This window comes from Bradyrhizobium sp. USDA 4354 (genome assembly GCF_054060315.1).
In genome coordinates this window covers 6,809,828-6,923,084 of the sequence record NZ_JBSSDC010000001.1, presented here as the reverse complement: position 1 = coordinate 6,923,084, position 113,257 = coordinate 6,809,828, and the positions used below count along the sequence as shown (strand labels likewise).

Sequence of the window (113,257 nt, the reverse complement as noted above, 5' to 3'; positions counted from 1 at the left end):
GCGCGCGCGATGCCGTGCATGCCGCCTTCGATACGCCGCGTCTGGTCGCCGATCTCGGCGCGCTTGGACTTGCCGTGACCGAAGTGAGGAGCCGGGCGGTCGATCGCAGCGACTATCTGCGGCGGCCGGATCTGGGACGACAGCTTGAGCCCGGCTCGGCGCAGCTTCTGGCACGAAGCGCCTCGGCGCCGTGCCAGCTCGCGGTTGTAATCGGAGACGGCCTGTCCGCGGCGGCGGTCCACAGCCATGCGGCGATGGTGGTGAGGCGCCTGTTGCCATTGCTTGCGGAAGGGGATGACGTCGCGATCGGCCATGTCGTTGTCGCCTCAGGCGCGCGCGTCGCGCTCGGCGACGAGATCGGTGCCATTCTCGGTGCGCGCATGGTCGTGATGCTGATCGGCGAACGGCCCGGCCTGTCCGCGCCCGACAGTCTCGGCGCCTATCTGACCTTCGCACCGAAGCCCGGCCGCACCGATGCCGAGCGCAATTGTGTCTCGAACATCCACCACGCCGGGTTGAGCCATGACGAGGCTGCCTTCAAGATCGCCTGGCTGGTCCGCGAGGCGTTGGCCCGGCAGATTAGCGGGGTGGCGCTGAAGGACGAGAGCGCGGACCGCGCGCCGCGCCAAATTGGCACATTCTCGCCTGGATGACCGGCATCCCCGGCCCAGATCGCCGCTTTCTTGATCGATTCGGCCACGCTTGGCCTGCTTGCGAAAAGACCTGTTGACCTGCTAAACCGCTGCCGGCGATTTTCCGCGCATTTTCAAAGGGCAAGCCTCCCATTGGTATGGCGTTTTCAAGCCGCTCGCGGAGCGCAATAAGCTCTCAAGACTGAGCCGATTTAGGAACTGGACAAGGCATGCTCGAAAAGCACAGCGAGAATGAGGTTCATGTCGACAAGGTCGAGCAGGGACCTGCGTCCTCCATTGCCTTCGGGCTGGAGCGTCTCGGGCTGATCGCCGTTCGGGCCCCGATCCTCTCCTGCATCGTCCTGCTCGCCCTGATCGTCGGCGCCGTGTTCGGCATCTACCGCATCAAGATCGACGATTCGCTGTCGCAGCTGTTCCGCTCCGACACACGCGAATTCCGCCAGTACGAAGAGGTGACCAAGAAGTTCCCTGCGGAGGAGTTCGACGTCCTGGTCGTGGTCGAGGGCAAGAATCTGCTGGCGCGGAACAACCTCGAGAAGCTGCGCGACTTCGTCACCGACCTGCAGCTGGTCGAAGGCACGCGCGGCCTGGTCTCGCTGTTCTCGGCGCGCCAGGCGCCGGCCCCCGGCAAGCTGCCGGCGGCCCTGTTCCCGGCCGAGCTGCCCGAGGGCGCGGCCTATGACAAGTTCATCGAGACCGTCAAGAACAACGAGATCATCCGCGGCAAGCTGCTGTCGGAGGACGGCACGCTGGCGCTGATCGTGCTGTCGCTCGATCCCGAAGTGGTCGGCTCCAACAAGCTGACCAAGACCGTCGGCGACATCCGCGGGCTGATGAAGGAGGATCTCGGCGACACCGGGCTCAACGTGCAGCTCTCCGGCGTGCCGGTGATGCAGCTCGAGATCCGCAATGCGGTCGAACGCGACGGGCTGACCTACAACATCCTCGGCATCCTCGCCGGCTGTGTCATCGCCATCATCTTCTTCCGCAAGATCTCGTTCATGATCGCGGCGGCATTCCCGCCGATGATCGCGATCCTGCTGGCGCTCGGCGCGCTCGGCTGGGCCAATTTCAACCTCAACATGTTCCTGAACGTGATGACGCCGCTCATCATGGTCATCAGCTTCTCGGACTCGATGCAGCTCACCTTCGCCGCGCGCGACCGGCTGATCGCAGGCCAGGACAAGTTCACCGCGTTCAAGAACGCGGTGCTGGTGGTCGGGCCGGCCTGCGTGCTGACACACGGCACCGCCGGCATTTCCTTCATCGCGCTGCAGTTCTCCGACTCAGACCTGATCCGCAAGTTCGGCGAGGCGGGCCTTGCCGCCACCATCATCGCGCTGGTTGCGGTGCTGTCGCTGGTGCCGGTGTTCGGCGTGCTGTTCGTGCGCAACGAGAAGGTTTTTGCGGTCAAGTTCCAGGGTGCCGATGCCGGTGTCCAGGCGCTGCGCAATTTCTGCTACTGGATCGCGGTGCGCATGGTCGGCCGTCCCGGCCTGTTCAGCCTGATCGCCGTGCTGTTCGTCGGCGGCCTCGGCGTCATCTACGCCAATCTGGAGCCGCGCTATCGGCTCGCCGACCAGGTGCCGGACAAGCGCCAGGCGGTTGCCGCCAGCGACCGGTTAGATGCCAAGCTGACCGGCGCCAATCCAGTCAACGTGCTGATCGCGTTCCCCAAGGGGGAATCGCTGTATTCGCCGGAGACGCTCCAGACCATCGCCGAGGTGCACGCGACGGTGGAGAAGGCCGCCGGTGTGGGCAACGTGTGGTCGCTGGAGACGCTGCGTCGCTGGCTGGCGGAAAAGGCCGGCAGCGCCGACGTCGCGACGCTGAAGGAATATGTCAGCGTCATCCCCGAGCATCTGGTGCGGCGGTTCATCGACGCCGAGCAGGACGCGGTCGTCGTCGCCGGCCGCGTGCCGGACAAGGATTCCAGCCAGCTCCTGCCGATCGTGGACAAGCTCGACACCGAGCTCGACGCCGTCCGCAAGAAGCATCCCGGCTACGAGATCGCGGTGACCGGTCTTGCCGCTATCGCCGCACGCAACTCGGCCAACATGATCGAGAAGTTGAACCACGGCCTCACCATCGAATTCGCGCTGGTCGCGATCTTCATCGGCCTCGCCTTCCGCTCCTGGGTCGTGATGTTCGCCTGCATCCTGCCGGGCATCTTCCCGGTGGTGATGTCGGGAACGGTGCTGTGGGCGATGGGCGAGGGGCTGCAATTCGCCAGCGTCGTTGCGCTCACCGTCTCGTTCGGTCTGGGCTTGAGCGCCACCATCCACTTCCTCAACCGCCTGAGACTGGAGAGCAAGCCGGGCGTCGGCTCGGGGCTCGCCGTGGAGCGGGCGACCGTGCTGGTCGGACCGGCGCTGATCCTGACCACGGTGGTGCTGGCCTGCGGCCTCGTCGTCACCGTGTTCTCCGACCTGCCGTCGCTGCGGCTGTTCGGCTGGCTCAGCGCCTTCTCGATGGTCATGGCCCTCGTCGCCGACCTCTTCATCCTGCGGCCGACGGCGATGTGGCTGATCAATCTGCACGCGAAGCTGCAAGGCGCGGACAAGCCGGCGATCTGAGCCGCATCGTGGAGTTTTGGCGCGCGCACGCAAGGAGGTGCGCGCAGGGAGCGCTACAGCAAAAAGCCCCCGGCTCGCGAGAGCCGAGGGCTTTGTTGTTCTTGAGCTGAAAGGCCCTAAAGCATGATCCGGAAAAGTGCGAAGCGGTTTTCCGGAAAGATCATGCGTAATCAACAACCTAAAGCGCGATGACGATTCATCCAAATCTCATCGCGCTTTAGCCCTTCGTCATCGTGATGTTGACGCCGCGGATCTCGCCTTTGGAGGAGATCTGCACGGTCTGCTTGGTGCCGTTGGTGCGCAGCGACAGATTCGCGGCAAAGCCGTTGGCCTCGACGAACACCTCGATCTGGCCGCCGCCGGCGGTGCCCTGGAGATTGCCGAAGATGTTGCGGCTGGATTCGCTCCAATTGCCGGAGATGCGGTCGCCCTGGCTCGTCACGTCGCTGGTGAGGTCGAACTTGTAGCTGTCGGAGGCGCAGTGCAGGGCCTGCTTGAGGTTGAGACCGCTGCCGGCGACCTTGTAGTCTGCCTTGCAGCGGATGCGCTCGGTGGATCCGTCGGACAGCGAGACCGTGCCGGTGCCGGTCCACGCGCCGTCGAAGCCGGCAAACGGTCCGGACGACTGTGCGTGGCTCGCCGAAACCGAGAAGAGCAGCGCAGCGCCAACGCCGGCCGCAGTGATTGCCAGTCCAGATCGCCCAAAGAATTTCATCGCAAATATCCCGTTTTGGAACGACGTCCGCTGAGGATTAGGACGTCTCGCCACATCGAAGGTTTAGTGTTCCGAGCCTGTGTCAGGTTCAACGCGCCAGGACCAGAGATGGCGGTTCACCGGGCGCCGGCGAGGGGCCCCAACCATGCGATTGGCCGTGTTTCGGCGTGTTTCTGGCTGACACGGCGAGGCGGAGAGATGCAGCTCTGCAACAGCCGTGCAGTAAAATACGGGCTTTCTGAATTATGACGTAGTATCAATCTCTTACATCTGCCAATGAAGGCGCAGGGAAGACCTGATTTGGTGGGCGTGGCGCCAATTTGGCCGCATTTGCCAGTGCTTGTGCCTTCTCTGAGGCCGCTACCCCGCGGCGACTTGCCATCAGAACAATCCGTTCCGGTCGTCCGCCCTGTGCAGTCCGGGATCGGTGCGATTCTGCCGTCAGAATGAAGGAATACTATGCGTAAGCTTCTCGTCGCTCTCACCCTGCTGTCGGCATCCCTTTCGACGGCTGCACTCGCCCAGCAAGGGCGCGGCACGGAGGCCGAGCAGAAGGCCTGCACCCGCGATGTGCAGAAGTTCTGCCGTCCGGTCATCGATCAGGGCGATTTCACCATCCTGGCCTGCCTGAAGGAGAACCGGACCAAGATCTCGCAGGCCTGCGACCAGGTGCTGAAGAACCACAACCAGTAAGCTCGGCCGCTGGCCCACACGAAGGCGGCCCCGGGGCCGCCTTTTCGGGCGCGATCCGCGGAGGGCAGCCATCGAGCGACAGGATTGGTTTTGCGGCCGTATTCCCCTATATGGGGGCCGCGGCGGCGTCGCCGGCATGAGCCCGCGCGAGCGAAAAAGCCTTCCTGTTCAAACGATTGTAAACTAACCCTCGATGACCTCTGCGAGCGAATTGCGATCCGGCAAGGGTGACCGCGACGAGAATTTTCCCGTCGCGTCCTGGATCATTCATCCGCGTCATCGCGCCCTGATCCTGGCCTATTACAATTTCGTCCGCACCGCCGACGACATTGCCGATCACGCCACGCTGCCGCCCGACCAGAAGCTCGCTTATCTCGACCTGCTCGAGGCGGAACTGCTCGGCAAGAGTGACACCCAGCCTGAGGCCGTCAGCTTGCGCCGCGCGCTGGCCGAGCGCGGCATGCCGCCGCGCCACGCGCTCGACGTGCTGATCGCGTTTCGCATGGACGTGACTAAGCTGCGCTACGAGACCTGGGACGAGGTCATCCACTATTGCCGCTATTCGGCGATGCCGGTCGGCCGCTTCATGCTCGACGTTCACGGCGAGAGCACCTCGACCTGGGCTGCGTCGGACGCGCTCTGCGCAGGCCTGCAGATCAACAATCACCTGCAGGATTGCGGCAAGGACTTCCGCGAGCTCAACCGTGTCTATCTGCCGCGCGACGCGCTGGCCGCAAGCGGCGCCTCGGTCGAGCAGCTTGGCCTCGCCCAATCGCCGCCCGCGATGCTGGCCTGCCTGCAGGAGCTCGCCGCGCGCAACGAGGCGCTGCTCGACCAGGGCAGGTCGTTAGCTGCGGAAATCCGGGATCTCCGCCTCGGCGTCGACGTTTCCGTCATCCAGGCCTATGCCGACCGCATCGTGCGCCTGCTCAAGGTGCGCGATCCGCTGCGTGAGCGTGTGCACCTGAACAAGTTTGAGCTGCAGCTCGCCTTCAGCCTCGCCGGGATGATCGGCGAAGTCGGCCGCCGCGCGATCGGTCGCAAGGCCATTTCCAGACCGGGGACTGCACATGACGCTTGAGGCGACCACGCCCGGCGCCAGTTACGGCTCGACCGCATCCGGCAGCTCGTTCTATGCCGCGATGCGCATCCTGCCGCGTGACCAGCGCGAAGCGATGTTCCAGATCTACAGCTTCTGCCGCCAGGTCGACGACATCGCCGATTCCGACGGGCCGCGCGAGGAGCGGCTCGCCGCACTTCAGGTATGGCGCAACGACATCGACGCGCTCTATCAGGGCCATCCGCCGCCGCGGCTGAAGGACTACGTCGCCTCGGTGAAGACCTTCGGCCTCAAGCGCGAGGATTTCCTCGCCATCGTCGACGGCATGGAGATGGACGTGCCGCAGGACATCCGCGCGCCCGACATGGCGACGCTGGATCTGTATTGCGATCGCGTCGCCAGCGCGGTGGGGCGACTGTCGGTGCGGGTGTTCGGCATGCCCGAGGAAGACGGCATCCTGCTCGCGCACCATCTCGGCCGCGCGCTGCAGCTCACCAACATCCTGCGCGACATCGACGAGGACGCAGGCCTCGGCCGGCTCTATCTGCCGCGCGAGGCGCTGCTGCATGCCGGCATCACCTCCAATGATCCGAACCGCGTGATCGCCGAGCGCGCGCTGCCGAAAGTCTGCCTGCCACTGGCGCAGCGTGCCAAGGTGCATTTCGAGAAGTCGGACGAGATCATGAACCGCAACAAGCGCCGCGCCGTGCGTGCGCCGCGGATCATGTCGAAATACTATCATTCCATTCTGGACCTCCTGATCGCGCGCGGCTTCACCGCGCCGCGCGAGCCGGTGCGTGTGTCGAGGATCACACGCATCCTGATCCTGCTCCGTTACGCTTTCATCTGATGCAAAACACAGCTCACATCATCGGCGCTGGAATTTCCGGCCTCTCCGCCGCCGTGCGGCTCGCCAATGCCGGCTTCGAGGTCGCCGTGCACGAGGCGACGCACCAGGCCGGCGGCCGCTGCCGGTCCTATTTCGACGGCGCCACCAATCTCACCATCGATAACGGCAATCATTTGCTGCTGTCGGGCAACAGCCATGCGCGTGCCTATGCGCGCGCGATCGGCACCGAGGCGGGCCTGGTCGGTCCTGAGCGGGCGCAGTTTCCGTTCGTCGATATCAAGACCGGGCAGCGCTGGCAGATCGATCTCGGCGATGGCCGATGGCCGACCTGGGTGCTCGACGAAGGCCGCCGCGTGCCCGACACCGGCCTCACCGATTATCTCAAGCTGGCGCCGCTGATCTGGGCGTCGGAGGAGACGCTGGTCGGCAAGTCCATTCCGACCGAAGGCATCCTCTATCAGCGCCTGGTGCAGCCGCTGCTGCTCGCCGCGCTCAACGTCGATCCGCCCGAGGGCTCGGCCGGGCTCGCCGGCGCGATCGTGCGCGAGACGCTGCTCGCCGGCGGGCAGGCCTGCCGTCCGCTGATCGCGCGCGATGGTCTCAGTGCCGTGCTGATCGAGCCCGCCGTGAAATTCCTGCAGGAGCGTGGCCACACCGTTCAGCTCGGCCACGAGCTGCGTTCGTTCGTCAGCACCGACGGCAAGGTGACCGCGCTGAATTTCGGCGGCGAAGACGTGATCCAGCTCGGTGCAGGTGACGTCATCGTGATGGCAGTGCCGCCCCGCGCGGCCTCGAGCCTGCTGCCGGGCCTGAAGACGCCGACCGAATTCCGCGCCATCGTGAATGCGCATTTCCGGTTCGAGCCGCCGCCGGGCTCGGCGCCGATCCTCGGCGTGATCGGCGGCGTCGTGGAATGGCTGTTCGCGTTCCCGAACCGGCTCTCGGTGACCATCAGCAACGGCGACCGTCTCGTCGACATGCCGCGCGAGGAACTCGCGCAGGCGATCTGGAACGACGTCTGCAAGGCAGGCGGTGTCTCCGGCGAGCTGCCGCCGCCGTTGCCCCCTTGGCAGATCGTGCGCGAGCGCCGTGCCACATTTGCGGCGACGCCTGCCCAGAATGCCCTGCGCCCAGGGCCGGTCACTGCGCTGAAAAATCTGTTCCTCGCCGGCGACTGGACTGCTACGGGATTACCGGCAACCATCGAGGGATCGGTCCGGTCGGGTGACCGCGCCGCCGATCTGGTTCTGGCCGCCAAGGGGTTCAAAAAGGGATCCTGAGGAGCGGCCCTGACGGGCAAATGTCCCGGCCAACTTTCAATCGACTATCGGAGCAATCGAGCGACATGGATTCCGTGAACGCGACCAGCCGCGAAGCTTTGGAATCGAGCATTGCGGCGGCCACCCAGGGCATCCTCGGCTTCCAGCAATCCGACGGCCATTGGGTGTTCGAGCTCGAGGCCGACTGCACAATTCCGGCCGAGTACATCTTGCTGCGCCATTATCTCGCAGAGCCGGTCGACACCGTGCTCGAGGCCAAGATCGGCAACTACCTGCGCCGCGTTCAAGGCGCTCATGGCGGCTGGCCGCTGGTGCACGACGGTGAGTTCGACATGAGCGCCAGCGTGAAGGCTTACTTTGCGCTGAAGATGATCGGCGATTCCGTCGACGCCCCGCATATGGTGCGTGCGCGCGAGGCCATTCATGCCCGCGGCGGCGCGATCAACAGCAACGTCTTCACCCGCTTCCTGCTGGCGACGTTCGGCGTCGTGACCTGGCGCGCGGTGCCGGTGCTGCCGATCGAGATCGTGCTGCTGCCGTTCTGGTCGCCGTTCCACCTCAACAAGATCTCCTACTGGGCGCGCACCACGATGGTGCCGCTGATGGTGATCGCCGCGCTGAAGCCGCGCGCGAGGAATCCGAAGGGCGTCGGCATCGACGAATTGTTCCTGCAGGATCCGCATTCGATCGGCATGACCGCGAAGGCGCCGCACCAGAGCATGGCCTGGTTTTTGTTGTTTCGTTCGCTCGATGCGATCCTGCGCGTGATCGAGCCGCTGTTTCCCAAGAGCCTGCGCAAGCGCGCAATCGACGCCGCGCTCGCTTTCATCGAGGAACGGCTCAACGGCGAGGACGGCATGGGCGCGATCTACCCGCCTATGGCCAACATCGTCATGATGTACGACGCGCTCGGCAAGGACGAGAATTATCCGCCGCGCGCGACGACGCGCCGGGGCATCGACAAGCTGCTCGTCATCAAGGACGACGAGGCCTATTGCCAGCCCTGCGTCTCGCCGGTGTGGGACACGACGCTGACCGCGCATGCGCTGCTGGAAGCCGGCGGCGACAAGGCGGTGCCGGCTGCCAAGCAGGGCCTCGACTGGCTGATCCCGAAGCAGGAGCTCGAGGTGAAGGGCGACTGGGCGGCGAAGCGGCCCGACGTCCGGCCCGGCGGCTGGGCGTTCCAGTACAACAACGCGCATTACCCTGATCTCGACGACACCGCGGTCGTGGTGATGTCGATGGACCGCATGCGCCGGGAGCACGGCGTCGCCGGCTATGATGCCGCGATCGCCCGCGGCCGGGAGTGGATCGAAGGCATGCAGAGCGACGACGGTGGCTGGGCCGCCTTCGACGTCAACAACCTCGAATATTACCTGAACAACATCCCGTTCTCCGACCACGGCGCGCTGCTCGATCCGCCGACCGAGGACGTCACCGCGCGCTGCATCTCGATGCTGGCCCAGCTCGGCGAGACCGAGACCTCCAGCAAGCAAGTGGCCGCCGGCGTTGCCTACCTCAGGAAGACCCAGCACCCGGAGGGGTCCTGGTACGGCCGATGGGGCATGAACTTCATCTATGGAACCTGGTCGGTGCTCTGCGCCCTGAATATGGCCGGCGTCGATCACAACGATCCAATGATTCGCAAGGCAGCCGACTGGCTGACCTCGATCCAGAACGATGACGGCGGCTGGGGCGAGGACGCCGTCAGTTACCGGCTGGACTACAAGGGCTGGGAGGCCGCCCCCTCGACCGCCTCGCAAACGGCATGGGCCTTGCTTGCCCTGATGGCGGCGGGCGAGGTTGATCACCCGGCCGTCGCCCGCGGGGTGGAGTACCTGATTGCAACACAAGACAAAAAAGGACTGTGGGACGAGCAGCGGTACACCGCCACAGGCTTCCCCCGCGTGTTCTATCTACGGTATCATGGTTACCCGAAGTTCTTTCCGCTGTGGGCATTGGCGCGGTATCGGAACTTGCGGAACACCAACAGCAGGGTGGTAGGGGTCGGAATGTGACTTTGGGGACGGGGGACTATTTTACCGCGGGTCAGGCCATCGACCCGCGGCCGATACTGATCGTGACCGGACTGGTTCAGGAGGCCCGCATCGCAGCCGGGCCTGGAATGGCGGTCATCTGTTCATCCAGCAGCCCGAGCCAGTTGCGGGCGCTTCTAACGGTGGTGGACCCTGACACGATTCGCGGTGTGATCTCGTTCGGCGTGGCCGGTGGGCTCGACCCGACGCTGCGGTCCGGCGACGTCGTGCTGGCAACCGAGGTGCTGTCCGGCGATGCCCGCTGGGCCGCCGGCCTGTCGCTCGGCGACGACCTGATCGAGCGCCTGACCTCGGGCCGCCGCCGCGTGGTGCGCGGCAGCCTCGCCGGCGCCGAGGAGGTGGTCACGAAGCGCTCCTGCAAGGCGGCGCTGCATTCGGAGACGGGCGCTGCCGCCGTCGACATGGAAAGCCACATCGCGGCCGCCTACGCCGCCGAGGCCGGGCTTCCCTTCGCCGCGGTCCGCGTCATCAGCGATCCCGCCCATCGCGCGCTGCCGGCGCTCGCCCGCGCCGCGATCAAGCCGAACGGCCAGATTGACCTCGCCGCCGTACTGCGCGGCATCGTCCGCAATCCGGCGACGCTGCATGCGCTGGTCTCGACCGGCCTCGACTTCAACCGCGCCCTGCGGAGCCTACGCGGCTGCCGCGACTATCTGATCGGGACGGAACTGATCGAGAGCGAGGCGCTGGTGTCGAAGGCGGCCTGAGCGGCCTCGCCGAGCGGACAAAGAAAAGGCCCGATCGCCATGGCGTCTGGGCCTTTTTGTTTGGGGCGTAGGGCCAGCTTCGTACGGACCGTCACCTAACGCCTGCGTGCATCAATCCCTCGTCCAGTCCTCCAGCCGCAATCCGGCAATGCGCTGGAATTCGGTGGTGTTGTTGCTGACAAGCGGCAGGCCGCGCGCCATCGCTTGACCGGCGATCAAGATGTCATAGGGACCGGTCGGCGTGCCGCGCCGCGCCAGCTGCGCCCGGATCTCACCGGCGGCTCGCGCGTCTTCTTGGTCGAGATCGAGGATTTCGAGATCGGTAAAGAGAAGGCGAAGCGTTTCCAGGTTGAATTCGACTTTCTGGCTGCGATAGGCGCCGAAGTAGAGTTCGTGGGCGACGATCGATGAAATCGCGAGCGCGCCGGGCTCGCTAGCTTCGACCCTGCGCAGGAGAGGCTCTGACCGGCGTGCGACGAGCGCGATGACGGCGTTGGTGTCGAGCAGCCACTTTGTCATCCAAACGTCCGATCGAGATCCGGGCGCATCTGCTCTTCGGGCTGCTCCCGGCCCTCAGCCATGAAATCCGGGCTGAAACCGCGCGTGACAGCCGCCCGAAGCGACGCCCAGGGGCCGGTGGCGCTGCGCTTCGGGCGCAGGATCACGGCATCGCCCTCGCGTGAAACCTCGACTTCCTCGACCGTAAAACGAAAATCCTTCGGGAGCCGGACGGCCTGGGAATTGCCGGACTTAAACACCTTGGCGATGTGGGGCATGGCGACCTCAAGTATATACCTTGATGTATATACACCCGAAATTTGAGTATGCAAGACGGAGCTACGTTTAACTTGCATAGGGTTGTTCTTCATATTTGCGGCTCGCTCCGAGCGGCGTCGGGCAAAACACCAAAACACCCGTCAACCCCTATCCTCAAAAATATTCCATTTTCCCGAATTTCGGATTTGTGGCATAGAGCGCTCATCCCGGCCCTGCCAGAGGGGCGCTTCGCGATCGTCACGAGATGCGGGTCGGGGTGCGGTGGACGCGGTAGCGCCGACGCGAAGGCGATGACAGGGCGGGCAACCCGTGAGTCATGCGCGACGCGATACGACACGGCGCGGTCAACGCGGCCGGGCTGGATCTCGGGGGCGAGCACACGCAAGTCCTCGATGCTTCCGGCAAGGCCGTCCGCGGACGGAGAAGTCGTGTGGTCCCGACGCCCGGGGTTCTGGCGTCAAATCTCGCGGTGATGTGGCGGCCAACCGGCACGCGCATCGATCAGCGGCGAGGCGACGGGGGCAATAGTGCAACGCTCCCCGAGGAGAGCACGAAGGACACCGTTAAAACCATCCGCGCAGGGAAGGCCGGGCGATCGGCATCACCTGTGATCCACCCCGTGTGCGTTTTCCATGCATACGGACCGCGGGTGCCGCCGGCGCCCGGCCTTCCCTGCGCCCTCTGGTCTTTCGAGAGGCGCGAACGAACAGCAAAGCTCGGGCGAAAGAAGCCGCGAGAATGCGCCGGTGTGTCTGAGGGGAAGAGAGCGCATGGCAAAGAGCAAGCTGGTGCCGCACGGCGGAGAGAGAATGACGCGATCTCCTCTCGTGCCCCGCACGCAGCGCAGCGTCCCTTCGACGATGCGCTGCAGAGCCGGGGCCCATGCATCGACAGGGCTCGCAGCTGCTGGGTCCCGGCTCTGCGCAGCAGCGCAAAGAGCGCTGCAGCGCGTCCGGGACACGGGCCACTCGTGTTACGGCGCACAAGACAAAGGCCCGGCCGCGTTCGCGGCCGGGCCTTTTCTCGTTCGTAACTGTGACTCGCGCTTTACGCCGCCGTCGAAGCCTTCTGCGCGGCCTTTGCCTGCGCCGCTGCTGCTTCGTCCTTGCGGATCTCGGACAGCTTCTTCTGGACCTGCTCCGAGAAGATGTACTGCGCCGGGCGCTGCTTGCTCATGTCGATCTCCGGCGCCATCGGACCACTCGTCTTGATGCCGCGCAGCGACACCCACATCGCCTTCAGCGGGTTGTTGAGCGCTGCGGTCGCCGCGGTCGGCTCATAGCCGCAATGGGCCATACAGTCGGCGCACTTTTCGTACTTGCCGGTGCCGTAGGAATCCCAGTCGGTGGTCTCCATCAGCTCCTTGAAGGTCTTGGCGTAGCCTTCACCGAGCAGGTAGCAGGGCTTCTGCCATCCAAAAATGTTGCGCGCGGGCATGCCCCAGGGCGTGCACTCGTATTCCTGGTTGCCGGCGAGGAAGTCGAGGAACAGGCCGGAATGCATGAAATTCCACTTCTTGCCCTTGCCCATCGCAAAGACGTCGCGGAACAGCTTCTTGGTCTTGGTGCGGTTGAGGAAGTGCTCCTGGTCCGGCGCGCGCTCATAGGCGTAGCCCGGCGACATCGACACGCCGACGCCGAGCTCGACGGTGAGGTCGAGGAATTTCGCGATCTCCTCGGCCGGATGGCCGTCGAAGATGGTGGCGTTGACGTTGACGGTGAAGCCGCGCGCCTTGGCCGCCTTGATCGCGGAGACGGCGCGATCGAACACGCCCTTTTGCGACACCGCCTTGTCGTGGTGATCGCGCAGGCCGTCGAGATGCACCGAGAAGAACAGGTAAGGGGAGGGCTCGAACAGGTCGAGCTTCTTTTCGAGCAGCAGCGCGTTGGTGCAGAGCGAGACGAACTTCTTGCGCGCGACGAGGCCGCGCACGATCTCGCCGATCTCCTTGTGGATCAGCGGCTCGCCGCCGGGAATGGCGACCATCGGCGCGCCGCACTCGTCTGCCGCGTCCCAGCACTCCTGCGCGGTCATGCGGCGGTTGAGGATCGCGTCGGGATAATCGATCTTGCCGCAGCCGACGCAGGCGAGGTTGCAGCGGAACAGCGGCTCCAGCATCAGCACGAGCGGATAGCGCTTGCGGCCAAGCAGTTTCTGCTTGAGCAAATAGCCGCCGATACGCATTTCCTTGAAGAAGGGGATGGCCATTACAAGTTTCTTTCTGGGCTTTTCAATTCGGGTGGGTCAGCTCGCAGCCAGTTGGGCCGGAAGCCGGAATTCGATGTTTTCCTCGCGGCCCGGCAGTACGGAGACCTTGACCGGTCCGATCCGCCGCATCGCTTCGATCACGTCATCCACGAGTACCTCGGGCGCCGAAGCGCCAGCCGTGACGCCGACGGTCCTGGCATCCTTCAACCACGCCGGATTGAGCTCGCTGCCGTCGGCAATCAAATAACTCGCGACGCCGGCTTCAGTGCCGATTTCGCGGAGCCGGTTCGAGTTCGAGCTGTTGGCAGCGCCCACCACCAAGATCACGTCGACCAGCTTGCTCAGGTTCCTTACCGCAGATTGGCGGTTCTGTGTCGCATAGCAGATATCCCGGATATCCGGGCCTTGAATATCTGTAAAGCGGGCCTGGAGGGCCGCAATGATGTCCCTTGTATCGTCGACCGACAGGGTGGTCTGGGTGATGTAGGCCACTGGCGTATCCGCCGGCAGGGTCAGGGCCCTAGCTTCCTCAACGCTTTGAACAAGCAGCACCGGCCCCGGGACCTGGCCCATCGTGCCTTCGACCTCGGGGTGGCCAGCATGGCCGATCAGGATCAGGGTGCGGCCCATGCTGATGTAGCGCTTCCCCTGATTGTGAACTTTCGTGACCAGCGGGCAGGTGGCATTGAGCACCGGAAGATCGCGTGTGGCGGCCTCTTCCTCGACGCTGCGGGCGACGCCATGGGCGCTGAACACCGTCACCGCCTTCGGCGGAACCTCGGAGAGTTCCTCGACGAAGATGGCGCCTTTGCTCTTCAGGCTCTCGACGACGTATTTGTTATGCACGATCTCATGGCGCACGTAGACGGGCGGGCCGTACTTTTCCAGCGCCCGTTCCACGATCTCGATCGCACGCACCACGCCCGCGCAGAAGCCGCGCGGCTGCGCCAGATAAACTTCCATTGGACGCCCATCACGCAAGTTGCACCAATCCGCTTCAAAGTCCCCGGCGGCACCCAGATACTGACCAATGAGTGCAATATCCGCACCATTGGTTCGCACATGCGGTAGCCGCCCACCCCCGTCGGGCTCCGGCGCATGGAGGCGCAATACTTTGTGTCAAAAAATCGGCAGCAAGGGAAGATCGGAACTCTGACAAGTCACTTCTGAGGTATTCTAGTAGGGCATTCGATGTGCGCAAATGCGCGACATTGATGCATCGTCCTTCGTCACTTTCCCGCCTCAACTCCCCGGCTATACCGGCCGCCCGCATGATTTTGCCACGGTCTCCCGCCGTTTACCTCGAACCTTCTCGCGGCGAGAACGATCAAAACAGCAATAGGTTTCGCCCGGGAACTCCGATAAACAGCGGGCGTTTCCGGCAAGCTGTTAACCGCAGAAAGAAAAGAAGTGCTGCAAAGCGTCGTCGTCGCCATCGTCAGGGTCTGCACCCGGTTTGCCTCCCTCGTCGTCATTCTCGGGCTCCTGCTGTCGGTCGGAGCGGGCTACTACGCTGCGCGCCACTTCGCCATCAACACCGACATCAACTCGCTGATTGCCCAAAATCTGGACTGGCGTCAGCGCGACCAGCAGTTCGATCGCGCCTTCGACCGCGATGCGACGATCACGGCGGTCATCGAGGCCAAAACCCCCGAAATGGCGAGCGCGGCGGCGGACGCGCTCTATGCCAAGCTGAAGGACGACAAGACCAACTTCCATTCGATGCAGCAGCTCGGTAGCGGCGAGTTCTTCGAGAAGAACGGCCTGCTGTTCCTGCCGACCGAGGAGGTCGCCAAGATCACCGGCCAGTTCGAATCCGCCGCGCCCCTGATCGAGATCATGGCCGGCGACCCCTCGATCCGTGGCCTGACCGGCGCGCTGGAGACGGGCCTTGCCGGCGTCAAGCGCGGCCAGGTCAAGCTCGACAACACCGAGCGGCCCTTCAACCTGATCGCGCAGACGGTCGAGACCGTGCTCAACAAGGGTAACGCGAGCTTCTCCTGGCGCGAGCTCGTCAGCGACGAGCCGCTGAAGGATTCGGATAAGCGCGCCTTCATCGAGTTCAAGCCGATCCTCGACTACAACGCGTTGGAGCCGGGCAAGGGCGCGACCGACGCGATCCGGAAAGCCGCGGCCGATCTGGATTTCCCGACCAAATACCAGGCGCGGGTGCGGCTGACCGGCCCGGTCCCGATCGCCAACGAGGAATACGCCACCGTCCAGGAAGGCGCCGTCGTCAACGGCATCGGCACCGTCCTCGTCGTGCTGCTGATCCTGTGGCTGGCGCTGCATTCGGCGAAGATCATCTTTGCGGTGTTCGTCAATCTCTTCGTGGGCCTTGCGATCACGACCGCGGCCGGCCTGATGATGGTCGGCTCGCTCAATTTGCTGTCGATCGCCTTCGCGGTGCTGTTCGTCGGCTTAGGGGTCGATTTCGGCATCCAGTACAGCGTCCGCTACCGCTCCGAGCGCTACAAGCACGACGACCTCTCGGGCGCGCTGGTGCTGGCGGCCAAGCGCTCGGCGGTGCCGCTGTCGCTGGCGGCAATGGCCACCGCGGCGGGCTTCCTCTGCTTCATGCCGACCGACTACAAGGGCATCTCGGAGCTCGGCCAGATCGCCGGTGTCGGCATGCTGGTGGCGTTCGTGTCCAGCATCACCGTGCTGCCGGCGCTGCTCAAGCTTCTGAACCCGCCCGGCGAGCCGGAGCCCGTCGGTTACGCTTTCCTGGCGCCGCTCGATCACTTCCTCGAGAAACACCGCGTGCTGATCGTCGGCGGCACGCTGCTGCTCGCGCTTGGCGGCCTGCCGCTGCTCTACTTCATGAAGTTCGACTTCAACCCGATGAACCTGCGCAATCCGCACGCCGAGTCGATCGCCACCTTCCTCGACCTGCGCAAGGACCCCAATACCGGCGCCAATGCTATCAACGTGATGACGACGTCGGAAGAGCAGGCGCGGCAGGTCGAGGCGAAGCTGGAGAAGGTGCCCGAGGTGCTCAGGGTGATGTCGCTCGACAGCTTCGTGCCGCAGGACCAGCAGCCGAAGCTGAAGCTCATTGCGCAGGGCGCCAAGGTGCTGAATCCCGCGCTGAACCCCGATCAGATCGATGCTGCGCCGTCGGATCAGGAAAATGTCGAAGCGCTGAAGTCTTCAGTCGACAATCTGCGCCGGACCGCGGGCGATGCGAAGGGACCGGGGGCGGTCGCCTCGCGCCGTCTTGCAGACGCGCTCGAAAAGCTCGCCAATGGCGACGAGGCCACGCGCAACAAGGCGCAGGACGTGTTCGTCACGCCAATGAAGATCGTGTTCGACCAGCTCAGGAACGCCATGCAGGCTGAGCCGGTCACCCTGAAGTCACTGCCGTCCGATCTCGTCAGCGCCTGGAAGAGCAAGGACGGCATCATCCGCGTCGAGGCGCTGCCCAAGGGCGATCCCAACGACAACGACACGCTGCGCAAATTCGCAGCGGCGGTGCTCGCGGCCGAGCCGACCGCGATTGGCGGACCGGTATCGATCCTTAAGTCCGGCGACACCGTCGTGAGGGCGTTCATCCACGCCGGCATCTACGCGCTGCTGGTGATCGGGCTCTTGCTGTGGATCACGCTACGCCGGTTCGTCGACGTGCTGATGACGCTGGTGCCGCTTCTGGTTGCCGGCGCGGTGACGCTCGAGATCTGCGTGTTGATCGGCCTGCCGCTGAACTTCGCCAACATCGTCGCGTTTCCGCTGCTGCTCGGCGTCGGCGTCGCCTTCAAGATCTATTATGTCGTGGCCTGGCGCTCGGGCAGGACAAACCTGCTCCAGACCAGCCTGACGCGCGCGATCTTCTTCAGCGCGCTGACGACGGCGACCGCGTTCGGCAGCCTGTGGCTGTCGAGCCATCCCGGCACGTCCAGCATGGGCAAGTTGCTGGCACTCTCGCTGGTGACGACGCTCGCGGCCGTGCTGCTGTTCCAGCCGGCCCTAATGGGCAAACCCCGCAATCTCAGGGAGTAGGCAGATGTCGCCGACGGGGTCGGCGGCGCCCTTCTGACCGGGCTTGGCCGCGCCGGCGGCCTTGGGAGCTGCGGGCGCAGGCGCGGTGGCGCCTGTCGTGGCTTGGGCCGCTTGCGCCCCTTGGGCTTTCGGCGCAGCGCCCCCGGATTTCGGTGCGCCCTTGGCCATGGCGTTGACAGGACTCGAGGGGATTGGCGGGCCGACCCGGGTCCAGGTCTCGCCGCCACAGAGGAAGCCCATCACGCAACCCTTGATTTCGAGCTGATCGGGTCCGGCCGGTGTGATGGTCGCGCTGTAGAGCTGGCCATCCTTGGCGTTGTAGACCTGTCCTTCCCACTGATCGACGCCGGGCTTCTTCTTCATGTCGATCAGGGTCGCCATGCCCAGCGTCGGCCTGTTCTTTTTCGAGACATCCGGATTGTTCTCGTCGCGGCCGCCGGGCTGCTTTTCCCAGGAAACCGCGCCCCACATGCTGCCATAGCATTGGGCGACACGAATGTTGGCAACGCCGTCGGCGACCCGCCAGTCGCCGGTGGGATCGGCGGCGAGGGCTGGGGTCAGGCAGGCGCAACCGCCAGTCAGTATTAGTCCGGTGTAAAGGGCCAAACGCATGAGTGTTCCTTGGCAGTGCAACATGATCTAAAAGCTGTGCTTGCGAAGATGGTCCGAAAAAGGGCAAAAGGCCGCACAGACCGTTTACAATAACGGTCCGGTTTTCAGTTGACGAGACGGCCCTCAACCGAAGTATGTAGCGGATGCACAGTCCAAATCCAGACATGTCTCAGCTGTTCGCGGACCGGCAGGCCCAGCGCAGCGCCCTGCATAATCGGTATCTGAACGAGCAGTTCGTTCGGGTCCTCAAGACCATCGGCTACGATGTCGGCTTCCAGAAGGGGCAGGGGCAGTACCTCTACGACCGCGAGGGCGCGCGCTACCTCGATCTTTTGTCCGGCTTTGGCGTGTTTGCGATCGGGCGCAATCATCCGGTCATGCGCGAGGCGCTCAAGAGCGTGCTCGATGCCGACCTGCCCAACCTCGTCCAGTTCGACGTCTCGACGCTCGCCGGCGTGCTGGCCGAGCGCCTCTTGAAATACGTTCCTTATCTCGACAAGGCGTTCTTCGCCAATTCCGGCGCCGAATGCGTCGAAGCCGCCATCAAGTTCGCCCGCGGCGCCACCGGCCGTCCCGGCATCGTCTATTGCGCCCACGGCTATCACGGCCTGACCTACGGCGCGCTGTCGCTCACGGGCGATTCGAATTTCCGCACCGGCTTCGAGCCGCTGCTGCCGGGCTGCACCCCGATCCCGTTCAACGATCTGGCCGCGCTGGAAAAGGCGCTGGCCTCGCGCGAGGTCGCGGCCTTCGTCGTCGAGCCGATCCAGGGCAAGGGCGTCAACATGCCCACCGACGAGTTCCTGCCCGGCGCGGCCGCGCTCTGCAAGAAATACGGCACGCTGTTCGTCGCCGACGAGATCCAGACCGGCATGGGGCGCACCGGCCGCTTCCTCGCGGTCGAGCACTGGAACGTCGAGCCCGACATGGTGCTGCTGTCGAAGTCGCTCTCTGGCGGCCACGTGCCTGTTGGCGCGGTGCTGACGCGCAAGAGCATATTCGACAAGATCTTCAACCAAATGGACCGCGCGGTGGTGCACGGCTCCACCTTCTCCAAGAACGATCTCGCCATGGCCGCGGGTATCGCCACGCTCGACGTGATGGAATCGGAGAAGCTGATCGAGGCCGCCGCCAAGCGCGGTGCAGAGCTGCGCCTCGCGCTGACGCGCATGGTGCCGGGCTACGAGCTGCTCAAGGAAGTCCGCGGCAAGGGCCTGATGATCGGCATCGAGTTCGGCCCGCCGAAATCGCTGCGCCTGCGGGCCTCCTGGAACGTGCTGGAGACCGCCAATAAGGGCCTGTTCTGCCAGCTCATCACCGTGCCGCTGTTCAAGGATCACAAGATCCTGACGCAAGTGGCCGGCCACGGCAGCCACACCATCAAGCTCTTGCCGCCGCTCACCATCACCGAGGAAGACTGCAGCTGGATCGAGAAAGCGTTCGACGACGTCATCGCCGGCAGCCACAAGGTTCCCGGTGCGATCTGGTCGCTCGGCAAGACCCTGGTGGACAACGCGGTGAGACGGTCGGCCTGACTTCGTCCGTCAAGGGACGATGATGCGCGTGAACGCGCTCATGGTGCTGCGCTGCGTTCGGGGCCTGCGACTGACTTCGCGAAATTTCTCACGGCTTCCACCACGCGCTCCGGCATTTCCTGCGCCACACAATGCCCGGCACCCTCGAAAACCTGCGTGCTGACGCGCGGAATCAGCGAGACGGCGCGCGAGGCCATCTCCTTATAGATCGGCCCCGACTTCGCAGCGGTCGTGACGCGCACGGGGCAGTCGATCTCGGAAAGCGAGGCAAACGGATTGCCGCGGGCATCGCCAGTGTAAACCTGCTCCATCGCCTCATAGATCGGAAGCAGGATCGCGGATTCGATCTCGGGCGTGCAGCAGAGCCGCACGCGGCCGTCATCGAGCGTCGTGAAGCCGTGGCGTGCATAGGCCCACAGCGAGGCCTCGGTCCAATCCGCAAACGCCGGCGCTTCGCGGTAGCGCGCGAACACGGCGTCGGCGCTGTCGAATTCAGCCCGCCGGCGCAGCGTGCCCTGCACGCGGGCGCGGGATTCCTCGCTCAATCCCCCGGAGCGCGCCGCGCGCGGATCCATGATGGTCGGCTCCATCACGAACAGGCGTGTGAAGCGACCGGGCAAGAGTTTCGCCGCGAGAAGGAGATCGGTCGCACCTGCGCTGTGACCGATTCCGTAGATGTCGCGGAGATCGAGCGCATAGATGACCCGGCAGACGTCCTCCGCATAGTCCAGGAAATGATAGGCGCCGGGCTTGTGGCTCGCGCCGTGGCCGCGGCGGTCGAGCGCATAGACGGTGTAGGTCGATGCGAGTTCGCGTGCGACTTCGTCCCAGACGTCGGCGACGAAACCGGTGCCGTGCACGAGGAGAGCGGGCGGGTTGCCGCTGTCGCCCCATTGCAGCATGGCAATCTCTGCGTCGGCGGGGGCGATTGAAAAGTGCCGGATGATCATGTGAGGTGGTATGCTACTTCGCATCCTCCAAGATCATCGTCGCCCCCTTCTCCGCAATCATCGCCGTCGGCGTGTTGGTGTTGCCCGACGTGATCGTCGGCATGATCGAGGCATCGACGATGCGCAGGCCGTCGAGGCCGTAGAAGCGCAACCGCTCGTCCACCACCGCCATCGGATCGTTCGCTGCGCCCATCTTCGCCGTGCCGACGGGATGGAAGATCGTGGTTCCGATGTCGCCGGCGGCCTTCGCGAGCGAGGCATCGTCGTCGCCGACCGTGGGACCGGGCAGATATTCGATCGGCCGGTATTTGGCTAGCGCCTTCTGCCGCATCAGGCGTCGCGTGGTGCGGATGGCGTCGGCGGCGACCTGGCGATCATCGTCGGTCGACAGGTAGTTTGGCGCGATGATCGGCTTCTCATCAGGCCTTGCCGCGCGCAGCCGCACGGTGCCGCGCGAGGTCGGCTGCAGATTGCACGCGCTCACGGTAATCGCGGGGAAGCGGTGCAGGGGATCGCCGAACTTGTCGAGTGACAGCGGCTGCACGTGGAACTGGATGTTGGCGCGGGCCCGCGTCGCATCGGAGCGCGTGAAGATGCCGAGCTGCGACGGCGCCATGGTGAGGGGCCCACGGCGGCGGAAGGCGTAATCCAGTCCCATCAAGCCGCGGCGGAACAGATTGTAATAGGTCTCGTTCAGCGTGCGCACGCCCTCGACCTTGTAGATCGCGCGTTGCTGGAGATGGTCCTGGAGATTGCGCCCCACACCCGACTTGTCCATGACGATGTCGATGCCGAGCGGCGATAGCCAGTCGGCGGGGCCGATGCCGGAGCGATGCAGCACCTGCACCGAGCCGATGGAGCCTGCCGAGAGCACCACCTCGCGTTTCGCCCGCGCCTCGATGATCTCGCCGTTCTGGACGAAGCGCACGCCGACGGCGCGACCCTGCTCGATGATGAGACGGTCGACCAGCACGTGCTTCTCGAGCCGCAAGTTCGGGCGGTTCAGCGCCGGCTTGAGGAAACCGCGCGCCGAGGACCAGCGCCGTCCGCGCTTCTGGTTGACGTGGAAATAGCTGGTGCCTTCGTTGTCGCCGGTGTTGAAATCCGGGATGCGCTTGATGCCCATCTCCTCGGCGGCATCGCCCACGGCGTCGAGAACATCCCAGGACAGCCGCGGCGCCTCGATGCGCCAGCCGCCGCCGGCGCCGTGGTGCTCGCTGGCGCCGAGGAAGTGGTCCTCGAGCCGCTTGAACAGCGGCAGCACGTCGTCATAGCCCCAGCCGGTCAGCCCAAGCTGGCGCCAGTGATCGTAGTCGGCAGCCTGGCCGCGCATCGAGATCATGGCGTTGATCGCCGAGCAGCCGCCGATCACCTTGCCGCGCGGATAGGCCAGCGCGCGGCCGTTCAGACCCGGCTCGGCCTCGGTCTTGAACATCCAGTCGGAACGGGGATTGCCGATCGCGAAGAGATAGCCGACCGGGATGTGGAACCAGATCCAGTTGTCATCGCCTCCGGCTTCGAGGACGAGGACGCGGTTGTTGCGATTGGCCGAGAGCCGGTTGGCGACGATGCAGCCGGCCGTGCCGGCCCCGACGACGATGTAGTCAAACTCCCCTTCGAGCCTGCGCGATGATTTCATGAGCAAGTGATTGATCTCTCAAGTCGTAGGTGTTTGATGATTCGCCAAGTCGCGAACATACCTGCAAATACGGACCACTTCTTTCTGCCGTTGCGTCTTGGTTAGGTCGACGAGCGGAATCTGCGGATCGTTGGCTGCCTCGAGTGCGGCCAATTCAGTTTCTTCATAAAGGGCGTGGTCGATCGCGACCCACACGATCTCCACCCCCCGAGCCTGCGCTGCGGTCAGCAGCGTCTTCAACTCATGCTGCACGACAAAATCGGAGTTCAGGAAATTTTGGCTTGCGAGTAGTAGCGCGACGTTAGCCTCCTTCATGGCGAGGTCGATGGAATTCTTCCAGTTGGTCCCCGGTTTTAGGCGGGTGTCATCCCAGAGATCAATTGTTCCTTTCCTGAGGAGAGGCTTCAGCGCTACCTGGAATGTCTTCAACCAGCTCCGGTCGTTGTGGCTGTAGCTTACGAACACCCTGGTGACGGGTTCCGTTGGCGCCGGCAGGGCCGCCGCCTTACTCTTTTCGTCGATGCCGTTGATCTGAACCCCGAGTGCTCGAAGATCCTGCTCGACTCGACCAAGATCCTCCTTCGCGATTTCCGCCCAAAGTGCGGGACGCCTGTCGCCCAGCGGGCTTGCGACGATGAAGGCAGCCAGCACTTCGCGTTTCCAGATTGGACGCAAAAGCGTAAAGTCGTGCTGTCGGGCGACGAGATCGAGTTGATCGAGAAGATCGTGCCGGCCCATATGAATCAGGGCAGCCAATACCAGAAGTTTTTCGTCAGAACTTGATGTCTCGTGCTCGCGACCACTCAGCAGAGGCTCGGCTTCGGCGCCGAGGAGGCGGACAAGAGCGATTGCACTAACACTTCGAATCCAACCTTGATGACTGTTGAGACCCGTCTCAAGCTCCTTCAGCACGGATTTGTCGCGCCGAAGAGCCAACGAATAGCGCATCTGCGCTCCGACTTCATCGTCACTGTGCACGACCGACGCTACGATCGGCGAGCAATCCGGCCAATCGATCTTCAGGGCGTAGAGCGTGCTCAGGGCCCACGTGACGCCTGAGCTTGCGACGCCATCGCCGATGGCACTGGCTACAAGGCGACCTGCGTCAGGATGCACCGTATCGCCGAGGGCAATTCCTGCCGCAACGTCGGTGCCTGCCCGTCCGAGAAACCTTGCGACGACGGGCAAGGTGCGGCGCAGCCGGAGGTGAGATAGACCCGTCAATGCGTGGTTCTTGTATTTTTCGTTGCTGCCCTCAAGCCATTTTTTGATCAAGGCATCAGCTGCAACCGGCTCGAGTTCGCGCATGATCCGGTCGATGTCCCAACCGAACTCCTCCTCGCGAACGTATTTCTGGAAGTCGGCAATCAGCTCTTGGCACTGGTCCAGTAAGAACCCGTTGCCCGACTTGGCAAATATGCGCAACAAGGCTTGAATGGCGTAGAACGCAAATTTCTCCATGTAGTATTTGCTGACTGGCGGCGGATAAGAATTGACGGGGCCGGAATTCCCGTAGCGGGCCGTTTGGATGATTTCGTAACTGCCGTCATAGGCGGCATACCCGAGAGCCTCAATCGTCAGCCGTCGGACGTCGATATCGTTCGAGTCTATGAGGCCGAGGATTGCCCCGCCTACACGATTGTTCCCGGCGAACGCTCTGAAGCAGGGCGAGCTCGCAATCTTGGCGTGCCATTCACCAGTTTTGATTAGTTCAAGCAGATGCGGAACGATTGCGGGACTCAGTCTTTCGCAGAGCCTGACGAGCCGGCCCCTCGCATGCCAGGGGCGGTTGGGCCAAGGGAGATCAAGCGGAAGTAGTTCCTTGATGATTTCAGGGCCCTGGGCGGCCAACCGCTCCAGTGCCCTCTCTGATACAACCGGATCGGGGTCGCCAAACTGCTGAATATCAGCACTTGCCATTTCAAAACCTCAGTAGTCGAGCCAGTGGTACTAGGATCGTACTGCAACCGGATTTGCCATTGAAACCAAAGCCTGGACCCAGCCCCTTCGGGTCCGAGACGATCACGCGATTTCGACTTGTGGGCGCGATTATTAGGTGGACCGACGCTTGCATGGTAGACAGTCCTGCATTCCTAACAAGGCTTGAGATCCTCCATGCCCATCGTGAACCGCGTCGCCGACCTCCACCCCGATATTCAGGCCTGGCGCCGGGACATCCATGAGCATCCCGAGCTGCTGTATGATGTCCACCGCACCGCAGCATTCGTGGCGGACCGGCTGCGCGAGTTCGGCTGCGACGAGGTCGTGACCGGCCTCGGCCAGACCGGCGTGGTCGGCGTGATCAAGGGTAGCAAACCGGCCGGCGAGGGGCTCAAGGTGATCGGCATGCGTGCCGACATGGACGCGCTGCCGGTCGAGGAGCAGACCAATCTGCCTTACGCCTCCAAGACCCCCGGCAAGATGCACGCCTGCGGCCATGACGGCCATACTGCGATGCTGCTGGGGGCCGCCCGCTATCTCGCCGAGACCCGCAATTTTGCCGGCGATGCCGTGGTGATCTTCCAGCCGGCCGAGGAGGGCGGCGCCGGCGGCGCGGCCATGGTCAAGGACGGCTTGATGGAGCGCTTCGGCATCGAGCAGGTCTACGGCATGCACAACGGGCCGGGCATCCCGATCGGCTCGTTCGCGATCCGGCCGGGTCCGATCATGGCGGCGACCGACGAGGTCGACATCATGATCGAAGGCGTCGGCGGCCACGCCGCGCGTCCGCACAAATGCGTCGATTCCGTGCTGGTCGGCGCGCAGGTGATCACGGCGCTGCAGTCGATCGTCGCGCGCAGCGTCGATCCCTTGGAATCGGCGGTGATCTCGATCTGCGAATTCCACGCCGGCAACGCCCGCAACGTCATTCCGCAGACCGCGACGCTGAGAGGCACCATCCGCACGCTGTCGCCGGAGGTACGCAAGCTGGTCGAGAAGCGCGTGCATGAAGTCGTGGCAGGCGTGGCACAGATCACCGGCGCCAAGATCGACCTTCGCTACAAGCGCAATTATCCCGTCGTGAACAATCATGCGGCGGAGACCGAGGTGGCGCGGCGCATTGCCACGCAGGTCGCGGGCGAGGCCAATGTGCATGAGATGGCGCCGCTGATGGGCGGCGAGGATTTCGCCTACATGCTGGAAGCGCGGCCCGGCGCCTTCATCTTCTGTGGCAACGGCGACAGCGCCGGCCTGCATCACCCCGCCTATAATTTCAACGACGAGGCGATCGTCTACGGCACGTCGTATTGGGTCAAGCTGGTCGAGGAACAGCTCGCGGCGTCTTAAAGGTCTCCGTCGTCATTCCGGGAGGGTCCGCAGGACCAGACCCGGAATCTCGAGATTCTCCGGTCCGCAATTGCGCACCGTAGTTCGGCTCTTCGAGCCGCCCCGGAATGACAAGCTGAATGCAAATGGCCGGGCGTAAGCCCGGCCATACGCTTTAGAGTTATCGGTCTCCTCAGAACATCCGCGAGAAGATCACATAGAGCGTGGCCGACAGCATGATCGCGCAGGGCAGCGTCAGCACCCAGGCCATCAGCAGGTTGCGGATGGTCGACCATTGCAGGCCCGAACCGTTCGCCGCCATGGTGCCGGCGACGCCCGACGACAGCACATGCGTGGTGGAGACCGGCAGGCCGAACACGTCGGCGGCGCCGATCGTGGCCGCGGCAACGAGCTCGGCCGAGGCGCCTTGCGCATAGGTGAGATGGGACTTGCCGATCTTCTCGCCGACCGTGATGACGATTCGTTTCCAGCCGATCATGGTGCCGAGGCCGAGCGCGATGGCGACTGCGATCTTCACCCAGTTGGGGATGAACTTCGTGGCGGCGTCGAGCGAGCCCTTGTAGGCGTTCAGGGTCGCGATCTCCTCCTTGTTGAGATCGTTCTCCTTGTCCTTCATCAGGAACCGGATCGCTTCCGAGGTCATGTACATGTCGTTGCGGGTGTTGCCCACGGCTTCCGCCGGCACCTTGTTCAGCGTGCCGTACTTGGCGACCTGATCGCCGACCTCCTTCACCAGCACGGCGAGCGAGGGATAGGTGCCCTCGTTGATGTGGCGCAGCGTGATGTACTGCGTCACCGCGGGGCGCGGATCGCCGATGATGCTGTGGCCGGCGCCCTTCGCCGAAATCACCTTGGAGGCGGCCTCGGAAGTCTTCTGGAACTGGGCGACCTGGGATTCCGGCAGCGCGCGGTTGAGCGCGTAGGCCGTCGGCACGGTGCCGATCAGGATCAGCATGATCAGGCCCATGCCCTTCTGGCCGTCGTTCGAGCCGTGCGCGAAGCTGACGCCGGTGCAGGTGGCGATCAGCAGGCCGCGGATCCAGAGCGGCGGCGCCTTGTTGCCTTCGGGCGCGGAATAGAGCGCCGGGTTGCGCACGATGAACTTGAGCAGCAGCAACAGCGTGGCGGCGCAGATGAAGCCGAACAGAGGCGACAGCAGCAGCGCGTAGCCGATCTCGGTCGCCTTGGTCCAGTCGACGCCCGAGGTGCCGTCGCGGCCGCGCATGACGGCGTTGGCGACGCCAACGCCGATGATCGAGCCGATCAGCGTGTGCGAGGAGGAGGCGGGCAGGCCGAAGAACCAGGTGCCGAGATTCCACAGGATCGCGGCGATCAGCAGCGCGAACACCATGGCGAAGCCGGCGCTGGAGCCGACCTGGAGGATCAGCTCGACCGGCAGCAGCGAAACAATGCCGAAGGCGACCGCGCCGGAGGACAGCAGCACGCCGAGGAAGTTGAAGAAGCCCGACCACATCACCGCGACTTCGGCCGGCAGCGAATGGGTGTAGATCACGGTCGCCACCGCATTGGCGGTGTCGTGGAAGCCGTTGACGAACTCGAAACCGAGCGCGATCAGGAGCGCAACGAACAACAGGATATAGGGCAGGTAGGTCGTCACCCGCATGCCGGTGGCGTTGACGTCGACATAGATGCTGTAGGCGACGAACAGCAGGCCCGCGGCGAGGATGCCGAAGAATAGGATCATCGTCAGCGGATTGAAGCCCTTGTCGAGATTTGGCCGCGAGGCCGGCTGGATCGGCGCGGGATCTGCTACCGCGCGGTCGAATGCAACATCGGTCATGTCTGGACGCCCCTTAGCTTTCAGGTAAGGGTATTGTCCGCGATGGACTTGAAGGCTGGATGACAACCAAGGCGTGAAAGCCGTTTTCCTGCCAGTATGCCGTTTCCCTGCCAGTATGCCGTTTCCCTGCCAGTCCTTAGGCAGCTCGTGCGGCCTTCTTCTGCAAGCCGGCGGCGATCTTCAAATCCTCGACAAAGCGCTGATACTCCAGCACCTTGGCTTCCGGATCGGGCAGCCGCAGCAGATAGGACGGATGCACCGTCACGAGCGCTTTGCGTCCGTCGGGAAGGTCTAGGAGCCGGCCGCGGTTCTTGCCGATCGGAGTGATCTTGCCGAACACGCTTTGCGCGGCGGTGGCGCCCATCGCCACGATGAGATCCGGCTGGATTGCCGAAACTTCCCGCTCATACCATTGCCGGCACGCCCGGATCTCAGGCGTGTTCGGCTTCTGGTGCAGGCGGATCTTTCCGCGCGGCACGAATTTGAAGTGTTTGACCGCGTTGGTGACATAGACCTTCTTGCGGTCGACGCCGGCTTCCTCCAGCGCGCGGTCGAGCATCTGGCCGGCCGGACCGACGAAGGGGTGGCCGGCGAGGTCTTCCTTGTCGCCGGGCTGCTCGCCGACCAGCATGATGTTGGCGTTCTTCGGGCCCTCGCCGAACACGGTCTGCGTCGCATCCTTGTAGAGATGGCAGGCGCGGCAATGGGCGGCTTCCCCGCGGAGCGCTTCGAGATCGTCGGCAGCAAGCTTGCGTTTCATCGGAGCCTCCGGCCGCTTCTGAGGCTTGTGCGGATCGGTTGCGGCATTGGCGATCATGGCGCCGGTCATACGCTCGGCGTCCTCGATCAAGGGCTTAATGATCGAGGCCTCGGGCAGGTTCCTCCAATATTTCTTCGGCATCTCGGCCTGCATCGCCTTCACCTTGAGCCGGGCCGGATTGAAGATGCTGGCGTAGTAGCGCCGCCAGGTCTCTTCCAGCCGGTCTTCGCCCGGTGCTTCGCTCTTGCTGACACCCGGCGTGAACGAGAGCGCGTGGCCGTCCCAATGCGCGGACAGATCGGGCGTCAGGATCGACCAGGGCATGTCGGCAAAGCGTTTGGCGAAGAACGGCGCGGCAAGCTCGACGATGTGATGCTCCGGCTCGAACCAGGCGACGTAATGCGCCTGGCGTTCCCGGCCGATCTCGCGGAAGCGGACGAAGGCATGCATCTTGTGCTCGTCGCGATAGACCGCTCTCGCCATGGCCGTGACCTGCGCGACATCAGGATCGGTCGCGACCTCGATGAGGTCGTGATTGTCCTTCAATCGCCAGAGCAGGCGATAGAGGATCGCGAAACGCTTGATATCGCGATGCAGGATTGCGGCCTTGGCGAGCTCGACGAATTTTGCTGATACGTTGAAGGTGCCGTCGTTCGCCTCGACGATCGGAGACGGCGCGGGCGGTGCGAACAACTCCGCTTCGCCGCCCTGCACGGTCCAGGTGACATCGTTGGGATTCACATGATGGAGCACGAGCGAACGTGCGGCTTTGCGCCAGCCGTCGAAATCGGTTTCGGTGTCGAGGGTGATGTACTGCATCAGAAGCCAAATCCCAGTTGCGTTGCTTTCGGCTTGAACCGCTCGATCAGCCCGGCGGCATCGAGACGATGCGGTGAGGGGCGGTGATCGCTGAGGATGATGAACGGCAGCGCCTTGTTGCGGGGCACGTGCAGCCGCGCGAGATCGGCGAGGCGGATCGTGGTGGTGCGCCGCGTTGCGATGATGCGTTCGACCGCCTTGGTGCCGAAGCCCGGCACGCGCAGCAGTTCCTCGCGGCTGGCGCGGTTGACGTCGAGCGGGAAGCGGTCGCGATGGCGCAGCGCCCAGGCGAGCTTGGGATCGATGTCGAGCGGCAGCATCGCGCTGTCGTCGACGATCTCGCCGACGTCGAAGCCGTAGAACCGCATCAGCCAGTCGGCCTGGTAGAGCCGGTGCTCGCGCAGCAGCGGCGGCGCACGCAGGGGCAGGGCGCGGCTGGCGTCGGGGATCGGGCTGAACGCGGAGTAGTAGACGCGCCGCAGCCGGTAGGCGCCGTAGAGATTGGCGCTGGTGTGGAGAATGGTGTGATCGGAGGCGCTATCTGCGCCGACGATCATCTGCGTGCTCTGTCCGGCCGGCGCGAAGCGCTGCGGTTTTGCCTTCGTCTTCGCGCTGCGGTCTTCCTCGGTCTCGTCCAGCTTCAGCCGCAACCGGCCCATGGTGCGGCGGATCGCGCGGACGTCCTTCTCCGGCGCGAATTGCTTCAGGCTCGTCTCCTCAGGCATCTCGATGTTGATGGAGAGGCGATCGGCATATTTGCCCGCTTCCGCGATCAGCGCGTCGTCGGCCTCGGGAATGGTCTTCAGGTGAATGTAGCCGCGGAAGTGATGCTCCTCGCGCAGCTTGCGCGCGACGCTCACCACTTGCTCCATCGTGTAATCAGGGCTGCGGATGATGCCGGAGGAGAGAAACAGACCCTCGATGTAATTGCGCCGGTAGAAGTCGAGCGTGAGCTTGATCACCTCCTCGATGGTGAAGCGGGCGCGCGGCACGTTGGAGGAGGTGCGGTTGACGCAATAGAGGCAGTCGTAATTGCAGGCGTTGGTCAGCAGCACCTTGAGCAGCGAGATGCAGCGACCGTCCGGCGCGTAGGAATGGCAGATGCCCATGCCGGGCGCGGTCGAGCCCATGCCCTTGCGATCGCTGGAATCCCGCTTCTCGGTGCCGCTGGAGGCGCAGGACGCATCGTATTTGGCGGCGTCCGCCAGGATTTCCAGCTTGCGTTGTACGTCCATCCCGGAATCCCTTTGATTCAACTTATGAATCCCTAGCCCGCCAATTCGATTGACTCTTCGGCCGCCGTTAGCTTTATATTAGAACATATCATGAACAAATGAGCCAGCTGTTGGTTCTTCTTTTGAGGACCACGGCATCAATTCCTGGGGAGCGGCGAGCATGAGCGGCGCACGGACAAGCGCGCTTGCGATCTTGCGCGGCCAGATCGAGCGCATCGAGACCGCGGAGGTCGCGCATCAGCACGAGCGGGTCGCGCTCGGCCATAGCGAGGCCGACAGCGCGCTGAAAGGTGGGCTCGCGCGTGCGGCGATCCACGAGGTATTTTGCGAAGGACGCCAGGGCGCCGCCGCAACGGGTTTTGTCACCGGGCTTGCAGGCCGCGTGACGGCACGCAAGCCGCTGCTGTGGGTGCGGCAGGATTTCTCGGAAATTGAAACCGGCGCGCTGTCGATGAGCGGGCTATCGGAGCTCGGCCTCGATCCCCGCCGCGTGGTGATGGTGCGCGCCGCCGATGTCGAGAGCGCGCTGCGCACCTCGGCCGACGCGCTCGCCTGCGATGCGCTGGGGGCCGTCGTGCTCGAGCTCTGGGGCGAGATCAGGCAGTTCGATCTCGTGGCGAGCCGCAAGCTGACGCTCGCCGCGCAATCTTCCGGCGTTACCGGCCTCTTGCTGCGGATGGCCGCGCAGCCGCTGCCATCGACTGCCGAAACACGATGGATGCTGCGCGCGGCGCATTCGCCGCCGGGCCCGATGTGGAGCGCCTGGGGCGCGCCGCGCTTCGATGCCGAGCTCTTGCGCAATCGTCATGGCCCGTGCGGCCGGTGGATCATGGAATGGAATTGTGATGAGTGCCAGTTCAGTGAACCGTCGACGTATTCTCAGCCTGTGGCTGCCGCGCCTGCCCATCGACAGGATCCAGCGGTTCTTCAACAGCGCCGGGCTGGGTAAAGCCAATCATGAGCCGAGCATCGTCGTCATCAAGGACAACAATGCGCTGGTGATCCATGCGCTGGACGAGGCCGCCGAGCGCCTCGGCCTGTATATCGGCCAGCCGCTCGCCAATGCGCGGGCGATGTGTCCGGACTTGCGTGTGTTCGACGCCGACCCTGTCGCTGATGCCAAGACGCTCAGTGATATCGCCGACTGGTGCGACCGTTTCACACCGCTGGTGGCGCTCGATGCGCCGCACGGGCTGTTTCTTGACATCACCGGCTGCGCCCATCTGTTCGGCGGCGAGGCCGCGCTGCTCAAGACGCTGGTCCGCGCGCTCGGTCGGCAAGGCTTTGCCGTCAGCGCGGCGATCGCCGGCACTTCGGTCGGCGCGCGCACGCTGACCCGGCAGGCATCCGGCGCCATCGTGGCCGATGGCGGGGAGGCGGAGGCGATCAGTTCATTTCCGGTCTCCGCGCTCGGTGCGGGCGAGGCCATCACCACCGGCCTGCGTCGCGCCGGGCTGAAGACCATCGGCGATGTCGCCTCGCGCGAGCCGCACGAGATCACGGCGCGGTTCGGCGCGCGTTTCTCCACGCTGCTCGCGCATGCGTTGGGGCAGGGCGACGCGCCGATCAACCCGCGCAAACCGCTGCCCGATTACATCGTAGAGAAGCGCTTTGCCGAGCCGATCGCGACCGACACGATGATTTCGATGACGCTGTCGCGGCTGGCCGACACGTTGATTGCGTCCATGGAGAAGCAGGGCAAGGGCGCGCGGCGCCTGGAAGCGGCGTTCTTCCGCACCGACGGCGTGGTGCGTGCGATCACGGTCGAGGCCGGACGTCCGGTGACGCGAAGCGCCGTGATCGACCGCCTGTTCCGCGAGCGCCTCGATGCGCTCGCCGATCCCCTCGATCCCGGCTTCGGCTTCGATATGGTGCGGCTGTCGGCGAGCCGCACCGAGATCGTGGTGCAGGAGCAGCGCGACCTCGACGCCCATGTCCACGACAATGACGAGCTTGCTGCGCTGATCGACCGCATCGCCGCGCGAATCGGCGGAAAGCGCGTCGTCGTGCACCTGCCTGAGGACACCCATATCCCTGAAAGCGCGGTGCTGGTTGCATCGGCGCAGCATCATCTCACCTCTGCCATGCAGGCCGAATGGCCGGCGCGTACCGAGAGCGAGCCGCCGCTGCGTCCCTTGCGCCTGTTCGACAAGCCGGAGCCGATCAAGGTGCCGTTCGCGACCGTGCCCGACGGCCCGCCACACCAATTCACCTGGCGGCGTGCGCTGCATGCAGTGGTGCGGGTGGAGGGACCCGAGCGCATCGCGATGGAATGGTGGCGGCAGGACGGTAAGCAGCTGACGCGGGATTATTTCCGCATCGAGGATGCCGAGGGCCTGCGCTTCTGGATCTTTCGTGACGGTCTTTATGAAGGAGAGGTGTTCGACGGCGACGGCAAGCCCGCTTCTCCCGGCTGGTATGTGCACGGTCTCTTCGCATGAATACGCTCAGCTATGCCGAGATCGGCATCACCACAAACTTCTCCTTCCTGCGCGGCGGCTCGGATCCGCGCGCCTATGTGCATCAGGCGAGCAAGCTCGGGATTCCCGCGATCGGCATCGCCGACCACAATACGCTCGCAGGCGTGGTGCGCGCCTACCAGGAGCTCGACAATGACGAGGTGCTGCACAAGCCGAAACTCTTGATCGGCGCGCGCATCGTCTTCATCGACGGCACGCCCGACATCCTGGTCTATCCGCGCGACCGCGCGGCCTATGGCCGGCTCTGTCAACTCCTCACCCGGGGCAAACGCGGCGACGACATCACGCGGATCGAGAAGGGCGAGTGTCATCTCACCTTTGCCGATCTCCTGGAATTTTCGGAAGGCCAGCTCCTGATCCTGACGTTGCCGCATCGCTTCGAGCCGGCGCAGGCGCTGGATGTGCTTGCAAAACTAAAGGCGAGCCGCGCCGAGGGCGTGTGGCTGGCAGCGAGCCTGATCTATCGCGGCGACGACCGGCGCCGCCTGGCACGGCTCGATGATCTCGCGACCAAAGCAAAAGTGCCGCTGCTCGCGACCAACGAGGTGCTCTATCACGATCCCGGCCGCCGTCCGCTTCAGGACGTGCTGACCTGCATCCGGGAAAAGACCACGATCGAGGCGGTCGGACGGAAGCTGGAAGCCAATGCCGAGCGGTTTCTGAAAACACCCAGGGAGATGGCGCGATTATTCCGCGATGTCCCCGAGGCGATCGCGGGGACCATGCGTTTTGCGGGGAAGATCGACTTCTCGCTCGACCAGCTCAAATACCAGTATCCGGATGAGCCGGTGCCGCCGGGCAAGACCGCGCAAGGGCATCTGGAGGATTTGACCTGGGCGGGTGTCGATAAATATTTTGGAGGTAAGATCGACGACAAGCTGCGCACGACGCTCAACAAGGAGCTCGCGCTGATCGCCGAGCTGAAATACGCGCATTACTTCCTGACCGTGCACGACATCGTCCACTACGCGCGAAGCCAGAACATCCTGTGCCAGGGCCGGGGATCGGCGGCGAATTCGGCCGTGTGCTACGTGCTCGGTATCACCTCGGTCGACCCGACCAAGGTCGATCTGTTGTTCGAGCGCTTCATCTCCAAGGAGCGGCTGGAGCCGCCCGACATCGACGTCGATTTCGAGCATTCGCGGCGCGAGGAGGTGATGCAATATGTCTATCGCCGCTACGGCCGCCACCGCGCCGCGATCATCGCCACCGTCATCCACTACCGCCCGCGCAGCGCCATCCGCGATGTCGGCAAGGCGCTGGGCCTGACCGAGGACGTCACCGCCGCGCTCGCCGACACCGTCTGGGGCAGCTGGGGCAAGGGCCTCAACGACATGCAGGTCAGGCAGGCCGGGCTCGATCCCAACAATCCCATGATCAACCTTGCGGTCGAGCTTGCGACCGAGCTGATCGAATTCCCGCGCCATCTCTCCCAGCATGTCGGCGGCTATGTGCTGACGCAGGATCGGCTCGACACTTATGTGCCGATCGGCAATGCCGCGATGGACGACCGCACCTTCATCGAATGGGACAAGGACGACGTCGACGCGCTTCATATGATGAAGGTCGACGTGCTCGCCCTGGGCATGCTGACCTGCATCAGGAAGTGTTTCGATCTGATCGACCAGCACAAGGGCGAGCGTCTTGTGCTGGCGAGCGTCCCGCAGGATGACCCGAGGGTTTACGACATGCTGTGCCGCGGAGAGTCGCTCGGCGTGTTCCAGGTCGAGAGCCGCGCCCAGATGAACATGCTGCCGCGCCTGAAGCCGCGGACTTTCTACGATCTCGTCATCGAAGTCGCGATCGTGCGCCCCGGGCCGATTCAGGGCGACATGGTGCATCCTTACTTGCGGCGGCGGAACGGGCTGGAAAAGGTGAGTTATCCGTCGCCGTCGCCGGAGCATGGTGACAAGGACGAGCTCTACAAGGTGCTGCACAAGACGCTCGGTGTTCCGCTGTTCCAGGAGCAGGCGATGCGCATTGCGATCGAGGCCGCACATTTCACCTCCGAGGAAGCCAACGGCCTGCGCCGCTCGATGGCGACCTTCCGCAATGTCGGCACCATCGGCCAATACGAGGAGAAGCTGATCGGCAACATGGTCGCCCGCGGCTACGATCCCAACTTCGCCAAAAGCTGCTTTGACCAGATCAAGGGATTTGGCTCCTACGGCTTTCCGGAGAGCCATGCCGCGAGCTTTGCACAGCTGGTCTACATTTCTTCGTGGCTGAAGCACTACCATCCCGACGCCTTCTGCTGCGGTCTGTTGAACTCGCAGCCGATGGGCTTTTATGCGCCGGCGCAGATCGTCGGCGATGCCCGCAAGAACGGCGTCGAGGTCCGCGACATCGACGTGTCCTACAGCTTTGCGCAGAGCACTCTGGAGCAGGGGAGCGGCAAATACTGCGCCGTGCGCCTGGGCTTCCGCCAGATTGATGGATTCCACTGGCTGGACGAGGATGAGGAGAGACTGAAACGCTCCCAGTCGTCATTCCGGGGCGACGCGTCAGCGTCGAGCCCGGAATCCATAATCCCGATCGGGAGTATGGATTCCGGGCTCGCGCCAAGAGGCGCGCCCCGGAATGACAACGTGGAGAGAGTGCCCGATTGGGCCGACCGCATCGTCGCCGCCCGCAACCGCCGTCCCTTCACCTCGCTCGAAGACTTTGCCCGCGACACCGGCCTGCCCAAGCGCGCGCTGATCCTCTTGGCGGATGCCGATGCGTTCCGCTCGCTCGGGCTCGATCGCCGCGAAGCGCTGTGGCAGGTGCGGCGGCTGCCCGACGACGTGCCGCTGCCGCTGTTCGAGGCGGCGACCGCGCGCGAGCAGCCGGACGAAGGCGCAAAACCGCTGCCGGTGATGCCGCGCGCCGAGCAGGTGGTCGCGGACTACCAGACCATCCGCCTGTCGCTGAAGGGTCATCCGATGGAATTCTTGCGCGAGATGTTTACGCGCGAGCGTATCGTCGCCTGCAAGGAGATCAGCCATGAGAACGAGCGGCGCCGCGTCCGCTGCGCAGGCGTGGTCCTGGTGCGACAGCGGCCGGGTAGCGCCAGCGGCGTCGTGTTCATGACGCTGGAAGACGAGACCGGCATCGCCAATGTCGTGGTCTGGCCCAAGATCATGGAGCAGTACCGCAAGGAGGTGATGGGCGCGCGCCTCATTCTGGTCGAAGGCTATATCCAGAGCAGCCCCGAGAAGGTGACGCATCTCATCGCCCAGCGCATGATCGACCGCTCGCACGATCTTGTCAGCCTTGCCAACGACGCCCTGAGCCACAAGCATCCGGTGCCATCAGGAGCAACCGTGGTCGAGCCGCTCAACGAAGACCCCCGCGCCCTCGCGGACATGCCAGCCCAAAAAATCCGCCACCCCCGCAACGTCCGCATCCTGCCGCCGTCGCGGGATTTTCATTGACTCGATTCCCGTCGACAGCTCTCTCACCGTCACCCCCGCGCAACGGCGAAGCCGTTGTCGCTGGAGGTGGCCGCTTCTTCAGCGGCCCTCGAAGGGCGACGGCCCGCCTGCATCGTCGCCGTTCATCCTTCGAGGCTCGACCTGCGATGCATACGCATCGCAAGCCTCACACCTCAGGATGACGGAACTGGCGGGAGCGGGCGTGTCTAGAAATTCACCCGGTTCGAGATCGCGCCGTCCACGACGAGATTTGACCCCGTCGTGAACCCCGACACCGGGCTGGCCAGGAACACCGCCGCGCTGGCGATTTCCTGCGGCGTCGCCATGCGGCCGGTCGGATTGCGCTTCATCGCGTCCTGGTACCGCTCCGGCATGTTCTGCTCGATCATCTCCCAGACGCCGCCCTTGAAATAGACGGTGCCGGGCGAGACCACGTTGACCCGGATATTCTTCTTCGCGTATTGCCGCGCCAGCCCCTTGGCCATGTGGATCAGCGCGGCCTTGATCGGGCCGTAGGAGCTTGCCGCATCCGCTGCTGGCGCCGCTTGTCTCGAGGAACGGCCGGGCGGCATCGAAGGCATGAACGGCCCCGAGCACGAGGAGCTCTTGCGACGAAGCAATCCAGACTGCCGCCGCGGAAAGATTCTGGATTGCTTCGCGGAGCCTGTTATCGGGCCGCGCTTCGCGCGGACCCGTTGGCTCGCAATGACGCGGAGAGAGACGCCTCACTCCGGCGCCGCCCCCACCGGCGGGCCGCCGGGCGGGCGGTGCAGGAAGGTCAACGAGGCATAGGCGCCGGCCCAGGAGCCGATCGCGGCAAAGGCGACATAGAAGGCGTTTTCGGTGTAGCTGATCACGGCGTAAGAGGAGAGCAGGTACCAGACCGCGCTCCAGTTCGCCGCGGGGATGCGCTTGCGAGCGATCACGGCCGAGGTGAACATGACGTAGACGGCGTCGGTGGCCGCCGTCGCGATGAACACGGCACCTGCGATGAGGGGATCGATGGCGGCCATTGCATTCCTTTCTGCGATCGTGGGATGGTCGCGAAAACTACAACATGATCCGGAAAAGTGCGCAGCGGTTTTCCCCGGCGACAAACGCGGACCGCGTTTGCGCGGAGATCATGCTCAAACATGAATGGGAGAGAAGCGGCCATGCAAAGCCCCGCCGATATTCTCAAGGGCATCTGGACCTCCGCCGGCGGTGACGCGGCCGCGCTCGATCGCGTGCGGCTGACCGGCACCGAGCCGCAGATCCCGTCCTCGTTTCGCGTCGCCATCGCCGGCCAGACGACGATAGCCGCCGCTGGGCTCGCGGCCGCCGAGATTTGGCGGCTCCGCAGCGGCGAAACGCAGAACGTCCATGTCGACATGCGCCATGCCGTCGCCGAATGCCGTTCCGAGCGTTATCTGCGGCTCGATGACAAGCCGCCGCCGCCGGCCTGGGACGCGATCGCCGGCGTCTACAGGACCGGCGATGGCCGCTTCGTCCGCTGCCACACCAATTTCCCGCAATCACCGCGACGCCGTCTGCAAGGTGCTTGCTTGCGAGCCTGAGCGCGAGAAGGTGCAGGCCGCGCTGATGCAATGGAAGGGGGAGGATTTCGAAACTGCGGCTTACGCCGCGGGCGGCGTCGTTGCCTTGATGCGCTCCCACGACGAATGGTTCGCGCACCCGCAGGCGCGTGCGCTCGCGCAATTGCCGCTGCTCTCGATCGAGAAGATCGGCGAGGCGCCGCCAAGGCCGTGGCCAAGAGGCGATCGTCCGCTCTCAGGTCTTCGCGTGCTAGATCTCTCCCGCGTCATCGCCGGCCCCGTCGCCAGCCGCACGCTCGCTGCGCACGGTGCGGACGTGCTGCTGGTGTCAGGGCCGGGGCTGCCCGCGATCGACTGGCTCACCATCGATACCGGCCGCGGTAAGCTCTCTACCTTCATCGAACTGAAGAGCGAAGCCGGGCGGGCGCAGTTGCGCGAGCTGTTGAAGGACGCCGACATCTTTTCGCAAGGCTATCGCCCGCGCGCGCTCGCCGCTCTCGGCTTTTCGCCGGAGGACGCAGCGCAAATCAATCCCGGCATCGTCTATGTCACGCTGTCGGCCTATGGCCACACCGGCCCCTGGGCCGAGCGGCGCGGCTTCGACTCGCTGGTGCAGACCACGACCGGCTTCAATCATGCCGAGGGGCAGGCTGCAGGCATCGACGGTCCCAAGGAATTGCCGGCACAGATCCTCGATCACGCCACCGGCTATCTGATGGCGTTCGGCGCCATGACGGCCAAAGCGCGCCAGGCGCGCGAAGGCGGCAGCTGGCACGTGCGCGTGTCGCTGGCGCAGACCGGATGCTGGTTGTGGAATCTCGGCCGGCTTGATGGCGGACTGAACACTCCGGATCTGACGTGTGAAGCTGTACATGCTGCGTTCATCGAAAGCATGCCATCTGGCTTCGGCACGTTGAAGGCGGTGTCGCATTCAGCGGTGCTGTCGAGAACGCCGGCGCAATGGAGCCGTCCGGCGATGCCGCTCGGCAGTCATCCGGCACAGTGGCCGGTGCAAAGCTGACATGAAGCTGACACCTCGCAAAATTTTAAGGCCAACGGCAAGGGGCCCAGCGTTTTTTAGGTTGTTTGATATCCCAATTCGGCACTATTAGCGCGACCGATGAGGCAGTCATTTGCCGAGATCGTCGCAGACACGACCGGGCCCCATGGTAGTTGAAAATAACAAGCGATCGCAGGTGCTTATAAAGCAGCGGGTGGTCACATCCGTAGTATTACTAGCTCTTGCCGGCGCCGGCGCTTACGGCTTTCTCTCTTCCGGGGCTAAGGAAAAGAAGCACTCCGAGATATCGAGCCAGTCGCGCAGGAATGCGCAGACCTTCACGCCGACGCCATCCGAATGGGCGACGCTGACGATCGAGCCGGTCAAGGCCAAGAGCTTCCGAGCCGAGTATGTCACCGAGGGCAAGGTCGCGGTCGACGAGGACCGCTCGACGCCCGTGTTCTCGCCCTATGCAGGCCGGGTCACCAAGCTGCTGGCCAAGCCGGGCGAGATGCTGAAGCAAGGTCAACCGCTGTTTACAATCGAAGCCGCCGACACCGTGCAGGCCCAGAACGATTTCATCGCGGCGATGACCGCGCAGAACAAGGCGAAGTCGGCGATCGATCTCGCCGATATCCAGTTCAAGCGCGCCAAGGATCTCTATGAGGGGCACGCCATTCCGCTGAAGGACTATCAGCAGGCGGAAGCGACCCAGGTCCAGGCGCAGAACGACATGCGCTCTTCGCTGACAGCGCTGGAGGCCGCACGCAACAAGCTGCGCATCCTCGGCTTCACCGACGAGACCATCAAGGCGTTCCAGGACAGAGGCGCCATCAATCCGGAGATCACGATCTACTCGCCGATCTCCGGCACCGTCGTGCAGCGCAAGATCGGCCCCGGCCAATATGTCAGCGCCGGCGCCAGCGATCCGGTCTTCGTGGTCGGCGATCTCTCCACGGTCTGGCTCACCGCCTTCGTGCGCGAGAGCGATGCGGCCGCGGTGTGCATCGGCCAGGACATCACCGTCAACGTGATGGCGCTGCCGGGCCGCCCGCTCACTGCGAAGATCAACTACGTCGCGGCCGCGATCGATCCCAACACCCGGCGCCTGCTGGTGCGCGCCACCATCGACAACAAGGACGGGCTGCTGAAGCCGGAGATGTTCGCCAACGTCACGATCTATTCGGCCGGCGACCGTGCCGCGCCGGCGGTGCCGAAACAGGCGCTGATCTACGAAGCCGACAAGGTTCGCCTCTGGGTCGCGCGCGAGGACAAGTCGGTCGAGCTGCGCCAGATCAAGACCGGCCTCATCAACGGCAACCTCGTCGAAGTGACCAGCAATCTGAAGCCCGGCGAGCAGATCGTCACCAAAGGCAGCCTGTTCATCGACCGTGCGGCGTCCGGCAGCTGATCGACGACCCAAGAAATTGAAGACCTGAATGGATCGTCTCGTTGCCCTTGCCGTCAACCGGCGCTTTCTGATGGTCGGCATGTTCGTCGCCGTTCTGATCGGCGGCCTGATCGCGTTCAACCAGCTCAACATCGAGGCTTATCCCGATCCGACCCCGCCGATGGTCGACATCGTGACGCAAAGCCCGGGTCTGTCGGCGGAGGAGATCGAGCGCTACATCACGATCCCGATCGAGACTCAGGTCGCGGGTCTGAAGAACCTCACCACCATCCGCACCATCTCGCTCTACGGCCTCTCCGACATCAAGCTGCAATTCTCCTTCGCCTACACCTATGACGAGGCGTTACAGCAGGTGCTGAACCGCCTGGCGCAGCTCGCGCCGCTGCCCGGCAACGTGCAGCCGCAGATATCGCCGCTCAGCCCGATCGGAGAGATCTTCCGCTATCGTCTGGTCGGTCCGCCGAACTACAGCGTGCTCGACCTCAAGACCATCCAGGACTGGATTCTGCAGCGCCGCTTCCGCGCCGTGCCCGGCGTGATCGACGTCACCGGATGGGGCGGCAAGAGCAAGACCTACGAGATCCAGGTCGATTTCAACAAACTGGTCGCCAACGGCCTGACCCTGCCGCAATTGCTCCAGGCGGTCGGCAATTCCAACGTCAATGTCGGCGGCAACACCGTCGATATCGGCCAGCAATCGGCCGTGGTACGCGGCGTCGGCCTGATCCGCTCGATCGACGATCTCGCCAACACCATGGTGGCGCAGACCGGCGGCAATCCGGTGCTGGTCAAGGACGTCGCAACCGTCACTGTCGGCCAGAAGCCACGTCTCGGCATCGCCGGCCTCGACGAGGCCGACGATATCGTGCAGGGCATCGTGCTGATGCGCCGTGGCGAGCAGAGCTCGCCGACCATCAAGCGCGTCCACCAGCTGGTCCAGCAGATCAACAACTCCAGCATCCTGCCGCCCGGCGTGCGCATCGAGCGCATCTACGACCGCGGGGACCTGATCGAGCTCACCACCCACACCGTGCTGCATAACATGGTGATCGGCATTTTGCTGATCGTGCTGTTGCAGTGGATATTCCTCGGCGATCTCCGCAGCGCGATGATCGTCGGTGCCACCATTCCATTCGCGCTGTTCTTCGCCGTCATCATCCTGGTGTTGCGCGGGGAATCGGCAAACCTGTTGTCGGTCGGCGCGATCGATTTCGGCCTGATCGTCGATGCCACCGTGATCATGGTGGAGGCGATCTTCCGCCGCCTCACGCAAACGACGCCGATCCCGGAATCCGAGCATATGTTGCCCGAAACGCTGTTCGGCATGAAGAGCCATGCCATCCTCAGCGCGGCCGCCGACGTCTCGCGATCGATCTTCTTTGCCGCGGCGATCATCATTGCGGCCTTCCTGCCGCTGTTCACACTGTCCGGGGTCGAGGGCAATATCTTTGGGCCGATGGCGCGCACCTATGCCTACGCACTTGCCGGCGGGCTCCTTGCGACGTTCACCGTCACGCCGGCGCTGTCCGCGATCATCCTGCCCGCGCATGTCGAGGAAACCGAGACCAGGGTGATGCTGCTCCTGCACCGGTTGTACTCGCCGGTGCTGCACTGGGCGGTCGCCAATCGCAACATCGTCCTCGGCGGTGCGGTCGGCCTCGTGCTGATGACCGTGGCGCTCAGCCGGCTGCTCGGCCTCGAATTCCTGCCGAAGCTGGAGGAGGGCAATCTCTGGATCCGTGCCACGCTGCCGCCGACCATCTCGCTCCAGGAAGGCAACAGCTACGTCAACGAGATGCGCAAGCTGATCCGCGCCCGGCCCGAAGTCGAGTCCGTCGTGTCGCAACACGGCCGTCCCGACGACGGCACCGACGCCGCCGGCTTCTTCAACGCCGAGTTCTTCGCGCCGCTCAAGCCGGTGAGCCAATGGCCCGGCACCCGCGACAAGGAGGAGTTGACCGCGCAACTGCTCAAACAGCTCGACGATCGCTTTCCCGGCGTCGAGTTCAACTTCTCGCAATATCTCCAGGACAACGTCTCCGAAGCCGTCTCCGGAGTGAAGGGCGAGAACTCGATCAAGCTGTTCGGCAGCGATCTCCAGGCGCTCACCGACACCGCCAACAAGATCAAGTCGGTGCTGGCCACCGTGCAGGGCGTCACCGACCTTGCGGTCTTCACCTCGCTGGGGCAGCCGACCGTTCAGATCGACATCGACCGCGCCAAGGCCGCGCGCTACGGCCTTGCGCCGGGCGACATCAACGCCACCATCAAGGTCGCGATCGGCGGCGACACCGCCGGCGACCTTTATGAGCCCGGCAGCGACCGCCATTTCCCGATCATCGTTCGCCTCGCGCCGGAATACCGCCGTAGCGCCGAGGCGATCCAGAATTTGCGCATCGGCGCGCCCGGGCCGAACGGCACAGTCACGCAGATTCCCCTGAGCGAAGTCGCCACCGTCAGCCTCGTCTCGGGCGCGGCCTACATCTATCGCGAGCAGCAGGAACGCTATCTGCCGATCAAGTTCTCGGTGCGCGAGCGCGATCTCGGCAGCGCCATCCGCGAGGCGCAGCAGAAGATCGCCGAGCAGGTGCAGCTGCCGCCAGGCTCGCACATGGAATGGGTCGGCGAGTTCGGCAATCTTCAGGACGCGATCCGCCGCCTGTCGATCGTGGTGCCGATCTCGCTGGCGCTGATCGGCGTGCTGCTCTGGTTCAATTTCGGCTCGATGACGGACACGCTGCTCGCGATGAGCGTGATCCCGATGGCGATCTTCGGCGGCGTGCTGGGCCTGTTGATCTCAGGCACGGCATTCAGCGTCTCCGCGGCGATCGGCTTCATCGCATTGTTTGGCATCGCCGTGATGGACGGCATCATCATCCTGTCGCAGTTCAACCAGCTCATCGAAGAAGGCATGGACCGCATGAGCGCGGTGGTGCGTACCGGCGAGCTGCAGCTCCGGCCCGTGCTGATGACCTGCGTGGTCGCAGGCGTCGGCCTCTTGCCGGCGGCGCTGTCGGAAGGCATCGGCTCGCAGGTGCAGAAGCCACTCGCGGTCGTCGTCGTCACCGGCATGATGCTGGCGCCGGTCGTGATCCTGGTGACCTTGCCGGTCCTGATCTCGTTCTTCTCCCGCCGCGCGCGCTGACCGTCAGAACCCGTACAGCCGCGCCGGATTGTCGGCCAGGATCTTCTTGCGCACCTCTGCATCCGGAGCCCATACCGGAAGCTGGTTGAGCAAGCGGCCGTCGTCGATCTGGTAGAGCGGCGCGATGTCAGTGGGCTTGCGTCCCTCGACGCGGCTCGAATCCGGATGCGGCCAGTCGGTGCCCCAGACGATGCGGTCCGCGTTGGCCGCGATCAGCGCGCGGGCATAGGGCGCCATGTCCTGATAGTCGGGCGCGAGTTTCGACGAGCGATAGGCGCCGGAGATCTTCACATAGGTCTTGCCGGACTTCACCAGTGCGACGAGATCGGAGAAGCCCGGCTGCTCCAAGCCGAGCGAAGCCTCGAGACCGCCGAAATGGTCGAATACGACGGGCACCGGCGCCGTCTCGACGAGGTCCTTGATCGCGGAGATCATGGCTAGCGTGGTGTAGAGTTGGACGTGCCAGCCGCGCGCCTTCATGCGCTCGACGGCGGCGGTGAAGCGCGGCCGGCCGACATTGGGATCATTGACGCCCCCGGTCGCCAGATTGAGGCGGATGCCGCGGAAGCCCTCTTGATGCATCGTATCGAGCGCGCTCTCCGGCGTCTTGTCGTCGATCACGGCGACGCCGCGCGCGGTCGCGCCGCGCGCCTTCATGCCGAACAGGGTAGAGGAATTGTCGGTGCCGTAGACGCTCGGCGTCACGATTACCACGCGCTCGATATGCAGCGCCTTGTGCAGCGCCGACATTTCTTCGGGGCTCGCCGGCTCCGGCGTATAGACGCGCCCGGCGAAGAACGGAAACTTCTCGACGTCGCCATGAATGTGAGTGTGGCAGTCGCAGGCATGCGCGGGGACGTCGAAATTGACCGGCGTCGCGGGCTGCGCTGCACGCGCGTGGGCTTTGCTGGTCATGGCTACTCCGGCGGCAAGGGAGGCAAGCAAGACGCTGCGTCGGCTGAGCACGGTTTCTCTCCCAGTTTATTTTTTGAGGCGAGTTGCGGGAGAATATCACATCAGCCGGGCAACCGCTCCGTTTCGCTGCATAGCTGCTCAACAAGGTCCGCAAGCGGGCGTGAGCCGTCAACGCGTACGACCGGGCAGGGCCGCTTCAGCCGGATGTCGTGCGGGGTGGTCACGAAGGCGACGAGATCGAAGTACGAAACGAGCTCCTCACCCCAGCCGGTGACGGACCCGCTCAGCACCCAGTCGAGACGCGGCAAAAACATCTCTAGATGGATGCGGCGGCTTTTCATCTGCATCCACCCAAGAGATTTGAGGCTACTGCCCCGACGGCGTGCGCAGGCCGTGCCAGGCGTCGCGGACCTGATGATAATGCACCTCCGGCAGATAGTCCGGCGTGTTCAGGTTCAGCGTCTTGACGTCGAGATGGCCGATGGCGCTGAGCAGCGTGTAGGAAGCGATCACGCGGTCGCGTTGCGCGCCGATCAGGCGGGCCTTCGCCTGGATCAGGTCGGCCTGAGAGTTCAAAACGTCGACCGTCGTGCGCTGTCCGCCGGCCGCCTCACGCTGCACGCCCTGCAGCGCGACGGTCGCCGCCTTCACCTCGGACTCCGAGGCCGAGACCGTGACCTTGGCGCCTTCATTGGCAACCCAGGCACTGACCACCGCCGTGCGCGCCTGGTTGCGCACCTGGTCGAGCACGAGCCGGCTCTGCGCCGTGATCTCCTTGGCCTGCCGGGTCTGCGCTGCGGCCTGGCCGCCGTCGTAGATCGGTGCGGTGACATTGGCGACGATCGAGGCCTGGTCCTCGGCGAAGGTGCCGAGGGTCGGGTCGTTGTTGCGGCTCTTGCTGGCGCTGCCCTGGATGGTCGCGCTCGGCAGCAGCGTGCCTTCGGCGATGCGGATGTTGGTGGAGGCAACGTCGACGTCGAAGCTGGCGGCCATCACTGCCGGATGCTGGCGGATCGCCATCGTCACGGCGTCCTCGCGGCTCTTCGGCAGATAGCGGTCGATGGCCTCGGCAGGCTTGAGCTGCGACGGCGCGTTGCCGATCACCTGGGCATAGGTCGCCTGGCTCACCGCGAGCGCGACCTCGGCCGCGTTGAGGTCGGCAAGGCCGCGGTTGAGACGGGCCTCGGCCTGGGCGGTATCGGTCGGCGTGACGTCGCCGGCGTTGAGGCGGCGCTGGGTGACGGCGAGGGTTTCGCGCAGGAAGGCGACGTTTGAGCGCTGTGCCTCGACCAGTGACTGGTTGGCGAGCACGTTGGTGTAGGCGGTGACCGCATCGAGCAGCACGCCCTGGCCCACATTGCGCAGCGCCTCGCGGCCCGACTGCACCTGGAGCTCGGCGGCCCGCACGCCGTTGGCGGTGCGGAAACCGTTGAACAGGGTCTGCGTCACGGTGACGCCGATGATCCAGGGTTTCAGATTGGCGGTCTGGACGGTGTTGTCGGGCAACAGATTGCGCACCGATTGCAGGCCGGCGCTGAGGCTTGCCACGATCTGCGGCCGGTAGCCGGCCAGCGCCTGCGGCACGTTCTCGTCGGTCGCGCGCTGGCGCGCGCGCTCGGCATTGAGCTGCGGATTGGTCTGGTAGGCCTTGGCCAGCGCCTCCGGCAGAGCTTCGGCCCAGGCGGCGGAGGGCAGGGCGCACGCGAGCGCCAGCGCGGTCCATGTCGCAAAAACGGGACCCACGCCCGATCGATGCCGCGTCACCACGCGATCAGCTCTGGCGGTACGCCCAATCATGTAATCCCGCAAAACCCTGGCTGTCCGCCCCCGCCGACGATGGCCTCTTAACTGTTTAGCCAGCCGAGGTCCCGCAGGCAAACTGCCGCGGGGAAAACTCCCATGTATTCCGTGCTTGTTGCAGGTGCGTCACAGGATTTCAGCGGGAAAGCGCCAGAGCCTTACACCAGCCTGACCGGTTAGCGCTCTACCGGTTCTTGTTCACCGGCTTGCGCTTCTCGATGAACGCCGCCATGCCTTCGGAGCGGTCCTCGAGTGCGAAGGTCGAGTGGAACAGGTTGCGCTCGACGCTCATGCCCTCGGCGAGCGTGGTCTCGAAGGCGCGGTTCACCGCTTCCTTGGCCATGGCGGCGGCAGGGCGCGACATCGCGGCGATTTTCTCGGCTGCCGCCATCACCTCGTCCATCAGCTTGTCAGCGGGGACGATGCGGCTCACGAGGCCGGAGCGCTCGGCTTCCGCCGCATCCATCATCCGGCCGGTGAGGCAGAGGTCCATTGCCTTGGACTTGCCGATCGCGCGCGTCAGGCGCTGGGTACCGCCGATGCCGGGAATGGTGCCGAGCGTGATCTCGGGCTGACCGAACTTTGCGGTGTCGGCGGCGATGATGAAATCGCACATCATGGCGAGCTCGCAGCCGCCGCCCAGCGCATAGCCAGCAACCGCCGCGATCGTCGGCTTGCGGCAACGCGCGATGCGGTCGCCGCCGATCGCGGCGAAATCCTCCGAGAACATGTCGATGAAGCCCTTGGGCTGCATCTCCTTGATGTCGGCGCCGGCGGCAAAGGCCTTCTCGTTGCCGGTCACGACGATGCAGCCGATGGCGTCATCGGCCTCGAGATCGTCGACCGCTGCGGCGATCTCGCGGAAAACGCCGAAAGAGAGCGCGTTGAGCATCTTCGGCCGGTTCAGCTTGACGATGCCGACCGCACCGATGCTTTCGACAATGATGTGTTCGAACGTGCTCATGCTCCACCCACGCTTTTGATTGAGCGGGCAATGTGCCCGCTGGCGCGGTGAGCTTCAAGGGGCTACATGCCGCCGGAACGCGACGAAAAGCGCGTTCCGGACGAGGTCCGCCAGGCCAGCACTCAGGCTGCCAATCGGCTAGCAATCACGCGGCCAGCAATCACGCCATGAACATCCGCGCGGCGGACGCCAGCGTCAGCAGCGTGCCGACCCCGATGAAGATCTTGCCGATCAGGGAGCTCTGGTCCCAGGCCGAGCTCTGCTGGCTGCTTGCCATCACCGGCGCCGGCCGTGGCTGCGCCTCGGTTGCGGCAATCACCGCCTTCTGCGCCGGCGGGTTCTCCTGCAGGGCGCGATCGATGTCGTTGAGCTGATCGGGCGCGACGACCTGGTTTTCGGGGTTCGCGGCGTTGGTATTATCGGCTGCTGCCTGCACATTGTCGTTGGCGCGGTTCGTCATCGCGGAGGCGGCAGCGGCAGTCGGCGTATCCGCGGCGAGCTGCGCATTGGCGTTGGCGACTTCGGGCGGCATCTGGCTCGACGCCGGCACCTCGCCGTCGGTCTTGTCGTTCTTGACCTCGTTGACCTTTGCCGCGGCGTCCTTCTTGTCGTCTGATTTCTGCGTCGCCTTGCCGCTGCCGGTGCGGCGCGGGTCTTGGCGCCTGTGCTTGGCCGTGTCGGCCTGCTTGTCCGCGCTGTCCGCTTTACTGCCCGCGGCCGAACTCGGCGCCGCCTGTGCAACGCCCCCGAACAGCAGGAAAAGCCCGGCCAAGACGATCAGGACCGCGCGCGCGCTGGTTTTCATCATGTTGACGATCTCCCCAATTCCGCCCGTCCCGGTAGCGAACAGAGACCCCGGGGCGTGACGACAGCGGGGCAGAAAATGGGAATCTTCGGGTAACACCCGGCAAAAACGGGGCAAACCCTCCCCTTGCGGCCGGCCGCCCGGTGCGGGACGCGCCGATCGGTGTTATGAGCCGTCGCCGATGTTTGCGGCCGCGCCGGTCGCGAGGTTCGGGGCTAGATCACGAATCCGTGATATGTCCGGCCCCCGCGTAACAAATTGAAAGAGCGGCCGAATTGCATGGTGAGGGGCGCGGGTGCGCGGACGTGAGGAGGAATGGACCGGCCTGATGCGGTCGGCCATGGCAGGCGATGATGCGGCGTATCATCGCCTGTTGAAGGCTATCACGCCGGTGCTGCGCGCCGCCGCAAGGCGCGGCTTGGCGCGGGCAGGTCAGCCTCCCGACCAGGCCGAGGATATCGTGCAGGAGATTCTGTTGGCGGTGCATCTGAAGCGGCACACCTGGGACAGCGAAGCTCCCTTCGCGCCTTGGCTGTTTGCGATCGGCCGCAACAAGCTGATCGACGCGCTCCGCCGGCGCGGCAGACGCGTGTTCGTCAACATCGACGATTTCGCCGAGACGCTGCCGGGCGAGGCGCCGCAGGAGACGGCTTCGGCGAGCGAGGTCGCCGCCCAACTGGGCACCCTGCCGCAGCGCCAGCGCGACGTGTTGCAGTCGATCGCGGTCGAGGCCGCCTCGATCAAGGACACGGCGGCAAAGTTTTCGATGAGCGAGGGTGCTGTGCGGGTCGCGCTGCATCGCGGACTTGCGGCGCTGACAGCCAAACTGCGGGACCATTAGTCATGGACACCGATCAACTCATTCGCTCGCTCGCAGCCGACAACGCGCACCGCGCGCCACGCGTCGGCGCCGTGCTGACCATGGCGCTGCTGGTGGCTGCGCCCTTGTCGATCCTTATTTTTGCGACATTCCTCGGCGTGCGCGCCGACGTGATGAGCGCCATGCGCAATCCGTTCTTCGACATGAAGTTCGCGGTGACGCTGTCGCTCGCAATCCCCGCCATCATCGTTAGCCTGCATTTGTCGCGTCCTGAAGCCCTGCTGCGCGGCTGGGGCTGGCTGCTGCTGCTGCCCGTCGGGCTGCTCGCGGTGGCGATCGGCAGCGAGGCGATGATGGCGCCGGCCATGCCGATGGCGATGCGCCTGATGGGCAAGAACTCCAGGACTTGCCTGGTGGCAATCCCTGCGATGTCGCTGCCGCTGCTTGCCGGGACGCTGCTCGGCCTGCGCCACGGCGCGCCCTCGCGCCCCGCGCTCGCCGGAGCGCTCGCCGGGCTGGTGTCGGCCGGGCTCGCCGCGACCCTCTACGCCTCGCACTGCACCGATGACTCCCCGCTGTTCGTCGCGACCTGGTACACGATCGCGACCGCGGTGGTGACCGCGATCGGCGCGTTGGTGGGATCGAGGGTGTTGCGGTATTAGCGCGCCGGATTCACGCCGCCGGCGTCGGGTGCAGCTGCATGCGGTGGAAGCGCAGCACCTGCTGCGCGGTCGATGAGCGCAGCGCCTCATAGGTGTCGCGCAGCGTCAGCATGTCGGTCTGCGACGCGCCGGAGAGCTTCTCGCGCATGGCGATGATGGCACGCACGCTCGACCATTGCATGCCCGCGACCTTGGCGAGGATCATCACACCTTCGGTGCGGCTCTCGATCATCATGATCTCGGCGGTCTCGACCGCGACGCCCGCGAGTGCTGCCAGCCCCGCATTGGTTTCGTCGAACTTGCCCTGCTCGGCGAAGGTGGCGACCTGGATCTCGTTGAGGCGGCCGTCCTCGTGCAGCGACTTCACCAGCGCGCGCGCCATCTCGGTCTGCTTCGTCATGGCGGCGGCGCGAACCCGCTGGGCCGCTTGCTGGACTGCGCTCGACACTTCGTCCGCGAGCTCAGGATGCGCGGCCGCGAGTTTCCTGCGCACGCTCAAGGATGCCTTGGCGACCAGCCTCAGATAGTGATGACGCGGCAGGTCCGGTCGCAGGCCGATGCAGCTGGCGAGGTCGTCGTTGCGTTCGGCGCGGATGACGAGGTCGGCGAGACTTTCCTCGGAGAGCCGTGCGCCCGGATTGCCGACGGTCGACTGCACCACGTCCTCGTTGCCCCGCGTCACCAGCACGTCGGTCACCGCTTCCGACAGCGTCCGCCGCAGCGAGATCGCCTTGAGATGCGCCTGGCCCCTGGTGCGCGCGATCTCGATCAGGGTCGTTTCGTCCAGCCGTTCCGATTTCGACAGCACCGGGCCGGAGACCTCGATCACCTCGTCGAGCGCGAGCGTGCGGATGATCTGCGGCGGCGCAGCCGCGATCGGCGCGAGGCGTTCGGCGAGCAGCGCCCTGGCCGACGTCTCGATCTGCCCGATCAGGCACTGGAACACGTCGTCGAACACGCGGATGTGGTCGTCGGAATAGTCGACTGCGTTGCCCACGAAGAGATCGGTGACGCGGCGCAGCGTCTCGACCCGGCGCACAACGGTGCCATGCGAGAGGGCAGCCTGCAATTCCTCGAGCAGGTTTTCGGATGGTCTTGCGGATTTGGATCTCATTGCCCTGTCCTGGAGCGTTCGGCCCGGCGGCGGCTTCTGTCGCGCCGGAGGAGAATGGATTGGTCAGCTCGTTGTAATGCAGTTGCGCCCTTGCGCCTTGGCGGAATAGAGCGCGCTGTCGGCGCGCGCGAGAAACGTGTCGGCAGTATCAACCTCGCGCAGCGTCGCGACGCCCGCGGAAATGGTCACCCGCATGCCCGGAGAGAATGCGCTCCAGTCGAGATCGGCGACGATGCCGCGCAAGCGCTCGAGCATGCGGCGCGCGAAGTCGCCAGAGGTGTCCGGCAGCAGCAGCAGGAATTCCTCGCCGCCGTAGCGGCCGAAACTGTCGGTCGCGCGGATGTTGGCGAAAATGGTGATCGCGAAGGTGCGCAGCACCTCGTCGCCGACGGGATGGCCATGGGCGTCGTTGATGCGCTTGAACCAGTCGATATCGATCAGCGCGATCGCGCAAGGCCTGGATGCCTGCCGCGACTTTTCGATCTCGGCGTCTAACAGCCGCATGATGCAGCGGCGGTTGTAGGAGCCGGTGAGTTCGTCGAGCTCGGCCAGTTCCTCGATGCGCCGATAGGCGGCCTTCAGTTCGATGCTGCGCCGGTACAGGATCTTGCGCAGGGTGGCGCCGAACAGGCCGAGGAACGCGCACTGGCCGATCACCAGCACGAAGCAGAGCATCGAGGCGGTTCGCTGCAGCCGGGTCGCGACCGGCAGTCCGATCGGCAGGTCCGATCCGAGGAAAACCGAGGCGAGCCCGCAGGTGGCAAGGCCCCAGGTGAGCATTGCCTGGCTTGATGTCATGCGCAGCGTGCCGAACGCGAAGATCAGAAACAACACGGCGAGGAACGCGACCCCGACCGTCGGCACCGCGAGCAGGAACACCAGTTGCAGCGCCATATGCGCCGAGATCTGATAGACGGTGAGGTAATGATCCTCGAACCGGTCGCCGAAACCGGCCTCTGACAGCACCGTGAACGTCCCGATGATCAGGAGGCCGCCGAGCCAGAACAGCGACGGAACGCCCAGGGAGATCGCGCCGTCATAGGCGTAGAGCAGCAGGACCGAGGCGCCCAGCGAGTAGCTCGCGACCTGGCCGATATACATCTGGCGGCGCTGCCGGGCCCGGCGTGCCCTGACTTCGGGGGTCGTCGCGGGCGAGAGGACGAGATCCGCGACCTCTGCGGCACTCCTCTCGGGAAGGGACGTCGCGGCCGTGCTCATAGTCCTGCCAAAGGTGGATGTCCGGCGCAAAAATTTACGTGGCAAGCCTTTAGGTTTGGTATCCTTTGAAATCGAATCCGAACCGTGCAGCACGGAACAAGGTGGTCAGCCAGCTCAGGAATTTTACCGGCGATTACGTTATCCTGTGCGATGCGGTCGAGCCAAAGCAGGGCTTGGCGCGACAAACGTGGTGCAGGGCTGCTATGGAACCGGACCAGGCCGGGGCCGGCTGTGCCGGAACAGTCATTCCGCAGGGAAATATCTTAGTATTATGTTACCGATCTGGACTGACGCCGCTAACCGCCGCGGGTGGGACAACAAAAATGCCTGTATGTGGGGTACCTCACATCAGCGCCCGTATGACTGCGGTAGGCTCAACAATTTTGTACCCCCCGTCGAACCGTCCACCGCATCGACCCGACCAACTTTGCGAGACGGCCATTGAGCGTGACACAGGCGGCTTCGGACGAGATCCTGATCGCCAGGATCGCTCAAGGTGACCGGCTCGCCATGCAGGTGCTGTACGGGCGGCACCATGTCAGGGTTTACAGGTTCGGACTGAGGCTCGTGCGGGACGAGCAGGCGGCGGAAGACCTCATCAGCGAGGTGTTTCTCGACGTTTGGCGTCAAGCCGGCAAGTTCGAGGGCCGATCCGCCGTTTCCACCTGGCTGCTGGCAATCACCCGATTCAAGGCCCTGTCTGCGCTCCGGCGCAGGAAGGATTTCGAGTTGGACGAAGAAGCCGCCAACGCGATCGAGGATACGTCCGACGATCCGGAAACGGTGGTGCAGAAGAAGGATACCAGTGAGGCGTTGCGGGAGTGTCTGACGGGCCTCTCGCCGGAACACCGGGAAATCGTCGATCTCGTCTACTACCACGAGAAGTCCGTGGAAGAGGTGGCCGAAATCGTCGGAATACCGGAGAACACTGTGAAGACGCGCTTGTTCTATGCGCGCAAGAAACTGGCCGAACTGCTGAAGGCAGCCGGCGTTGAGCGAGGCTGGCCATGATGGCTTTGAGCAAGAAGATGCTGGAGCAAGAGCCCAGTGAAATTGAACTGCTGCTGCCCTGGCACGCCGCCGGCACGCTGAACGCGCGCGATGCGCGCCGTGTCGAGGAAGCGCTGGCGCGCGATCCCGAGCTGGCCAAGCAATATGCCGCGATCCGCGGCGAGTACGAAGAGACCATCCATCTGAACGAGAGCTTAGGGGCGCCGTCGGCGCGCGCGATGCAGAAGCTGTTCGCCGCGATCGACGCCGAGCCGGCACGGGCGAGCGGCTCGCTGCCGTTGTCGGCGCGCATCTCGACTTTCTTCGCGAGCCTGTCGCCGCGCACGCTGGCGTGGTCCGCAAGCCTCGGCGCCGTCGCGCTCGTGCTGCAAGCCGGAATCATCGGGGCCGTGCTGATGAAGAACCAGCCGGCGACCTTCCAGACGGCTTCGCTCTCGACCGGTGCGCCGATCACACGCGAGCTCGGTAGCATCGCCGCGCCGGCGCGCGCGCTGGTGCGCTTCACGCCCGAGGCGCGCGTCGCCGACATCACCGCGCTGCTCGACAGCTACCAGGCGTCGATCATCGGCGATGCCAAGGGCGGCATGTTCCGCCTCCAGTTCGACAAGGCGATGAGCCAGGACGAGCTCGCCTCGCTGCTCGGCAGGATGCAGCGCGAGAAGTTCGTCAACCTCGCCGTCGCGGCGCCCTAGGCGCGCCGCTGAGCCGATGACGGGTAAATCCGAGAGCAGGGTGCGCGCCGGGGCCTACGCTTCATCGGTCGGCGCCGCGCTTCTGGTCGCCTCCTGTCTCGGCGTGGAGGTTGCGCAGGCGCAGGCGATCATGCGTACGCCGACGATCAGCGTTCCCTCGCGCACGCCGACCATCACTCCGAGCATTGCCCCGCGGGTCAGCCCCACTATCGCTGCGCGCGCGGTCAGCGTCGACCGCGGCCCGCGGACGATGGCGACCATTCCCCACACCACGACGTCGCGCGTGCGGCCGACGACGCCGGTGCTGCCCTATGCGCGCTATTCGCCGAACCTCTATCCGGCCTGCACCGCGCCCTATCGCGATGCCGACGGCGAGTGCACAGGCCAACCGAACGCAGGCGGCCAGGGCACTGGAAAATCAGGCAAGAAAAGCGCCGGCAAGGGGCGTGGCAACAACACGGCGGTCGCGGTCAACTCGCGCAGCTTCGCAGGCGAATTCGTCGCCGAGATCGACGGTGCGCTGTCGGCGGCCGAGGCCGACGAGCTGGCGCGTCGCCACGGCCTGACCCGCGTCGCTTCCGAGAACTTCCCGCTGATCGGAGCCACGTTCGGCCTGTTCCGCATCACCGATGGCCGGCCGTACGAAACGGTGCGGCGCGAATTCGCGGCCGACGGCAGCGTGCGCTCGCTCCAGCCGAACTTCCGCTATGTGCTCCAGGACCAGAAACCGTCGGGGACGACCGAGGGCGATCCTGCGCAATACGCGTTGACAAAGCTCCGCCTGCCGCAGGCGCATACGCTTGCGCACGGAGCCAACGTCACGATCGCCGTGATCGATTCCGGCATCGACGCCAGGCATCCCGAACTCGCCAATTCCGTCGCCGACAATTTCGACGCGCTCGGCAGTGCCGAGGGGCCGCACGTTCATGGCACCGGCATCGCCGGCGCCATCGTGGCCCATGCCCGTCTGATGGGCAGCGCGCCCGAGGCCCGCATCATCGCCATCCGGGCCTTCGGCGGTGCCAATGGCGGCGCCGAGAGCTCGTCCTATATCGTCCTGCGCTCCCTGAATTATGCCGCCGAGCACGGCGCGCAGATTGTCAATATGAGCTTTGCCGGTCCGAAGGACGCGGTGATCGAGCGCGCGATCGCGGCGACGGCCGCGCGCGGTCTCGTGCTGATCGCGGCCGCCGGCAATGCCGGCGCGAAATCGCCGCCGCTCTATCCGGCAGCCAATCCCAATGTGATCGCGGTGAGCGCGACGGATCAGCAGGACAGGCTGTTCTCCGCCTCCAATCGCGGTAACTACATCGCGGTCGCAGCCCCCGGTGTCGATATCTTCCTGCCGGCGCCCGACGGCAAATACCAGATGACGTCGGGAACCTCGTTCTCGGCCGCCTATGTCTCCGGCGTCGCGGCACTGCTGCTCGAGCGCAACTACGCACTCAAGCCCGAAGCGCTGCGCATGACGCTGGCAAAGACCGCGCGCGACCTCGGCTCCCCCGGGCGTGACGACCTTTTCGGCGACGGCCAGACCGATGCGTTTGCCGCGGTCATGGCTGTTCCCGCCGACAGCGCGACGCCGGTTGCGGCTGCCCCCGGCACAACAAAACGTGAAGACGCGGGGAAGCGTCGCGACGTGCCCGGCAGCCGTGCGATCGAGCAACCTTCGCTGTCGAGCGCGGAGGATAAATCCGCGGTTTCTCAGGCAGATAGGCCGGGGACGCGATAGCGGCCGCGACAAAGATGCGCGGGAGGCCGGAGGCCAAAAAAGCGAACCCCGCATTGAACGTTCAGCAAGCTGCCACGACCAACTGATGTGGGAGCGGTCATCCCTCCCCATCAGTCATATCAGGCGCGAGCGCCCATCCACCCCAAGCGCCCATATGGCTCGACCCGTCCGGTTGTCCCCCCGGACGGGTCATTTCTTTTTGGGCGTCCGGTTTTTCGAAGCTTCGTATTCGTTCAGCTTGCGGTTGAAGATCGCCGGGCGTTTGGTCGCCGTCGCTCGCGCAGCGCGCCGCAAGTCCGTTATGCTTGTGCGAAGCTTGACTCGAAAACACAGCAATTCTCCGCGCGACTACGGTGTTTGATGACGAATGCCGTGTCGTTGCTGGACAAGTCAAAACTTTTCCACAAAATATTCATGTCGCGTCTAAATTGATTCGTGTGCGTTGCGTCCCCCGCGTCCGTATTTTCTCCTGACGGGCTGGTTCATGACACATCGCCAAGAGTTTGTTCGCGACGCGGCTGGCAGCCGCCACATCGCGGCGCGCTGGTGCGCTCTCGCCGAGCAGCGTCTGCAGCATCTCTCCGAGATGTTCGAGACCGGCCGCTGGCGCCGCTATCATTCCGAGATCGCGTTCCTCGAAAACATCCAGGAAGCCAAGCGTGCCGTCCAGACTTGGCGCGCGCTGGCAACGCGGCGGGGATGTCGCCGAGGCGGCTGCGAGCGTGACACCCGCATTCGGTTGGTCGCCGGCGACGATGCCCCGCATGGCGCCGCGCGAGCAGCAGGTGCAGATCGTGCAGCCCAAGGCCGTTCACATCGCTGCCGAGACCGCGGTGCCGGTCAGGCTCGATCCGAAGCCGGACGTGCTGGCGGAGATCACCGAGGCTCCGATCGCACCGCCCGCCGCGGTGGCGTCGTTCACCGCGCCTGCCGAGATGCCACCGCTCAAGGCTCCCGCTGCGAGGCCCCCACTCACCGTACCTGCCGTGCGGTCACCGCTCGCGCCTGCCGCCATGGCGCCGTTCACCGCGCCGGAAGTGAGGCCGTCGCTCGCGGCGCCTGCCGCGAAGCCGCCGAAGACCGCGCCAGCAGCGATGGCAGCGCTCCTGCCGCAATTCGCCCCGCCGGCCGAGGAAATCGTCGCGGCCCCCGAGCGCGTCGTCGAATTCACCTTCAGCCTCGACGGCCTGGAAGCCAAGTATCCCCTGCTCAGGAACGCGTTCTAAGGCGGCGGGTGAGGGCGCCGCGTCTTCTCCCGCCCCGTCATCCTGAGGCGCGAGGCATGGGACGCGACTGCGTCCCATGGGGAGCCTCGAAGGATGCACGGCCCGGCTGCCGCATCAGCGCTCACTTCTCCTGCCTAGGCGCTCCCGCCCGATGCCGCGCAAACTGACTCACCGCCTTCCAATCCGAACGAATGAGCGCTTCCTTCTTGGCGCGGCTCCATCCTTTGAGTTGACGCTCGGCCGCAATCCCGTCGGTGATCCGATCGAAATACTCCGACCACACCAGGACGACAGGGCGTCTCGAATAAGTGTACCCTGGGTGAACGCCGGCATTGTGCTCATCGACACGCTTGGACGTATCTTCACCGGTCGCGCTTCCGATGTAGAAGGAGCCGTCGGCGCATCGCAGCATGTAGACATAGATGCCCACAACATCATCCTTCGAGGCTCCCCACGTGGCGCCCTGCGCCACGTGTCTCGCACCTCAGGATGACGGCAGTGTGCTCGTTGTCAATGCTTGATAGCGCAACTTTAGTGTGCAGCTGATCCTGTCTTGATTTGAACGCGTCGAGCCAAGCGTCGCACTTCAACCCGTCATCCTGAGGCGCGAGGCATGGGACGCGACGCGTCCCATGGGGAGCCTCGAAGGATGCACGGCCCGGCTGCCAGGCACGCCTATCTTCGCACCGCATTCCCGCCGAGCACCACCTGCGCAAATCGTTGCGCGCCGTCGGCCGACAGATCCGAGGTCACGGCACGCGCGTGATCGAGGCCGACGACGGCGCCCCGCGGGGTCTCCGAGATCATGTTGTTGTTGACCAGCGCGATGCCGGCGCCCGGCACGACGGAGACGCCTACCCCCGCGAAGGCCTTGCGGATCACGTTGCCCGTGATCGCGACGTCGCGCAGATATTTGCCCCAGCCGGCGACGATGCCGTAGGACGGCGCATTCTCGATCACGTTGCGCGGTCACCGAGGTATCAGCCTCGATGTAGATGCCGACGCCGGCATCGTCGTCCGGCGCGGTGCCGATCGGCCGCTTCGGGATCAGATTGCGGATGATGTTGCCCTGGACCACGGCGATGCGGCCGCCTTCGTTGAAATTGCAGACGGAAACGCCGACGGCGGCGCCGTCGACAATGTTGTTGGCGATCACGGCGGCCTCGAACGCGAACTCGGAATAGAGCGCGACCTCGCGCACGTCGCTGACGCTGTTGCCGCTGATGTGGATGTTCGACGCCGAGTTGCCGCGCACCGCGGAGTAATCGCAATTCCTGATGCGATTGCCGCGCACGATCACGTTGCCGGCGCGGAAAGCGTTGATGGCATTGCCGTACTGGCCGGAGCCGCCGGGTCCGGCCTTGATGTTCTCGATGCGGTTGTCGGCGACCAGCGTGCCGTCGTCGCCGATCGCGGTGCGCAGGATCTCGATGCCGTTGTCATTGGTGCCGAGAATCGTGTTGCGGCAGACGCTGAGGCCCCTGGCGTCGAACGAGACCACGGCCGTCACCGCGATGTCAGTGAAGATGTTCCCGGAGATGTCGCCCGCGACCTGCTCGAGCCAGATGCCGCTGCCGCCGGAGCCCGTGATAGCACAATCGGTGATGCGGACGTCGCGGCCGCCGAGGACGTGGATCAATCCGCGCCGCGTCGGCAGTGGGATATTGCCGCCGTCGAAGGTGAGGCCGGTGAGGCCGATCGCATCGGAGCCGTCGCTCTGGATCGCCGAAGCCCCACCGGTGAAGACGAGCTTGGTCGCCCCGCGCACGCCGATCAGCTGCGCGCCGTTCGGCAGGCGCAGCAATCCGCTGCGGTAGACGCCTGGCGGCAGCGCCAGCGGCATTTGCGCCCGCGCGGTCTCGTCAATCGCGCGCTGCAGCGCGCGCGTCTGATCCTCGCTGCTGCCGGGCCGCACGCCGTATTGCGTGGCATCGCGGCCGAGTAGCGACGTCAGCGGCGCCGCGCGCGCAGCATCAACCGGCATGGCCAGCGCACCGGCGATGCCGGCGGTCGAAGCTCCAATGAGGTGACGGCGATTGAGGTCCATGACGCGTCCTCCGGCGGACGCGGGAGGTGTCCGCGCCGACTAGGTAGCGCAGCATGGCCGGTGCCGTGAGGATTGTTCGCGGTAGGGTTAAATGTTTACCGCACAGACGGTGCTGTAGGGTGGGCAAAGCGCAAGCGTGCCCACCATTGTCACCATGGATGCGGATTGCCTGGTTGGCACGGCGCAAATGCGCCTTTGCCCACCCTACGAAGCGCGCCGCTTCCGTGCCAGCCGCACCATCTCCATCAGCATGGCTTCCCCCGCATCCACCAGCTCTTCCAGCGTGATCCGCGGCGCACCTTTGCGCCGGGCTGCGCCGCCGCGTGCCAGCAGGGGAATGTGGATGAACGCCGCGAGCCTCGGGCCGCCCGCCCGCACGTTCTCGATCGCGCGCCAGCTCAAGTAGTTGCAGAGATAGGCACCGGCATCGCGCGAGGCGCGTGCGTCGATGCCGGTGAGGCGCGCGGCACGCAGCAGCCTTGCGGTGTGCGGACCGAACGTCATCGCGTCCGCGTGGCCTGCGATGCCGCGCTTGCTGGAGCGGGTGTTGGCGGCATCGGGCCAGAGCATGGTGACGGCATTGCGCGCGCGGGTCTCGATACGCAGGTAGGGCGTGCGTGCCGCGAGACCGAACATGAGAAGCGCATCCGGCTTCACCTTCGCGAGCACGTCAGGCAATTGCCGGTCGACCGCGGCATAGGTCACCGGGAAGACGTGGCTCGCGATCGTGACATCGTCGAGGGCGGGACGGCGCAGTTGTGTCAGCCGCGCCACCAGCGGCTGGGTCGGGTTATATGGCGCGCCGGGGAATGGTCCGAAGCCGGTGAGGAGAACGCGGAGCTTTTCGCTCATTGCAGCAACTCCAGGATCTGCTCGGCGGCGAGCGCCGGCGTGAGATGGCCGCCGGCGACTTCGGCCTCGATCTTGCGAACCTTGGTCCGCACCGACGCCTCGCTGCGCAACCGCGCCAGCATGCGCTGCTCCAGCATCGACCACATCCACTTCACCTGCTGCTCACGGCGCCGCGCTGCGAAATCTCCGGATGCGTTCATCGCCTTGCGATGATCGAGGATCTTCTGCCAGATCTTTGCGATGCCATCGCCGGTCAGTGCCGAATAGGTCTCGACCGGCGGATGCCAATGTTCGGATCGCGGCGCTAGGATATGCAGCGCACCGCGATAGTCGGCTGCGGTGATCTTGGCGCGCTTGAGATTGTCGCCGTCGGCCTTGTTGATCGCGATCATGTCGGCGAGCTCGACCAGGCCCTTCTTGATGCCCTGTAATTCGTCGCCGCCGCCCGGCAGCATCAGGGCGAGGAAGAAGTCGGTCATGTCGCAGACGGCAGTCTCGGACTGGCCGATGCCGACGGTCTCGACCAGCACGACGTCGAAGCCGGCGGCTTCACAGAGCAGCATCGCCTCCCGCGTCTTGGCCGCGACGCCGCCGAGCGTGCCCGAGGACGGCGAGGGCCGGATGAAGGCGTCGGTGGAAGCCGACAGCCGCGCCATCCGCGTCTTGTCGCCGAGGATCGAGCCGCCGCTGCGTGCCGATGACGGATCGACCGCGAGCACCGCGACCTTGTGGCCTTGCTCGATCAGATACGTCCCGAGCGCGTCGATGGTGGTGGATTTGCCGACACCGGGCGAGCCGGTGATGCCGACGCGATATGCCTTGCCTGTGTCCGGCAGCAGCATCTGCACCAGTTCCCGCGCCAGCGCCTGATGGTCGCCGCGCCGGCTCTCCACCAGCGTGATGGCCCGGGCGAGGGCCGCGCGACTGCCGGCGCGGAGCTCCTTGGCGAGTGTTTTGACGTCCAGCGAGGCTTTCTTCTCAATCATGCCCTGCTTTACAACGCCCCGGCGGGGCAGGCGAGGCCTGCCCGCCTGATATCACCGGCTCGTCGCTGCCGCCGTCTGCGGCTGTTTCACCTTCCGCCACACCCACACCATCACCGGCCAGAGCAGCGCGCCGATTGCCATCGCGGCGAGGATGGCCGCGACGGGGCGCTCGAAGAACGGCAGGATGCTGCCGTCCGACTTGATCAATGACGTGACGAAGGCCTGTTCCACCATGGTGCCCATGACGATGCCGAGCACCATCGCCGCGACGGGATAGCCGTTCGTTTCCATGACGTAGCCGATCACGCCGAAGGCGGCGACGGTGACGACGCCGAACATGTTGTTGCCGATCGCGAACGAACCGACCGCGCAGCACAGCATGATGATCGGCATGATGGCCGAGCGCGGCGCCAGCAGGATGTAAGTGGCAACCCGGATCATGGCGATGCCGAGCGGGATCATCAGGATGTTGGCGATGATGAACATCAGGTAGATCGCATACATGCTCGACGCCTTCTCGGTGAACAGCGTCGGGCCGGGATTGAGACCTTTCATGTAGAGCACGCCGATGGCGATCGCGGCGATGGTGTCGCCGGGGATGCCGAACAGCAGCGAGGGCACCCAGCCCGAGGCGATGCTGGCGTTGTTGCTGGCGCCGGCTTCGACCAGGCCCTCGACATGGCCGGTGCCGAATTTCTCCGGCTCCTTGGAGAAGCGCTTCGACATCGCGTAGGAAACCCAGGCCGCCATGTCGGCGCCGGCGCCGGGCAGCACGCCGATGATGATGCCGACGATGTTCCCGCGCGTCATCTGCCAGTGATACAGCTTCGTCAGCCTCCACTGGCCGGCCATGATGCTTCCAAATTTGCGCCGCGGCAGCGGCGGCGGCTCGGGTGTGAGCATCGCGCGCATCACCTGCGCCACCGCGAACACGCCGACCAGCGCCGGGATCGGCTCGATGCCGCCGAACAGGTCGGTGAGGCCGAAGGTGAAGCGCGGCACGCCGCCGGGATTCTCGATGCCGATGCAGGAGACGAGCAAGCCGATGAACATGCCCGCGATCGCCTTCACCGGCGAGGAGCGCGCCACCAGGGTGGCGCACATCAGCCCGAGCAGCGCCAGCCAGAAATATTCGAAGGTCGAGAACGACAGCGCGATCTCGGCGAGCGGCGGCGCCAGGATCATCAGCGACAAGACGCCCGCGATACCGCCGACGGCGGAGAACCAGACGCCGGCACCTAACGCGAGCTCGGCCTGGCCCTTGCGTGTCATGGCATAGGCCTCATCAGCATACGCCGCGGAGGCGGGCGTGCCGGGAATGCGCAGCAGCGCGCCGGGGATGTCGCCGGAAAAGATCGCCATCGAGGACGCCGCCACGATGGTCGCGATCGCCGCGATCGGCGAGAGATAGAAGGTGACGGGGACGAGCAGGGCGGTCGCCATCGTCGCCGACAGGCCCGGCAGCGAGCCGATGACGAGGCCGTACACGGAGGCCGCCATCATCGCAATGATGACCTCCCAGGTGGAGATCAGCGCGAATGCATCAATGAGGGTCTTCAGCATGGGATTACCAGGGCGTCGGCAACAGGCCGGCGGGCAGCGGCACGCGGAGCAGCTTGCCGAAGATCAGGTGGATGGCGAAGGGCGACAGCGCCGCGAGCGGCAGCGCCAGCTTCCACTTGGCCCCGAGCGCGATCGACGTGACGTAGACCATGATCGCCGCGGTGATGATGAAACCGAGCCGGTCGGCCGCGGCGACGTAGAACAGCAGCAGCGCCGGCGGCAGCAGCGCGCGCAGGCCATAGAGCTTGCCCTGCGGCGGCGGGGTAGCTGCCTGGCCGTTCTCGAACGGGACCAGCTCTTCCTCCTCCTCGAAGGAATGCCCGATGCCGAACACGATCGCGAGCCCGCACAGCGCAAGGCCCGTGCCGATCACCAGTGGAAACACGTTGGGGCCGACCGGCTGTCCCGGCACCGGCGGCAAGATGTAGCCGCCATAGGCGGCCGCCGCGCCAAGCACGACGAGAAACGATCCCGTGACGGAGTCGGGAAGACGCATGAGAGGAGTCCTACGGAGTTTCTTCTCCCTCTCCCCGTTCTTACGGGGAGAGGGTTGGGGTGAGGGGACTTTCCGCGCGGACGGTGAGAGTTGGACTCGCGGAGACTCCCCCTCACCCGAATTCGAGCAAAGCTCGAATTCGACCTCTCCCCGCACGCGGGGAGAGGTGAAACATCACGCCTTGCTCAGGCCTGCCGCCTTCATCGCCTGGCCCATCTGGGCGTCGCCCTTGTCCATGAAGCTGGCGAAGTGAGCGGCATCGCCCCAGACGGTGCCGAAGCCGCGATTGCTCATGAAGTCCTTGAACTCGGCGGAGTCGTAGACCTTCTTCAGCGCCGCGGTGAGCTTCGTTGCGATCTCCGGCGGCAAGTTTTTCGGCCCGGCAATGCCGCGCCAGGCGCCGGTCGCATAGTCGATGCCCATGGCCTCCTTCAGCGTCGGCACGTCCTTGAAGATCGGGTTGCGCGCCGGCGCCATGATGGCAAGGCTCCTGGCCTTGCCGGCCTCGATGATGGCGCGCGCCTCCGGCACCGAGCAGGTGGTGAGGTCGAGGCCGCCGGCGGCGAGATCCTGCATCGCGGGTGCTGCGCCATTCGATGGCACCCAGGCGACCTGGTTGGCGGGCAGCCCCATCGCCTGCATCCAGCCGACCAGTGCGAGATGCCAGATGCCGCCCTGGCCGGTGCCGGAAGCCTTGAACTTGCCGGGAGGCGCCGCCTTGATCGCGTCGGCGAGCTCCTTGACCGTCTTGTAGGGCGAGGAGGAGGAGACCTGGATGCCCGGCGGATCTTCATTCATCAAAGCCAGCGGCGTGTAGCTCTTCGGCGTCAGGTCGGTCAGGCCCTGCCAGTGCATCATCGAGATCTCGACGGTGAGCATGCCGATGGTGTAGCCATCGGGCTGCGCGGTCGCGATCGCGCTGTGGCCGACCACGCCGGAGCCGCCAGTGCGGTTGACCACGTTGAAGGGCTGGCCGAGATCCTTTTCCAGCAGAGCCGCGACGATGCGCGCCGTCGCGTCGGTGCCGCCGCCCGCGCCCCAAGGCACGATCACGGTAACCGGACGCGCCGGATAGGCTTGCGCGAGTGCGGGCTTGAACCCGAAAGCGGTGGATGCCGCGACTGCGGCGGTCGAAGCCGCAAAGGTGCGGCGCGAAATCTTGGACATCAATGCCTCCCAGCGGCGCCCGTGACGCTGGGCGCTCTTGTCAATGGCGGCATTCTAGTCGGCTTTGCAGCGCCGCCGCAAGGTAGCGCTACCAAGGAGATCGACATGTTGTGTGAAAACAGCATGCCCGTCGGATGGGCGGTCGGAAATCGGGTGGGTTTTGCCCGCGCGAGCAGCCAACCTCAGCGCGTAACGAAAAACCAAAGGCAGGCCATCAATGACCCAAGCCTATTACAGCGCCGTTCTGGACCGCCCGCTGGACGAAGTCTGGTCGCTGATCCGCGATTTCAACAACTATCCAGCTTATATCGACGGCGTCAGCGAGAGCGTGATCGAAGACGACAAGCGCGGCGATGAAGTCGGCGCCATCAGGCGCTTTTGCTATCTCGGAAACTGGATCCGCCAGCGCCTGGTCGATCACTCCGACCGGCAGCACACCCTGACCTATGCCGGTCTCGAAGCGGTACCATATCCGCAAGATGACGGCGGCCCGAGTCCGGCGCCGACGCGCTATCAGGGCACCATGCATCTGCGCCCGATCGTCGAAGGCGACCGCACCCTCATCGAGTGGTCGGTCGTCCTCGATACCGAGCCTGCGGACGCCGATCGCTGGCAAGCACTCTTCGCGTCCTGGATTCCTGATTGGACGGATTCGCTTGCGCGGACGCTGGCGCGCGCCCATCCGCGATTGGATTAGCGATCGCTCACGGCTCTTCCGCGTCGCCCTTCGGCCGCGCGCCGCCGAAGATGCGGGTGCCTTCTGCGGTCAGGTAAGGCCTCAGCGTCTCCCACGGCACGAAGGCGACATACCCGCCCTCGGCGTAGGGACCGACGGCGTAGGGCGGATAGTGGAACGTGAGACCGGAGCTCTTGCCCGCCTCGGTCGAGGGCGCGAGCGTCACCGCGCCGATCTTGAGCAGGCTCGGCGCGACGCCTTTGAACCACTCGTCGGTCGCGGTCTCGCCGGCGTCGCGCTTCTTTTTCTCGGCCTTGAGCGAGGCGATGATCGCCTTCACCATCCCCTTCATGGTCGCTCCGTTGTCGGCGGTCTCGGTGAAGAACGGGCGGATCGAGATGCGCTTGGTGTCGGCCTTGTCCCACAGGATCGTGTTCACGTCCGAATTGGGATGCGCGCCGCGGGTGTTCATGTAGTCGTTGCGCAGGATGCTGACATAGCGGTCGGCAACGACGGAGCGGATCTCGTACTTGCGCTCGAAATCCCAGCCGCCTTCCTTAGAGAATTGCGGGTCAGCCTTGCGCGAGGCGGCAGCTTCCGCGGCATTCTTGTCGAGCCATTTTTTTCCCTCCGCGAGGCAATCCGCCGCCAGCGCCGCATCGGCCTTGATCTTGTCGTCGAGGAAGACGCGTGCTTCGATGCTCTTGGTCTTGATGATGGCGTCGGGCTTGGGATCGGCGGCCCAGCTCGGGTTAACACCAACTAGCTGGATGAGTACTAGTGCCGCTACCGTTCGGGGGATACCGAGAGAGAGAAACATGTCGTGGATGCCGATCGTTGCGAGTGCTTAAGCTTGTTCGTGAAGGATGTCCTGAAGCAGGTCATCCATTTTGGCTAGCACTTCATCGAGAGGTAAGATTTCACATATCTCGTTAAAGAAGGAGTCCACTGCTGTCAGAAACGTTTGGATCTCGCCGATCGATTTTGGAACTTCTTTGAATTGGCTTGGAGAGGCAGCCAAAACGTATTTGCCCACGCATGCCATGGTAAGGAAGAGCAGTTGCGTGGCATAAGCCCTAAGGACCGCTCCTCGCTGTATTGTTTTTATCTCCTTTGGTGAGTGCGTGAAGAAGTGGGTGTGATGATCAAATTCAAAATGGGTGTACTTTGATAGTACCCCATACAGCTGACCACTGGCGGGAACGAACTTCTTAAAGTGATTTAGGCAGTGGATCGGACGTATCGTCTTCGTGTCTTCTGAAGCTTTAAGCGACAAAAGCCTCGCGCAAAATGCGAACTGCTCTAATGCTGATCGCAGGATCGTAGCTACCTCGCAAAGGTAACCCAGCTCCGATAGTCGCTTGGACGCATCAAGCGAACCCAAAGTCCGAAAAAAGAATTGCCAAGAAAGACTATCTTGGCTGGCGTCGTCCGCGTCTCTGGCCTGATCCTTTCCGAGCAAAAGATATTGGTTTAAATGCTTGTGACCCTCGCCATAGAGATGATCAATTTTTTCTGTGAGTCCTAGCCAACGAGTTTCTAGTGCATCTTTAGCATAGCGCTTCTCTGCATAAGAGAGACCGATCTGCATTCGGCCGCCCAAAAGCGCGGCCAAGAGCACTCTTCGAAATTGAAGGTCCAGTCGGCTTGCTATGCCGATCCGCGGAAGGCGCTTACCACCTATCGTATAGTGCGCAACAAAATCAGGCAGTAAGGGAAACAACGATTCATAGCGTTCGATAGGCTCAAACGAGTGCCACGGTTGTTCGCCCTCCGGTTCGGAGCTCACTCCGCCGCCTCGCTATGGCCGAGCCGGGCGTTCAGCTTGCGGATCAGCTCCTCCGCCGCATCGGCGATCACGGTGCCCGGCGGGAAGATCGCCTCCGCGCCGGCGGCATAGAGCGCATCATAATCCTGCGGCGGCACCACGCCGCCGACGATGATCATGATGTCGTCGCGGCCCTGCTTCTTCAGCGCGGCCTTCAGCTCCGGCACGGCGGTGAGGTGGGCGGCGGCAAGCGAGGAGACGCCGAGGATGTGGACGTCGTTCTCGACCGCCTGCCGCGCGGCTTCGTCGGCGGTGGCAAACAGCGGCCCGATGTCGACGTCGAAGCCGATATCGGCAAAGGCCGAGGCAATCACCTTCTGGCCGCGGTCGTGGCCGTCCTGGCCGATCTTGGCGACCAGGATACGCGGGCGGCGGCCTTCCGCTTCCTCGAAGGCGTCGATCAGCGCCTGAACCTTCTCGACCTGGTTGCCCATGCTGGACGCCTCCCGCTTGTAGACGCCGGTGATGGATTTGATCTCGGCGCGGTGGCGGCCGAACACTTTCTCCATCGCGTCCGAGATCTCGCCGACGGTCGCCTTGGCGCGTGCCGCATCGATCGCGAGCGCGAGCAGATTGCCGTTGCCTTCGCCGGCCGAGCGCGTCAGCGCGGCGAGCGCGGCATCGACGTCCTTCTGGTTGCGCTCGGACCTCAGCCGCGTCAGCTTATCGATCTGAAGCCGGCGGACATTGGTGTTGTCGACCTTCAGGATCTCGATTCTGTCCTCGTCGGTCGGCTTGTACTTGTTGACGCCGATCACCGCCTGCTTGCCGGCGTCGATCCGCGCCTGGGTCTTGGCCGAGGCCTCCTCGATGCGCAGCTTCGGCACGCCGGCTTCGATCGCCTTCGCCATGCCGCCGAGCTCCTCGACTTCCTGGATATGGCTCCAGGCCTTCGCGGCGAGGTCGCGCGTGAGCCGCTCGACGTAGTAGGAGCCGCCCCAGGGATCGATGATGCGGGTGGTGCCGCTCTCCTGCTGCAGGAACAGCTGGGTGTTGCGCGCGATGCGCGCCGAGAAATCGGTCGGCAGCGCCAGCGCTTCGTCGAGCGCGTTGGTGTGCAGCGACTGGGTGTGGCCTTGCGTCGCGGCCATCGCCTCCACCGTCGTACGCATCACATTGTTGAAGACGTCCTGCGCGGTCAGCGACCAGCCGGAGGTCTGGCTGTGCGTGCGCAGCGACAGCGAGCGCGGGTCCTTCGGATTGAACGGCTTCAACAGCTTCGCCCAGAGCAGGCGCGCCGCGCGCAGCTTGGCGACTTCCATGAAGAAGTTCATGCCGATCGCCCAGAAGAACGACAGCCGCGGCGCGAAGCGGTCCACATCCAAGCCGGCCGCGAGGCCGGCGCGCAAATATTCGACGCCGTCGGCGAGCGTATAGGCGAGCTCGAGGTCCTGCGTCGCGCCGGCCTCCTGCATGTGATAGCCGGAGATCGAGATCGAATTGTACTTCGGCATCTTCTGCGAGGTGTAGGCGAAGATGTCCGAGATGATCCGCATCGAGGGCGCGGGCGGATAGATGTAGGTGTTGCGCACCATGAACTCTTTCAGGATGTCGTTCTGGATCGTCCCTGAGAGTTTTTCAGGCGGCACGCCCTGTTCCTCGGCCGCCGCGACATAGAGCGCGAGGATCGGCAGCACCGCACCGTTCATGGTCATGGACACGCTCATCTGGTCGAGCGGAATCCCTGCGAACAGCGTGCGCATGTCGTAGATGGAATCGATCGCAACGCCGGCCATGCCGACGTCGCCGCCGACGCGCGGATGGTCAGAGTCATAGCCGCGGTGGGTGGCGAGGTCGAAAGCGACCGAGAGGCCCTTCTGTCCGGCCGCGAGGTTACGGCGATAAAACGCGTTGGAATCCTCCGCCGTGGAGAAGCCGGCATATTGCCTGACCGTCCAGGGCTGGTTGACATACATGGTCGGGTAGGGGCCGCGCAGGTAGGGCGCGATGCCCGGATAGGTCTCGAGGAAATCGAGCCCGGCAAGATCCGCCTCGCCATAAGCGGGTTTCACCAGAATGCCCTCCGGCGTCAGCCACGGCTCGGCGCCGCCGGCGGGGGTGGCTGTGGCGGCTCGTTCGAAAGCGACATCGGCGAAATTGGGAATGCGGCTCATGGCTTCAACCATATCATAAGCGCTTAATCATGATCCGGATGCTGATAGCTGACGATGGTCGCCATCTTCTCCGGTCCGTAATTCTGCTGCGTGGTCTGGCTCGGTAAATTGGCGATGCCGACCACCCAGCCGAGGCGGGATTCGGTGCCGAACTGCCGCGTCGGGATGACGCGGTCGGGGTGGTCGAAGGTGCCGGTCATGATCTCGATCCGGTCGCCGTCGATGCGGCCAAAGCTCAGTGGCGTGCCGCAGCCGGCGCAAAAGCCGCGCTCGGCGATGGTGGAAGAGCGGAAGAACGACGGCTTGCCCTTGGTCCAGGCGAAATCCGTCTTGTTGATGTCGGCCAATGACGCAAACGGCGCGCCGCTCGCTTTCTGGCACATTCGGCAGTGACAGATCGAAATCCTGGTCGGCGCCGTCATGACGGCAAAGCGCACGGCGCCGCATTGGCAGCCACCGGTGAGAACGGGTTTGCCGGTTTCGGTCATGGCTGCTCCATCCGTCGGTAGGCATCCTGCAGTGTCGCAAGCGCGTCGCCTCCGGCGAAGACAAAACCCGTGACGCCGGCTGCCCGCAGCGCCGCCTCGGCCTCAGCCGGGCGGCCTGCCAGATAGATATGTCGCCCGCCTGCGCTTTGCAGGGCCTTTGCCGCTGCTTCGGCGTGTTCCGCATAGACCTTGTCGCTGGAACACAGACAGGCCAGCTCGGCGCCGGAGGCCTTGAAGGCCGCGGCCAACTTGGCCGGATCGGCAGAACTCTCGCTATCGATGGCCTGGATGCCGCCGGCCTCGAAGAAGCTCTTCGCGAAGGTCGCGCGCGCCGTGAAATCGGCGGGCGTGCCGAGATTGGCCAGGAACACCTTTGGCCGTGCGCCCCGCGCCTTCAACGTCGCGTCGGATTTGTCGCGCAGCGCCTCGAACGGTTCCGCAAGCCGGATCGGCGGCAGCGCTTCGAACTTGTATTTCTGCTCCCCGTAAGGCGGAAGCGCGATCGGCGTTGCCTTCAGTACAGCGGCTTCGCTCTCATGCAGGCTCGGAAACTCGCTGGCGCCGGTCAGCACGTCACGGCGCTTTGCGATATTGGCCTCGCGCGCCTTGCGCGTTGCCGCGACCTTGCTCTGGAACACGCCCTGCTGAAGCGCCGCGAAGGCGCCGCCGGCCGTCTCGCTCGCCTGGAACAGCGTCCAGGCGGCGTCGCACAGCTGCGCCGTCAGCGTCTCGATGCCGCCTGCGCCGGCCGCGGGATCGCTGACCTTGGCGAGATTGCTCTCCTCCAGCAGCAGGAGCTGGGTATTGCGCGCCACTCGCCGCGCGAACGGATCGGGCAGGCCGAGCGCCAGCGTGTGCGGCAGCACGGTGATCGCGTTGGCGCCGGCGAGTCCCGCCGCGAACGTCGCCATGGTCGCGCGCAGCATGTTCACGTAAGGATCGCGCTGCGTCAGCATGCGCCAGGCCGTATCGGCGGCGATGAACAGCGGTTTCGGCGTGAGCCCGCAAGCCGTCTCGATGCGCGCCCAGAGCAGCCGCAGCGCGCGGAATTTGGCCATGGTCAGGAACTGGTCGGCATCTGCGGCAAGCCGCGCATAGACCATGCCCTGCGCGGCTTCCAGCGGAATGCCCGCGCCTTCGATCGCGCGCAGATATGCGACGCCGCAGGCGAGCACGAAAGCAAGCTCCTGCACTTCCGAACCGCCGGCATCGTGGATCAGGCGCCCGTCGGCGGAGGCAAACGGTCCCGTGAAGCCGAGCGCGGCGAGACCCTTGATGGCGCCGGTGACAGCGGGCGCGATCTCCTCCCAGCTATAGGGGCTGTGGCCCCACACCGCGCCGGCCGCGAGCGGATCGAGGCCGAAGCGGATGTTGCAGGCGGCGGGATCGAGGCCGTTGCTCTTCACATATTCCGCGACATGGATCGCGGCCATCCGCGATTGCGGACCGATCTGGAGCTCGATGCCAATGCCGGCATCGAGATGGACATCCTTCAGGACCTTTGCGACCGCATCCGCCGTCGGTTCCAGACCGAAGCCATGACTGCCGCTGCCGCCGGCGAACACCAGCGCAAGCCCCGTTGCGCCGTTCTCCAGATCCTGCAGCGCCTGCGCATTCGCGAGCGCCGCATCGGGATGGTCGATCCGCTGCACGATCTGCCACGGCGCCGCCGGCGGCCGTCCCACCACGGGCGCAACGCCCTTGGCGCGCGGATAGAGCGGATCGATCTTGATGCCGTCATAGGTCTTGCCGACCAGCTTCTCGAACGGCGCGCCCTTCAGCACGCCGTCGACCAGCTTGCGCCAGTCCTCGACGGTGGCCTTGGGAAAATCCGCCGCCAGCGGCAGGTCGTCAGTCACGGAGGTCATGCGGCGAGGGGCTCCCGAACATCTTGTTATTCGCAGGCGAAATTGCCACGGCAGACCGTCCCTGCAAACGGTTGTTTTTGATTAACCGGTATCCGGAAGCCGCTCAATGCCTTGCGTCGAGACGCTGGCGAGCCCGTCACGCACACGAATGCCTGAGATCACGCGGTCCGGCGCGATTTCGGCCAGCGGCACCAGCACGAAGGCGCGCTCGAACAGGCGCGGATGCGGCAGCGTCAGGTCGGGCTTCTGCAAGGAGACATCGTCATAGGCGATCATGTCGAGATCAAGCGTGCGCGGGCCCCAGCGCCGGGCCTTGTCCCGCGTGCGGCCGAATTTCTGCTCGACTTTCTGCAGCACGAACAAGAGCGCGTGCGGATCGAGGCTGGTCTCGATCTCGATGCAGGCGTTGATGAAGGGATCCTGGTCCTCGTCGCCCCAGGGCGGGGTCGTGTAATCGGACGAGCGCGCGATCAGCGCCGCCTGTGCCATGCCGCAGATATGCGCGATCGCCTTTTTGAACGTCGCGCGGACATCGCCGACATTGCCGCCCAGTGCGATCAGCACGCTCGCGGAGCGGATTTGACGTTCGCTAGCCATTTGCCGAGCATCCTTCTGCGAACGTCAAATTCGCTCCGCGAGCAAACAATAATAAACGAGTGGCCCTTTTGATCCTGACATTCGCAAACGTGGCTCCGCGAGTCCGTGCGAATGTCAGGATCGGGCCACTCGCCATCAGGGATGCCGCGAGCGTGTCAGCATGATGCCGACGTCGTCGAAGATCGCGGCGATCGGCGCGTGCGGCTTGTGCACCGTGACCTTCACGGCGCGGATGCGCGGGAAGTGCGACAGGATGGCATCGGCCACCGCGCCGGCCGCGCGCTCCAAGAGCTTGTAATTGGTGTTCTTGAACGCCGCCGTCGTCGTCGCCACGACTTCGGCGTAGGACACCGTGTCCGCGAGCCGGTCGCTGCGCGACGGCTCCGACAGGTCGGTATAGAGTTCGAGATCGATGACGAAACGCTGGCCGACTTCGGTTTCGTGATCCATCACGCCATGGCGGGCATGGATCGACAGGCCGGTGACGAAGATCGTATCGGTCATTGCTTGCTCTCGATGGCATGCGCCACCCGCAGGGCCTGCAGGGTTTCGGCGACGTCATGGGTCCGGATGATCTTCGCGCCGCGCTGGGCGGCGATCAGATGTGCCGCGATCGAGCCGGCGAGCCGCTCCGATGGCTCCGACGGGGACACCGAGGCGATGAAGCGCTTGCGCGAGGCGCCAACGAGGATCGGCAGGCCGAACATGTCGAGCTCGCGTAAGCGCGCCATCGCGATCATGCTCTGCTCGGCGGTCTTGCCGAAGCCGATGCCGGGATCGAGCACGATCTTGTCGCGCGCGATGCCGGCTTTTGCTGCGATATCCAGCGAGCGCCGAAAGAACGCTTTCATGTCCGCAACGATGTCGATGGCTGGATCGACGCAGTCGCGGTTGTGCATGACGATGACAGGGGCGCCCCTTGCGGCGATCAGCGGCGCCATGTCGGCGTCGCGTTGCAGGCCCCAGACGTCGTTGGCGATCGCCGCGCCCTGGTCGAGCGCGAAGGCCACCACCTCCGCCTTCATGCTGTCGATCGAGACGGGCACACCGAGCGCCACCGCGTCGGACAGCACCGGCTTCAGCCGCGCGAGCTCTTCCGCCGCCGTGACCGGCCGGGCGCCCTTATAGGGCCGGGTGGACTCGGCGCCGATATCGATGATGTCGACACCATCGGCGATCATTGCCCGCGCCCGCTCCAGCGCCCGCGCGGGCGCGATGAAGGCGCCGCCGTCGGAGAAGGAATCCGGGGTGATATTGAGCACGCCCATCACCGCAGGAAGCGGCCGGCCCACGAGCGTCCGCAGCACGTCGATCCCGGCCGAGCCGGCCGGCGGGACGGAAGGGGAGGGCGAGGCATTCATGCGCGTGGCATTGCGCTGTCGGGAAGGGGGAGTCAAGACGGGAAGGGGGTGAATGAGCACCGCTCTATCCCCGTCATCCTGAGGTGCCGAAGCGTAGCGGAGGCCTCGAAGGATAAACGGCCCGGCTCTCTCCATGCGGCGGCAGCGTGGCCGTGCATCCTTCGAGGCTCTCCGTGCGACGCTACGCGCCGCACGTCTCGCACCTCAGGATGACGGTGAGAGAGGCTACCTAATACGTAATCTTCGGCGGCAGCTTCTTGGCCTTGGCGATGATGTCGCCGACCGACTTCTCGGAAGGCAGGATGCGGACGAGCTTCCTCTTCTCGTTGGCTTCGCGCATGCTCTGCGCCAGCCTTGCCGGATTCCGATAGGCAAGCTCGCGCACGGTGGTGACGCCGGCGGCGCGGACCAGGCCGACCTTGGCCCTGCCCATGCCGGGGATGCGCATGTAGTCGGAGACGTTGGCCCATTCCAGCAATTGCTGCTCGCTGATGCCGGTCTTGGCCGAAAGCGCCTTGCGGCCCTTCACGGTGGAGGCCGCCTCGAGCAGCGCGTCGGTGGTGCGGATTCCTTGCGCCTTCAACTTGTTGGCGGCAAAGGCCGGCAGGCCCTCAATCTCGGAGATCGGATATGTCATGATGCTCGATATGAAAAGCGTCGCTCAGGCGAATTGGCTGAGGCCCGGCGTCCCCGCGATGATCTTGCCCATCTGATCCGCTCCGATTTTGTCTCGCCCGTAGCGGAAAAGTTCACGGGCGACGTTTTGAATCTCGGACATGCCAAGCCCAAGGCCCATCAGGCGGGTACCGACGGCCATCAGGCCGCCGCCCATCAGCCGCGACAGCCCGCCGCCGCTCCTGGACGCCTCGATCGCAGCTTCCGCTCCGGGGATTTGGTCGATCAGGGCCTGCACGCTATCGGAAGGACCCTCGCTGCGGAGGAAGCCCAGGATAATGCCGACGGTCTTTTCAGCGACAGCACCATCTATGCTGGCGTTTGCCGCCAGCCGTCCGATCAGCTCGTCCATAAGGCCCGCCCCTCAGCCGGTTTGATGCCGGAGTATTGCTTCAAAAATGATCTTGAGCCGGTGTGACGTGAAATTCAAGCGATGAACGCACGCGCCGTCGCGAACGCGCGAAAAGTGTTGCAGCCGTGCAAGAGCCGAGAACGAATCGGCGAAAAATTGCCGCGTTGCGAACGGCTCGTTCCTACTTTCGGCTGAAGTCGTCCGTTTGTGTCCGACAATGTCGCATGCTTGGGCGCGTTGAACGGTTTTAATCGGTGCGCGACATGCGCTAAACTACGGAACTGGTGCATTTGAGTTTCAGTACGCGAAACTCGGCAGAGAGATCAGAGAGAATAATGACCGCACAGGACAGCAAGCTCGGCGATACCGACGACAAGATTTTCGTCGGCAAGGGAGACGAGCAGGCTTGGCTGACGCTGGCGCTCGCCAATCGCCACGGCCTCGTCACGGGCGCAACCGGAACCGGCAAGACCGTATCGCTGCAAGTGATGGCGGAAGGTTTTGCGCGCGCCGGTGTTCCGGTGTTCGCAGCCGACATCAAGGGCGACCTCTCCGGAATCTCGGAAGTCGGCGAGGCCAAAGACTTCATTCTCAAGCGCGCCGGCGAAATGGGTCTCAAGTTTCAGCCGGACCAGTTCTCGACCGTGTTCTGGGACGTGTTCGGCGAGCAGGGACATCCGGTCCGCGCCACCGTCACCGAAATGGGGCCGCTACTGCTGGCGCGGATGCTCGACCTGAACGAGGTGCAGGAAGGGGTTCTCAACGTCGCATTCCGCGTCGCGGACGAGAATGGCCTGCCATTGTTGGACATGAAGGATCTGCGATCGCTGTTGGATGCGATCGTTCCCGCCAGCGGCAAGAAGGGACAGGATGCTGAGGAAGATCCGTTCGCCGAGATCCGTAAGGCCGCGCAGAGCTTCGGCAATGTGAGCAAGGCGACGGTTGGAACCATTCAACGCCAGCTGCTGGTGCTGGAAAACCAGGGCGGAACGAAATTCTTCGGTGAGCCGGCACTGGAGCTGAAGGATTTCATGAAGACCGATAGCGACGGTCGCGGCATCGTCAACATCCTGGTTGCCGACAAGCTGATGGAGAGCCCCAGGCTCTACGCTACCTTCCTGTTGTGGTTGCTGTCGGAGCTGTTTGAGGAACTGCCGGAAGCCGGCGACCTGCCGAAGCCAAAACTGGTGTTCTTTTTCGACGAGGCGCATCTGCTGTTCAACGATGCGCCGAAGGCGTTGATGGACAAGATCGAGCAGGTGGTTCGTCTGATCCGTTCCAAGGGCGTCGGCGTCTATTTCGTCACCCAGAATCCGATCGACGTGCCGGACAAGGTGTTGGCCCAGTTGGGCGGTCGCGTGCAGCATGCGCTGCGCGCCTTCACGCCGCGCGACCAGAAGGCGGTCGCCGCTGCGGCGCAGACCTTCCGGCCCAACCCGAAGCTCGACACTGCCAAGGTGATCACGGAGCTCGGCAAGGGCGAGGCGCTGGTGTCCTTCCTCGAGGGCAACGGCACGCCTTCGATGGTGGAGCGGGTGATGATCCGGCCGCCGACGGCGCGGATCGGGCCGATCACGCCCGAGGAGCGCAAGGCGATCATGAGCAGGAGCCCGGTGAAGGGCAAATACGATACGGCGGTGGATCGTGAGTCCGCCAATGAGATGCTGCAGAAGCGCGTGGCCGGCACGGCTGCGCCTGCGGACGCACAAAATGGTGGAGCCGGCGCAGGCGGCGGAATCCTCGGGCAGTTGGGCTCGATCGTCGGCACCATCTTCGGCACCAACGTCAAGCGCGGCCGTCTGTCGACGGGCCAGGTCATTGCGCGGGATGTGACGCGATCGGTCACCAACCAGGTGATCGGCGGAATGGCCGCCAATATCGGCAAGTCGGTGGGTGGCCAGCTCGGCGGCTCGATCGGCCGCACGCTGGTCCGCGGCGCGCTCGGCGGATTGCTGCGGCGGTAGGCAGAACGCCCGGCGGGAAGGCATGTGGCTGTTCTTCCCGATCGCGGTGCTGATGCATCGCGCCGCCTTCGATGCGCGAGCGCATGTGCGCCTGGAACCTGGCTCGCCTTGGGTGCCGCCGGCATCCTCGTGCCGCTGTCGCTGCCGTGGTTTCCCACTGTCATCCACGCCTGGGGCAACAACCTCGCTGCGACCGCCGTCCTCGCAGGGTGCCTCGCCTGGCACATCAGGCATCCCCCGATCGCGGCTGGCCCCGAGGCCGCTCCGGCGCTAAAACCCGAAACCTCTTGAGACCCAACAATCAGGATCGCAATCATGGCCAATGCGCAGCTCCAATCCGTGCTCGACCACATCGACAAGGATTTCGACAACAGCCTGGAGCGCCTGTTCTCGTTGTTGCGGATCAAGTCGATCTCGGCCGATCCGGCCTTTGCGGATGATTGCAAGGCAGCGGCCGAGCATCTCGCCAAGGACATCGCCAGCCTCGGTGTTGCCACCGAGGTGAGGCCGACCGCGGGCCATCCCGCCGTCGTCGGCAAGACCGGAGCGGGCGGGCGGCCGCACGTGCTGTTCTACGGCCATTACGACGTGCAGCCGGTCGATCCGCTCGAGCTTTGGCACCGTCCGCCGTTCGAGCCCGTTGTCACGGATCATGCCGACGGCCGCAAGATCATCGTCGCGCGCGGCGCTGAGGACGACAAGGGCCAGGTGATGACCTTCGTCGAAGCCTGCCGCGCCTGGAAGAAGGTGACGGGCTCGCTGCCGATCGACATCACCTTCCTGATCGAAGGCGAGGAGGAGGTCGGCTCGAAGAATTTCGTGCCCTTCATCGAGGCCAACAAGGACGAGTTTAAGGCCGACTATGTGCTGGTCTGCGACACCGGCATGTGGGACCGCAACACGCCGGCGATCACGACCTCGCTGCGCGGTCTGCTCTATGAAGAGCTGAAGATCACCGCGGCCAACCGCGATTTGCATTCCGGCGTGTTCGGCGGCAGCGCGATGAATCCGATCCGCTTGCTCACGAAAATTCTGGGCGGCCTGTTCGACGACGACAATCGCATCACCATCCCCGGCTTCTATGACGGCGTGAAGGATACGCCGCCCGAGATCCTGGAGCAGTGGAAGAAGCTCGATTTCACGCCCGAGATCTTCCTCAAGCCGGTCGGGCTGTCGCTCCCGGCCGGCGAGAAGGGCAGGCTTCTGGTCGAGCAGGCCTCGACGCGTCCGACCTGCGACGTCAACGGCATCTGGGGCGGCTATATCGGCGAGGGCTCCAAGACGGTGATTCCGTCGCATGCCTCGGCAAAGGTCTCGTTCCGTCTGGTCGAGGGCCAGGACCCGCAAAAGATCCGCAAAGCCTTCCGTGATTACGTGACGGCGCGGATTCCCGGCGACTGCAAGGTCGAGTTCGGCGACCATTCCGCCGCACCCGCGGTTGCGCTCGACTGGACCATGAAGCCGCTCGCCGCCGCCAGCAAGGCCCTGGCCGACGAGTGGGGCAAGGAGGCGGTGCTGATGGGGTCGGGCGCCTCGATCCCGATCGTCGCCGACTTCAAGCGCACGCTCGGCCTCGACTCGCTGCTGGTCGGCTTCGGCCTCGACGATGACAACATCCACTCACCGAACGAGAAATACGACCTGCAGAGCTTCCAGAAAGGCATCCGCTCCTGGGCCCGTATCCTCGCCGCGCTGGCGGAGGTGAAGTAGGCACGGTGCCGTAGGGTGGGCAAAGCACAGCGTGCCCACCGTCCATTCGGAATCGCGCGAGAAGACGTGGGCACGCTGCGCTTTGCCCACCCTATGAACTCCGAAACTTGCAACGACCGAACTGCGCCTCCCGTCATCCTGAGGTGCGAGTGATGGGGCGCGCAGCGCCCCATCGGGAGCCTCGAAGGATGCACGGCCCCGATGCAGCCGGGCCGTCGCCCTTCGAGGCTCGCCGAAGAGGCGAGCACCTCCAGCGACAACGGCTCCGCCGTTGCGCGGGGGTGACGGTGATGGTGATCGCCGGCCCAAATAAAAACGCCGCCCGGAATTGGGCGGCGTTTCATTCCAAAACGTGCAGAGGTAGTTCGAGAACTACCTTACACGAAATCGCGAAAATCTCAAGACCGGTAGCCTGGAAGCTCGCGGTCGAGCTTGCGCAGCAAGGGCGGCCACACGAGGGTGGTGGCGCGCAGCTCGGCGCGGTCGCGGTTGGCGAGCAGCTCGGTGTTCTTCTCGATCGCGATATCGTCGACCGGATAGACCGGCGTGCCCAGCGCACGCGTGCGCACCTGCATCGAGCAGGCGCGCTCGAGATGATACATGCGCTCGAACGCGGACGCCACCGAGCGGCCGACCGTGAGCGTGCCGTGGTTGCGCAGGAGCATGTGGTTGTGATCGCCGAGATCCTTCTGGAGCCGCGGCCGCTCGTCGTGGTCGAGCGCGATGCCTTCATAGTCGTGATAGGCGAGATCGTGGGTGACGAGCTGGGCGGTCTGGTTCAGCGGAAGCAGCCCTTCGGCGCTGCTCGACACCGCAGTGCCGTCGAGCGTGTGGAGATGCAGCACGCAGATCGCGTCCTCGCGCACCTCGTGGATCGCCGAATGGATGGTGAAGCCGGCCGGGTTGATGCTGTATTCGCTCTCGGACAGCTGGTTGCCGTGCAGGTCGACCTTGACGAGGCTGGAGGCCGTGATTTCCTCGAACATCAGCCCGTAAGGATTGATCAGGAAGTGATGGTCGGGACCGGGCACGCGCGCCGAGATGTGGGTGTCGACCAGATCGTCCCAGCCGTACAGCGCGACCAGGCGATAGCAGGCGGCGAGATTGACCCGTTGCTGCCACTCCGCCTCCGTCATGTTCGACGGCACTTCCTTCAGGCGCGCTTCCGCTGGCGACATGGCAATTCTCTCCGAACCTCGTTGTTGCGGGGAAGGAGCGTAGTCTGGAGCCGGGTTGACGGCAAGGCGCAGGGAGCGTGGCTGTCGCGCGTAGCCCGCATGGAGCTTCCGCCGTAGCTCGAAGAGCGAAGGCGGAGGCGCAATGCGGGACGCTTGATCCCGGATTTCGCTTGCGCTGCATCCGGGCTACGCTCGAGAGAAAATTACTACGGCGCCGGGATCGACAGCAGGCTGGAGATGCCGCGGCCGCGGATGTCGTAGACGCGGGCGAACACCACGTCGTCGCGCTTGATCTCGACCATGACGGGCGCGGTGAGGCCCTTGCAGTAGAACTCGCCGAGCGTCATGGCGAAATCGGCCGCGTTGGAATCCCAGCCGATGGTGAAGTCGGGGCCGAGCGCGACCTGGGCCGGGCGCTGCGGACCGCACACCGCGACCTTCCATTTGCGATTGCTCGGCGGCACTTCCTGGCGCTCGACGAGCTGTTCGCGCAATTCGTCGGAGGCCTGCTTCAAGGCGAGACCCCAATAGTCCAGCATGAAGCGGTCGTCGGCGCCGCGCACGGTGCCCGCGATGTGATTGAAATGCGTGTACTGATAGGGGTGGAGCCGGATCATCTCGGCGAGCGACAGCGCAAGGCCAAAGCAGAAGGTGGCGAGCACGACCGGCTGCCAGGTCCGGTGATTGGCGCGCAGGCGCTCCATGGCCCAGGCGAAAGCGACGCCGCCGAGCACCGCCATCGGCGGGATCACGAAGACGAAATGGCGGATGCCGTTGTACAGGGCCGGGCGCTTCAGCATCGCGATCGCGAGCGGCAGGGTCGCAGCCAGCGTCAGCATCAAGAGGATGGTCTTGCGGCGCGCCGGAACCTCGCGTCGGGGCAGCATGGCGAAGGTGCTGAACACCGCGCCGGCCATCAGCACCAGCATCACCTCGGGCAGCTGGAGTGCGAACAGCGTCGGCAGATAGGACCAGGGCATGTCGGGCACCGACACGATCGCGCCGTCGAACATCTCCTTCCACGGCTTCTCGAAGAAATGCGAGAAGTAGGTCAGCGCCTCGAAGGGATTGCCGGGCTCCATGATCGACCACGGCCAGATCAGGCCCATCACGAGATAGCCGAGCACGAGGCCGGGCAGCAGCACATAAACGACGAGCGCGAAGCGGCGGACCGACTCGCGCACACCTTCAGTGCGCAACTCCTCCAGGAACAGCGGCATGAAGCCGAGCACGGCGTAGACCAGTGCAAGCCCGCCGAGAACGCGGCAGCCCAGCGAAAGGCCGGCCCCTAAGCCGACGATGAGGATCGTGCGCGGCGACGGCTGCGGATATTCCTCGACAAGCCGGACGAGGCCGAGCATCAGGATGATCATGGCCACCGCGAAGGGCGCATCCTTCGGGTTCATGAACATGTGGCCGTAGAAGATCGGGCAGAGCGCGAGCAGGAGCAGCGCCGCGAGGCCTGCGACCGGTCCGCCGACGCGGCGGCCGAGCCGCCAGGTCACGGCAAGCCCGATGACGCCGACGACGGCGCCGACCAGACGGCGCGTCTCGAACAGCTCGAGCGGAATGACTTTGTGGAGCAGGGCCGCGACCATGTCGAAGCCGCCGCCATACATGTAGAGATTGGCGAAGGAGAGCGCCGCGGTGTCCTTGAAGCCGGAACCGAACATGCGCAGCAGCAGGTCGGCGTATTCAGCGTGGGTGTAGTCGTCCCAGCCGAGCCCGTAGTCGCGGAAGGTCAAGCCTGCAATGACGGCGACCGCGGCCAGCACCAGCATGGCGAGATCGTCGCAAGTCCGTTCGACCGAGCGCCGTAAGGGCGTGTCGATCGCCGAAGTCGTGATGGATGTCATGGCTATCGGTGCCCCGGAATCCCCTCTTGGCCCTGCTGGTGCGCGCGGGCCTCAACCCCGGACTCCGTATAGCGCAGTTCCATTACCAAGTAATTGGGCATTATGGCTAAATTCCTGATGCGACGCAGCAATTCCGGTTACTTGAGAGCAGCCTAGCAGTAGCGAGCCGGAGCTGAAGGGAATGTGAATAAGTCCCTGATTTCCTTCCCTTTAGGAACACTGCCTAGAATTGGCCGTTGGCGCGGAACATCGTATGACGGTATTGTGGCGTAGCGGTTGTCGCGTGCGGATGCGCGGCCGGGGGTGGTTCGATGAATTTGGCATTGTTGATCGTGGGGATTTGCGCCGTCCTGGCGGGTCTCCTTGCGATCATTTTCGGCCTGACGATCAGGGAATTCAGCCTCGGTGGGACTCTCATAATCGCCGGCACCATTGGCGTCTGCTCCGGATTGTTACTGGTCGGCCTGCATCTGGTGCTGCTTGAGCTCAAGAGCATCGCTCGCCGGCTGGCCGCTGTGGTCGCGCCGTCCGAGGTTCGGGTCAGGCCCGTGCTGCCGGGCCTCGCCGTGCCTGGCGCGGTCGCGCCCGAGCCGGTGCCCGCTGCGGCGGCGAGGATCGAGCCGGCGCCGCCGCCACCGTCCGCAAGTCCGCCGCCGTGGCAGAGCGAAGCTGCTGCGCGCGAGCGTCCGCGCGCCGAGGGATCGCAGGAGCCGGAAGCTCCCACGCCGCCCGCCGCTCCGGAAGCGCCGCGCCGGCGCAACCTGCTGTTCGCCTCGACCTCGCGCAAGGAGCGCGAGCGCGCGGAGGCGAAGACCACCGAAGGTGTGCCGCCGCAGCCGCCTGCGGAGCCCGGTAAGGCCCCGGACTTTCCGCCCGCGAGCTTTGACGTTGCCTGGCCGAAGCCGGACCGTATGCGCCCGGCGGAGCCGCCGGCCGCCCCGCGCCCTTCGCCGCCGCGCTCCCCATCGACCTTCGCGGGGGCCGCCCCACCGCCTGCGCCCGAAGCGCCGCCGCCTGTCGAGCCGGCACCCGTGACCGTGCTCAAATCCGGTGTCGTCGACGGCATGGCCTATTCGCTCTATTCCGACGGCTCGATCGAGGCGCAGATGCCGGAAGGCATGATGCGCTTTGCCTCGATCGACGAGCTCCGTGCCCATCTCGACCAGCGCGGTTGAGGCCGCCGCGCCCAAGTAAAGCGGCGCCGTTCACCAGTAATCAGCGCATCGTCGTCAGTTGTCCTATTTCATGCGAATGTATTCTTGACACGGAATACTTTGGTGTCGTCAATCCCGTGAGGCGCAAGCTGGAGAAGGGACGGGCGCATGTCGGATGCGGGGGCGAAGAATTTCATCGAGCTGACCGCGAGCATCGTGTCGGCCTATCTCAGCAACAATCCGACGCCGGCGGCTGAGATTCCGAACCTGATCAGCCAGGTGCATGGCGCCCTGGTGCGGGTCTCGTCAGGCCGCACCGAATCCGCGCCGCTCGAGCCGGCCAAGCCGGCCGTCTCGCTGAAGAAATCGATCGCGCCCGACTATCTGGTCTGCCTGGAAGACGGCAAGCGCTTCAAGTCGCTGAAGCGCCATCTGCGCACGCAGTACAACATGACGCCGGAGCAATATCGCGAGAAGTGGGGCTTGCCGGCCGACTATCCCATGGTCGCCCCGAACTATGCGGTGGCGCGCTCGCGGCTGGCCAAGCAGATGGGCCTGGGGCAGCAGCAGCGGAAGCGGAAGTAAGATTCCTATGTAGCTTCCGCGAGCGCCTCTTTCGCGTCGGTCTTGATGCGCTCGACCATCGAGCGCAGGCCGTTGGAGCGCTGCGGCGTCAGATGATCGCGAAAGCCGAACTCGTTGAACACGGCGATCGCGTCGGTATCGAGAATCTCCCGCGGCGTGCGGCCCGAATAGAGCGCGAGCACGATCGCGACCAGCCCGCGCACGATATGGGCGTCGCTGTCGCCGCGATATTTCAGGATCGGTTCGCCATTGCTGCGGTCGACCAGCTTCTGGAGCCAGACCTGGCTGACGCAGCCCTGCACCTTGTTGGTGGCGGAGTGTTCCGCCTCCGGCATCGGTTCCAGGGTACGGCCGAGCTCGATGACATACCGGTAGCGGTCATCCCACTCGTCCAGAAGCTCGAAATTGTCCCTGATTTCGTCGATCGTCGTCATATTGGCCCACAGTTCCCGTCAAGGCCAATATAGGGACGCGAAGCCGTGAAATCGATAGGGTTTGAGCCCTAATTCGCGGCCTGAGGTCCGCGCCATTCCAGCGCGAGGTCGTCCTGGGTCAGGGTATCGCGCGGCGCCTCGCTCGCGGCAGCATCGCCTTCGCCGGCCATTGCGATCGAGCCGGTATGGTCGGGCGCCTTCTTGTCGTTCTTGTTGCCGTCGTTCTTGTCGTTGGTGATCTGCTCTTTCTTGTCGTTGATGATCTGGTAGAGCTTCTTCGCACCGTCCTGGGCGCGCTGGCCGATGATGGTCGCGGCCTGCCCGCCGACCTCGCAGGCCGCCGGCTGGCGCTTGCAGAAATGGGTCATGTCGGAGACGGCCGCAGTCGCAGCCTGCACCGCGTCGGCGGCACCGATCTGCGGCAGCTTCTCCGATTCCGGCGTCTTGTCCCGCGGCAGGAGCACCAGCACCAGCCCGAGCCAGAATGTGATGCGAAGCAGAAAGCGCATCTTATCGACCTGTCCGTTAGAGTCCGCCCGCGGCGATCTCCGCGGATGTCGGACCTAGCAACCCTCGATAAATCGCAAGTGATTGCCTTGAGCTTAATTCGCGGAAAATTGACGCAAGATTCTTTGGAAGCGACAGTCTCGTAAATTTTCGATTGACGCCCGCGCCCGTGACTCTGCTGGCGCGCCCCGCATCCACCAATTCGAAACCATGCGGCGCAAGGTGAAACCCTGTGTTCACCATCCGCAGCGAAGACGTCGCCAAATCGTCTAAAAAGCTCCGCGATAACGCGGTGTCCGGCCGCACGCGGCGCCGCCTTAGCACTCGTTTAAGGTCGCTCTGACACGGTGGCTCAACGACAAGGAGGCGTTCCGGCGCGTCTTCTCAAGACGATTGAGCCGAAGCGCGAGACCCGTGACAGTTTTGAGTATCATCCGCGATTGTCTCGATGCACTGCTGCATCCCTCTGCGCGCTACGATGCGCTGATGCGAGCGCGCCATCGTGCCTTCATGGCACCGCGGCTGCTCGGCAGCCTGGCCGCTTTTGCCGCATTCCCGGTCTATCTCGCCATGCGCGGCGCGCCGAGCGCGATCGAGGTCGCGGCTTTTGCCTGGCTGATCGCGCCGATCATGCTGTCCTGGTTCCTGTCGCGCACCGGCCGCTATGAGGGCGCGCATGTGCTGTCGTCGCTGGCGCTCGCCGGCCTGATCATGGCGATCGCGGTCACGACGGGCGGCATCGAATCCTTCGCCGCGGTCTGGCTCGTCGTGGTTCCCCTCGAAGCCGCGCTGTCGGCCTCGCGCCGCGTCGCGGCTTTCGCCTCGCTGCTCGCGCTGTCCTGCGCCGGGATGCTGATCCTGATCAGCCAGCTCGGTTGGCTGCCGGTGCAGGAGCCGAGCGCGGCCGAGCGCGGCGTGCTGATGGCCTTCGGCGTTGCGTCCGCGACCCTCTATGCCGCGGGCCTCGCCTTCGGCGCGGAATCGCTCGCGCGCACCAGCGTCGCGCTCTTGTCGCGCGAGGAGGAGCGTTACCGCCTGCTGGCGCGCAACATGAGCGACGTCATCTCGCGGCATCAGCGCAACGGTGCGGTGCAGTTCATCTCGCCGGCGGTAGAGGCGATGCTCGGCATGCAAGTGGCGCAACTGCTCGGCCACGGCCTGTTCGACCGCGTCCATGTCGCCGATCGGCCGGCTTATCTCACGGCACTGTCCGACGCGGCGCGCGGCGACGTGCGCAGCGTCGAGTTCCGGTTGCGGCGCGAGCCTGTCGGTTCCGAGCGCGGCCAGGTCGATTTCATCTGGGTCGAGATGCGCTGCCGTCCGCTCGACCAGGATCTGGGCCGCCGGGATACTGATCGTGATTCCATGCGCGAAGCCGAAGTCGTCGCCGTGATGCGCGACGTCACCGACCGCAAGCTCTTCGAGCAGGCGCTCGATCAGGCGCGCAGCGCCGCCGAGGCGGCCGATGGGGCCAAGACGCGCTTCCTCGCCACAATGAGCCACGAGCTGCGCACGCCGCTCAATGCCATCATCGGCTTCTCCGAGATGATCGCGCAGGAGCAGACCCTGATGCTGGGTGCGGCCCAGCGCAAGGAATACGCCCAGCTCATCAACGATTCCGGCCAGCATCTGTTGTCGGTCGTCAACGGCATCCTGGACATGTCGAAGATGGAATCGGGCAATTTCGAGATTGCGTCCGAGCCGTTCGCGCCGCGCGCCTCGCTGCTGCATTGCTGCAATCTGCTGGCGCTGAAGGCGCGGGAGAACGGCATCGACCTCGTCACCGACGCGCCGCAGGATCTGCCCGTCATGACCGGCGACCCCAGGGCATTCAAGCAGATCGTGCTCAACCTCGTCGCCAATGCCATCAAGTTCACCGAGCGTGGCGGTCAGGTCTGCGTATCAGCCGGGGTATCGGGTTCGCAGCTGACGCTGCGCATCAGCGACACCGGCGTTGGCATCGCACCCGACGATCTCAAGCGCATCGGCGCGCCGTTCTTCCAGGCCGGCAAGACCTATCAGCGCCGTCACGAAGGCACCGGCCTTGGACTTTCGATCGTCAAGAGTCTCGTGGCGTTGCATCTCGGTGAATTGACGGTACAAAGCAGGCTGGGAGAGGGCACCGCCGTCACCGTCAAGCTGCCGCTCGTCTACACGCCGCCGCAAGCCAAGCCGGCCAATGAGAAGACGAGCGAGAGCAAGATCGCGACGCTGGCGCCGGCGCCGGCGCTGCGCCAGGACCTTCAAGACCCAACTCGCGACCAGTCTCAGGACCAACCCGCTCTGGTGAAGAAAAGTGCCTAAGAAGTCTGCCAAGGACGAAGCCGCTCCGCGCCGCCGTGGCGCCAAGGCTGGCGCAAAGGCCGCGGTCATCGATGTCGAGACCGAGCGCAACCTCGTGATGCGCGTGCTGCTGCACAGTCCCAAGGATACGCTGGCCGGCCTCGTCGCCGTCGCCGCGATTGCTGCGATCGTTGCCAATGCGCTGTTCCTCCAGACCGGCCGGCACCCCGCGCCGATGTTCGGCACGGTGATCAATCTTCCCGCATCGTCGTCCGTGTCGCTGTCGAACCCGTTGCCGCGTCCGCGCCCCGTCGGCGCCGATACCTCGCCGCTCGAGCCGCGCGCGACCGAGTTCCGCGTCGAGCCCAAGCCTGCCGAGCGTGCCGCCGAGAAGGCGCCCGAAAAGCCCGTCGAGGCGACCGCCTCGACGCCGCGCTCCGGCAATGATCCCATGACCAATCTGGTCAAGGCGGCGACCTCGACGCCGCCGTCCGCGATCCGTCCACCGGCACCGATTCCGGCGCAGCAGAGCCCGGCCGCGCGGCGTATCGCGGGCGTGCAGCGCGCGCTATCCGAATATGGCTACGGCAATTTGAAGATCACGGGCACCATGAGCGGCGAGACCCAGTCCGCGATCCAGAAATTCGAGCGCGAGCACAAGATGCAGGTCACCGGCCAAGTGTCCGACCGTCTGCTGCGCGAGCTTGCCGCTGCGATCGGCCATCCCGTCGAATGATTCTCACGGTTGGGTGCGAGGCTGGTGCTGATGGCGGCACTGGCCTATCGTGCGATTCATGCGTTTGAAATCCAACATTTGGGTGGCGGCTTACTTGCGCCGCTGCCAGACCGAGGGCGTGTTCGGTGCCGTGCGGCGTCGTGGTGCCGAGGAGGCGGGCGCGGTGTTCGTGAAGGTGTCGCTGCTCGACGGCAATGCGATGCTGTATGCGCCGGCACCGCAGACCGTCTATGACGACGGCCGCCCCGTCGATCGCCTCTTCGTGCCGGTCGCGCCGCAGGCTCTGCCGGAGCACACGATCGAGGAGCGGCTGACCAGGGAAATCCGCTTCGATCCGGACGCGTGGATCGTCGAGACCGAGGATCGCGCGGGCCGGCATTTTCTGGAATTGGCGAAGGCGTAACCGCTGCCCCATCGTGTCCCGGACAAGCGGCGACCAGCCAGCGTTGCCGTGCAGAGCCGGGACCCATACAGCGGCATGAATCGATGCGGTGAAATGGGCCCCGGCTCTGCAGCGCATCGCTCGCTGGACGATGCTTCGCATCGCCAGGGAGGCGCTGCGCTGCGTCCGGGGCACGAGCAAATCAGCGGTCCGATAACCCACCGGTGCCCTTCCGCACCGCAGGCGCGGAGCCCGGCTGCACGCCCGGCCGCGTCTGGCTCGCGCCCGCGCGCGCACGCTGGCGTTCGCCGTCATGCAGTGACGGCTGGTATTTTGCGCGGGTGACGGCGAGCGTCGAGCCGCGCCAGGCCGCCAGCATTACCAGCGCCGAGCGGTCGCCGAGGCGGTCATAGAGCCGCGACAGCCGGTACACGGCGTTCACGGAGGTGCCGATCTCCGGCTTGAAGAACAGCAGGATGCGCTGGAAGACCGGGCTCGGCATGTCGAGCGCGCGCGCGGCGACCGCGAGCGCCTCGCCGCCGGCATCGTCGACGATCTGGGCTGCGACGCGCGAGGGCAGGATCAGGCTATCGCCGAGCTCGAAGGTGAAGTTCTCGACGTCACCCGCGATCGCCGCCATCTCCAGGATCTGGATCGCGCGCTTGGCCCGCGCGGTCGGAATGCGGGGGGCGGCCTTCAGCGGGGTCTGCGCGAGATTGTGCAGGATCAGCGCGCGCTCGGCGGCGCCGGCGCGGAAGAACATGTCGTGGATCTCGGCCGCTTCCTTCGGCTGCATCGCCATGTCGGCGGCCATGCGCTGCTCGGCCTCGGTCGGCACGCGCGCCGGAGAGGGCGCGCGCGGCGGCGTGGGGATCTCCCGGGCCAATGGAACCCTGCGGCCTTCCTGGGTCGCAACCAGCCCGAGCTTCTGCAGGATCGGGACGGGCGTCTGCGGATAGACCGCGAGGCGCGCCTTGACGGCGGCCCGCGTCGCATCGTCGACCTGGTCGATCAGCCGCGTGGCGAGCTCGACGAACTGCCGCTGCTCGTCGTCGCTGTGGGTGCTCGTCTGGACATAAAGGTCGGTCAGCACGCGCAGCAGCGTCGGACGGACGTCGACACCTTCGCGACGGGACAGGTTCATCAGCCCGTCGAATCCGGGAAACAGCGACTTGGTCATGGAGGCGTACGCAACTCGGGAAAGATACTTGGGGGCGAGCCTAGCGCAGGTTCTTTTAAAGCCTCGTTAAGGAAAACGAGGCGTGAAGCCGGCCTTGCAATTTAAGGCGTTGTCGTGCCGCAACGGGACGGCGCGGCGCGCCCGTGCGGTTACGGTCCACGGCGCGCGTTTACACCCCGTTAACCATGAGCTGATCTTAATGAATGCATGTTGCAGGGGCGCGTTCGGTCGCGCGGCAATTGAAGAGAGCTGACATGGGGACCATCATCGAATTTCCGGCCGGTCGCCGGGTGGGCTCGTCGGGGGATGTCGCTCCGCGCGCGGACATGGGAACGGTCCTGATCCTTCCCGTGATTCGCATCGAGCGTGAGGCGGACGAAACCAGCGGCGATCGCGGGCCGGAGCAGGGCACAGCGCCGGGGCGCCGTCGTCGCCGTCGCTGACATCCGGCTTCATGCGAATGCCGGACTCCATCCGCCAGATCCGGCCTGTCCTATCGGCCGTCTTGCTTGCGCTGCTTGGCGCGACGCTCTGCGCCTGCAGCGGCGGCGATTTCGGCCGCACCCGCGCCGACATGCGCAGCGACGACATGCATCGCTGGCTGGGCGCGGAGGTCACCTCCAGCGTCGGCTTGACGCCCTCGCAATTCCAGCTCACCGACGAAGAGCGTCAGCTCCGCGATCTCGCCTATCCCATGATCGAGCCGCCGCTGTCGCGCCCGGCATGGAAGAGCGTGTTCGGCGACTACAAGCCGCTGCCATCGCCCTGGCGGCAGAAGATCGTGTTCGACCGCACCATGTACGGGCGCACGCTGATCGACGAGCCGCACCGCTCGCATTCCTCGCGCTACGCGCAGCTGATCGAGGACGTCCGCAACGACATCACCCGCTTCGAGCCGTTCTTCGCCAGCGCGATCCGCGTCATCGATCTCGACCGGAAACGCAATGCCAGCATGGCGCGCGTCTCCGCACTCTCTCCGCGGGAAAGGGACGATGCGGTCGCGCGCATGCAGGAGAACTCGCTGATCATCCAGTGGGTGCAGCAGTGCCTGGAGCAGCGCATCTCGTCGTACCGCTGGGCGCTGGAACGCCTGGTGATCCAGGCCCCCGACGGCATGGCCGCCGACGCCGACCGCCTGATCGGCGAACTCGCCGCCCAGACCGCCAATCCGCCGGTCGCAGGCCAGCCGCCCTACGGCCGCGCAGTCATCTCGAAGGGGTAGGGCTTCTTGCGTTTGTCGCGCAGGTGCCCGGTCCGATCGGGCCTGCGCTGCTTTTGGAACTTGCCAACAAGATCCTTGAACGTGTCCGCCAACGGCGCTGTCGCGCCGAGGCGTCACCATCTCGGTGTCGCGGAAACGGTTCCGTTCGACGAGTGAACTCTTCGTGTCTCGGTCATAGGCCGATTGACAGCCCGCTTCGCCAGGTTTCTATTCGAAGCGTCGGGGATATGCGGTCTCCCCGCGAGGCGACATGCCCAAGAATCGCGTCCTGATCACCAAGGGCGCAGCATGTCATCGTCCCCGATCCCACCAGAAAAATTGAGATGGTTCACTCGCGCGCGGCCACGCCGAAGCGCATTGATACCGGCATCCCACCGCGGCTCGTCATCGACAATGGCGGTCAGGGCAAGGAGCAGAAGTGAATGACTGGCTGAATTCCAAGCTTGAGGGAGTAGATCAATGCGCAAGACAATCTCGGCGCTGATCGGTATCGGCGCCTGCTTCATCGCAAGCGCTCACGCGCAGGACGTCGATTGGCAGAAGGTCGACGACACGCTGGGGCGAAAGCCGGCCGTGACCGGTGACGTGCATCGCTACGGCTTTCCGCGGACCGATCTCACGGTGACGCTCGACGGCGTCACCATCAAGCCGGCGCTGGCGCTCGGCGGCTGGGTCGCGTTCAAGCCCGCGCATGGCGGTGTCATGGCGATGGGCGATCTGGTGCTGCTCGAATCCGAGATCAACCCGGTCATGGCGAAGATGATCGCGAACGGGCTGGAGATCACCGCCGTGCACAATCATCTGCTCGGCGCGAGCCCGGCGACGTTCTACATGCACGTGGCCGGCCACGGTGATCCCGTTGCGATCGCCGCGGCCATCAAGGACGCGCTGGCCGAAAGCAAGACGCCGCTGTCGGCGCCGGCTTCGACGGCCGCTCCGCCTGCCGTCGATCTCGACACTGCGCAGCTCGACCGGATCATCGGCGTCAAGGGCCAGGCGAACGGCGGCGTCTACCAGTTCAACGTCCCCCGCCGCGATCCGGTCACCGAGCAAGGCATGCAGTTGAGCCCGGTCGGGCCGCTCGGCGTTGCAACCGCCGTCAACTTCCAGCCGACCGGCGGCGGCAAGGCCGCGATCACGGGCGACTTCGTGCTGACCGGCGACGAGGTCAACCCCGTGATCAAGGCGCTGCGGTCGCATGGGATCGCGGTGACGGCCCTGCACAGCCACATGCTGGACGAGCAGCCGCGCCTGTTCTTCATGCATTTCTGGGCCAACGACGATGCGATCAAGCTCGCGAGCGGCGTGCGTGCCGCGCTGGACAAGACCGCCAGCACGAAAAGCTGATCGGGCGCAGCAGGCCTATCGGGCTTCGACCACTTCGCCGTCTTCCTTCACGAAGCGGCCGACCGGATTGTCCAGGAGATCGATCACGGCTTCCGACGGCCGGCACAAGCGCGTGCCCTTCGGCGTCACCACGATCGGACGGTTGATGAGAATGGGATGTGCGATCATGAAATCGAGGAGTTGGTCATCGGTCCATTTGGGATCATCCAGGCCGAGCTCCTTATAGGGTGTCCCTTTCTCACGCAGCAGCGCGCGGACCGGAATGCCCATCGCCGCGATCAGCTCCTTGAGCCTGTCCCGCGAGGGCGGCGTCTTGAGATATTCGACCACGACGGGCTCGGTGCCGCTCTGCCGGATCATCGCCAGCGTGTTGCGCGAGGTGCCGCAGGCGGGGTTGTGATAGATCGTGACGGTCATCGGGTTGTCTCCGCAATTGCAGCTGAGGCGGACGCGCGCGAGCGTCCGAGCAGCCAGTTCATCAGCAGCATGCCGGCGAAGGCTCCGCACAGCTCCGCGAGGATGAAGCCGGGCAGGTCGGCGGGACGAATGCCGGAGAACGTGTTGGTCAGGCACCTCGCAATGGCCACGGCCGGATTGGCGAACGAGGTTGAAGCCGTGAACCAATAGGCCGCGGTGATGTAGAGGCCTACCAGCCAGGGGACTGCCGTCCGCTGAAACCGGATGCCCGCCAGGATGGTCGCAACCAGCCCGAACGCGGCCACCGCTTCGGCGAACCATTGCGGCCCTCCGGTTCGGACTTTGGTCGAGAGGTCGAGCACGGACAGCCCGAACATCAGATGCGCTGCCACCGTTCCCGCGATGCCGCCGGCGATTTGCGCGATAACGTAGAGCGCAGCCTCATTCGCTGGCAGCTCGCGCTTGCCGGCGAAAACGAGGGTCACCGCGGGATTGAAGTGTGCGCCGGAGATCGGTCCGAGCACCGTGATCAGCACAACCAGAATGGCGCCGGTCGGCAAGGTATTGCAGAGCAGCGCAAGAGCGATGTCCTTGGTCAGCGTTTCCGCCATGATGCCGGAGCCGACCACGGTGGCGACGAGAATGCCTGTGCCGAGCGCTTCGGCCGCGAGGCGTCGCGAGAGATCGAAATTGTCCATCAGCGGACTCGCCTCCTGGGTTTCGGCGAGCAGCACGATTGCAGAGTCTCGACGACGGGTTCGCAAACTTCCGGCCGTCCGCCGCAGCAATCGCGCAGCAGGAAGACTGCAACGTGGCGAAATTCGCCGAGATTGGCGCGGTAGATGATCGAGCGGCTGCGCCGCTCGGAAGACACGAGGTGGGCGCGGCTCAGAATCGACAGATGCGCCGACAGCGTGTTTTGCGGGACTTCCAGCAGCCGCGCGAGGTCGCCGGCCGCAAGGCCGTCAGGCTCGTGTCTGACCAACATCCGGAAGGCCTCCAAACGGGTCGCTTGCGACAGCGCGGCGAGCGCCAGGACGGCTTGTTCTGTTTCCATATATCCAGATTTATGGAATTATTGGGCGCTGTCAACCTGAAATCCGGCCATTCCATATTTCGAATATTCTAGAAATAACGTTTGACAACCGATATGCACGGGCGCACCGTGACGCTCATGAAGATCGACGACGCAGCAGCACGCCTGGAAGCCCTGGGGAATCGGACCCGCCTGCAGATTTATCGGGCGCTGGTTCGGGCCGGGCACGCGGGCATGCCGGTCGGCCGCTTGCAGGACAAGCTGAAGATCCCGGCGTCAACGCTGTCGCACCACATCAAGACCTTGGTCTCGGTCGGACTGGTCAGTCAGATCAGGGAATCGACGACCCTGATCTGCCACGCCAATTTCGACGCCATGCGGGGCCTGGTCGACTTCCTGGTCGCGGAGTGCTGTGCGGACGAAGCGGGATGCAAGGATGCCCAGACGGCAGCCTGAGTCATTTGGTCATTCATTCCATAATTCTAGAAGGATGAAGCATTCGAAATGGACAAGACGCTAGCCATCATCGGAGCGGGGCCGGTCGGCCTCGCAGCCGCCGCGCAAGTGCTCGAACGCGGCATGTCCCCCGTCGTGCTCGAAGCCGGACCCGAGGCCGGGCACGCGGTGCGGCAATGGCAGCACGTCCAGCTCTTCTCGCCGTGGGAATACAACGTCGACAAGGCCGCCGCGCGCCTGCTTGCGCCGACGGGATGGAATTCGCCAGACCCAAACTCCTATCCGACCGGCGGCGAACTGATCGAGCGCTATCTCGCGCCGCTGGCAACGCGAACGCCGCTGCGCGAGACGATCCGGACATCGAGCCGCGTCACGGCGATCAGCCGCGTCGGCTTCGACAAGGCGACGACGAAGGGGCGGGGCCAAGCGCCTTTCGAAATCCGCTACCAGAACGGCAAAGGCGACGAGGTGCTGCGCGCCGATGCCGTCATCGACGTATCCGGCACGTGGTTCTCGCCCAATCCCGCCGGCAGCAACGGTCTGCCGGCGATCGGCGAAGGCGAGTGCGCCGACCGCATCGCCTACGGCATGCCGGATGTGCGAGGCAGAGGACGCGGCAGATACGCAGGCAAGACCGTGGCCGTGCTCGGTGCCGGTCATTCCGCGGTAGGCACGCTGATCGATCTCGCGCAGCTCGCCGAGGAGGTGCCCGGCACCAAGCCCGTTTGGCTGCTGCGCGGCGGCGACCCTGCAAAGGCCTTCGGCGGCGGCAGCAACGACAAGCTTGTCGTGCGCGGCGAGCTGGGCTCCACCTTCGCCGCGCTCGTGGCTGCCGGAAAGATTGCGGTCGAGACCGGCTTCGGTGTCACCCATATTTCGGAGTTCGAAGGACGCCTCAGGATTTCGGCAGGCGCCTGCTGCGGTGCGCTGAGTATGGTTGCGGACCAGTTGGTGGTGTCGACCGGCTTCCGTCCCGATCTCTCGTTCCTGTCCGAGCTGCGGCTGCGGCTCGATCCGGCGATCGAGGCGCCCGTTGCGCTCGCGCCGCTCGTCGACCCCAATGAGCATAGCTGCGGAACGGTGCGGCCTCACGGCGCGCGCGAGCTCGCGCATGATGAGCCGGGCTTCTATTTGGCCGGCATGAAATCCTACGGTCGCGCGCCAACCTTCCTGATGACGACCGGATACGAGCAGGTCCGCTCGATCGTCGCCGACATCGCCGGCGACAAGGAGGCTGCGGCACGTGTCGAGCTCGTGCTGCCGGAGACCGGCGTCTGCACACGTGGCGGCGTGGAGTCCGCCGGCGCAGCGGGATGCTGCGGCGGTCCGGCCGAGTCCGAACCTTCGGCCTGCTGTGCCGCCGATGAATCCGCCAGGAAGGCGGGCGGCGCGGGGTGCGGTTGCTCATGAGCCGAGGCACTGCGGGCCCGCTCACCGTCGTCATCGCGCTCGGCACCGCGCAGACCATCGCGTGGGCGTCGAGCTACTATCTTCCTGCGATCCTGGCTGCGCCGATCGCGAGCGATCTCGGTCTTGCGCCGACTTACGTGTTCGGCGCGTTGTCGGGAGCGCTCGTCATCTCCGGCCTGCTTGGTCCCAAGGTTGGGCATGCCATCGACACGTTCGGCGGGCGCAGCCTGCTTGCCGTCTCGAACCTCGTTTTCGCCGCAGGCTTGCTGCTGCTGTCCGTGGCCCATGGCGTAGCGGTGCTGATCATAGCCTGGATCTTGCTCGGGATCGGCATGGGCATGGGGCTCTATGAAGCGGCGTTCGCGACGCTTGCGCGCATCTATGGCGTCAATGCGCGACGAACGATCACCGGCATCACCCTCATCGCCGGTTTCGCCAGCACACTCGGCTGGCCTCTGACGACGTGGCTCGCTTCGGAGTACGGCTGGCGCGCGGCCTGCCAGCTATGGGCGGTGATTCACATCGGTCTTGCCTTGCCGCTCAATCTTTCGCTGCCCCGTGCCGCTCCATTGGATCAGGACTCCGGACCGAGCACGGGCGCGAGCCAGCAATCCGGCCGCCAGAGCGAGACCTTCGCAATGATGCTGCTGGCGTACATGTTTGCGGCCGCAAGCTTCGTCAGCTCCGGAGTCTCGGCCATCCTGCCCACCATGCTGGTTGCGTTCGGCGCCACGCCGGCACAGGCGTTGTTCGCAGGAGCATTGGTCGGACCCGCGCAGGTCGGCGCCCGGCTTCTGGAAGCAGGATGGCTCGGCCGGTTTCATCCGCTGCTGTCGGCGAGGCTGGCCATGCTCATGAACCCCATCGGCGTGCTTGCGCTGGTCGCGGGCGGCCCTTTGCTCGCACCGGCCTTCACGGTGCTGTATGGCGCGGGCAACGGCATCATCACCATTGCCCGTGGCACGCTGCCGTTGGCGCTGTTTGGGCCGATAGGGTTCGGCAGGCGTGTCGGAATGATCTCGCTGCCTTCGAGGGCAACGGGCGCCTTCGCGCCCCTTGCGCTGGGACTGCTGGTGGAGCATCTCGGCAGCAGCGCGCTCTGGATCAGCGCGCTGGCCTCGGTCTCTGCGTTTGTCGCACTTCTGCTGCTTCGTGGGGATCAGACGACTTGAGCTTCGGCCTGACGGCGATTGGGCGTGGGGAACCTGCTTGCGGCCGGGATCGCGAAGGGCCGCTCGCGGTGCTCGAAGCCTCGGTCACGAATGCTTGACCCCGATCAAAGAATGCTTTCGGCAGCGGAATATGCTACGAAAGCTGCGCTGCGGCTCAAAAGGTATCCAAAAGGTAAAAGCACATCTGATGCGGATCGTCCGTACCATCCTGGCATTCGCCATCGCCCTATCCCTGGCGATGCTGCCGGCTGGCGCGTCCGCGTCCAGCCTCGCCATGTCGTCGGATGACATGCAGGCGGCCATGCAGATGGGCGGCGGCGGCGATATGTCGATGGACGATTGTTGTCCCGACATGAAGGGAACGGGATCCGACACCGGCTACACATGCGGGATGGGCTTCTGCTGCGTCGGCGGCACCGTCGCGCTCGCAGACATCCGTCCGCTGGCTTTCGAATTCCTTGCCGTAGCGGCAGGGGAAACCACTATTCCCGCCGATCAGGTCGTCTCCTCCCGCGGCGGCAGTCCTCCCTTCCGGCCTCCTCGAATCTGATCTCCCCAAGCCAAAGACGCGCGCGGCACGCCTGCGCGCGCCGATGACTGACGTGCGCGCTTCCTGCGTCACGGCGGAAGATCAATTCATGAGGACAGGACGATGCTTTCCAGGTTCAGCACCGCGGCTGTTGCCGCCACCCTTTCGTTCGCCGCAACGGCCGCGTTGGCGGGTGCCGGCGATTACGCTTTCGAGCCGGTCAATCCCGAGATGAAGAAGGGCGACGACGTCACGCTCGCCATTCGCTTGACCAACAAGCAGACCGGCAAGCCGGTGCCGGACGCGGTCATCTTCAAGACCCGTGTCGATATGGCCCCGGACGGCATGGCCGAGATGGAATCGGCCGTTGCGCCGCTGCCGTCCAAGGAGCCGGGCGTCTACGCCTTTAGGACGGACCTGCCGATGGCCGGCCGCTACCAGGTCACGCTCTCGGCGAAGGTGCAGGGCGAGCCTGAGACGGTCACCGGCAAGGTCATCGTCAAGGCGACGAAGTGAGCCTTCGGGCGCCGCCGGATGGCGCCCGAACTTCTATTTCCCATTCACATGGACGCGCGCTCCGTGCGCGCGGTATCTGGCGATGAACACGCTCCGTCTTCTCACCGCACTCGCGCTCACCGGCAGCCTGGTCCTGGGCGCCACCTGGTCCATGAACGATGGACGCTGGTCCGTTCATGCCGAGGTCGCCTCGGCCACGGCGGACGGCGCCAAAACTCCGCTCTATTACCGCGATCCGAGCGGTGCGCCGCTTTGGTCGGCCGGTCCAAAGAAGGATGATCGCGGACGGGACTATCTGCCGGTCTACGATGACGATCAGACGGCTGCAGCGGCAACGAAACCACCGCAGGCGGCTTCGTCGCGAAAAATCCTCTACTACCGCAATCCCATGGGCTTGCCCGACACGTCGCCCGTGCCGAAGAAGGACCCGATGGGGATGAACTATATCCCCGTCTACGAAGGCGAGGACGTCGATGACGGCACGGTGAGGCTGTCGCCCGGCAAGATCCAGCGCACCGGCGTGAAGTCCGAGCCGGTCGCGCGGCGAGCGATCCGGGTGCTGGTGAAGGCGCCCGGCACGATCCAGCTGGACGAGCGCCGCGTGTCGGTGATCGCGATGCGCGCCGAAAGCTTCGTGCAGAAGATCGCGGACGTCACCACCGGCACCCGCGTGAAGGCAGGCCAGCCGCTGATGGAGATCTACAGTTCGGCGGTCGCATCCGCGGCGGCCGAATATCTCGCGACGATCACCTCCAAGACGGTGGGCGGCGTTGAGATCTATGGCCGCGGCTCGCGGCAACGGCTGGTCAATCTCGACGTCCCCGAGCGGGTGATCGCCGAGATGGAGAAAACGCACGTCGCGCCCGTCACCATCCACTGGTCGGCGCCGCGCGACGGGGTCGTGCTCGAGCGCAATGCGATCGAAGGCATGCGCGCCAATCCCGGCGACGTGTTGTTCCGCATCGCCGACACCTCGCTGGTCTGGGCGCTGGTCGACGTCGCCGAGCGCGATCTCGGCAACATCGCGGTCGGGCAGTCCGTTGCGGTGCGCGCGCGCAGCTTTCCCGGCCGGACGTTCAGCGGCAAGATCGCGGTGATCTATCCGCAGGTGAACCGCGAAACGCGGACGGTTCGCGTCCGCATCGAGCTCGCCAATCCCGACGCGGTGTTGCTGCCGGACATGTATGTCGATGCCGACGTCGACACGGCCGATGGTGCGCCCGTCCTGGCGATACAGGACAGCGCAGTGCTCGATACCGGCACGCGGCAGGCTGTTCTCGTCGACAAGGGGGAGGGGCGTTTCGAGCCGCGTGAGGTGAAGCTCGGCCGGCGCGGCGGCGGCTATATCGAGGTGCGGGACGGCCTTGCCGACGGAGAAGCCGTGGTCACATCCGCCAACTTCCTGATCGATGCGGAAAGTAATCTCAAGGCTGCGCTCAAAGGCTTCGCCGAGGCTGCTCCTCAAGCTTCTGACGCGGGCCATGCGGTGAGAGAGCACAAATGATCGCCCGCATCATCGCCTGGTCAGCGCGTAACCTGCTGCTGGTGCTGTTCGGCACCGGCTTTGCGGCCGCCGCCGGTCTCTACGCGCTGCTCCACCTGCCGCTGGACGCGATCCCGGATCTCTCGGACACGCAGGTCATCGTCTACACCGAATATCCCGGCCAGGCGCCGCAGGTGATCGAGGACCAGGTCACCTATCCCCTGACGACGGCGATGCTGACCGTGCCGAAATCGAAGGTGGTGCGCGGCTTCTCCTTCTTCGGCGTGTCGTTCGTTTACGTGATCTTCGAGGACGGCACCGACATCTATTGGGCGCGATCGCGCGTGATGGAGTTCCTGAACGGCGCGTCGTCGCGGCTTCCCGCCGGCGTCACTCCGACCATCGGGCCCGATGCGACCGGCGTCGGCTGGGTCTATCAGTATGCCGTGATGTCGAGGGAATTGAACCTCGCTGACACGCGCACGATCCAGGACTGGAATCTGAAGTTCGCGCTGGCCAAGGCCGAAGGCGTCGCCGAGGTCGCCAGCATCGGCGGCTTCGTCAAGCAATATAACGTGATCCTCGACCCGCAGCGGATGCGCGACCGCGGCATCAGCATGCAGAAGATCCGCGACGCCATCCGCGCCAGCAACGCCGACGTCGGCGGGCGCACCGTCGAGCTGTCGGAGTTTGAATACGTCATCCGCGGCAAGGGCTACATCAAGGGCATCAACGATCTCGGCAACATCGTGCTCAAGACCAGCAACGGCACACCGGTGCTGCTGCGGGACGTCGCCAATGTCGAGCTCGGACCGGACGAGCGGCGCGGCATCGCCGAGCTGAACGGCGAGGGCGAGGTCGCAAGCGGCATCGTGCTGCAGCGCTTCGGCGTCAACGCCCTCGACGTCATCGAGAACGTCAAGAAGCGCTTCGAGCAGATCGCAAGCAGCCTGCCGAAGTCGGTCGAGATCGTCCCGGTCTACGATCGCTCCAACCTGATCTACGCGGCCATCGATACGCTCAAGCACACGCTGTTCGAGGAGAGCATCGTGGTTGCGCTCGTCTGCATCGTGTTCCTGCTTCATGTCCGCAGTGCGCTGGTCGCGATCCTGATGCTGCCGGTCGGCGTGCTGATGGCGTTCGGCGCCATGAAGCTGCTGGGACTGGGATCGAACATCATGAGCCTCGGGGGCATCGCGATTGCGATCGGAGCCATGGTGGATGCCGCGATCGTCATGATCGAGAACGCCCACAAGCACCTCGAACGGGCCAGGCCCGATCAGTCGCGCGTCCAGATCCTGATCGACGCTGCGTCCGAAGTCGGCCCGGCGCTGTTCTTCAGCCTGCTCATCATCACCGTCTCGTTCATGCCGATCTTCACGCTGGAATCGCAGGAAGGGCGGCTGTTCAGCCCGCTGGCGTTCACGAAGACCTTCGCGATGGCTGCTGCGGCCCTGCTGTCCGTCACGCTGGTGCCGGCGCTGATGGTGATCTTCGTCCGCGGCAGGATCGTTCCCGAGCGCAGGAACGTCATCAACCGCTTCCTGATCTGGATCTACCGGCCCGTCATCAAGGGCGTGCTGCGCGCCAAGACGCTGGTGATCCTGGCCTCGCTGGTCGTGCTCGCCGTCACGGTCTGGCCGGCGCGGCAGCTCGGCACCGAGTTCATGCCGACGCTGGACGAGGGCACGCTGCTCTACATGCCGACGACGCTGCCCGGCATCTCGGTCACCAAGGCGGCCGAATTGATGCAGACGCAGGATCGTATCATCAGGTCGTTCCCGGAGGTCGCGTCGGTCTACGGCAAGGCGGGGCGGGCGGCGACCGCGACAGACCCGGCGCCGACCGAGATGTTCGAGACCGTGGTCAACCTGAAGCCGAAGGAGCAGTGGCGCCCCGGCGTCACCGTCGATAGCCTGATTGCGGAGATGGACAAGGCATTGCAGTTCCCGGGCGTCTCCAACGCCTGGACCATGCCGATCAAGGCGCGCATCGACATGCTGTCCACGGGCATCCGCACGCCAGTAGGCGTCAAGGTGATCGGCACCGACCTTGTCGAGATCGACCGGCTGGCGCGGCAGGTCGAACGGGTGATCAAGACCGTCCCGGGCACGTCCTCGGCCTACGCCGAGCGCGGCATCGGCGGCTACTATCTCGAGATCGTCCCGGACCGCGAGGCGCTCGCCCGATACGGCATCCTGATCCAGGACGTTCAGGACACCATCGCGGCCGCGCTCGGTGGTCAGACGGTGACGACGACGGTGGAGGGACGGCAGCGGTTCACGGTGAACATGCGCTATCCACGCGACCTGCGCGACAATCCCAAGGCGATCGCGGGCGACATCCTGGTGCCGATGCCCGCGGGCGGCGCCGTGCCGCTCGGCGAGGTCGCCAAGGTCGAGCCGGCGCGGGGGCCGACCTCGATCCGGACGGAGAACGGCCAGCTCGCGACCTACGTCTATGTCGACATCCGCGATCGCGACATCGGCAGTTATGTCGCCGATGCGCAACGCGCGGTGACGGACAGCATCCAGTTCCCGCCCGGATATTACGTGGTCTGGAGCGGCCAGTACGAATATCTGCAGCGTGCCGCGGCGCGCCTGAAGATCGTGGTCCCCGTGACGCTGACGATCATCTTCCTGCTGCTGTACCTGAACTTCCGGGCCATGACCGAGACGCTCATCGTCATGCTGTCGCTGCCCTTCGCGCTGGTCGGCGGCATCTGGATGATGTGGTGGCTCGGCTTCAACCTGTCGGTCGCCGTCGCCGTCGGCTTCATCGCGCTCGCGGGCGTCGCCGCCGAGACCGGCGTCGTGATGCTGATCTACCTCGAGCATGCCCTCGCAGAGATCAAGGCGAAGTGCAGCGCCGAGGGCAGGGTCTTCACCCGGCGGGATCTGCACGAGGCCATCATGGAGGGCGCCGTCGAGCGCGTCCGTCCCAAGATGATGACGGTGGTCGCCATCATGGCGGGCCTGCTGCCGATCATGTGGAGCACTGGAACCGGATCGGAGATCATGCAGCGCATCGCGGTGCCGATGATCGGCGGGATGATCTCGTCGACGCTGCTGACGCTCATCGTGATCCCGGCGATCTTCGGGCTGGTGAAAGGCTTCCGCTTGCCTCCCAAGAGCGAGGACAAAGGACAATCGACCGAAATGCCAAAGCCGATCGGCGCCAGATTGCGGGTCGTGGGGCCTGCGGAATGAGGTGAGCCATGATGAACGACATCGTGTCGGGAGCGTCGGAGACGATGGAATTGATCACCGCACCCATCGTCGTCGCTCTAGTATCGTGGGCGGCGCCGGCATGATGGGCGATCGTGCCGACGTGATTTTTGCCGCACCTGAAGAGATCAGCAAGGCCATTGAGCGGCGGTGCTAGGAGATGCGCGCATGGGCTTCTACAACGACATCATTCTTCCACGGCTTTGCGACCTTGCGATGCGCAACAAGGAACTTGCGCCCTACCGGCAACGTGCGATTGGTGCAGCTCAGGGCCGGGTACTTGAGATCGGCATCGGGTCCGGCCGCAACCTGCCGTTCTACGGAGCTACGGTGAAGCAGGTTGTGGGGCTTGAACCCGGTCCGAAGCTTCTCGAGATGGCGCGGAGCGCTCCCCATCCGGACACTCCGGTTGACTTTGTTGAAGCTTCGGCCGAGGCAATTCCGACCGAGGACCGCAGCATCGACACGGTCGTGACGACCTGGACCATGTGCAGCATTCCGGACGTCGATCGCGCCATGACGGAGGTGCGGCGTGTGCTGAAACCGGGAGGGAAGCTGGTCTTCGTCGAGCATGGCCGCGCCCCCGAGCCGCGCGTGCGTTGGTGGCAGGATCGCCTGACCCCCGCGTGGATGCGCATCTCGGGCGGTTGTCATCTCAATCGGGACATTGCCGACGTCTTGACCCGGAGCGGCTTTCGCATCGACGAGATGCGCACCGGATATATGAATGGCCTCAAGCCCATGACGTTTATGTACGAGGGCCAAGCGAGCCCTCGTTGATGCCTGTGACGCTCCGATCTTGAGGAGATCCAACGATGAAAGAAAGGAAGCCGACGATGAAGCAACGCGCACATTCGATCACCCGCCGGTCGCTTATAGGGCTGATGGCCGCGGCAGTCGTTGCCGGGCCTGCCGTCGCGGCGCAGGCCGAAGAAGCCACCGTCACGGTGCATAGGGATCCAAGCTGCGGCTGCTGCGCCGGCTGGGTGCAGCATCTCCGAGACGCAGGATTTACCGTCCAGGTGGAGGAGACTGCGGATCTCGATGCTGTTCGGACTCGTCTCGGCGTCCCCTCGGACCTGGCCGCGTGTCACACGGCCGAGGTCGCGGGTTATGTCGTCGAAGGGCACGTGCCGGCTGCGGCCGTGCGGCGCCTCCTCTCGGAGCGTCCCGTTGCGAAGGGGCTCGCCGTGCCGGGCATGCCGGTCGGATCGCCCGGAATGGAAGGCGGCAAGCCGCAGCCTTACGAGGTCGTGCTGTTCGGTGCCGATGGTCAAAGGCCATTCATGCGCTTTATCGGCTCGCAGGCGATCGGTTGAGAACCCTTAATGGAGTGGAAAGTCATGAAGATCGTCGTTTTGATCATCGCCTTGCTCGCGCCGGCTGCCGCGTGGGCGCAGACACCGTATGCCGGTATGCAGTCCCGTCCCATCAAGGCCCTCTCGGACCAGCAAATCGGCGATCTGCGGTCGGGGCGCGGCATGGGGCTCGCGCTCGCGGCGGAGCTCAATGGGTATCCCGGGCCCTCCCACGTGCTCGAACTCGCGGACCAACTGGGATTGAATCCGGAGCAGCGGAGCAAGGTCGAGGATATGTTCTCGGAGATGAAGGCCGAGACCACTCCCATCGGTCACAGATTGATCGAGAAGGAGGCGGATCTGGATCGGCAGTTCGCGAGCCGCACGATCACCGTCGAGAGCCTGGGATCTGCCACAGCGGCGATCGCCAATACGCAAGGCGAGCTGCGGCAAGCCCATCTCAAATATCACCTGCGTACCGCAGCGGTTCTCGATCAAGCGCAATTGGCGAGATACGCCGAGCTGCGCGGATACACGTCCGGCGGCGCTGCGCAGAACCACCGCCACCATCAATGAACTAAGAGCCTTGCCAATCCCTGGGTGACGGCAAAAGAAGCCGGTGTCCTCTTCCGCCGCTACGGTTGCGGAGGAAAGCGGTCGAACGCCGGCAGTTCGTGTGCATGCTCCATCCAGCGCAGCCGCTCGGCGACCTGGATCTGCATCGTCGCCGGTATGGCATTGGGATCGTCGTAGGTCGCGCTCTGGATGTCGATGATCCCCGGCATCATGCTGGCGTTGAAATAGAACAGGCCGGTGCCACAGTCGCCACAAAAGTGCCGCCGGACATGTTCCGAGGAGTGGTACACCTTCGGCTCGCCCTTGGTTACCTTGACGGCATCCTCCGCGTACATCGTCCAGCCGACGACCGGGGCGCCGGCGTGGAGCCGGCAATCGCGGCAGTGGCACAGCGCGTGCACGATCGCCTCGCCCTGGATCTCATAACGGATTGCGCCGCAGTGACAGCCGCCGGTGATGGTGCTCATGCGTTCCTCCGATCGAAGATGGTTTCGCCGCTCGATAGCTCTCGGGATTTGCGGCTTCAACAGCGCAATCGATTTGCGATTGCGTCCTACTGTCGCGTGACAGCTGTTGCCATGCGAGCCACGCTGACTGCCGCGGGAAATGTGCAGGAGCTGCGCCGCAGTTCCGCGCAGGATGGAGCCCGGCAGGCGTGCTTCCCTAACGCTCCTGTTGACGAAAGGAGCCGAGGATTGCGACGGCAAGGTCCAGCTCTGCGCGGCCGCAGCCGGGCCTATTGCGTCGAGGGAAATCGCAACGCCGCGCTCTCACTGCCCTTCAATCAGCGCTGCGAGATGGTGCCGGCGACGGCTTTGGTTGCACCGGGCGCGCCCGCGTCACTGCAGCCGGCGGTGCTGGCGTTTCTCAATAGCGACCGCATGTTGAAATGGGCCGAGATCGCGCTTGGGCTGTGACTCGAGACAATTCGGCTTCCGTCGTTCGAATCCAGCTGGGCCAGGCATCCAAATCCAATTCTGATCGAGCTGGCACGATGGTCTTGCTCGTCGTAGGGAACGATGATGATCCCTCAGTCATCCCACTCTCCGCTCCGACATGAAAACACCCGCGACGGATTGCTCCGCGCGGGTGTGACGAACTCTCGATGATGCCAGTATGCCGGTGTTTTGCCCGACGAGTCAAAGGCGCGTGCACGTCCGTCCGGTAGCTTCGTCATCGCCGACGGAAGAGCGTAATGATTTCAATGCCCCCGCTACTGTGCATGGGGTTGTTTTCGCACTTTTTGTTTTAGCTTGCCGAGACGGCGGCGCTCAGCGCCGGCCGCGCGGCGCCTCGGCCTTCGCCGGCTGCTCGGTCTGAGGCCCGCAGCTCGCAGCGGCAAGCGTCGCCTGCGCCTGCTGCATCAGGCCGGGCTCGGGGGCGAGCGCCTTCATCACGATCAGGCCGGTGGTGCTGGGAGAGTCGATGATCAGCCGGTCGGCCGCGGTGACCTCTTCGTCCTCGGGCAGCTCATTGTGCTGCGCTTCCGTCATCAGGTCGAGCTCGATCACCTTGCGGCCGGCGGAGCGGTCGTTGATGGCGTAATAGGCGATCTCGTTGCGGGTGTAGAACGACACCGAGGTGTAGGCCTGGCTCACCGGCACCGTCAGCTTGATCGGCCCGCCCGACAGGTCGTAGCGGCAGATCGCCAGCGCAAAGGCCGGATCCATGAACGGCATCGGCGAAGTGTTGGGGTCGGCGAGGGGAAGCTGGGTGACGGCGTTCACCTTCGTTATCGGCGTCAACCGCGAATAGGCATCCTGCGTCGCGATCCGCGGCAGCCCCAGCACGCTGACGAGATGGACCACGAGGCCCAGCACCACGCCGGCAATGACGGTGAACGCGAGCCGGATCATGAGCAGCCCACCGTGGTGATGCTGGGCATCGGCGCATCGCGCTGGGTGCGCGTCGCGACCCCGACCGGCGTGTCGTAGAGGCGCAGCATAAGTGCGTAGCGCTCGATGCCGCCGGTCGGCAGCCAGTTGCCGGCGCGCGAGCGCGAGGCGATCCGGATCTCGAACGAGCCGTCGGACGAGCGCACGATCTCCTGGCTGGTGAAGCCGTAGCGCTGGAGCGAATTGGCGACGAGATGGCCCTTGCGATCGTACAGCGTCAGCGTCCAGAACCGCGCCGGCGGCGTCACGCCGGAGACGATCACGTCGCAGCGGCCGTCGAGCGCCTTCTTCTTGTCGTCGGTGGTGGCGGTGAAGGCGACGCCGTCGCCGGTGCCGATCGGCAGCTCGCCGTTGCGCACGATGGTGGCGCGCGAATAGGGATCGACGTCGGCGGTGCCGGTGCGCGGCCGCGCGGTCCAGGCGCCGATGGTCAGCGCGCCGATGTCGGTGCCGCGCGTCGTCGTCATCCAGGTCGCACCTAGGCCGACCACCGTCGCGAGAAGAAGCGCCGTCAATGTGATCAGGATCAGCCGCACGGGTTTCGATCAGTTCTTGCGCGGGGCGGATGCGTTGGCGTTCTCTTCCGCATAGTTCTGCGGGAAGGCGAGCGCGCTCGTCGACGATGACGGCCTGGCCGGCTTGCTGTCATTTGCCGTCGATTTGTTCGCAGTCTTGGCCGCGTCATCCAGCAGCTTCTCGACGCGCACCAAAATGTCGGCGCCGCGCTTGGTCAGCACCGGCGGCGGACCCGGCTTGGTCTCCAGCACCTTCGGCGCCGCGTTGGCCTGTGCGTTGCTCACATGCTGCGGCGGCAGCTTCTGGCCCATGCCGATGCCGGGGATTTCCCGGACCTCGACGCCCTGATGCGCCGCGAGCATGATGTCGTGCCAGGTCTGTGCCGGCAGCGAGCCGCCGGTCATGCGGTTGGTCGGCGAGTAGTCGTCGTTGCCGTACCAGACCGCGCAGGTGAAATTGCCGGTGTAGCCGACGAACCAGGCGTCGCGATACGCGTTGGTCGTGCCGGTCTTGCCCGCGGTCGGAATGCCGTCGAGGGCTGCGCGGCGCGCTGTGCCCTCGCTGACGACGTGGCTCATCATGCCGGCCATGTCGGCGGCGACGGAGGCGGGGATCGCCTGCCGCGGCTTCGGGCCGTCGCGGTCCCAGCGCCAGACGAGGTCGCCGGCGCCGGTGCGCACCTCCAGCACCGCATGCGGCGTCACTGCCTTGCCGCGGTTCGGGAAGGTCGCGTAGGCGACGGCGTGCTCGAGCACGGTGACTTCGTCCGAGCCGATCGGCAGCGACGGCGTGTCGGGCAGAGGTGCCTTGATGCCGAAACGCCGGGCGACCTCGACGATCTTGGCGCGGCCGACCTTGGCCGGGTTCGGTGCCTTCGGCTGATCCCGCCGGCCGATCTCGATCGACAATTTTACGGGCACGACATTGATCGAGCGCGTGATCGCCTGCGTCAGCGTCACCGAGCCGGAATAGGAATGGCCATAGTTCTGCGGGCACCAATTGCCGATGCAGACCGGGCCGTCGACCACGACCGAGTTCGGCGTGTAACCGTTCAAGAGCGCGGTGGTGTAGACGTAGGGCTTGAACGAGGAGCCGGGCTGACGATAGGCGTCGGTGGCGCGGTTGAACTGGCTGGCGCCATAGTCGCGGCCGCCGACCATGGCGCGGACGCCGCCGTCGAGATCGGCGACGACGGTCGCAGCCTGGGTCGCGTGATAGTCGCGGCCGAACTGGCGCAGCTGGTTCTCGACCGCGTCTTCCGCCGCCTTCTGCACGTTGGTGTCGATGGCGAGGCGCACCACGAAGACGCGCTCGGTGTAGGATTTCGGGAAGGTGTCGACCAGCTTGCGCATCTCGTCGAAGGCGTAGTCGAGATAGTAGTTCGGCGAGGCCTCGTCGCGGCGGTCGACCGCGAAGGCCGGATTGCGGCGGGCGCCGAACACCTGGCCCTCGGTCATGAAGCCGGCATCGACGAGGTTGTCGAGCACGACGTTGGCGCGGGCGCGGGCGGCGGGCAGGTTGATGTGAGGGGCGTATTTCGTCGGCGCCTTGAACAGGCCGGCGAGCATCGCAGCTTCCGCCAGCGTCACGTCGCGCGCGGATTTGTTGAAGTAGAAATGCGCCGCGCCGTCGACGCCGAAGGTGCCGCCGCCCATATAGGCGCGATCGAGATAGAGCTTGAGGATCTCGTTCTTGGTCAGACGCCATTCCAGCCAGATCGCGAGGAAGGCTTCGTTGACCTTGCGCTCAATGGTGCGCTCATTGCTCAGGAACAGGTTCTTGGCGAGCTGCTGGGTGATCGAGGAGCCGCCCTGGCGCACGCCGCCGGCCTGGGCGTTGGTGACGAGCGCGCGGGCGGTGCCGGCGATGTCGATGCCGAAATGCTCGTAGAAGCGGCGGTCCTCGGTCGCCAGCGTCGCCTTGATCAGCACATCCGGGAAATCCTCCAGCGGGATCGAGTCGTTGTGCTTGATGCCGCGGCTGCCGATCGGGTTGCCGTAGCGGTCGAGGAAGCTCACCGCGAGATCGGACTTCTTCAGCCAGTCCTCGTCCGCGGTCTCGCGGAAGGCGGGAATGGCGAGGGTGAGCATCACGACCAGGCCGCCGAGCCCGAGGGTCGCGGCCTCCGACAGCGGCTCGATGAATACCCATCGCTTCCAGCGCCCGACATAGAAGCGGTCCATGAAGGTCGAGTAGCGCTCGTAGAGCTCGCGGATGCCCTTGGCCGAGGAGAACAGCGAGGAGTCGATGCGCGCATCGAGGTCGAGGAAGAAATTCCGGACCTTCTGCTTCCAATGCGGTGGTATGATCTGGCGCACCTAGAACCCTTGAGGCTTGCTTCGAATCCGTTCAAGCACCCGGCCGGGGCGGCATCGAGACGTCTTGCGGGAATGTTGCGGCAAACCCAAGGCGCCCGGCCAGCATCCGAGGGACTTGCTGTTCCTTCTAGCCGAGCGGGGCCCATAAACCAATGGTCACGCTCGGGATTTTGAACAGCAGGCCTAATTGACCCCGGTTCATTACGGGCCTCAAAGGGGCCTCGCTTGCACCCTTGCGGCCGCGCGCCGTAGATGACGTTGCCGTAGCTCTTTCGAATTGTTGTTGAGGCGCATGACCGCAGCTCCCAAACGACCTTCCGGCCAGGAAGGATTCTTCTGGAAAACCAAGACGTTGGAACAGATGTCTGGGGACGAGTGGGAAAGCCTGTGCGACGGCTGCGGCCGCTGCTGCCTGAACAAGCTCGAAGACGAGGACACCGGGCACATCTATTTCACCCATATCGGCTGCAAGCTGCTCGATGGTGCCAGCTGCGCCTGCAAGGACTATCCGAATCGCTCCGACAAGGTTCCGGATTGCGTCCGCCTGACCCCGGCCAATGTCCGCACCCTGAACTGGCTGCCGCCGAGCTGCGGCTACAAGCTCGTCGCCGAGGGGCGCGACCTCTATTGGTGGCATCCGCTGGTTTCCGGCGACCCCAACACCGTCCATGAAGCCGGCGTCTCCGTGCGCGGCCGGGTGGAGGGCAGTGAGGAGGAGGTCCCGGACGAGGAGCTCGAGGACCACATCGTGCAATGGCCGGCCGTGCTGCCGAAACGGGCTCGTCTGAAGCGACGCCCAAAGGACTGATCCGCCGCGCGGCTTGAGATCACGTGTTCGGGATGACCTCAGGGCGGGATGCACCCATGCGCCGCGGTGCCTGCCTGGGAAAAGCTTTGCTGTCTACATTGGGCTGTATAGAACGAATCCTTCGCGGCGTTGCGCCGCCACATGACGTCCGATCGAGATGAACAAGTTCGACCGGCAGAGCAGTTCTGCCGACATCCAGACGTTGCCCGACGATATCGCCGAGGAGCTGTCCCGCCTTCCAAGCGAGGTCATCAGCGTCGATGACGCGCCGTCCATCGCGCCGCCGGTGCCGCTGAGCTCCGACGAGGTCCGCACCATCGTCATCAGCCTGATGCTGACGATGTTCCTGGCAGCGCTGGACCAGACCATCGTGGCGACCGCGCTGCCGACCATCGGACGCCAGTTCCAGGACGTCTCCAATCTGTCCTGGGTGATCACCGCCTATCTGCTCGCCTCGACCGCGGTGGCGCCGGTGTTCGGCACCTTGAGCGACATCTACGGCCGCCGCGTCATGATCATCATCTCGCTCAGCCTGTTCGTCGCGGGCTCGGTGCTGTGCGCGATCGCGCCGAACATGCCGATGCTGATCCTGGCACGCGGGCTTCAGGGCCTCGGCGGCGGGGGCATCATGCCGGTGGTGCAGACCGTGATCTCCGACGTCGTGAGCCCGCGCGAGCGCGGGCAATACCAGGCCTATTTCTCCAGCGTCTGGATGGTCGGCGGTATCCTCGGCCCGGTCATCGGCGGCGTGTTCGCCGAGCATCTGCACTGGTCTATGATTTTCTGGATCAACCTGCCGCTTGCGGCTGCAGCGCTCGCACTGCTGCTGCCCAAGATGAGCAAGATCCCGGTGTTCCACCGCAAGCGCAAGGTCGACTGGCTCGGCGGCGTCTTGCTGATGGCCGCCGCCGTGGTCTTCATGCTGGTGCTGACCTGGGGCGGTACGCGCTATGCCTGGCTGTCACCGACGGTGCTGGCGATGGTGGGCGGTGCCGTCGCGCTCGCGGTGAGCTTCGTGTGGCACGCCCGGCGGGCCGACGAGCCGTTCCTGCCGCTGCCGTTGCTGACGGGATCGGTGGCACCTTTCGCGCTGACGGCCGGCGGCTGCGGGTTAGGGGCGATCACCGGACTCACCGTGCAGCTGCCGCTCTATTACGAGCAGGTCTACCATCTCACCGCCAGCGAGGCGGGCCTTGCGCTGATCCCGCTCGCGGCGGTCTCGACCGTCGGCGCGGCCGTTGCCGGCCGCACCATGGCCCGCGCAAAACACTACAAACGCGTCGCCATCATCGGCACGTCCTGGGCCGCGCTGTGCGGCCTCGGGCTCACGGTCACCACCTTGCCGCTCTGGGGCCTGCTGCTGCTGATGGCCGCGTTCGCGCTTGGGCTCGGCACGACCTTCCCGGTGTGCGTGGTCTCGCTGCAGAACTCGGTCGCGCGCCCGCAAGTCGGCACCATCACCGGCGCGATGAACTTCTTCCGCTCGCTGATGTCCTCGTTCACGGTCGCGGCGTTCGCGGCGATCCTGCTCATCGCGCTCGGCACCGACATCCCGCTCGCCGGCGAGCATCACGCCGCGGGCGCCGTCGCGATACCCGCCGACGACATGCGGCACGCATTCCGCTACGTGTTCGGCGCCGCCACTGCGCTGATGACCACCGCCGCGCTGTGCCTGATTATGATGGAGGAGCGGCCACTGGCCGGCCCCTCGGCGCAGCCAACCGTCGAGATGGCGGAGTGAAGGGTTCCACTGGCTGAGCGTGATCTTTCGGAAGACCGCGGCCTTTCCGGATCACGCCTAGCCGCCGCGATCGGGATCGTCATTCCCTGCGGTCGTGGTCTGCCGCGCTTTCGCCGCCAGCTGTCCCTTCAGCCGTGCGAGCGCCTCGGCCGACCAATCATGGACATCGGTCACCGCGACCCAGGCGTCGACGTAATGCTCGGGTGCATAGACATGGCCAAAGCCCATCGGCGTATGGGTCGCGACCGCCATGTCGAGGGCGAGTTGCAGCATCGTGACGATGGGATACCATCGCAGCTCAGGTGAGACGTCCGGCCCGCGCGGCACCGTCATCCAGGCCGGCGCCTGGTAGGCGTCGCGGTAGGCAAAGAACGTGATCGCGTCACTGGCATATTGCAGATAGACGACGCGCATCGGACCCCAGGGCGCATCTGCCGGCACCGTCGATCCATTCTGGTTCATGAAGCGGACGAAGCGGCCGTCGCGGAATTCCGGCAGCCACGCCGGCGCGCCCGGATTGCGGTTCGCGGTGATCGAGCGCCAGCTGCGGCTTTCGAACGGCGGCCCGCTCCAAAGCGCGCCCGCAATCGGATCGCCGATCGTCTCGAACAACTCTGCAGACTTTTCCGAGTTCATGGCGCCGAGGCTGAGCCCGTGAAGATACAGCTGCGGCCGGCTGCGCTTCGGCAGCGTCGTCCAGTAGCCATAGATTTCAGCGAATAGCGCACGCGACGCCTCTGCTCCGTACTCCGGCTGGAATAGCAGCGACAGCGGGCTGTTGAGATAAGAGTATTGGAGCGCGACGCTCGCGACATCGCCATGGTGGAGATATTCCACCGTGTCCATCGCGGCCGGATCGATCCAGCCGGTGCCGGTCGGCGTGACCACGACCAGGACCTTACGCTCAAAACCGTGCTGGCGCTTCAACTCGTCGAGCGCGAGCTTGGCGCGCGCCTGCGGCGTGTCGCGGCTGGCGAGCCCCACATAGACGCGCACGGGATCCTGCGCGGGCCGTCCCGCGAGGGCGCTGATCTCGGCCGCGATCGGGCCCGAGGCAATGAACCGGCGCCCCATGCGCCCGAGCTCCTGCCACCTCACCAGGGAGTCCGGGCTACCCGTCCGATTCGACGCGGTCGGCTGCGGCCGCTCGGGCTCGAGCAGAATATCGAGCTCGCGAAAGGAGGAGTCGAGCGCGTTGAATGCCGTCCGGATCAGGACATTGCTGGCGATCGACCAGAACAGCAAGCCCGCGATCAGCACGCCGATGACGTTCGCGACTTTCCGCGGGATGAGGTGCCGCGTGCGCGCAGCGAGGAAGCCCGCGACGAGCGTGAACAGCCGTCCCAGCACCAGCAGCACCACGAATGTGACCAGGGCAATGGCGCAGACCTTGAACGGATGCGCGGTCTCGACCGGTGTCATCTTCATCACGGCGCGGATCGAGTTCTGCCATTCGACGGTGCGCCATAGACATACGATGACGACGAGCAGGCAGATGACGGCGGCCAGCGCATTCGCAATCGATCTCGCGCGCGTCGACGGTTCGGGCAATTCGAGATAATGCCACAGCCGCCGCCACAGCACGCCGGCGAAATAGCCGATAGCAAAGCAGCCGCCGGCGAGGGCACCTTGCGTGGGATAGCTGCGCGGGATCAGCGTCGGCGTCAGCGCGGCCGCGAAGAACAGCGCGCCCAGCATGAGGCCGACGCCGGACAGCGAGAGCAATTGGCGCCGAATGAACCACGCGAGACTCTTCAACGAATCCTCCGAGGTGATGCTATCCCTTGTCGCTCGCCATGAAGCCGCTCTTCCGCGGCAGCACGATCGTGAATTCGGTGAACTCTCCCGGCACGGTCGCGACCTCGATCGTGCCGCCGTGCTGCTTCACGACGATGTCGTGGCTCATCGACAGCCCGAGCCCGGTGCCTTCGCCGGCCGGCTTGGTGGTGAAGAACGGATTGAACATCTTCTCCTTCACCTCGTCCGGAATGCCGGTGCCGTTGTCGCGGATGGTGATCTCGATGTCGTCGCCGCGATCGCGCGTTGCGGCGATCACCGTCGGCTCGTAGTTGGCGACGTCGTCGGCCTTGCGCCTGGTGACCGCATGGAATCCGTTCGAGATCAGGTTCAGCAGCACGCGGGTGATTTCCTGCGGAAACACTTCGGCGTGCCCCGCCGCCGGATCGAGCTCGCGCTTCAGTGTCACTTGGAATCCGGGCTTCTCGGCGCGTGCGCCGTGATAGGCGAGGTTAAGGCTTTCCTCGACCAGCGCGTTGATGTCGCTGAGCCCGTGCTCGCCGCCGCCTTCACGCGAATGCAGCAGCATGTTCTTGACGATGGAATCGGCACGGCGGCCGTGCTGCACGACCTTCTGCAGATTGTCCTTCAGAAGCCCCGTGAGCTCGTCGACCTCCGCGCGGAGATCGTCTGCGAGGGGGGCTGGCGCAAGCACCTCGTTCAGCTCCTCGGTCAGCTCGGCGGAAAGCGAGGCAAAATTGTTGACGAAGTTGAGCGGGTTCTTGATCTCATGGGCGATGCCGGCGGTGAGCTGGCCGAGCGAAGCCAGCTTCTCGGTCTGGATCAGCCGGTCTTGCGCTGCGCGCAGATCATCGAGCGATTTGGCAAGCTCGCTGGTGCGGTCCTGCACCTCGTTGAACAGGCGCGTGTTCTCGACCGCGATCACGGCCTGGTCGGCAAAGGTCTTGAGCAGGTTGATCGCCTTGTCAGGAAAATGACCGGGCTCCCGCCGCGTGACGGCGATCGTGCCGATCGCAACGCCGTCGCGCAGCATCGGCACCACCAGGATGCTGCGATAGCCGCGTGCTCGCGCCAGCTCCTTCATGGCCTCGGTGAGATCAGGCTCGTTCTGCATGTCGCTGCGGAAGGCATATTGTCCGCTCGTCGCCACGCGGCTGTGAATGCCGGACGAAGATAGCGGCGTCGGGAATGAGCTGAGCAGATCCGCATTGCCGGCCTCATTGTCGGTGGTGAAGGCGGCCAGATGCAGCATGTCGTCGACGACGCGGGTGACGGTCGAGGAATGGCCGCCGATCAGCGCCTTGGCGCTGTCGGAGATGGCTTGGAAAACGGGTGTGACGTCGGCGGGCGAGGCCGCGATCACCTTGAGGATGTCGGCGGTCGCGGTCTGACGTTCCAGCGCTTCCCTCGTGGCGTTGAACAGGCTGACATTCTTGATCGCGATCACGGCCTGGTCGGCGAAGGTCTGCAGCAGCCGCACGTGATGCTCGGCGAAGTTGCCGGTCGCGCGGCGCGTGGCGATGATGATGCCGATGGCCTCGCCCTCGCTCATCAAGGGCGTGAACAGCATGCTGCGATAGCCCCGCGCACGCGCGATGTCGCGCGCGGCCGGCTCGAGCTCGGTGTCCGGCAGTTGCGCGGCGGCACCATTGGCCACGAGCCGGTAGGGCGGGAACTGTGCGAACGGCACCGGAAAGGAAGCCTGGAGCACGCGATCGCCGGCCGGATCGGTCGGCGTGAATGCCGCAAGATGCGCGGCGCCGTCGACATAGCGCAGCACCGCGGTGGAGAAGCCGCCGATCAGCCGGTTGGCATTGGTGGCGATGGCCTCGAACACCGGCTGCACGTCGGACGGGAAGGCCGCCATTACCTTCAGGATGTCCGCGGTGGCGGTCTGGCGCTCGAGCGTTTCTTTGGTCTCGTTGAACAGCCGCGCATTCCCGATCGCGATCACGGCCTGGTCGGCAAAGGTCTGGAGCAGCTGTACGAGCTCGGGTGCGAATGCGCCCGGCTCGGCCCGCGTGACGCTGATCATGCCGACCGGCGTGCCCCGGCTCATCAGCGGCATGAACAGGACGCTGCGGAAGCCGCGCAGCCGCGCCAGCTGCCGGTTCAGCTCCGGGACGTCGGCGGCCTCGCTGTCGGGAAACTGGATCGTCTCGCCGTCGCGCACCAGGGCGAAGGTCGGGAAGTCCGCGATCTTGCGCGGGAATGACGTCTTCAGCCCTTCGTCAGCCTCCGGGCTGGTCGGCGTGAATGCCACGAGATGCAGCTCGTCGCCGATGAACTGAAGCACGGTGGCGGAGAAGCCGCCGAGCAGGCGCTTCGAGCTG

95 protein-coding genes and 5 pseudogenes (2 of these 100 cut by a window edge) are annotated in these 113,257 nt (G+C 64.9%); 48 read left to right on the top strand and 52 right to left on the bottom strand.

Annotation, left to right across the window (positions count from 1 at the left end):
• Together eutC and ACVIIV_RS32240 are read left to right on the top strand one after the other, a co-directional pair.
• Nucleotides 1-653, top strand: the 3' portion of a protein-coding gene (eutC, locus tag ACVIIV_RS32245) for an ethanolamine ammonia-lyase subunit EutC (RefSeq protein ID WP_456747784.1). The gene continues 133 nt to the left of window position 1, outside the view; the window shows 653 of its 786 coding nt (coding positions 134-786); its start codon lies off the left edge, out of view; it ends in the stop codon at nt 651-653.
• A gap of 209 nt (nt 654-862) precedes the next feature.
• Nucleotides 863-3,229 (top strand): efflux RND transporter permease subunit, encoded by a 2,367-nt coding sequence (locus tag ACVIIV_RS32240; RefSeq protein WP_456747783.1) that lies wholly within the window; start codon nt 863-865, stop codon nt 3,227-3,229.
• Nucleotides 3,230-3,446: 217 nt separating this feature from the next.
• Here ACVIIV_RS32240 and ACVIIV_RS32235 read toward each other — a convergent pair whose 3' ends face one another.
• On the bottom strand, nt 3,447-3,944 hold the full coding sequence (locus ACVIIV_RS32235; protein WP_456747782.1) for a hypothetical protein: 498 nt from the start codon (nt 3,942-3,944) through the stop codon (nt 3,447-3,449).
• A 459-nt stretch (nt 3,945-4,403) separates the two neighbouring features.
• On the opposite strand from ACVIIV_RS32235, the gene ACVIIV_RS32230 reads away from it, so the two are divergent.
• From ACVIIV_RS32230 to ACVIIV_RS32205, 6 genes are all read left to right on the top strand, one after another.
• The gene (locus ACVIIV_RS32230) at nt 4,404-4,637 is read left to right on the top strand and encodes a hypothetical protein (protein WP_456747781.1); all 234 of its coding nucleotides are present in this window, start codon (nt 4,404-4,406) and stop codon (nt 4,635-4,637) included.
• 193 nt (nt 4,638-4,830) lie between these two features.
• Nucleotides 4,831-5,718, top strand: coding sequence for a squalene synthase HpnC (gene hpnC, locus ACVIIV_RS32225; protein WP_456747780.1), 888 nt, complete (start codon nt 4,831-4,833; stop codon nt 5,716-5,718).
• Nucleotides 5,708-6,547 (top strand): presqualene diphosphate synthase HpnD, encoded by an 840-nt coding sequence (hpnD, locus tag ACVIIV_RS32220; protein WP_456747779.1) that lies wholly within the window; start codon nt 5,708-5,710, stop codon nt 6,545-6,547. The genes hpnC and hpnD overlap by 11 nt, the downstream gene beginning before the upstream one ends.
• Complete coding sequence (gene hpnE, locus ACVIIV_RS32215; RefSeq protein WP_456747778.1) at nt 6,547-7,827, top strand: hydroxysqualene dehydroxylase HpnE; 1,281 nt, start codon at nt 6,547-6,549, stop codon at nt 7,825-7,827. The genes hpnD and hpnE overlap by 1 nt, the downstream gene beginning before the upstream one ends.
• A 65-nt stretch (nt 7,828-7,892) precedes the next feature.
• On the top strand, nt 7,893-9,845 hold the full coding sequence (gene shc / locus ACVIIV_RS32210; RefSeq protein WP_456747777.1) for a squalene--hopene cyclase: 1,953 nt from the start codon (nt 7,893-7,895) through the stop codon (nt 9,843-9,845).
• Nucleotides 9,842-10,591: a phosphorylase gene (locus ACVIIV_RS32205; RefSeq protein WP_456747776.1), complete on the top strand. Its 750-nt coding sequence runs from the start codon at nt 9,842-9,844 to the stop codon at nt 10,589-10,591. Before shc ends, ACVIIV_RS32205 begins: the two co-directional genes overlap by 4 nt.
• A 111-nt stretch (nt 10,592-10,702) precedes the next feature.
• Here the strand turns inward: ACVIIV_RS32205 and ACVIIV_RS32200 are convergent, their stop codons facing one another.
• The 4 genes from ACVIIV_RS32200 to ispH all read right to left on the bottom strand — a co-directional run bounded on the left by ACVIIV_RS32200 (nt 10,703) and on the right by ispH (nt 14,539).
• On the bottom strand, nt 10,703-11,110 hold the full coding sequence (locus tag ACVIIV_RS32200) for a PIN domain-containing protein (protein ID WP_456747775.1): 408 nt from the start codon (nt 11,108-11,110) through the stop codon (nt 10,703-10,705).
• A complete protein-coding gene (locus tag ACVIIV_RS32195) occupies nt 11,107-11,367 on the bottom strand; it encodes an antitoxin (RefSeq protein ID WP_456747774.1) in 261 nt (86 codons plus the stop codon). The genes ACVIIV_RS32200 and ACVIIV_RS32195 overlap by 4 nt, the downstream gene beginning before the upstream one ends.
• 1,048 nt (nt 11,368-12,415) lie before the next feature.
• A complete protein-coding gene (gene hpnH, locus ACVIIV_RS32190) occupies nt 12,416-13,576 on the bottom strand; it encodes an adenosyl-hopene transferase HpnH (protein WP_456747773.1) in 1,161 nt (386 codons plus the stop codon).
• Between the two features lie 36 nt (nt 13,577-13,612).
• Nucleotides 13,613-14,539 (bottom strand): 4-hydroxy-3-methylbut-2-enyl diphosphate reductase, encoded by a 927-nt coding sequence (gene ispH / locus ACVIIV_RS32185; protein WP_456747772.1) that lies wholly within the window; start codon nt 14,537-14,539, stop codon nt 13,613-13,615.
• Nucleotides 14,540-14,986: 447 nt separating this feature from the next.
• On the opposite strand from ispH, the gene hpnN reads away from it, so the two are divergent.
• Nucleotides 14,987-17,575, top strand: a complete 2,589-nt coding sequence (gene hpnN / locus ACVIIV_RS32180; RefSeq protein WP_456747771.1) for a hopanoid transporter HpnN — start codon at nt 14,987-14,989, stop codon at nt 17,573-17,575.
• Here the strand turns inward: hpnN and ACVIIV_RS32175 are convergent.
• The gene (locus ACVIIV_RS32175; protein ID WP_456747770.1) at nt 17,543-18,187 is read right to left on the bottom strand and encodes a DUF2147 domain-containing protein; all 645 of its coding nucleotides are present in this window, start codon (nt 18,185-18,187) and stop codon (nt 17,543-17,545) included. The two genes, hpnN and ACVIIV_RS32175, sit on opposite strands and share 33 nt — an antisense overlap.
• Nucleotides 18,188-18,330: 143 nt before the next feature.
• On the opposite strand from ACVIIV_RS32175, the gene hpnO reads away from it, so the two are divergent.
• Complete coding sequence (gene hpnO / locus ACVIIV_RS32170; RefSeq protein WP_456747769.1) at nt 18,331-19,722, top strand: aminobacteriohopanetriol synthase HpnO; 1,392 nt, start codon at nt 18,331-18,333, stop codon at nt 19,720-19,722.
• 38 nt (nt 19,723-19,760) lie between these two features.
• Here hpnO and ACVIIV_RS32165 read toward each other — a convergent pair whose 3' ends face one another.
• The 3 genes from ACVIIV_RS32165 to ACVIIV_RS32155 are packed head-to-tail and all read right to left on the bottom strand — an operon-like array spanning nt 19,761 to nt 24,231.
• Nucleotides 19,761-20,672, bottom strand: a complete 912-nt coding sequence (locus ACVIIV_RS32165; protein ID WP_456747768.1) for an alpha/beta fold hydrolase — start codon at nt 20,670-20,672, stop codon at nt 19,761-19,763.
• 13 nt (nt 20,673-20,685) lie between these two features.
• Nucleotides 20,686-22,311 (bottom strand): GMC family oxidoreductase, encoded by a 1,626-nt coding sequence (locus tag ACVIIV_RS32160; protein ID WP_456748878.1) that lies wholly within the window; start codon nt 22,309-22,311, stop codon nt 20,686-20,688.
• Nucleotides 22,312-22,329: 18 nt separating this feature from the next.
• Nucleotides 22,330-24,231, bottom strand: a complete 1,902-nt coding sequence (locus ACVIIV_RS32155) for a toll/interleukin-1 receptor domain-containing protein (RefSeq protein ID WP_456747767.1) — start codon at nt 24,229-24,231, stop codon at nt 22,330-22,332.
• A 195-nt stretch (nt 24,232-24,426) separates the two neighbouring features.
• On the opposite strand from ACVIIV_RS32155, the gene ACVIIV_RS32150 reads away from it, so the two are divergent.
• Entirely contained in the window at nt 24,427-25,599 is a 1,173-nt protein-coding gene (locus ACVIIV_RS32150) for a M20 aminoacylase family protein (protein ID WP_456747766.1), read from the top strand.
• Nucleotides 25,600-25,771: 172 nt separating this feature from the next.
• Here the strand turns inward: ACVIIV_RS32150 and ACVIIV_RS32145 are convergent, their stop codons facing one another.
• From ACVIIV_RS32145 to ACVIIV_RS32135, 3 genes are all read right to left on the bottom strand, one after another.
• Nucleotides 25,772-27,400, bottom strand: coding sequence for an inorganic phosphate transporter (locus ACVIIV_RS32145; RefSeq protein ID WP_456747765.1), 1,629 nt, complete (start codon nt 27,398-27,400; stop codon nt 25,772-25,774).
• A gap of 136 nt (nt 27,401-27,536) precedes the next feature.
• Nucleotides 27,537-28,979 (bottom strand): UdgX family uracil-DNA binding protein, encoded by a 1,443-nt coding sequence (locus ACVIIV_RS32140; protein WP_456747764.1) that lies wholly within the window; start codon nt 28,977-28,979, stop codon nt 27,537-27,539.
• Nucleotides 28,979-30,214 (bottom strand): putative DNA modification/repair radical SAM protein, encoded by a 1,236-nt coding sequence (locus tag ACVIIV_RS32135; protein ID WP_456747763.1) that lies wholly within the window; start codon nt 30,212-30,214, stop codon nt 28,979-28,981. Before ACVIIV_RS32135 ends, ACVIIV_RS32140 begins: the two co-directional genes overlap by 1 nt.
• A 160-nt stretch (nt 30,215-30,374) precedes the next feature.
• On the opposite strand from ACVIIV_RS32135, the gene ACVIIV_RS32130 reads away from it, so the two are divergent.
• Genes ACVIIV_RS32130 through ACVIIV_RS32120 form a run of 3 tightly spaced genes read left to right on the top strand, consistent with a single transcriptional unit; the run spans nt 30,375 to nt 36,110 of the window.
• Nucleotides 30,375-31,163: an ImuA family protein gene (locus tag ACVIIV_RS32130; RefSeq protein WP_456747762.1), complete on the top strand. Its 789-nt coding sequence runs from the start codon at nt 30,375-30,377 to the stop codon at nt 31,161-31,163.
• Entirely contained in the window at nt 31,060-32,655 is a 1,596-nt protein-coding gene (locus tag ACVIIV_RS32125; RefSeq protein ID WP_456747761.1) for a Y-family DNA polymerase, read from the top strand. The genes ACVIIV_RS32130 and ACVIIV_RS32125 overlap by 104 nt, the downstream gene beginning before the upstream one ends.
• Entirely contained in the window at nt 32,652-36,110 is a 3,459-nt protein-coding gene (locus ACVIIV_RS32120; RefSeq protein WP_456747760.1) for an error-prone DNA polymerase, read from the top strand. Before ACVIIV_RS32125 ends, ACVIIV_RS32120 begins: the two co-directional genes overlap by 4 nt.
• Before the next feature lie 206 nt (nt 36,111-36,316).
• Here the strand turns inward: ACVIIV_RS32120 and ACVIIV_RS32115 are convergent.
• Together ACVIIV_RS32115 and ACVIIV_RS32110 are read right to left on the bottom strand one after the other, a co-directional pair.
• Nucleotides 36,317-36,743, bottom strand: a pseudogene (locus tag ACVIIV_RS32115) (SDR family oxidoreductase); the annotation flags it as partial.
• Nucleotides 36,744-36,835: 92 nt separating this feature from the next.
• Nucleotides 36,836-37,123: a hypothetical protein gene (locus ACVIIV_RS32110; protein WP_057027154.1), complete on the bottom strand. Its 288-nt coding sequence runs from the start codon at nt 37,121-37,123 to the stop codon at nt 36,836-36,838.
• A gap of 141 nt (nt 37,124-37,264) precedes the next feature.
• On the opposite strand from ACVIIV_RS32110, the pseudogene ACVIIV_RS32105 reads away from it, so the two are divergent.
• From ACVIIV_RS32105 to ACVIIV_RS32095, 3 genes and pseudogenes are all read left to right on the top strand, one after another.
• Nucleotides 37,265-38,666 (top strand): annotated as a pseudogene (locus ACVIIV_RS32105) (CoA transferase).
• 145 nt (nt 38,667-38,811) lie between these two features.
• Nucleotides 38,812-40,056, top strand: a complete 1,245-nt coding sequence (locus tag ACVIIV_RS32100; protein WP_456747759.1) for an efflux RND transporter periplasmic adaptor subunit — start codon at nt 38,812-38,814, stop codon at nt 40,054-40,056.
• A gap of 28 nt (nt 40,057-40,084) precedes the next feature.
• Entirely contained in the window at nt 40,085-43,201 is a 3,117-nt protein-coding gene (locus tag ACVIIV_RS32095; RefSeq protein ID WP_456747758.1) for an efflux RND transporter permease subunit, read from the top strand.
• Between the two features lie 3 nt (nt 43,202-43,204).
• On the opposite strand, the gene ACVIIV_RS32090 is transcribed toward ACVIIV_RS32095, so the two are convergent.
• The 5 genes from ACVIIV_RS32090 to ACVIIV_RS32070 form a co-directional block, all read right to left on the bottom strand.
• Entirely contained in the window at nt 43,205-44,167 is a 963-nt protein-coding gene (locus ACVIIV_RS32090; protein ID WP_456747757.1) for an amidohydrolase family protein, read from the bottom strand.
• 50 nt (nt 44,168-44,217) lie between these two features.
• Nucleotides 44,218-44,457: a hypothetical protein gene (locus ACVIIV_RS32085; RefSeq protein ID WP_456747756.1), complete on the bottom strand. Its 240-nt coding sequence runs from the start codon at nt 44,455-44,457 to the stop codon at nt 44,218-44,220.
• 25 nt (nt 44,458-44,482) lie between these two features.
• On the bottom strand, nt 44,483-45,913 hold the full coding sequence (locus ACVIIV_RS32080; RefSeq protein WP_456747755.1) for a TolC family outer membrane protein: 1,431 nt from the start codon (nt 45,911-45,913) through the stop codon (nt 44,483-44,485).
• A 187-nt stretch (nt 45,914-46,100) separates the two neighbouring features.
• Nucleotides 46,101-46,880: an enoyl-CoA hydratase gene (locus ACVIIV_RS32075; protein WP_439400957.1), complete on the bottom strand. Its 780-nt coding sequence runs from the start codon at nt 46,878-46,880 to the stop codon at nt 46,101-46,103.
• Between the two features lie 160 nt (nt 46,881-47,040).
• Nucleotides 47,041-47,688: a hypothetical protein gene (locus ACVIIV_RS32070; protein ID WP_456747754.1), complete on the bottom strand. Its 648-nt coding sequence runs from the start codon at nt 47,686-47,688 to the stop codon at nt 47,041-47,043.
• A 292-nt stretch (nt 47,689-47,980) separates the two neighbouring features.
• Between ACVIIV_RS32070 and ACVIIV_RS32065 the strand changes: the two genes are divergently transcribed.
• Together ACVIIV_RS32065 and ACVIIV_RS32060 are read left to right on the top strand one after the other, a co-directional pair.
• A complete protein-coding gene (locus ACVIIV_RS32065) occupies nt 47,981-48,526 on the top strand; it encodes a sigma-70 family RNA polymerase sigma factor (protein ID WP_456747753.1) in 546 nt (181 codons plus the stop codon).
• 2 nt (nt 48,527-48,528) lie between these two features.
• Nucleotides 48,529-49,167 carry an NrsF family protein gene (locus ACVIIV_RS32060; RefSeq protein WP_456747752.1) on the top strand — a complete coding sequence of 213 codons (639 nt, stop codon included), beginning with the start codon at nt 48,529-48,531 and terminating at the stop codon, nt 49,165-49,167.
• 10 nt (nt 49,168-49,177) lie between these two features.
• On the opposite strand, the gene ACVIIV_RS32055 is transcribed toward ACVIIV_RS32060, so the two are convergent.
• Nucleotides 49,178-50,281: a DUF2336 domain-containing protein gene (locus ACVIIV_RS32055; protein WP_456747751.1), complete on the bottom strand. Its 1,104-nt coding sequence runs from the start codon at nt 50,279-50,281 to the stop codon at nt 49,178-49,180.
• A gap of 63 nt (nt 50,282-50,344) precedes the next feature.
• On the bottom strand, nt 50,345-51,499 hold the full coding sequence (locus ACVIIV_RS32050; protein WP_456747750.1) for a GGDEF domain-containing protein: 1,155 nt from the start codon (nt 51,497-51,499) through the stop codon (nt 50,345-50,347).
• Nucleotides 51,500-51,940: 441 nt separating this feature from the next.
• On the opposite strand from ACVIIV_RS32050, the gene ACVIIV_RS32045 reads away from it, so the two are divergent.
• From ACVIIV_RS32045 to ACVIIV_RS32030, 4 genes and pseudogenes are all read left to right on the top strand, one after another.
• A complete protein-coding gene (locus tag ACVIIV_RS32045) occupies nt 51,941-52,510 on the top strand; it encodes a sigma-70 family RNA polymerase sigma factor (RefSeq protein ID WP_024339775.1) in 570 nt (189 codons plus the stop codon).
• A complete protein-coding gene (locus ACVIIV_RS32040) occupies nt 52,507-53,202 on the top strand; it encodes a hypothetical protein (protein ID WP_456747749.1) in 696 nt (231 codons plus the stop codon). The genes ACVIIV_RS32045 and ACVIIV_RS32040 overlap by 4 nt, the downstream gene beginning before the upstream one ends.
• Before the next feature lie 16 nt (nt 53,203-53,218).
• Nucleotides 53,219-54,934 (top strand): S8 family serine peptidase, encoded by a 1,716-nt coding sequence (locus ACVIIV_RS32035; protein WP_456747748.1) that lies wholly within the window; start codon nt 53,219-53,221, stop codon nt 54,932-54,934.
• 484 nt (nt 54,935-55,418) lie between these two features.
• A pseudogene (locus ACVIIV_RS32030) lies at nt 55,419-56,160 on the top strand (TIGR03809 family protein).
• 121 nt (nt 56,161-56,281) lie between these two features.
• On the opposite strand, the gene ACVIIV_RS32025 reads toward ACVIIV_RS32030, so the two are convergent.
• The 7 genes and pseudogenes from ACVIIV_RS32025 to ACVIIV_RS31995 form a co-directional block, all read right to left on the bottom strand.
• Entirely contained in the window at nt 56,282-56,590 is a 309-nt protein-coding gene (locus ACVIIV_RS32025) for a GIY-YIG nuclease family protein (RefSeq protein ID WP_456747747.1), read from the bottom strand.
• Between the two features lie 245 nt (nt 56,591-56,835).
• Nucleotides 56,836-58,207 (bottom strand): annotated as a pseudogene (locus ACVIIV_RS32020) (TIGR03808 family TAT-translocated repetitive protein).
• Between the two features lie 204 nt (nt 58,208-58,411).
• Nucleotides 58,412-59,059, bottom strand: a complete 648-nt coding sequence (locus tag ACVIIV_RS32015; protein WP_456747746.1) for a pyroglutamyl-peptidase I family protein — start codon at nt 59,057-59,059, stop codon at nt 58,412-58,414.
• Nucleotides 59,056-60,045 carry a methylmalonyl Co-A mutase-associated GTPase MeaB gene (gene meaB, locus ACVIIV_RS32010; protein ID WP_456747745.1) on the bottom strand — a complete coding sequence of 330 codons (990 nt, stop codon included), beginning with the start codon at nt 60,043-60,045 and terminating at the stop codon, nt 59,056-59,058. The genes ACVIIV_RS32015 and meaB overlap by 4 nt, the downstream gene beginning before the upstream one ends.
• Nucleotides 60,046-60,096: 51 nt before the next feature.
• Complete coding sequence (locus ACVIIV_RS32005) at nt 60,097-61,608, bottom strand: tripartite tricarboxylate transporter permease (protein ID WP_456747744.1); 1,512 nt, start codon at nt 61,606-61,608, stop codon at nt 60,097-60,099.
• A 4-nt stretch (nt 61,609-61,612) separates the two neighbouring features.
• A complete protein-coding gene (locus tag ACVIIV_RS32000; RefSeq protein WP_456747743.1) occupies nt 61,613-62,104 on the bottom strand; it encodes a tripartite tricarboxylate transporter TctB family protein in 492 nt (163 codons plus the stop codon).
• A 174-nt stretch (nt 62,105-62,278) separates the two neighbouring features.
• Nucleotides 62,279-63,271 (bottom strand): tripartite tricarboxylate transporter substrate binding protein, encoded by a 993-nt coding sequence (locus ACVIIV_RS31995; RefSeq protein ID WP_456747742.1) that lies wholly within the window; start codon nt 63,269-63,271, stop codon nt 62,279-62,281.
• A 217-nt stretch (nt 63,272-63,488) separates the two neighbouring features.
• Between ACVIIV_RS31995 and ACVIIV_RS31990 the strand changes: the two genes are divergently transcribed.
• Nucleotides 63,489-63,968 (top strand): SRPBCC family protein, encoded by a 480-nt coding sequence (locus ACVIIV_RS31990; protein WP_456747741.1) that lies wholly within the window; start codon nt 63,489-63,491, stop codon nt 63,966-63,968.
• A 7-nt stretch (nt 63,969-63,975) separates the two neighbouring features.
• On the opposite strand, the gene ACVIIV_RS31985 is transcribed toward ACVIIV_RS31990, so the two are convergent.
• From ACVIIV_RS31985 to ACVIIV_RS31940, 10 genes are all read right to left on the bottom strand, one after another.
• Entirely contained in the window at nt 63,976-64,767 is a 792-nt protein-coding gene (locus ACVIIV_RS31985) for an RsiV family protein (RefSeq protein WP_456747740.1), read from the bottom strand.
• Nucleotides 64,768-64,794: 27 nt separating this feature from the next.
• The gene (locus ACVIIV_RS31980) at nt 64,795-65,736 is read right to left on the bottom strand and encodes a hypothetical protein (RefSeq protein WP_456747739.1); all 942 of its coding nucleotides are present in this window, start codon (nt 65,734-65,736) and stop codon (nt 64,795-64,797) included.
• On the bottom strand, nt 65,733-67,889 hold the full coding sequence (scpA, locus tag ACVIIV_RS31975) for a methylmalonyl-CoA mutase (RefSeq protein ID WP_456747738.1): 2,157 nt from the start codon (nt 67,887-67,889) through the stop codon (nt 65,733-65,735). The genes ACVIIV_RS31980 and scpA overlap by 4 nt, the downstream gene beginning before the upstream one ends.
• A 23-nt stretch (nt 67,890-67,912) precedes the next feature.
• A complete protein-coding gene (locus ACVIIV_RS31970) occupies nt 67,913-68,377 on the bottom strand; it encodes a GFA family protein (RefSeq protein WP_456747737.1) in 465 nt (154 codons plus the stop codon).
• Nucleotides 68,374-70,245 carry a methylmalonyl-CoA mutase family protein gene (locus ACVIIV_RS31965; RefSeq protein ID WP_456747736.1) on the bottom strand — a complete coding sequence of 624 codons (1,872 nt, stop codon included), beginning with the start codon at nt 70,243-70,245 and terminating at the stop codon, nt 68,374-68,376. The genes ACVIIV_RS31970 and ACVIIV_RS31965 overlap by 4 nt, the downstream gene beginning before the upstream one ends.
• Nucleotides 70,246-70,326: 81 nt before the next feature.
• Nucleotides 70,327-70,842 carry a 2-amino-4-hydroxy-6-hydroxymethyldihydropteridine diphosphokinase gene (gene folK / locus ACVIIV_RS31960; protein WP_456747735.1) on the bottom strand — a complete coding sequence of 172 codons (516 nt, stop codon included), beginning with the start codon at nt 70,840-70,842 and terminating at the stop codon, nt 70,327-70,329.
• 135 nt (nt 70,843-70,977) lie between these two features.
• Nucleotides 70,978-71,346 carry a dihydroneopterin aldolase gene (folB, locus tag ACVIIV_RS31955; RefSeq protein WP_212369395.1) on the bottom strand — a complete coding sequence of 123 codons (369 nt, stop codon included), beginning with the start codon at nt 71,344-71,346 and terminating at the stop codon, nt 70,978-70,980.
• A complete protein-coding gene (folP, locus tag ACVIIV_RS31950; protein WP_456747734.1) occupies nt 71,343-72,203 on the bottom strand; it encodes a dihydropteroate synthase in 861 nt (286 codons plus the stop codon). The genes folB and folP overlap by 4 nt, the downstream gene beginning before the upstream one ends.
• 229 nt (nt 72,204-72,432) lie before the next feature.
• The gene (locus tag ACVIIV_RS31945; protein WP_456747733.1) at nt 72,433-72,840 is read right to left on the bottom strand and encodes a DUF4332 domain-containing protein; all 408 of its coding nucleotides are present in this window, start codon (nt 72,838-72,840) and stop codon (nt 72,433-72,435) included.
• Between the two features lie 24 nt (nt 72,841-72,864).
• Nucleotides 72,865-73,230: a hypothetical protein gene (locus ACVIIV_RS31940; RefSeq protein WP_027572091.1), complete on the bottom strand. Its 366-nt coding sequence runs from the start codon at nt 73,228-73,230 to the stop codon at nt 72,865-72,867.
• 335 nt (nt 73,231-73,565) lie between these two features.
• Here ACVIIV_RS31940 and ACVIIV_RS31935 point away from each other — a divergent pair, with 335 nt between their 5' ends.
• The 3 genes and pseudogenes from ACVIIV_RS31935 (at nt 73,566) to ACVIIV_RS31925 (ending at nt 76,904) form a co-directional block, all read left to right on the top strand.
• Nucleotides 73,566-75,194: a helicase HerA-like domain-containing protein gene (locus ACVIIV_RS31935; RefSeq protein WP_456747732.1), complete on the top strand. Its 1,629-nt coding sequence runs from the start codon at nt 73,566-73,568 to the stop codon at nt 75,192-75,194.
• A gap of 22 nt (nt 75,195-75,216) precedes the next feature.
• Nucleotides 75,217-75,485 (top strand): annotated as a pseudogene (locus ACVIIV_RS31930) (hypothetical protein); the annotation flags it as partial.
• A 24-nt stretch (nt 75,486-75,509) separates the two neighbouring features.
• The gene (locus ACVIIV_RS31925) at nt 75,510-76,904 is read left to right on the top strand and encodes a M20/M25/M40 family metallo-hydrolase (RefSeq protein WP_456747731.1); all 1,395 of its coding nucleotides are present in this window, start codon (nt 75,510-75,512) and stop codon (nt 76,902-76,904) included.
• Nucleotides 76,905-77,302: 398 nt separating this feature from the next.
• On the opposite strand, the gene ACVIIV_RS31920 is transcribed toward ACVIIV_RS31925, so the two are convergent.
• Together ACVIIV_RS31920 and ACVIIV_RS31915 are read right to left on the bottom strand one after the other, a co-directional pair.
• Nucleotides 77,303-78,082, bottom strand: coding sequence for a class II aldolase/adducin family protein (locus tag ACVIIV_RS31920; RefSeq protein WP_456747730.1), 780 nt, complete (start codon nt 78,080-78,082; stop codon nt 77,303-77,305).
• Nucleotides 78,083-78,288: 206 nt separating this feature from the next.
• Nucleotides 78,289-79,938 carry an ArnT family glycosyltransferase gene (locus tag ACVIIV_RS31915; RefSeq protein ID WP_456747729.1) on the bottom strand — a complete coding sequence of 550 codons (1,650 nt, stop codon included), beginning with the start codon at nt 79,936-79,938 and terminating at the stop codon, nt 78,289-78,291.
• A 311-nt stretch (nt 79,939-80,249) separates the two neighbouring features.
• Between ACVIIV_RS31915 and ACVIIV_RS31910 the strand changes: the two genes are divergently transcribed.
• Both ACVIIV_RS31910 and ACVIIV_RS31905 read left to right on the top strand, forming a co-directional pair.
• Nucleotides 80,250-81,113, top strand: coding sequence for a DUF308 domain-containing protein (locus tag ACVIIV_RS31910; protein WP_456747728.1), 864 nt, complete (start codon nt 80,250-80,252; stop codon nt 81,111-81,113).
• Between the two features lie 147 nt (nt 81,114-81,260).
• Complete coding sequence (locus tag ACVIIV_RS31905) at nt 81,261-81,677, top strand: MucR family transcriptional regulator (protein ID WP_456747727.1); 417 nt, start codon at nt 81,261-81,263, stop codon at nt 81,675-81,677.
• Between the two features lie 5 nt (nt 81,678-81,682).
• Here the strand turns inward: ACVIIV_RS31905 and ACVIIV_RS31900 are convergent, their stop codons facing one another.
• Nucleotides 81,683-82,111, bottom strand: coding sequence for a SufE family protein (locus tag ACVIIV_RS31900; protein ID WP_456747726.1), 429 nt, complete (start codon nt 82,109-82,111; stop codon nt 81,683-81,685).
• Between the two features lie 68 nt (nt 82,112-82,179).
• Nucleotides 82,180-82,620: a DUF5330 domain-containing protein gene (locus tag ACVIIV_RS31895; RefSeq protein WP_456747725.1), complete on the bottom strand. Its 441-nt coding sequence runs from the start codon at nt 82,618-82,620 to the stop codon at nt 82,180-82,182.
• A gap of 412 nt (nt 82,621-83,032) precedes the next feature.
• On the opposite strand from ACVIIV_RS31895, the gene ACVIIV_RS31890 reads away from it, so the two are divergent.
• Genes ACVIIV_RS31890 through ACVIIV_RS31880 form a run of 3 tightly spaced genes read left to right on the top strand, consistent with a single transcriptional unit; the run spans nt 83,033 to nt 86,040 of the window.
• The gene (locus tag ACVIIV_RS31890) at nt 83,033-84,922 is read left to right on the top strand and encodes a PAS domain-containing sensor histidine kinase (protein ID WP_456747724.1); all 1,890 of its coding nucleotides are present in this window, start codon (nt 83,033-83,035) and stop codon (nt 84,920-84,922) included.
• Entirely contained in the window at nt 84,915-85,637 is a 723-nt protein-coding gene (locus ACVIIV_RS31885) for a peptidoglycan-binding protein (protein WP_456747723.1), read from the top strand. The genes ACVIIV_RS31890 and ACVIIV_RS31885 overlap by 8 nt, the downstream gene beginning before the upstream one ends.
• Before the next feature lie 58 nt (nt 85,638-85,695).
• A complete protein-coding gene (locus ACVIIV_RS31880) occupies nt 85,696-86,040 on the top strand; it encodes a DUF1491 family protein (protein WP_456747722.1) in 345 nt (114 codons plus the stop codon).
• A gap of 181 nt (nt 86,041-86,221) precedes the next feature.
• Here the strand turns inward: ACVIIV_RS31880 and ACVIIV_RS31875 are convergent, their stop codons facing one another.
• A complete protein-coding gene (locus tag ACVIIV_RS31875; RefSeq protein ID WP_456747721.1) occupies nt 86,222-87,199 on the bottom strand; it encodes a DUF2336 domain-containing protein in 978 nt (325 codons plus the stop codon).
• A 254-nt stretch (nt 87,200-87,453) separates the two neighbouring features.
• On the opposite strand from ACVIIV_RS31875, the gene ACVIIV_RS31870 reads away from it, so the two are divergent.
• From ACVIIV_RS31870 to ACVIIV_RS31860, 3 genes are all read left to right on the top strand, one after another.
• Nucleotides 87,454-87,642 carry a hypothetical protein gene (locus tag ACVIIV_RS31870; RefSeq protein ID WP_036005903.1) on the top strand — a complete coding sequence of 63 codons (189 nt, stop codon included), beginning with the start codon at nt 87,454-87,456 and terminating at the stop codon, nt 87,640-87,642.
• Nucleotides 87,643-87,659: 17 nt separating this feature from the next.
• Nucleotides 87,660-88,421: a hypothetical protein gene (locus ACVIIV_RS31865; RefSeq protein ID WP_456747720.1), complete on the top strand. Its 762-nt coding sequence runs from the start codon at nt 87,660-87,662 to the stop codon at nt 88,419-88,421.
• 459 nt (nt 88,422-88,880) lie between these two features.
• Nucleotides 88,881-89,768, top strand: coding sequence for a DUF1259 domain-containing protein (locus ACVIIV_RS31860; RefSeq protein ID WP_456747719.1), 888 nt, complete (start codon nt 88,881-88,883; stop codon nt 89,766-89,768).
• A gap of 15 nt (nt 89,769-89,783) precedes the next feature.
• Here ACVIIV_RS31860 and arsC read toward each other — a convergent pair whose 3' ends face one another.
• The 3 genes from arsC to ACVIIV_RS31845 are packed head-to-tail and all read right to left on the bottom strand — an operon-like array spanning nt 89,784 to nt 91,242.
• Nucleotides 89,784-90,185, bottom strand: a complete 402-nt coding sequence (gene arsC, locus ACVIIV_RS31855; RefSeq protein WP_456747718.1) for an arsenate reductase (glutaredoxin) — start codon at nt 90,183-90,185, stop codon at nt 89,784-89,786.
• Nucleotides 90,182-90,883 (bottom strand): aquaporin, encoded by a 702-nt coding sequence (locus ACVIIV_RS31850; protein WP_456748877.1) that lies wholly within the window; start codon nt 90,881-90,883, stop codon nt 90,182-90,184. The genes arsC and ACVIIV_RS31850 overlap by 4 nt, the downstream gene beginning before the upstream one ends.
• Nucleotides 90,883-91,242 carry an ArsR/SmtB family transcription factor gene (locus ACVIIV_RS31845; protein ID WP_456747717.1) on the bottom strand — a complete coding sequence of 120 codons (360 nt, stop codon included), beginning with the start codon at nt 91,240-91,242 and terminating at the stop codon, nt 90,883-90,885. The genes ACVIIV_RS31850 and ACVIIV_RS31845 overlap by 1 nt, the downstream gene beginning before the upstream one ends.
• 117 nt (nt 91,243-91,359) lie before the next feature.
• Here ACVIIV_RS31845 and ACVIIV_RS31840 point away from each other — a divergent pair, with 117 nt between their 5' ends.
• The 10 genes from ACVIIV_RS31840 (at nt 91,360) to ACVIIV_RS31795 (ending at nt 101,888) form a co-directional block, all read left to right on the top strand.
• Complete coding sequence (locus ACVIIV_RS31840; protein ID WP_100230259.1) at nt 91,360-91,677, top strand: ArsR/SmtB family transcription factor; 318 nt, start codon at nt 91,360-91,362, stop codon at nt 91,675-91,677.
• A 48-nt stretch (nt 91,678-91,725) separates the two neighbouring features.
• Nucleotides 91,726-93,087 (top strand): NAD(P)-binding domain-containing protein, encoded by a 1,362-nt coding sequence (locus ACVIIV_RS31835; RefSeq protein WP_456747716.1) that lies wholly within the window; start codon nt 91,726-91,728, stop codon nt 93,085-93,087.
• On the top strand, nt 93,084-94,259 hold the full coding sequence (locus tag ACVIIV_RS31830) for an MFS transporter (protein ID WP_456747715.1): 1,176 nt from the start codon (nt 93,084-93,086) through the stop codon (nt 94,257-94,259). Before ACVIIV_RS31835 ends, ACVIIV_RS31830 begins: the two co-directional genes overlap by 4 nt.
• A gap of 94 nt (nt 94,260-94,353) precedes the next feature.
• A complete protein-coding gene (locus tag ACVIIV_RS31825) occupies nt 94,354-94,809 on the top strand; it encodes a hypothetical protein (protein ID WP_456747714.1) in 456 nt (151 codons plus the stop codon).
• Between the two features lie 102 nt (nt 94,810-94,911).
• The gene (locus ACVIIV_RS31820; protein WP_456747713.1) at nt 94,912-95,304 is read left to right on the top strand and encodes a FixH family protein; all 393 of its coding nucleotides are present in this window, start codon (nt 94,912-94,914) and stop codon (nt 95,302-95,304) included.
• An 82-nt stretch (nt 95,305-95,386) separates the two neighbouring features.
• A complete protein-coding gene (locus tag ACVIIV_RS31815; protein ID WP_456747712.1) occupies nt 95,387-96,808 on the top strand; it encodes an efflux RND transporter periplasmic adaptor subunit in 1,422 nt (473 codons plus the stop codon).
• Nucleotides 96,805-99,996 carry an efflux RND transporter permease subunit gene (locus tag ACVIIV_RS31810; RefSeq protein WP_456747711.1) on the top strand — a complete coding sequence of 1,064 codons (3,192 nt, stop codon included), beginning with the start codon at nt 96,805-96,807 and terminating at the stop codon, nt 99,994-99,996. Before ACVIIV_RS31815 ends, ACVIIV_RS31810 begins: the two co-directional genes overlap by 4 nt.
• Nucleotides 99,997-100,182: 186 nt before the next feature.
• Nucleotides 100,183-100,794 carry a class I SAM-dependent methyltransferase gene (locus ACVIIV_RS31805; RefSeq protein ID WP_456747710.1) on the top strand — a complete coding sequence of 204 codons (612 nt, stop codon included), beginning with the start codon at nt 100,183-100,185 and terminating at the stop codon, nt 100,792-100,794.
• A 56-nt stretch (nt 100,795-100,850) separates the two neighbouring features.
• Nucleotides 100,851-101,333 carry a DUF411 domain-containing protein gene (locus tag ACVIIV_RS31800; RefSeq protein ID WP_456747709.1) on the top strand — a complete coding sequence of 161 codons (483 nt, stop codon included), beginning with the start codon at nt 100,851-100,853 and terminating at the stop codon, nt 101,331-101,333.
• 24 nt (nt 101,334-101,357) lie between these two features.
• On the top strand, nt 101,358-101,888 hold the full coding sequence (locus ACVIIV_RS31795) for a Spy/CpxP family protein refolding chaperone (protein WP_456747708.1): 531 nt from the start codon (nt 101,358-101,360) through the stop codon (nt 101,886-101,888).
• 59 nt (nt 101,889-101,947) lie between these two features.
• Here ACVIIV_RS31795 and ACVIIV_RS31790 read toward each other — a convergent pair whose 3' ends face one another.
• Nucleotides 101,948-102,355 carry a GFA family protein gene (locus ACVIIV_RS31790; RefSeq protein WP_456747707.1) on the bottom strand — a complete coding sequence of 136 codons (408 nt, stop codon included), beginning with the start codon at nt 102,353-102,355 and terminating at the stop codon, nt 101,948-101,950.
• An 18-nt stretch (nt 102,356-102,373) separates the two neighbouring features.
• On the opposite strand from ACVIIV_RS31790, the gene ACVIIV_RS31785 reads away from it, so the two are divergent.
• The gene (locus tag ACVIIV_RS31785; RefSeq protein ID WP_456747706.1) at nt 102,374-102,805 is read left to right on the top strand and encodes a hypothetical protein; all 432 of its coding nucleotides are present in this window, start codon (nt 102,374-102,376) and stop codon (nt 102,803-102,805) included.
• A gap of 354 nt (nt 102,806-103,159) precedes the next feature.
• Here the strand turns inward: ACVIIV_RS31785 and ACVIIV_RS31780 are convergent, their stop codons facing one another.
• Genes ACVIIV_RS31780 through ACVIIV_RS31770 form a run of 3 tightly spaced genes read right to left on the bottom strand, consistent with a single transcriptional unit; the run spans nt 103,160 to nt 106,617 of the window.
• On the bottom strand, nt 103,160-103,744 hold the full coding sequence (locus tag ACVIIV_RS31780) for a DUF1254 domain-containing protein (protein ID WP_456747705.1): 585 nt from the start codon (nt 103,742-103,744) through the stop codon (nt 103,160-103,162).
• A complete protein-coding gene (locus tag ACVIIV_RS31775) occupies nt 103,741-104,319 on the bottom strand; it encodes a DUF1214 domain-containing protein (protein ID WP_456747704.1) in 579 nt (192 codons plus the stop codon). Before ACVIIV_RS31775 ends, ACVIIV_RS31780 begins: the two co-directional genes overlap by 4 nt.
• Before the next feature lie 9 nt (nt 104,320-104,328).
• On the bottom strand, nt 104,329-106,617 hold the full coding sequence (locus ACVIIV_RS31770) for a transglycosylase domain-containing protein (RefSeq protein WP_456747703.1): 2,289 nt from the start codon (nt 106,615-106,617) through the stop codon (nt 104,329-104,331).
• 292 nt (nt 106,618-106,909) lie between these two features.
• Between ACVIIV_RS31770 and ACVIIV_RS31765 the strand changes: the two genes are divergently transcribed.
• Both ACVIIV_RS31765 and ACVIIV_RS31760 read left to right on the top strand, forming a co-directional pair.
• Nucleotides 106,910-107,425 (top strand): YcgN family cysteine cluster protein, encoded by a 516-nt coding sequence (locus ACVIIV_RS31765; RefSeq protein ID WP_456747702.1) that lies wholly within the window; start codon nt 106,910-106,912, stop codon nt 107,423-107,425.
• Nucleotides 107,426-107,582: 157 nt separating this feature from the next.
• Nucleotides 107,583-109,166 (top strand): MDR family MFS transporter, encoded by a 1,584-nt coding sequence (locus ACVIIV_RS31760; RefSeq protein WP_456747701.1) that lies wholly within the window; start codon nt 107,583-107,585, stop codon nt 109,164-109,166.
• 57 nt (nt 109,167-109,223) lie between these two features.
• Here ACVIIV_RS31760 and ACVIIV_RS31755 read toward each other — a convergent pair whose 3' ends face one another.
• Nucleotides 109,224-110,864: an alpha/beta hydrolase gene (locus ACVIIV_RS31755; protein ID WP_456748876.1), complete on the bottom strand. Its 1,641-nt coding sequence runs from the start codon at nt 110,862-110,864 to the stop codon at nt 109,224-109,226.
• A gap of 79 nt (nt 110,865-110,943) precedes the next feature.
• On the bottom strand, nt 110,944-113,257 hold the 3' portion of the coding sequence (locus tag ACVIIV_RS31750) for a GAF domain-containing protein (RefSeq protein ID WP_456747700.1). It continues 185 nt past the right edge of the window; the window shows 2,314 of its 2,499 coding nt (coding positions 186-2,499); its start codon lies beyond the right edge, outside the window; its stop codon occupies nt 110,944-110,946.

What these genes read in the sequence shown, in the direction of transcription:
- ACVIIV_RS32095 (WP_456747758.1), top strand. Translation starts at nt 40,085, where the DNA reads ATGGATCGTCTCGTTGCCCTTGCCGTCAACCGGCGCTTTCTGATGGTC.
- ACVIIV_RS32240 (WP_456747783.1), top strand. Translation starts at nt 863, where the DNA reads ATGCTCGAAAAGCACAGCGAGAATGAGGTTCATGTCGACAAGGTCGAG.
- ACVIIV_RS31785 (WP_456747706.1), top strand. Translation starts at nt 102,374, where the DNA reads ATGGTTTCGCCGCTCGATAGCTCTCGGGATTTGCGGCTTCAACAGCGC.
- ACVIIV_RS31985 (WP_456747740.1), bottom strand. Translation starts at nt 64,767, where the DNA reads ATGTTTCTCTCTCTCGGTATCCCCCGAACGGTAGCGGCACTAGTACTC.
- ACVIIV_RS31820 (WP_456747713.1), top strand. Translation starts at nt 94,912, where the DNA reads ATGCTTTCCAGGTTCAGCACCGCGGCTGTTGCCGCCACCCTTTCGTTC.
- ACVIIV_RS32075 (WP_439400957.1), bottom strand. Translation starts at nt 46,880, where the DNA reads ATGAGCACGTTCGAACACATCATTGTCGAAAGCATCGGTGCGGTCGGC.
- ACVIIV_RS31795 (WP_456747708.1), top strand. Translation starts at nt 101,358, where the DNA reads ATGAAGATCGTCGTTTTGATCATCGCCTTGCTCGCGCCGGCTGCCGCG.
- hpnO (WP_456747769.1), top strand. Translation starts at nt 18,331, where the DNA reads ATGCACAGTCCAAATCCAGACATGTCTCAGCTGTTCGCGGACCGGCAG.
- ACVIIV_RS31915 (WP_456747729.1), bottom strand. Translation starts at nt 79,938, where the DNA reads ATGACATCCATCACGACTTCGGCGATCGACACGCCCTTACGGCGCTCG.
- ACVIIV_RS32070 (WP_456747754.1), bottom strand. Translation starts at nt 47,688, where the DNA reads ATGATGAAAACCAGCGCGCGCGCGGTCCTGATCGTCTTGGCCGGGCTT.
- ACVIIV_RS31810 (WP_456747711.1), top strand. Translation starts at nt 96,805, where the DNA reads ATGATCGCCCGCATCATCGCCTGGTCAGCGCGTAACCTGCTGCTGGTG.
- ACVIIV_RS32195 (WP_456747774.1), bottom strand. Translation starts at nt 11,367, where the DNA reads ATGCCCCACATCGCCAAGGTGTTTAAGTCCGGCAATTCCCAGGCCGTC.
- ACVIIV_RS32145 (WP_456747765.1), bottom strand. Translation starts at nt 27,400, where the DNA reads ATGACCGATGTTGCATTCGACCGCGCGGTAGCAGATCCCGCGCCGATC.
- ACVIIV_RS32035 (WP_456747748.1), top strand. Translation starts at nt 53,219, where the DNA reads ATGACGGGTAAATCCGAGAGCAGGGTGCGCGCCGGGGCCTACGCTTCA.
- folK (WP_456747735.1), bottom strand. Translation starts at nt 70,842, where the DNA reads ATGGCTAGCGAACGTCAAATCCGCTCCGCGAGCGTGCTGATCGCACTG.
- meaB (WP_456747745.1), bottom strand. Translation starts at nt 60,045, where the DNA reads ATGATTGAGAAGAAAGCCTCGCTGGACGTCAAAACACTCGCCAAGGAG.
- hpnC (WP_456747780.1), top strand. Translation starts at nt 4,831, where the DNA reads ATGACCTCTGCGAGCGAATTGCGATCCGGCAAGGGTGACCGCGACGAG.
- ACVIIV_RS31845 (WP_456747717.1), bottom strand. Translation starts at nt 91,242, where the DNA reads ATGGAAACAGAACAAGCCGTCCTGGCGCTCGCCGCGCTGTCGCAAGCG.
- ACVIIV_RS31895 (WP_456747725.1), bottom strand. Translation starts at nt 82,620, where the DNA reads ATGCGCTTTCTGCTTCGCATCACATTCTGGCTCGGGCTGGTGCTGGTG.
- ACVIIV_RS32110 (WP_057027154.1), bottom strand. Translation starts at nt 37,123, where the DNA reads ATGGCCGCCATCGATCCCCTCATCGCAGGTGCCGTGTTCATCGCGACG.
- ACVIIV_RS31940 (WP_027572091.1), bottom strand. Translation starts at nt 73,230, where the DNA reads ATGGACGAGCTGATCGGACGGCTGGCGGCAAACGCCAGCATAGATGGT.
- ACVIIV_RS32150 (WP_456747766.1), top strand. Translation starts at nt 24,427, where the DNA reads ATGCCCATCGTGAACCGCGTCGCCGACCTCCACCCCGATATTCAGGCC.
- ACVIIV_RS31800 (WP_456747709.1), top strand. Translation starts at nt 100,851, where the DNA reads ATGAAGCAACGCGCACATTCGATCACCCGCCGGTCGCTTATAGGGCTG.
- ACVIIV_RS32005 (WP_456747744.1), bottom strand. Translation starts at nt 61,608, where the DNA reads ATGCTGAAGACCCTCATTGATGCATTCGCGCTGATCTCCACCTGGGAG.
- ACVIIV_RS32235 (WP_456747782.1), bottom strand. Translation starts at nt 3,944, where the DNA reads ATGAAATTCTTTGGGCGATCTGGACTGGCAATCACTGCGGCCGGCGTT.
- ACVIIV_RS31830 (WP_456747715.1), top strand. Translation starts at nt 93,084, where the DNA reads ATGAGCCGAGGCACTGCGGGCCCGCTCACCGTCGTCATCGCGCTCGGC.
- hpnD (WP_456747779.1), top strand. Translation starts at nt 5,708, where the DNA reads ATGACGCTTGAGGCGACCACGCCCGGCGCCAGTTACGGCTCGACCGCA.
- ACVIIV_RS31835 (WP_456747716.1), top strand. Translation starts at nt 91,726, where the DNA reads ATGGACAAGACGCTAGCCATCATCGGAGCGGGGCCGGTCGGCCTCGCA.
- arsC (WP_456747718.1), bottom strand. Translation starts at nt 90,185, where the DNA reads ATGACCGTCACGATCTATCACAACCCCGCCTGCGGCACCTCGCGCAAC.
- ACVIIV_RS31840 (WP_100230259.1), top strand. Translation starts at nt 91,360, where the DNA reads ATGAAGATCGACGACGCAGCAGCACGCCTGGAAGCCCTGGGGAATCGG.
- ACVIIV_RS31905 (WP_456747727.1), top strand. Translation starts at nt 81,261, where the DNA reads ATGTCGGATGCGGGGGCGAAGAATTTCATCGAGCTGACCGCGAGCATC.
- ACVIIV_RS31970 (WP_456747737.1), bottom strand. Translation starts at nt 68,377, where the DNA reads ATGACCGAAACCGGCAAACCCGTTCTCACCGGTGGCTGCCAATGCGGC.
- ACVIIV_RS32060 (WP_456747752.1), top strand. Translation starts at nt 48,529, where the DNA reads ATGGACACCGATCAACTCATTCGCTCGCTCGCAGCCGACAACGCGCAC.
- hpnE (WP_456747778.1), top strand. Translation starts at nt 6,547, where the DNA reads ATGCAAAACACAGCTCACATCATCGGCGCTGGAATTTCCGGCCTCTCC.
- ACVIIV_RS32080 (WP_456747755.1), bottom strand. Translation starts at nt 45,913, where the DNA reads ATGATTGGGCGTACCGCCAGAGCTGATCGCGTGGTGACGCGGCATCGA.
- ispH (WP_456747772.1), bottom strand. Translation starts at nt 14,539, where the DNA reads ATGGAAGTTTATCTGGCGCAGCCGCGCGGCTTCTGCGCGGGCGTGGTG.
- ACVIIV_RS31865 (WP_456747720.1), top strand. Translation starts at nt 87,660, where the DNA reads ATGCCGGACTCCATCCGCCAGATCCGGCCTGTCCTATCGGCCGTCTTG.
- ACVIIV_RS31995 (WP_456747742.1), bottom strand. Translation starts at nt 63,271, where the DNA reads ATGTCCAAGATTTCGCGCCGCACCTTTGCGGCTTCGACCGCCGCAGTC.
- ACVIIV_RS31765 (WP_456747702.1), top strand. Translation starts at nt 106,910, where the DNA reads ATGACCGCAGCTCCCAAACGACCTTCCGGCCAGGAAGGATTCTTCTGG.
- ACVIIV_RS31780 (WP_456747705.1), bottom strand. Translation starts at nt 103,744, where the DNA reads ATGATCCGGCTCGCGTTCACCGTCATTGCCGGCGTGGTGCTGGGCCTC.
- ACVIIV_RS31755 (WP_456748876.1), bottom strand. Translation starts at nt 110,864, where the DNA reads ATGCTGGGCGCGCTGTTCTTCGCGGCCGCGCTGACGCCGACGCTGATC.
- ACVIIV_RS32130 (WP_456747762.1), top strand. Translation starts at nt 30,375, where the DNA reads ATGAGCGGCGCACGGACAAGCGCGCTTGCGATCTTGCGCGGCCAGATC.
- ACVIIV_RS31910 (WP_456747728.1), top strand. Translation starts at nt 80,250, where the DNA reads ATGAATTTGGCATTGTTGATCGTGGGGATTTGCGCCGTCCTGGCGGGT.
- ACVIIV_RS31900 (WP_456747726.1), bottom strand. Translation starts at nt 82,111, where the DNA reads ATGACGACGATCGACGAAATCAGGGACAATTTCGAGCTTCTGGACGAG.
- ACVIIV_RS31860 (WP_456747719.1), top strand. Translation starts at nt 88,881, where the DNA reads ATGCGCAAGACAATCTCGGCGCTGATCGGTATCGGCGCCTGCTTCATC.
- hpnH (WP_456747773.1), bottom strand. Translation starts at nt 13,576, where the DNA reads ATGGCCATCCCCTTCTTCAAGGAAATGCGTATCGGCGGCTATTTGCTC.
- ACVIIV_RS32140 (WP_456747764.1), bottom strand. Translation starts at nt 28,979, where the DNA reads ATGCAGTACATCACCCTCGACACCGAAACCGATTTCGACGGCTGGCGC.
- ACVIIV_RS32125 (WP_456747761.1), top strand. Translation starts at nt 31,060, where the DNA reads ATGAGTGCCAGTTCAGTGAACCGTCGACGTATTCTCAGCCTGTGGCTG.
- ACVIIV_RS31945 (WP_456747733.1), bottom strand. Translation starts at nt 72,840, where the DNA reads ATGACATATCCGATCTCCGAGATTGAGGGCCTGCCGGCCTTTGCCGCC.
- ACVIIV_RS31965 (WP_456747736.1), bottom strand. Translation starts at nt 70,245, where the DNA reads ATGACCTCCGTGACTGACGACCTGCCGCTGGCGGCGGATTTTCCCAAG.
- ACVIIV_RS32165 (WP_456747768.1), bottom strand. Translation starts at nt 20,672, where the DNA reads ATGATCATCCGGCACTTTTCAATCGCCCCCGCCGACGCAGAGATTGCC.
- ACVIIV_RS32055 (WP_456747751.1), bottom strand. Translation starts at nt 50,281, where the DNA reads ATGAGATCCAAATCCGCAAGACCATCCGAAAACCTGCTCGAGGAATTG.
- ACVIIV_RS32040 (WP_456747749.1), top strand. Translation starts at nt 52,507, where the DNA reads ATGATGGCTTTGAGCAAGAAGATGCTGGAGCAAGAGCCCAGTGAAATT.
- ACVIIV_RS31920 (WP_456747730.1), bottom strand. Translation starts at nt 78,082, where the DNA reads ATGTCGCCAGCGGAAGCGCGCCTGAAGGAAGTGCCGTCGAACATGACG.
- ACVIIV_RS32085 (WP_456747756.1), bottom strand. Translation starts at nt 44,457, where the DNA reads ATGAAAAGCCGCCGCATCCATCTAGAGATGTTTTTGCCGCGTCTCGAC.
- ACVIIV_RS31880 (WP_456747722.1), top strand. Translation starts at nt 85,696, where the DNA reads ATGCGTTTGAAATCCAACATTTGGGTGGCGGCTTACTTGCGCCGCTGC.
- ACVIIV_RS32000 (WP_456747743.1), bottom strand. Translation starts at nt 62,104, where the DNA reads ATGCGTCTTCCCGACTCCGTCACGGGATCGTTTCTCGTCGTGCTTGGC.
- ACVIIV_RS32155 (WP_456747767.1), bottom strand. Translation starts at nt 24,231, where the DNA reads ATGGCAAGTGCTGATATTCAGCAGTTTGGCGACCCCGATCCGGTTGTA.
- ACVIIV_RS31870 (WP_036005903.1), top strand. Translation starts at nt 87,454, where the DNA reads ATGGGGACCATCATCGAATTTCCGGCCGGTCGCCGGGTGGGCTCGTCG.
- ACVIIV_RS31990 (WP_456747741.1), top strand. Translation starts at nt 63,489, where the DNA reads ATGACCCAAGCCTATTACAGCGCCGTTCTGGACCGCCCGCTGGACGAA.
- ACVIIV_RS31790 (WP_456747707.1), bottom strand. Translation starts at nt 102,355, where the DNA reads ATGAGCACCATCACCGGCGGCTGTCACTGCGGCGCAATCCGTTATGAG.
- ACVIIV_RS31760 (WP_456747701.1), top strand. Translation starts at nt 107,583, where the DNA reads ATGAACAAGTTCGACCGGCAGAGCAGTTCTGCCGACATCCAGACGTTG.
- folB (WP_212369395.1), bottom strand. Translation starts at nt 71,346, where the DNA reads ATGACCGATACGATCTTCGTCACCGGCCTGTCGATCCATGCCCGCCAT.
- ACVIIV_RS31925 (WP_456747731.1), top strand. Translation starts at nt 75,510, where the DNA reads ATGGCCAATGCGCAGCTCCAATCCGTGCTCGACCACATCGACAAGGAT.
- ACVIIV_RS31805 (WP_456747710.1), top strand. Translation starts at nt 100,183, where the DNA reads ATGGGCTTCTACAACGACATCATTCTTCCACGGCTTTGCGACCTTGCG.
- ACVIIV_RS32050 (WP_456747750.1), bottom strand. Translation starts at nt 51,499, where the DNA reads ATGAGCACGGCCGCGACGTCCCTTCCCGAGAGGAGTGCCGCAGAGGTC.
- ACVIIV_RS32135 (WP_456747763.1), bottom strand. Translation starts at nt 30,214, where the DNA reads ATGGACGTACAACGCAAGCTGGAAATCCTGGCGGACGCCGCCAAATAC.
- ACVIIV_RS32015 (WP_456747746.1), bottom strand. Translation starts at nt 59,059, where the DNA reads ATGAGCGAAAAGCTCCGCGTTCTCCTCACCGGCTTCGGACCATTCCCC.
- ACVIIV_RS31850 (WP_456748877.1), bottom strand. Translation starts at nt 90,883, where the DNA reads ATGGACAATTTCGATCTCTCGCGACGCCTCGCGGCCGAAGCGCTCGGC.
- scpA (WP_456747738.1), bottom strand. Translation starts at nt 67,889, where the DNA reads ATGAGCCGCATTCCCAATTTCGCCGATGTCGCTTTCGAACGAGCCGCC.
- ACVIIV_RS31935 (WP_456747732.1), top strand. Translation starts at nt 73,566, where the DNA reads ATGACCGCACAGGACAGCAAGCTCGGCGATACCGACGACAAGATTTTC.
- ACVIIV_RS32230 (WP_456747781.1), top strand. Translation starts at nt 4,404, where the DNA reads ATGCGTAAGCTTCTCGTCGCTCTCACCCTGCTGTCGGCATCCCTTTCG.
- ACVIIV_RS32175 (WP_456747770.1), bottom strand. Translation starts at nt 18,187, where the DNA reads ATGCGTTTGGCCCTTTACACCGGACTAATACTGACTGGCGGTTGCGCC.
- ACVIIV_RS32160 (WP_456748878.1), bottom strand. Translation starts at nt 22,311, where the DNA reads ATGAAATCATCGCGCAGGCTCGAAGGGGAGTTTGACTACATCGTCGTC.
- ACVIIV_RS32200 (WP_456747775.1), bottom strand. Translation starts at nt 11,110, where the DNA reads ATGACAAAGTGGCTGCTCGACACCAACGCCGTCATCGCGCTCGTCGCA.
- ACVIIV_RS32120 (WP_456747760.1), top strand. Translation starts at nt 32,652, where the DNA reads ATGAATACGCTCAGCTATGCCGAGATCGGCATCACCACAAACTTCTCC.
- folP (WP_456747734.1), bottom strand. Translation starts at nt 72,203, where the DNA reads ATGAATGCCTCGCCCTCCCCTTCCGTCCCGCCGGCCGGCTCGGCCGGG.
- ACVIIV_RS31875 (WP_456747721.1), bottom strand. Translation starts at nt 87,199, where the DNA reads ATGACCAAGTCGCTGTTTCCCGGATTCGACGGGCTGATGAACCTGTCC.
- shc (WP_456747777.1), top strand. Translation starts at nt 7,893, where the DNA reads ATGGATTCCGTGAACGCGACCAGCCGCGAAGCTTTGGAATCGAGCATT.
- ACVIIV_RS32100 (WP_456747759.1), top strand. Translation starts at nt 38,812, where the DNA reads ATGGTAGTTGAAAATAACAAGCGATCGCAGGTGCTTATAAAGCAGCGG.
- ACVIIV_RS31815 (WP_456747712.1), top strand. Translation starts at nt 95,387, where the DNA reads ATGAACACGCTCCGTCTTCTCACCGCACTCGCGCTCACCGGCAGCCTG.